The organism is Marmoricola sp. RAF53 (genome assembly GCF_052114005.1).
Classification (GTDB): domain Bacteria; phylum Actinomycetota; class Actinomycetes; order Propionibacteriales; family Nocardioidaceae; genus Marmoricola.
The window spans coordinates 56,908-170,064 of the sequence record NZ_JBFRDX010000001.1 but is presented as its reverse complement, the minus strand read 5'-3'; the positions used below and the strand labels follow the sequence as shown (position 1 = coordinate 170,064).

Below are 113,157 nucleotides of genomic sequence, written 5' to 3'. Positions count from 1 at the left end.
CCCCGGACCCGCCGGCGCGGGCGTGGTGGGACTGGGTCCTGGTCGGCGGCCTGCTGGTCACGGCCGTGGGCGAGGCGATCTTCCGGCCCGACGTACCGGAGCGGCCGTTGGCAGGAGTGGTCGCGCTCCTGGTGATCCCGGTCCTGCTCTGGCGGCGTAGTCACCCACTCCTGGCGACCGCGGTCGGCTTCGGCGGCGCCCTGGTGCTGGAGATCCCGATGTTCCTCGGCGGACCCGCCGAGGTGGGGCTCAACACCATGGTCTGCCTCCTGCTGCTGCCGTACTCCTTGTACCGCTGGGCTTCCGGCTCCGAGGCGCTGATCGGTACGGCGATCATCGCCGTCCCGGCCGTGCTGAGTCTCGTGACCAACGAGAAGCTCGCGGACGTGATCGGTGGCACCACCGTGCTGGTCGCGTCCTTCGCCCTCGGGGCCGCGATGCGCTACCGCGCGGTCGCGCGTCAGCGCGAGGTGCAGCAGGTCCGGGCGCTCGAGCGCGGCGAGCTCGCCCGCGAGCTGCACGACACCGTCGCGCACCACGTGTCGGCCATCGCGATCCAGGCCCAGGCAGGGCGGGCGGTGGCAGCCACCGACCCGGCTCTGGCGGTCGAGGCGCTGGCGGTGATCGAGGCGGAGGCGTCGCGGACCCTGTACGAGATGCGCACGATGGTCCGGGTGCTGCGTGACGGCGACGCGGCCGACGCCACCGCCGACTACGCGCCGCAGCGGGGCACCGGCGACCTGGACGAGCTGACCCGGATGAGCCCCGTGGTGCAGGTGCACCGCGGCGGCGACCTCGCCGGGCTGCCGCAACCGGTGGAGGTGGCCGTCTACCGGATCTGCCAGGAGGCGGTCACCAACGCGATCCGGCACTCGCTGAACGCCACGGCGGTCACCGTCGAGGTCACCGGCGACGTCGGCGTCGTACGGTTGCGTGTGCACGACGACGGAGAAGCGGCCCGCGCCGCGGCAGGCGTGGGCTACGGCCTGCTCGGGATGGCGGAACGAGCCAAGCTGCTCGGCGGCGCCTGCCAGGCCGGGCCGGACCCGGCCGGCGGCTGGACCGTCGAGGCGACCCTGCCCCGAGAGCTGCCCCGACAGATGGCCCGCGAACTGCCGCGGGAGGTTCCGCGGTGACTACTGGCGGGACCATCCGGGTGGTGGTCGCCGACGACCAGCTCCTGGTCCGCACCGGCCTCACCATGATCCTCAACGCGCAGCCCGGGATCGAGGTCGTCGGCGAGGCGACGGACGGTCACGAGGCGGTGGCCGTGGCCCGCGAGCTGCGTCCCGACGTCTGCCTCTTCGACATCCGGATGCCCGGCATCGACGGCGTCGAGGCCACCCGCCGGCTCGCCGGCCCCGGCGTCGAGGATCCGCTTGCCGTCGTGATCATCACGACCTTCGACCTCGACGAGTACGTCCACGGCGCCCTCAAGGCCGGCGCCCGCGGCTTCCTCCTCAAGGACGCCGGGCCCGAGCTCCTGGTCCAGGCGATCCACGCCGCCGCGAACGGCGACGCCCTCATCTCCCCCGACATCACCCGCCGCCTGCTCACCACCCTGGCCGGCCTGGAGCGAGCCGGGTCGCCGGCCCAGCCGATCGAGCCGCTCACCGAGCGCGAGGAAGAAGTGCTCCTCACCGTCGCCCGCGGCCGCACGAACGCCGAGATCGCCGACGAGCTGCACATCACCCTGAGCACCGTGAAGACCCATGTCGCCGCACTGATGAACAAGCTCGGCGCCCGCAACCGCGTCGAGATCGCGATGTGGGCCTACGAGACCGGACGCGTCCAGGGATAGGACCGGCGGAGGTGCGATCGCGGGCCCCGGAACCTGCCCCAGTACCCCCGATCGCCGCGGTGCAAACGGCCGTTCCCGCGTGCGATCCTGCCGGGGTGCAAACCTGACTGCGCCGAGCTGTGCGCGTGCGAGGATGGGCCGAACGACCGGAGCTCACCGGTCTCCGCAACCGTCAGAAGATGGGCATTCCCGTGACCACCACCCGTCCGGTCTCCCTGCAGGACATGATCGACGAGATCCGGTCGGACATGTCCTCCGACACCGCCACGTTGCTGCTGTCCGACGACACCGGGACCGTCTTGGAGCCCGCGGCATCAGCCGGGCTGGGCCGTCGGTGGCGCGGGGCTACCCACGTCCGGGTCGGCTCGGGATTCGCCGGCAAAGTGTTCGCCCGCGCCGAGCCGCTGAGCCTGGACGAGGTCAACGAGACCTCGGTGCTCAACCCGATCCTGCGTGACTCCGGCGTCCAGCAGCTCCTCGGCGTGCCCGTGCCGGGCAGGACCAAGCCGGCCGGTGTTCTCCACGTCGGCTTCCTCACCGGCGGCCAGAGGTTCGGCCCCGAGGACATCGAACGGCTGGAGCGACATGCGGTGGAGATCGGCCACCGGCTCCAGGAACACACCGTCGACGACGCTCACCTGGCAGCACTGACCCTGCAGCGCAGCCTGCTCCCGGCAGCACCGCCCACGGTCGAAGGACTCGACATCGCGGTGCGCTACCTGCCGGCCGAGGGCGACCTGGGAGGTGACTGGTACGACATCTTCCACCTCCCCGACGGCAAGGTCGGGATCGCTCTCGGCGACGTCGAGGGACACGGCCTGCGTTCCGCGGTCGTGATGGGCCGGTTGCGCAGCGCGCTGCGTGCCTATGCCCTCGAGCACGACGACCCCGCCGAAGTGATGCACCGTCTCGACCGCAAGTTCTGCCACTTCGAAGCGGACATCTCCGCCACCGTCGTGTACGCCGTCACCGAGCCGCCGTACCACCACCTCACGCTGTGCAACGCCGGCCACCCCGCGCCGCTGATCGCGCGGGACGGCGGCGAGATCGCCGAAGTCGCGCCGGTGCGTCACGGACTGCTGCTCGGATTCGACCCGGACCACGTACGCCGCTCCGAACGTCTCCGGCTGCCCGAGGGCACCGCCGTGGCCTTCTACACCGACGGGCTGGTCGAGCGGAAGTTCGTGGCGCTGGGCGGCCAGGACCCGTACGGCGAACGCCTGGACCTGGTGCGGAGCTCCTTCCGCAGCGCCCAGGACGCGGAGACGATCTGCAGCCGGGTCATCGCGGCCGGGCTCGGCGACGACAACGCCGAGGACGATGTCGCCCTGGTGGTCGTACGTCGCCCAGGCTGACCAGACAGGACGCAGTCGCCACCGGTGTCTGAGCGCACAATGGTGTCGTCGGTGTCGTCGGTGTCGTCACCGCATGCCGAGGGGAGCACACATGGAAGACAGTCACGTCGTTCGTGCCGAGTTCGACGGCGCCGTGGTGGTGACGCCGATCGGTGCCTTCGACATCGCCTCGGTCGACCTGCTGCGCGACAGCCTGGTCGCCGCCCTCGCCGAGCACACGCACACCGTCCTCGACCTCGGCCAGACGACGTTCATGGACTCTCTCGCTCTCGGCGCGGTCGCAGGCGCAGCGAAGCGCGCCAAGACCGCCGGGGGCTGGCTCCGCCTCGTCAACCCGCAGCCGACGGTGCGCAAGGTGCTGAGCATCACCGCCCTCGACACGGTGCTCGGCCTCTACGACACCGTCGAGCAGGCACTCGAGCACCGTGACGGGTCCCAGGCCGAGGGGTAGACCGCGTCCCGGGGTGATCGGGTGCGTGGACGCTCTCGGCCAGGTCGACCGAAATGGTTCGTGACCCGAACACCACAGACGCGGCGCAATGAGGTGGAGTATCGGAGCCCCGGCCACGGGCATGCCCTTGGCCTCGTGGGGGCACAGTGGTGATCATGGCTCTACGTTCGACCAAGACCTGGATCGGCGTTGTCCTCGATGCACCCGACGCCCGAGAACTCGCACGCTTCTACCAGCGACTGCTGGGCTGGACGATCTTCAACGAGTCGGAAGGATGGTTCGACCTCGCCCCCGCCGCCGACAGCGGTTACAACCTTGCCTTCGCCACGGAGAAGAATTTTGCCCGGCCCGTGTGGCCGACGGTCGCCGACAAGCCCCAGATGGCGATGCACCTGGACATCGAGGTCGACGACCTCGTCCTGGCGGTGGCGCATGCCCTCGCGGTCGGCGCGGAGCAAGCGACGTACCAGCCGCAGGACAACGTCCGCGTGATGATCGACCCGGCAGGGCACCCGTTCTGCCTCTACACCGAGTAGCTGACGCGCTCTCCCGCAGGTGGCGGACGGGCCTCGCACCGTCCGAAACGCGGCGGAGTGGCGCTGACCTTCGCGGACGATCTCACGGCCAGGCATAGGCTGCCGAAGCAAGAACGCGACGAGCGAAGGGCAACCATGACCGAGGTACCAGCGACCATGCGCCAGCTCCGAAGCCTGGTCACGGCAGAGGGTGAGCTCCGCCTGTCGGTCGACACGGTGGACACCCCGAAGCCGGCCGCGGGGTTGGTGTTGGTGCGGGTGGAAGCTGCCCCGGTCAACCCCTCGGACCTGGGGCTGTTGCTGGCGATGGCCGACGTATCGAAGGCGGTCGCATCGGGGTCCGAGGACGCCCCCGTGGTGACCGCACCGATCTCTGCGTCCGTGATGAGTGCTCTGACCGCGAGGATCGGCAAATCCATGTCCGTGGGCAACGAAGGTACTGGTGTCGTTGTGGCCGCGGGACCGTCACCGGACGCGGAGTCGTTGCTCGGCCGCACGGTGGGATTCGTCGGCGGGGCGTCGTACGGCGAGTACTGCCTCGCCTCGCCACAGATGTGCCTGCCACTGCCCGATGGCGCGAGTGCATCCGACGGCGCCTCCTCATTCGTGAACCCGCTGACCGCATTGGGGATGGTCGAGACGATGCGGAACGAGGGACACACCGGCCTGGTGCACACGGCAGCCGCGTCGAACCTGGGGCAAATGCTCAACCGGATCTGCCAGGCCGACGACGTTCCCCTGGTCAACATCGTCCGGCGCCCGGAGCAGGCGCAGATCCTGCGCGACCTGGGCGCGAGGTACGTGTGCGACTCCAGCGAGCCGACTTTCGAGGCCGACCTGGTCGCGGCGCTGCGGGATGCAAAGGCGACGCTGGCCTTCGACGCTGTCGGCGGTGGGCAATTGGTGAGCCAGATCCTCAACGCCATGGAGGCAGCGATCGTGCCGGATGACGCGCCCTACAGCCGCTACGGCAGCGACGTGCACAAGCAGGTCTACGTGTACGGCGCCCTGGATCGTAGGCCGATCGAGCTCCACCGTCGCTTCGGTTTCGCCTGGGGAGTCGGTGGGTGGCTGCTGACTCCGTTCCTCGCGCGGACCGACGCGGCCGACCTGGCTCGACTGCGGCAGCGGGTCGCCGATGAGCTGACCACAACTTTCGCGAGCCACTACACCGACCAGATCTCGCTGCACCAGGCCCTGGACGTGCAGACGTTGCAGCGCTACGCACGCCAGGCCACCGGGGAGAAGTTCCTGCTCGAGCCGCAGCGCTAGTTCGCTGGAGCCAGGCAAGAGGTTCGAGAAGGTCGACCTCGGTATTTCGCCGCAGGGAGAGATGGATGTATCGCGGCGGAGTGACACACGCGGCGGATCTTCTGCGGGTGGTCAACGCGCCACCGCCGGGACCTTTTGTCACTAGGCTTTCGCGCGTGGACGAGCCCATTTGGTGCAGAGTTCGCCTGCAAGACGTGGCGCACGTCGTTGATGGCTACGAGCTCTGGAAAGACGGTCCCTGGTACCACGACGTCGATTGGAACCTCGCTTCCACGACGCTTGCTGGCGTGCTGCAGAAGCATGCGCGCGACGGAGTTCTGGATGACCTTGCCGCGCAAATCGACAGATTGTCGCGACGGATAAGCACAGTTGACATCGAAGGTATCGCGGCGCTGATCATGGAGCCGATAACTGCCACTGGGCTGCAACTCACAAACGGAGGCCATCGATTGGCGGCCATGCTCAGGCAGGGCGTGCCGTCGGTGCCCGGCATGTTCCTGCGCGGAGACATCGGGGTTAGCGTCGACCGTCGAGACGTCTACCCAGTGTTCGGCGTTTGATCACGGCGAACACCTTGCACCGGTCCTGCTCGGTCACTGCGGTACGACGCGAGGTGCGGACGTATCCGAGGTGGCATCCGATGGCCCGCTCAGAGGGCCGAGGGAGGCAGGCCGGTTGACTGACGAGCGATACGGGTGCGTAGTCACTAGCGGCCCATCTGGTTGCAATGCTTACCGAAGTGTCCAAAACTGGTTCGGCCCCCACCGCTTCAGCGACAGGGGCCGAACCCTAGCTAGTGGGGCTCAAAGGTGATGCAGACTGAGCCACGTGACCATGTGATCGAAAGTCGGTATCCCCACTTCACGGCACCACCTCCTTTCAGGGGCTTAGGGATCTGATTGAGGGGCCGGGGTGCGATCTCGGCTCCTCAATCGTCCCCCTAGGCGAGCCCCTGCGGCAACGTGGTTCGACCACCACCCGAGCACGTCGAATGACAAGTCTGAGCCGCAATTCCGACCAGGTTGTGCAAACTGCTTCGCCGTTCGCGGCCATCGCAGTTAACATTTCTAGCAGGTTGTAATACGGCTCTGAGCAGCAGTTTTGTTACTAGGCCTATACCGCTTGACTCCGTTACTCCGCTATCGCGGTCGAGCCCGCTCAAATGGTAGGTAGGTTCGGAGGAAGCGATGGGGAAGACGTCAGGATCCGTGACGGTGACCGCCAAGAAACTCCTCACGGAGGCAGTCAGGAAGTCGGGACGACGGAGCACCGTCCAGATCGCTGAGGAATACGCCCGGATCCAATCGCCGGAGCAAGCGGCAACCGAGCTGTCGCGGTTGTTCGCCCAGGGCGAGGTGGTCATGAAGCTCTATCTGACTCTGGTCCTGCTCACCCGCCAGCCCCCTCACGAGCTGTTCCGCCTGGTGCCCGACCACTATTGGGCAGAGTTGCTCGGCTACGAAGAGCTGAACGATGCTGACCCAATCCCCGGAGCCGGCACTCGCCGGATCAAGAGGGCCCTCACCGTGCTGGCCAGCGCCGGGCCGGGAGACAGCCCAATGGTTGTTCGCACGCCCGTGCGAGGACGGGGAGCCCGGTTCACGGTGCCGATTCACCCGCCCCTGCCATCGCGGGCGCCGTGGATCACAATTCCCCTCGAGTTGTGGTCACGTGGCTGGATCAACGTGATGTCTGCACGCGCATTATTCGTGTTCCTATGTCTAAGGCTGGTCCTGGCGGGCAAGCCGGACGAAGAAGGCGCGCATGTATCGTCCTGGGATCGCGAACGCTTCGCGATCAAGGAAGACACGTGGCAGCGAGGGGTTCGGGAGCTTGAGCTCCTAGGTCTCGTCACGACAGCCACAGCGCGAGTGGCGGTCGATCGGTGGACTACGGACCTCAAGTTGAGGAAGGTCTACTTCCTGAACAACCGGTTCCTTGTCGACACCGACAGTCCGGTCGAGCCGGTTGCCTGAGCCGCCCCGACGTAATCTGTGCACTCGGATCTGTCGGTGGTCAGGTTCAGAGTTGTACACGTCAAGCAAGCACGATCACACGCCGGTCAATGCCATGACTTGTTCGTCCAGCACCTAGACTGGTCGCGTGGAGGCTCGCGGCCCCAGCCTTCGCGCGCGAGGTCGCTCGAAGGGAGGCGCAAATGGCAAGGAGTGACCTGCTTAAGCGCCTTTTTGCCGCCTATTCACGCTCTGACGACGCCTCCTTTAGGGAGGCGGCTGCGCGGATAATCGCGGAGGAGCAGCGCCTCGGGCATCGGTTGCTCGCAGCCGACCTCGAACATGCGCTGACTCGTGACGCCGGCCCAGCCACCGACAGTGCGTTATCCATGCGCCCTCTACCAAAGAGCCGCGACGACAGGCCCCTACTGGCGCTGACCAAGCCGCACCACGACCTTGACGACCTAGTTCTCGACGCGGTCAATCGGGCCGTGGTTTTGGAACTAGTTGAGGAGAACCGCAGTCGATCCTTGTTGGCAGGGTTCCGCCTGCTGCCGCGACGGCGCTTGCTCTTCATTGGTGACCCCGGGACAGGAAAGTCAGCCACCGCCCACGCGATCGCGTCTGAACTAAGCCTGCCCGTCGCAACAGTGTCCCTGGCCGCCCTTACCTCGTCCTATCTCGGAGAGACGGCTAGAAACGTCGAATCAATCGTCCGGTTCGCCGAACTGACTCCATGCGTGCTCGTGTTTGACGAGTTCGATGCAATCGCTACTGAGCGGTCCTCCGGTTCCGACCACGCCGAGATTCGCCGAGTACTAGCGACGATTCTTCAACTCATTGAAGCTGTGCAGGGTGAGTCGGTCGTAGTCGCGACGTCGAATCATCCTCAAATGCTCGACAGCGCGATGTGGCGTCGCTTCGACGAGGTCGTGCGGTTTGAGGCTCTGGGTGCCAATGACCGTGAGCGCCTGATAGCTCTCAAGTTGCGCGGCGCCCACCATCGGTTGAACACCCGCGCCTGGGCCACCGAGCTCAAAGATGTTTCCCCGGCGGACATCGAACTCATTTGCCTTGACGCCCAGAGGCGCTGGGTGCTTTCGGGCAAAAAGATGCTCACAAGTTCTGACTTTCAAGGTGCGTTCGACAGGTACTCGGTGAGGGAGCAGGCACTTCGGGCCCGCTGATACCCGCGAACGACGCTGCCACGGTCTAGCCTCGTGGGATGTCCGAGCAGCCCAGCCTTTTCGAACCGCGACGACACGGCCACCTTCGGCTTGCTGCCGCAACGGAGCCCGGGCCCCGCCAACCGCGTGCGGCAGGTTACGGCGGTTCGACCACGTACACCGATCGCGGGGCTCACGGTCGCGCTCTCGCGACACAGGTCTCCCAGATCACCGCTTCCCACCAGCGACGATCTAGCAGCCTAGGTTTCGACCCCGAGTTGATTCTCGTTCTTGAAACGAACTCGCCACTTGACCCGGCAGACGTCGAGCGCGCTGGCCTGGTCCCGCTGGAAATCCGATCCGACCGAGCCCTCGTCGCATTCGCAGCCGATCCTGAGCTGACTGAGTTCGTCAGCCGAAACGAGATGTACCAAGAGGGCACTCGCGGGCTCACGGAACAGGGCAACGAGCGGCGAGCACACTACGAGTACCTCTTCGACAAGATCGACGCGGTCCGGTCGATCGACGAGTCAGATCTAATCGGGGCCCCGTTGGCGGAGTTGATCAGCCAGACGACCGACTTGGCAGTGTCCCACCGGCTTGAAATCCACTGCTGGTGTCCGGAGAACGCCACGGAGGCTCGCCGTCGAAATGAAGAGGTGGCCTCGGCAATCGAGGCGGCTGCCGGGCAGGTTCTTCATAAATCAGTACGTCCGGCCGCAGGCTGGTCGGCGATCTGCTGCGATCTGCCGCTCAACAAGATCGGCGCCGTCCTTGCCACTGACCGGATCAGCTGGATCAACCTGATGCCGAACCCGGTCATTGACGCGCCGCAACTTGTGAACGCAACACTAGAAACGCTCCCTCCGATCGTTGGACCTCCGGCCGATGCTCCCATCGTCGCCGTGATCGACAGCGGCATTCGCTCGGCGCACCCCATGCTCGCACCCGCCGTGGTCGGGGTTGAGTACATCGGCGCAAGCATTGGCGATGGGGGAGACGAGAGCGGCCACGGAACTCTGGTGGCCTCGCTAGCGCTGTTCGGCTCCATGGAAGCTCCCTTAGCTGCGCGGGAGCCCCTTGTCGCTGCTGGCCGTCTACTGAGCGTCCGTGTCCTTGACCGCGACGATCGATTCGCAGACGACGTGTCGTGGCCAGACACGGTCGTAGAGGCGATGGAACTAGCTGCCGAGGCTGGTGCGAGGGTTATCAATCTTTCGGTGGGTGATCCGCGTACGCCCTATCTACCTGCTCGCCCGACCGCTGTCGCGGCGCTAGTTGACACCTTCATCCGCGAACATCCGAACATTGTCGTCATCACCTGCGTCGGCAACTTGTCGGTGCAGGAGCACGCCGTCGAGAGGCTCACGACAAACGCCTACGTTGAAGATCTCCTGCGCCAGCAATCCTCGGGAATCCTGGATCCTGGTACTGCCGCCCTCGCACTTACCGTCGGCGGCCTTGGGGGCACCATGCACCAAGGGGTGAACGTCCGGCCATCAGCCGAAAAGGTCCTCGTCGGCGGGCCCGGATTGCCAAGCCCGTTCACCCGCGTCGGGCCAGGGCCGATGGGTGCGATCAAGCCTGAGGTCGCGGCATCAGCTGGCACCGTTCTCGTGGACTCGCTGCAGAACCATGCCGTCGCTGACCGATCCGTCCAGATCGTCGGCGCCGGTGGCTCGCAGCCCGACAAGTTGTTGGCTTCTAGCTACGGAACCAGTTTTGCAGCCCCATTAGTCAGTCACGCAGCACTGCGAGTCGCAGCCAGGTACCCCACCATCAACGGAAACAGCATCCGAGCGCTGGTCATGGTCGGAACGGAACGCGTAGAGGGTTTCTTGGAGCCCGACAGCGCCTCGAACCGGGCCGAACAGCGGCGCCTCGTCGGGTACGGGCACGTATCGGCTGAACGATCAGAGAGCTCAGACGATCACCGCGTGGTCCTCCTCAGCGAGGCCGCGTTGGCGGTCGACGAGGTCCACTTCTACCGAGTACCCGTGCCGAGCAGCTTTCGTGAGTCAGGCGGAACCAGGTCGTTAACAGTCGCGCTCGCCTTTGACCCTCCGGTACGCGTGACCCGCCTGGACTACCTTGCGAACAAGATGAGCTTTCAGGTTTTCCACGGGCCGACTGTCGCCGAAGTGCGAGCGGAGTACGTGAAGGCGGATGAGGACCAGGAACTTGAGGATGATGTGGATGCCACGCCGGAGCGCCTAAGAGGGGCCCGCCTTGATCTGCAGCCTGCAGATACGGCTCGGAGTCGCGGCACGAATCAACTAGGGCACTATCTTCGTTCAATAAGGGTTTCTGATGATAAGCCGGATGAGTACATCGTCGCCGTTCGCAACCTGAATCGTTGGGACACCCCGGGCGCCTCACAGGCTTACTCACTCGCGATCGCGTTGGAGCGCGACGAGCAGCATGGTGATCTCTACGCAGAACTTCGCGCGGAACTGGAACCGATCGTCATCGAGGTCGAGCCGGAGATCGAAATCTAGGCAGCGGCCCGCAACGACTCAGGCAATGGGGTGACCCCCATCGGGTTATGCGGACGCCATGAGATCGCTGCGGCTCGCGACGTCCTGACCGGGGCCGCTGTGTAAACGGCGACCTAGAACGTCGTCGATGCTTCGGTAGCGCGTGATTCGGTCGCTCATCGGACCCGGTTCTCCAAGAGCACGCCGCATGCTCGCGTCATTCTGAGCGAGCTGCCCTACGCCTCGCTCGCCAGCCCCAGCGGCAGCACGGCCTCCGCGCCCGCCTCCCGCAGCCAGTACGCCGCCAGCGTCATCGACCAGCCGCTGACGATCAGGTCGTCGACCAGCAGGACGCGCTTGCCGGTGACGTCGGGGGCGTCGAGGGCCGCTCGCCTGCTGACCGCGGCGATGCGCTGGGCGGAGTTGGTGGCGCCCTGGCCGGGGAAGACTCCCGGGTCGCGGATCTCGATGCGGCCGAGGACGGGGATCTGGAGGTAGCGGGAGAGGCCGGCGACGAGGCTGTCGACGAGGAGCGGCCGGGTGGCGGAGGCGAAGCCGACGATGCCGTCGGGCCGGGGTTGCCAGTCGCCGAGGGTGGCGATGACGCCCTGGACGATCGCGGCCGGGACTTCCTGGTCCGGCGTACCGGGGCGGAAGACGTCGCGCAGGGCTTGGCCGAGGCCGAGGTCGGTCAGCCGCGCGACGACGCGGCCCTCCTCGGCGCCGGCGCTGATCTTGCCCTTGAGGTTGATGCCCAGGTTGGCGAGCGCGGTGGGCCACATCTTCCGCGGGTCGACGACGACGCCCGGTCGGGCGAGCCGGTCGCCGGCCTGGGCGACGGCGGTGGCGGAGATGCCGGCGTCGAGCTTCAGCCCGCCGCAGTTGTCGCAGCGGCCGCAGTTCGCGGCCTCGGGGTCGTCGAGCGCTTCGCGCAGGAACCGCATCCGGCACTTGTCGGTGGCGATGTAGTCGAGCATCAGCGCCTGCTCGTCGCGGCGCGCGGCCGCCACCCGGTCGTAGCGGTCCTGCTCGTAGACCCAGTCCTGCCCGGTCGCGGTCCAGCCGCCCTGCACGCGGCGTACGGCACCGTCGACGTCGAGCACCTTGAGCATCATCTCCAGGCGGCTGCGGGACAGGTCGACGTACGTCTCCAGGGTGGCGGTCGACATCGGCCGGTCCGACTCCTGCAGCGCCTTGAGCGCGACCCGGACGTGCTGCTCGGCGGGGAAGGCGAGCGAGGCGAAGTACCGCCAGATGTCGCGGTCCTCGTACGCCGGCAGCAGGATCACGTCGGCGTGGTCGGTGCCGCGCCCGGCACGGCCGACCTGCTGGTAGTACGCGACCGGCGACGCGGGCGCGCCGACGTTCACGACGAAGCCGAGGGTGGCGTCGAAGCCCATCCCGAGCGCGCTGGTCGCGACCAGCGCCTTGAGCCGGCCGGCGAGCAGGTCCTGCTCCAGGGCGAGCCGCTCGGTCGGGTCGGTCTGCCCGGAGTACGCGCCCACGGCGTGGCCGCGCTCGCGCAGGTAGCCGGCGATCTCCTGGGACGCCGCGACGGTGAGCGTGTAGATGATCCCGGAGCCGTCGAGGTCCCCGAGGTGGTCGCCGAGCCAGGCCAGGCGTTCTTCGGGGCGGTTCAGGGAGAGCACGCCGAGGCTGAGGGATTCGCGGTCGAGAGTGCCGCGGAGGACGAGGACGTCGGTGGCGGGGTCCTGCGGCGTCTCGACAGGCTCGACGACCAGGGAGGGGTCGTGGATGGCGAGCTGTTCGGCGACGTCGGCGGTCACCCGAGCGTTCGCGGTCGCCGTGGTCGCGAGGACGGGGATGCCGGTAGGCAGGTCGGCGAGCATCTGCCGGATCCGCCGGTAGTCGGGGCGGAAGTCGTGGCCCCAGTCGGAGATGCAGTGCGCCTCGTCGATGACGAGCAGGCCGGCGGACTCGGTGAGCCGGGGCAGCACCTCGTCGCGGAAGCCCGGGTTGTTGAGCCGTTCCGGGCTGACCAGCAGCAGGTCGACCTGTCCGGCGGCGATCCGGGCGTTGACGTCCTGCCACTCCTCGACGTTGGTCGAGTTGATGGTGACGGCGTGGATCCCGGCACGGTCGGCCGCCTCGATCTGGTTGCGCATCAGCGCGAGCAGCGGCGAGACGATCACGGTCGCACCGGCGCCGCGGGAACGGAGCAGGGCGGTCGCGATGAAGTACACCGCCGACTTGCCCCAGCCGGTCCGCTGGACCACGAGCGCCCGGCGCCGGTCCGCCACCAGCGCCGCGATCGCGGTCCACTGGTCCTCGTGCAGCCGGGCGTCGTCACGGCCGACGAGGGCACGGAGGTGCCCCTCGGCCTCTTCACGGAGGGAGCTGAGCTCGGCGGGGTCCATGGGTTCCGTTCGGGTCGTCAGGAGTAGCGGTGACTCTTGGCGCTGTGCGCCTTCTCGCGGGTGCAGGTGCGGCCGCTCATGTTGCGGTGACCGCACAGCTCCTCGCCGGCCGGGTCGGCAGCAGACCCGGCGCGGGCCTGGGTCGCCGCCCGCGACTTCGGCGCCGCGGCGGTGGCCGGCTTCGGCCGGGTCGCGGCCGCGGGCTTGTCGGCCCGGGCCTGGCTCGCCGCGTAGTTGGCTTCGCGCATCGCCCGCATGGCATCGAGTTTGCTCATCGTCGCATCACCCGACGACCCTACGGCCCGGCGCCGACAGGGTTTCGACACGGTCGCTGCGCGACCTCCTCAACCAGCGGGGAAGGCCGTCACCCAGCGGTGGCGGGGATGCGGTCCGCGACGACGCCGCCGGTGTTGGTGACGACGCCGAGCAGTTTCGGCGTGACGGCCAGCTGGTAGGGCCAGTAGGTGGTGCTGATGCCGTCGGTCGGCAGCGGGTACGGCGCACTCTTCCCGGTGGTGACGTCGAGGACGCGCAGCGCGGTCGTGGTCGGCATCAGCACGTGGGTGGCGTCGAGCGACGGCATCTGGGAGAGCGTGAAGCCGTACGGGAAGTAGGTCCGGTCCGTCGGGACGTCGGTGTGCCAGCGGGGCTTCCCGGTGGCGGCGTCGTACGCGTCGAGGCCGGTCTTGGTCCGCATCAGGACGACGTCGCCGCGCAGCGTGGACTCGACCGCGTCACCGGCCGGGCGGATCCGCCAGACCTCGCCGCCCTCGTCGTCCAGCGCCAGCAGCGCGCTCCGCCCTGCGGTGGCGGTCACGACGAGGGTGTGTCCGTCGTGGACGCCAACCACGTGCGCCGCCGTCCCCGGGTCCGCGTCCCAGGTCCACTCCCGGGCGCCGTCCTTCTGCGCGAACGCGCGGATCACCGCACCGCCGCGGCCCTTCGGGTCGGGGGTGGCGAGCCGGTACTCCTCGACACCGCCGAGCACGAAGGTGTCCTGGTCGAGCGGCCCGAGGTAGTCGCCGCGACCGACTCCCGTCAACGTCTTCGACCAGACGACCTGGCCGTCCTTGCCCCGCAGCCGCGTCACCAGCAGGCCGGCGTCCTTCGGCAACGCGACCAGCACGTCGCCCTTCCCGGACCCGCCGTCCAGGTACGTCGTCGCCACCGGCTCGCCGTCCGCGTGCGCGGCCGGCACCTCCAGGCACCAGCTCTCCTTGCCCGACGCCAGGTCGAACGAGCCGACTCGGGTCGGGGAGTCCTTCGTCAGGTCGAGCAGCAGGAAGTCGTCGTCCGAGGCGTCCCACGCGGTCCGCTTCGTCGCCGGCACCAGCGACCAGCGGGCCTCCAGGCTGGCGTCGTCGACCAGCGACATCCGGGCGTTGTCCTTGGTCAGCGCCAGCAGCCCGTCGGAGAGCCCGTACAGGTGCAGCCACTGGTCGTAGTCGTAGCCGACTCCCGCGCGCACCGGCCCGAACGGGTCGGCCCAGCCGTTCACCGCCGCCGCCAGCGTGTCCAGGCGCTGGTCCGGCTGCGCGGCCATGCCGTCGACCGACAGCAGCGGGCTCTTCGCGTCGACCCGCTTCGCGCAGGTCAGCGGGTCGGAGCGGATCGCGACCACGCCGATCACCGCGGCGACCAGCGCCCCGGCGACCGCGATCGGCAGCCACGTACGCCGGCCGTGCTGGTCCTCGGACCCGCTCGCGGCGGTCCCGTCCGTCACCAGATCCGGACGCGGTCCTCCGGGTCGAGCCAGAGCCCGTCGCCCGGCTGCGTCCCGAAGGCGAGGTGGAACTCGTCGAGGTTGCGCACGATGTTCGCGCGGAACTCCGGCGGGCTGTGCGGGTCGGTGGTCAGGTACTGCTGCTCCAGCTCGTTGCGGCGCTTGGTGCGCCACACGTAGGACCAGTTCAGGAAGAGCCGCTGGAAGCCGCTGAGGCCGTCGTGCTCGGGCGCCTCGGCCCCGTCGAGCGAGATCTCGTAGGCCTTGTGCGCGATCGTCAGACCGCCCAGGTCGCCGATGTTCTCGCCCACGGTCAGCGAACCGTTGACGTGCTCACCCGGCAGGTTGCGCGGCTCGAAGCCGTCGTACTGCTCGATGAGCGCCTTGGACTTCAGCTCGAAAGCGGCCTTGTCGTCGGCGGTCCACCAGTCGTTGAGGTTGCCGTGGCCGTCGTACTGGGCGCCCTGGTCGTCGAAGCCGTGACCGATCTCGTGGCCGATCACCGCGCCGATGCCGCCGTAGTTCTCGGCCGCGTCGGCGTCCGGGGAGAAGAACGGCTTCTGCAGGATGCCGGCCGGGAAGCAGATCTCGTTGGTGCCCGGGTTGTAGTAGGCGTTCACGGTCTGCGGCAGCATGAACCACTCGTCGCGGTCGACCGGCGCGCCGATCTTGGCGAGCTGGCGGTCGGTCTCGAACGCCGCGATGTTGATGATGTTGCCGAGCAGGTCGCCGGCGTCGATCGGCAGGCCCGAGTAGTCCCGCCACTTCACCGGGTAGCCGATCTTCGGGCGGAAGGTGTCGAGCTTGTCGTAGGCCCGCTGCTTGGTGTCCTCGCCCATCCAGTCGAGCGTGGCGATGCTCCGCCGGTAGGCCTCGAGCAGGTTGGCGACCAGCTCGTCCATCAGCTCCTTGGAGCGCGGCGGGAAGTGCCGGGCGACGTACTCGCGGCCGACGGCCTCGCCGAGACCGCCCTCGACCAGGCTGACGCCGCGCTTCCACCGGGCCCGCAGCTCGGGGGTGCCGGAGAGCGTGCGGCCGTAGAAGTCGAAGTTCGCCTCGACGAACGCGTCCGGCAGGTAGCCGGCCGCCGAGCGGATCGCGCGGACCGCGAGGAACGCCTTCCACTGCTCGATCGAGGTCTCGCCGAGGACCTTCTCCAGGTGCTCCAGGTACGACGGCTGCCGGACGACCGTCTCGGCGAAGGTCCCGCCCGTGTCCGACACCGGGTCGCCGCCGAGGTTGCGGACGTAGACGTCGAGGTCGAACGACGGGATCAGCGCCCGCAGCTCGTCGTACGAGGTCAGGTTGTAGGTCTTGATGACGTCCCGGGTCTCGGCGCGCTCCCAGTGCCCCTCGGCGATCCGCTTCTCCAGCGCGAACACGGTCTCCGCGGTGGCGCGCGCGTCCGGCCGGTCGGCCAGCTTCAGGATCGTCTCGAGGTAGTCGACGTACTTGCCGCGGATCTCCTCGAACTTCTCCTCGCGGTAGTAGCTCTCGTCCGGCAGGCCGATGCCGCCCTGGACGACGTTGACGAGGTAGCGGTCGGAGTCGCGGTCGTCGGTGTCGACGTACGAGCCGAAGAGCCCCCCGCCGCCGGTGCGCTCGAACTCGCCGAGGAACGCGGCCAGGCCACGGAGGTCCTTGAGGTCGTCGATCGCGGCCAGCACGCCCAGGATCGGGGTGGTGCCGAGCTCGTCGATCCGGTCGGTGTCCATGAAGCTCGCGAAGAGGTCGCCGATCTTCTTGGCGTCGTCGCCGTCGACCTTCCCCGCGGTGCAGTCCTCGATGATCTCGCGGACGTGCGCCTCGGCGGCGTCGGCGAGCATCACGAACGGGCCCCAGGAGGCTCGGTCGGAGGGGATCTCGGCGTCGCGCAGCCAGCGGCCGTTCACGTGCCCGAACAGGTCGTCCTGCGGGCGGATCTCCAGGTCCATGCCCTCACGGGCGTCATCGAGAATCGTCACGCCAGAGACTTTAACCGTGCGACCCCAGGTCAACGCACCCGAAGCACGGTCTTTCCCAGCGTCTTGCGGTCCTCCATCTCCTGCAGCGCCCGGCCCATGTCCGCCAGGTCGTAGACCGCGCCCAGCGGCGGGGCGATGGTGCCGTCGGCCATCATCGGCTCCAGCTCGCGCCACTGCGCCGCCATGTAGCCGGGCCGGACCATCGCGTAGGCGCCCCAGCCGACGCCGCGCACGTCGACGTTGTTGAGCAGCAGGCGGTTCACCTTGACCTCGGGGATCGCGCCGCCGGCGAAGCCGACGACGAGCAGCCGGCCCTGCGGAGCGAGCGCGCGCAGCGAGTCGGTGAAGAGGTCGCCGCCGACCACGTCCAGCACGACGTCGACGCCCCGGCCGCCGGTGAGCTCCTTGGTGGCGGCCAGGAAGCCGTCGACCAGGACCGTCTCGTCGGCCCCGGCCGCCTTCGCGATCGCGGCCTTCTCGTCGGTGGAGACGACGGCGATCACCGTCGCGCCGTACCCCTTGGCGACCTGGATGGTCGCGGTGCCGACACCGCCGGCGGCACCGTGCACGAGCACGGTCTCGCCGGCCTGGAGCTGGCCGCGCTCCTTCAGCGCGAACTGCGCGGTCAGGTAGTTCATCGGGATCGCGGCGCCCTGCTCGAACGACAGGTTGTCCGGCAACGGGAAGACGCTGTCCGGGCCCAGGCCGACGGTCTCGGCCGCGCCGCCGTACGCCAGGCAGCAGGCGACCCGATCGCCGGGCGCGAAACCGGTCCCGTCGGGGGCACTGCGGACGACGCCGGCGAAGTCGACTCCGAGGGTGAACGGCGGCTCCGGCTTCATCTGGTACTCGCCCTTGGAGAGCAGCAGGTCCGGGAACGACGTCCCGACCGCGTGCACGTCGACGAGGACCTGCGGCCCGAACGGCCCCTCCGGCCCGGGCTCCGGTACGTCGTTGATCTCGATGGCGGACGGTCCGTCGAGGCGGGTCACCTGGGCTGCGCGCATGCCGTGCACGCTACCGGGCCTCCGTCCGCCCTAGCCTGGGGCGGTGAGCATCGAACCGGGCTGGCCGGTCGCCGCGGCGCTGGCCGTCCTGCTGCTCCTGACGCTGGTCGCGCACCGGTACGCCGGCTACGGCCTCGGACGCCCTGCCCTGGTCGCGTCGGTGCGCGCGCTGGTCCAGCTCACCGTCGTGGCGCTGCTGATCCGCGCCGTCGTCGACGACCTCGCGCTCTCCTTCGCCTTCGTCGCCCTGATGTTCGTGATCGCGGTCGCGACCACGTCCCGGCGGATCGGCGCCGTCCCGGCGTGGTCCTGGTCCGCGCTGGCGATGGCGTCCGGGATCGTGCCGGTGCTCGTCGTCGTGCTGGCCAGCGGCGCGATCCCGTGGGAGGGCATCGCGATCATCCCGATCGCCGGCATCGTGATCGGCAACGCGATGACCGCGAACACCCTCGTCGGCCGGCGCGCGTTCCCGGTGCTGCGCGAGGAGCACGCCCAGTACGAGGCCGCGCTGGCCCTCGGCATGAAGCCCGCGTGGGGGATCCACGAGATCGTGCACCGCCGGGTCCCCGACGCCCTGCTGCCCGGCATGGACCAGGTCAGCACCACCGGGCTCGTGACGCTGCCGGGGGCCTTCATCGGCGTCATGCTCGGCGGCGGTACGCCGGTCCAGGCCGCCACCGCCCAGGCCCTGGTCCTCTTCGGCATCATGACCGCGCAGACGATCACGGTGTCGGTCGGCGAACGGCTCATCACTCGGCGCCGATTGCTGCCGTCGGACCTGCGAGCCGCACTGATCAACTGAGCGGGGTCAGGTGCTGTGCATGGCAAGGCAGAGGAGGGAAGGCGGCCTTCGAGCGGAGCGGGCCGTCGACCGACGACAACGCCGCCAGGTGCGGTACCTGAGCTCGCTCAGCCGACCTTGACGATCCGGGCCAGCTCAAAGTGCATCGGGTCGGTGTAGCGCCAGGTGCCGCCCCAGTTGAAGCCCCAGCGCCGGAAGATGTCGACAACGCGGCGGTCGATCAGGCCGGCGGTGCCGCGCTGGTTGCCGGGGACGTTGAGGTCGATCGCGGTGCCCCAGGTGTGGAAGGAGAGGCCCTTCGACGGGTCGCGGGCGATGTAGCGCGGCACGTAGCAGCCGCCGTACTCGCCGGGGTGGATCGAGCTGGTGAGCTTGAGCCGCACGATGTCGGTCAGCGCTGCCCGGAGCTGCGGCAGCATCGCCTTGTTGCAGCGCACGGTCCCGAGGATCGGGACCTGCTCGGTGCGGATGAAGTCGCGCACCCAGCGCGGGTCCGGGTTCACGGTGCCGTCGCGGTTGGCCGTGTAGGTGAACGAGCCGACAGCGCGGGCGACCGAACCGCCGGTGAGGACCGCCGTCTGGGCGGCGTGGATGTCGAAGTTCAGCGCGAGCAGGGTGGCGGTGCCGCGGTCGCCGATCAAGGCGGCGAGGGCCTTCTGCGCGGGCAGCGCGGACGAGTTGCCGGTCGAGACGAGGAGCGCGTTCCCGCGGACCATGTGCAGCGGCGCGGCCCACTTCTCGTTGACCACCGCGGCGATCTTCGAGTGGTCGACCAGCGGAGCGATCGCGCCGAGGTGGGCCTTCGGGGCATCGTCCTCGTTGCCCATCGCGACCTCGCCGTCCGGCGTGGCGAGAGTGTCCTTGAGCTCGGGCTGGACGGCGATCTCACCGTCGGCGACCCGGTCCCAGACGTCGGCCGTCGTCGCGGTGCCGCCGTAGGTGAACGCGCGGAAGGTGGCCGGGTCGACGGCGGCGTACGTGACCGCGCTCTCCTCGGCGTAGAAGGTGGCGAGCGAGAACTGCTCGGTGGCGACGACGCCCTTGATCTTCTTCGCCTTCTCCACGACCGACTTCGGCAGCGGGTCCTGGCTCTGCACCAGGATGTCCGGCGACTGCACCGGCGGCTCGAACTTGCCGGGGTGCTTCATGGCGACGTCGGTGGCGGAGACCGGCGACGGGCGGGCGCTCGACGAGGCGTCGTCGTCCGCCTTCACCGCGCTGCCGCCGCAGGCGGTGGCGGTCAGGGTCAGGGCAGCGCCGAGCGCGAGCGCGCACCAGCGAGCGGCCTTCGTCCCCATGCTCCCTCGATCCCCCACACCTGTGACGGGCCCATCGTAGCCAGGAACGGACAATTCAGGCCGGTGTTCCACGGAGTTCCACGGAGAGGCCCGGGCGCCTGCTTCAAGGCGTCGTCGGCAGGTTCTCCACAGATCTGGTTTCGGCGTAGATATCGAACAGGTGTTCGATCAGACTTGGGGCATGACCTCAGGCACCGACCTCCTCGACGCACCGGCCGCTTCGCCGGCGGCCGAGCTGCACGCCTGCCTGGACCGGGTCTGCGGGGTCGAGGTCGACGGACTCTCCGGCGAGGCTCAGGCGGCGTTGCTGCAGTCCCTGGTCCGGGCCGAGTCCCGGGTCGCCGCGCTACGGATGCGGGTCCTGGCCGCGGCCGACCGGTCGAAGACCGCGCTCAAGGCCGGTGCGGCCTCGACCGGGCAGTGGGCCGCGAAGCTTGCGAACACCGACCAGATCGAGGCCCAACGGCAGGTCGGGCTCGCCACCGGCCTGAACCAACGGGCCCGGACCCAAGAAGCGCTCCTGGCCGGGACGATCTCGGCCGAGCACGCCGCGGTGATCGTGCGCGCCGACCGCGACCTGCCCGTCTCGGTGACCCACGAGCAGCGCGAGATCGTGGAAGCCGCGCTCGTGGAGAAGGCTCGCTCCCTGTCCCCGGGCGGCCTGCGTCGCGCCGCCCGGCGCGCACTGGCCGCGGTCGAACCCGACCCTGTCGTCGTCAACGCCCACGAGAACGACCTCCTCGCCGCCGAGGAAGACCACGCCCGGACCCGGACCCGGCTGACCCTGCACGACAACAAGGACGGCACCCTGACCGGGCACTTCACGATCCCCACCGCCCAGGGCCACCTGCTGCGCAAGGTCCTGCAAGCCATCACCGCACCTCGTCGCGGCCGGCTCGGCGCGAGCGCCGCCCAGATCGGCGACCGCGAGGCTCGCACCGACTGGGACCGCGCCCGCGGCGAGGCGTTCTGCGAACTCCTCGAGCACCTGCCCACCGACCACCTGCACCCGCGCACCGCCGCAACCCTGATCGTCACCGTCGAGCACGACACCCTGCGCGAGGCCCTCCAGGTCGCCCACCTCGACACCGGCACCGACCTCTCCGCCGGAGAAGCCCGCCGACTCGCCTGCAACGCCGGGATCATCCCCGCCGTCCTCGGCGGCGCATCACTCCCCCTGGACCTCGGCAGATCCTCCCGACTCTTCACCGAGACCCAACGCACCGCCCTCGGCCTCCGCCACCACACCTGCGCCGCCGACGGCTGCGAACGCCCCTACGCCTGGTGCGAACTCCACCACCAAGACCCCTGGTCACACGGCGGCAAGACCGACCTCGACCAAGCGATCCCGCTCTGCCACTGGCACCACCGACGCATCCACGACCCGCACTACCAACACACCCGAGCACGCGACGGCTCCCTCACCTTCCACCGAAGGACGTGAGCTACGAGCGGAGGACCCGCTCGGCGATGTAGGCGATGTCGTCGGCGGTCTGATCGGGTGACCGGGTCGGCGCGGTGACGTGGCTGAGCACCAGGCGGATCACCATGTCCACGAGCGCGTCGACGCGGGACTCGTCCAGCGGGACGTCGTAGGACTCCAGGTGACCGCGGATCAGGCCGTGGGCCGCGTCGATGATCGGCTCGACCTGGGTGGTCAGCAGCGGGAGCAGCTGGCTCTCCGCGCCGTGGCTGGCCGAGAGCACCGCGTGCAGCAGCGGGTTGTTGCGCGCGTTGCTCAGCACGGCGTACGCCGCCTGCCGGATCGCCGTGACCAGGTTGTCGGGGTGGTCGGTGAAGGCGGCGTCCACGCTGCGCAGGAAGACCTCGAGCTCGCGCATGATCATCGCCTCGGCGAGCTGCTGCTTGGAGCCGATCTCGTTGTAGACCGTCTGCCGGCTGACCCCGACCCGGTCGGCGAGCTTGGCCATCGTGATCGCCTGCCAGCCGCCGGCCTTCGTCAGGTCGGCGGCCTCGACGATCAGTCGTTCGCGCCAGGTGCTGCCGGGCGAGCCGCCGGCGTACCCGGGCACGAGGGCGGTCAGCCCCGGCCTGGGTGTCACCTCGCTGGTCATGACGTCAGTCTTGCAGGCTCAGCGCGAGAACCGGGCACGCCTGGACGGCCGCGTGGACCTTGTCCCGCTCCGACTCCGGCGGGTTCTCCTCCAGGAGCACCATCACGTCGTCGTCGTCGAGCTCGAAGTACTCGTGCGCCATCGCCTCGCACATGCCGAGGCCTTCGCACTTGTCGCGATCGACCAGGATCCTCATCGCACGCTCCTCATCGGAATCAGCCTCAGACCTTCGCCGGGTCGACCGGGACGAAGTCGATCTTCTCGCGGACACCGCAGTCGGGGCAGCACCAGTCGGCGGGGATGTCCGCCCAGGCGGTGCCGGCGGCGAAGCCCTCCAGCTCGTTGCCGGCGGCGACCTCGTAGGTGTAGCCGCAGCCCGGGCACTTCGCGGCGAGCACCTCGACCCCGGTGACGTCGGCGATCGTGACGGTGACGTCGGAGGCCAGGGTTTCGTGCGCGTGCTCGACGACGCCCCACTTCTTGTAGAGCTTCTCGCGCTTGCCGGGCTGGATGTTCGCCAGCGTGAGGTCACCACCGAAGTGGGCGACCACCTTGGGGTCCATCACCCGGCGCCACAGCGGCGGGAAGAGGGCGAGCACGATCATCCCGGCGTACCCGGTCGGCAGCACCGGCGACTCCTCGAAGTCGCGCAGCGTCTGGTAGCGCCGGGTCGGGTTCGCGTGGTGGTCGCTGTGCCGCTGCAGGTGGTAGAGCAGCACGTTGGTGGCGATGTTGTTCGAGTTCCAGGAGTGGCTCGGGTCGACCCGCTCGTAGCGCTGGCGGTCACCGACGCCGACCTTCTGGCGCAGCATCCCGTAGTGCTCGAGGTAGTTGACGACCTCCAGCAGCGTGAAGCCCATGACGCCCTGGATCACCAGGTACGGCAGCATGTCCCAGCCCCAGATCGCGATCACGCTGCCCCAGAGCACGGCCGACATCAGCCAGGCGTTGAGGACGTCGTTGCCGAGGCGGTACGGGTGCTGGTTCTTACGGGCGTAGCGCTTCTTCTCCAGGTGCCAGGCGCTCTTCAGCGAGCCCCAGACGGTGCGCGGCCAGAACCGGTAGAAGGTCTCGCCCATCCGGCTGGACGCGGGGTCCTCGGGGGTCGCGACGCGGACGTGGTGGCCGCGGTTGTGCTCGATGTAGAAGTGGCCGTAGAAGCTCTGCGCCAGGGCGATCTTGGAGAGCCAGCGCTCGTTGGCCTCGCGCTTGTGGCCGAGCTCGTGGGCGGTGTTGATACCGATGCCGCCGATGGCACCGATCGAGACCGCGAGGCCGATCTTGTCGAACGTCGTCAGGCCGAGGTCTTGCGACAGCAGCCGGTCGGCGAACGGGAGGCCGGCCGCCCAGTCGTGCAGGCCGAGGGTGTTCACCAGCCAGCCGGCGGGGTTCTCACCGGCGATCACGGCCATCGCACCGAAGAAGCCGATGTACTGGATCGGCAGGAACAGGTAGGTGATCCAGCGGTAGTACTTGTCCTGCTCCAGCGCCTCGATCACGTCGTCGGGCGGGTTGGCGGAGTCGAGGCCGGCGATCAGGTCGATGGCCGGGACGACGCCGAGGATCACGATCGGGCCGATCCAGAGCCAGGCACCCCAGCCGGTCACGATGTACGCGCCGGCGGCCACGAAGGCGAGGCTGGGCACGACCAGACCGATCAGCCAGAGGTAGCGCTTCTTGTCCTTCCAGATCTCGGTCGACCCTTCCGGGACCGTCGAGTTCGGGATGTCGCTGATAGCCATCGAGCTCTCCTTCCGCCACGCCCGGCTTGGTGAGAGGACCTGGGGAGGTACCGGGCACTTGACACGAAGGTACGGAATGTAAAGCCGTTTGACAAGAGGGTGTGACTTGTAAAGTTTGGTGGCCCAGGTCACACGATCAAGGCCGCGCGTGGACGAGCTGGGCGCGCTTCCACGGCCAGACGAGCGCCCACACCTTGCCGACCACGAGGTCCACCGGCACGAACCCGCCGCCCGGCTGGTCCAGGTGCGCGCGCGAGTCGGCCGAGTTGCCGCGGTTGTCACCCATCACCCAGAGGTGCCCCGCGGGCACCCGGACGTCGAAGGTCTTCTCCGAGGGCTCGGTCCCCTCCGGCAGGTACGACGACTCGTCCAGCGCCTTGCCGTTCACCGTGATCCGCCCGTCGGCGTCGCAGCACCGCACCCGGTCGCCGCCGACGCCGATCACCCGCTTCACGAGGTGACCGCCGGCGGGGTAGAGCCCGACCACCTGGAGACCGCGGGCCAACGGGTTGGCCGTCGCCTGCCCCTCGCCCCCCAGCCAGTCGCCCGGGTCGGCGAACACGACGACGTCACCGCGGTGCGGCGTACCGCTGCCCCAGAAGGAGACCTTCTCGACCAGGATCCGGTCGTTCTTCACCAGCTGCGGTTCCATCGACGCCGACGGGATGTAGAACGCCTGCAGGAAGAAGCTCTTGACGACGACCGCGAGCACCACCGCGATCACCAGCAGGAGCAGGCTCTCCTGCCAGACGGGCAGTCCGGGCTTCTTCGTGGCGGCAGCGGTTTCGGTCACGCCGGGGACTGTAGGTCGGCCCGGCGCGCCGCGTCGGCTTGATGCGCTCGCCGGTGCCTGAATTCTTCCGAAGAGAGCTCACGCCTCCGGGAGCGGCGGCAGCCAGTCCGGGCGACGGCCCTGCTGGCGGCGGCGCCAGACCCAGAGGGCGGCGACGACGAGCAGGATCAGGTCGGCGGTGATCGCGGCGACGGTGAAGAGCGGGTTCGGCTTCTCGCCCTCGGGGCGGTTCATCCCGGGCTTGCCGGGGATCGCGGTGACGGCGATCCGGTCCTTGGTCTTCGCGAGGTAGTACGCCTCGTCGTCGAGCGCGACCGAGAAGAGCGTCTGCTTCGGGTCGAAGTCCTTCGGCAGCGTGTAGTCGACGAGGTTGCGGCCGTCGATGGTGCGCGCGTGCTTCACGATCCCCTCGACGAAGACGCCCTGCTCCTGGATCTGGTGGTCGGTCCACCGCTCGTGGACCGCCGGCAGGTTCACCAGCGCGACGACGAGGAGGACGAGCAGGACGCGCACGAGGTCGAGGGTAGGTCAGGAGTCACCGGACCAGCCGGACCACCAGGGCGGGACCACCGGCGAGAGATCACCAGCGCGGGGCGCCGAACTGGTCGGAGAAGACGAAGTCGGCGAGGTCCTTGCGGACCCGCGGGGCGGCCTCGCGCTCGATCAGCGCCGGGTCGGCCTCGGCGAGGAGGTCGTCCGCGGGACGCTCGCCCACGGCGATGGCGGTGGTCACCTTCCACGCGGCCGGGACCCGGAAGAGCTCGGCGACGCGGCCGTGGTCGAAGCCGGCGAACTGGTGGGTGTGCAGGCCCATCGCCTGCGCCTGGACGGTGAGGTGGGCGACCGCCTGCCCGAGGTCGTAGGCGGCGTAGTCGCTGTAGGTGAGGGCGGGGTCCTCGTCGTCGCCGACCCGGTGCAGGCTGATCAGCACGGCACTGGCGGCCGGGACCCAGCTCTTGTTGCCGCGGCTGAGCGCGTCCATCAGCGCGGCGTGCGCGGGCTCGCCTCGGCGGGCGACCAGGAAGGCCCACGGCTGGGAGTTGCCGGCGCTCGGCGACCAGCGAGCCGCCTCGAGCAGCAGCGCCAGGTCGGCGTCGTCGAGCTCGTGGGTGGGGTCGTAGACCTGCGGGCTCCAGCGGTCGCGGAGCAGCGGGTCGATCTCGCGCAGTGTGGTCGTGGTCATGAAACTTTCAACCATCATGGCACCCCATTTCTTCCAGCCCGCCCTTCCCGGACAGGTTTTGTCTACTGTACTAGTAGACAAAGAGTCCGCTGAGAAGGGGCCCCTCGTGCGCACCACGCTTGGAATCATCAGGTGTAATACCTCGGTGCTCCGTTCGTCCCTCCCGCGCCGCTCCGTGCTGCGCGCCTCCGCCGTCGCCGCGTCCGCCGGCCTGCTCGCCGTCGGCATCGTCGCCGCGGTGACGACCGCCCCGACCGCGCCCCGGAGCAGCGCCGCGTCCGCTCCGGCCGCCGCGCCCGCGATCGCGGCAGCAGCCGGCGAGGCCAAGCCGAACGTCCTGGTCGTGATGCTCGACGACATGCGCTCCGACGAGATGCGCTTCGCGCCGAACGCCCGCAAGTACGTCCGCTCCCGCGGGCTGGACTTCCGCAACTCCTTCTCGCCGTACCCGCTGTGCTGCCCGGCGCGGGCGAGCTTCCTGCTCGGCAAGTACGCCCACAACCACCGGGTGCTCTACCACGAGGCGCCGTACGGGTTCGGGGCCCTGGACGACCACCTCACCGTCGCCGGCCGGATGCAGGCCGCCGGCTACCAGACCGCGCTGGTCGGCAAGTACCTCAACAAGTACGGCGACCAGAAGTCCCGCGTCACCGGACGCGCCTCGCAGCACTACGTCCCCGCCGGCTGGACCGACTGGATGGTCGGCCTGGAGACACGCTGGCCGAAGGGCTCCGGCCTGCACGGCAACACCTACAACTACTTCGACTTCACCCAGAACATCAACGGCAAGACCGTGATGCACCCGGGCAAGTACTCCTCGAACGTCATCGGCACCGAGGTCCGCGGCCTCATCACCAAGTACCACCGCAGCAGCAAGCCGTTCTTCCTCTGGGTCACCCCGGTCGCCCCGCACCACGGCGGCCCGCGGGAGAGCGACGACCCGGCGCCGTACCGGGAGGCCAGCGGCCGGGTGCAGAAGTTCGTCACCCCGGCCCGGCCCGGCTGGGTGAAGGGCCGCTTCGACAAGCAGGTCACGCACGCGTTCGGCCAGCCGGTCCACGGGCCCGCCGAGGCCGACGTCCGCGACAAGCCGCGGAACATCTCCCGGCTCGCCGAGACCACGCCGACCGAGAAGCGCCGGCTGCGCGACACCGAGCGGCAGCGCGCGGAGTCCATCTACGCCTGGGACGTCGAGTTCGGCAAGATCGTGCAGCGCCTCAAGGACACCGGCGAGTACGCGAACACGGTCATCATGTTCACCTCCGACAACGGGTACTACCTCGGCGAGCACCGCCAGCGCCTCGGCAAGATCAAGGCCCACGAGCCGGTCCTGCACGTGCCGCTCGCCGTCGCCGGCCCGGGCATCGGCGCCGGAGCGCGCTACACCCCGGTGACGACCTTCGACCTGACCGCGACGATCCTCGACCTCGGCGGCGCCCAGCCGCTGCCGGCGATGGACGGCGCCTCGCAGGCCGGCGTGCTCCGCGGACCGGACCGCGACTGGGACACGGCCGTCGTCACCGAGGGCCTGCTGCCCGACCTGAGGCGCAAGTCCGGCACCGGCGTCCCGGCCGGCTTCACCACCTCGGGCCTGCGCACCGGCCGCTACAAGCTGATCCGGTACTCCACCGGCGAGGCCGAGCTCTACGACCTCTTCCGCGACCCCAACGAGCTCACCAGCGTCTGGAAGGACCCGGCGTACGCGGGCGTCCGCGCACAGCTGACCGCACTCTGGGCGAAGTACCGCTCCTGCGCGGGCGCGGCCTGCCGGGCCGAGCTCCCGAAGGACCTGCGGACGACGCCGTCCGAGCTCGCCCAGCAGTGGAGCACCGCGGAACGGGCGAAGGCGCGCTACTACGGTCGGTAGGTTGTCCGCATGAGCGACGTGCTGGTCACCGAGAACCCCGAGAAGTCCCGCTACGAGGCCCACCTCGGAGGTGAGCTGGCCGGGATCGCGATGTACGAGCTGCGCGGGCACTCGATCGTCTTCGTCCACACCGAGGTGCTGCCCGCGTTCGAGGGCCACGGCATCGCCGGCGCGCTGGTGCGGACCTCGCTCGACGAGATCCGCGCCGAGGGCGAGCGCGACGTCGTCGCGCAGTGCCCGTTCTACAAGAGCTGGATCGAGAAGCACCCCGACTACCAGGACCTGCTGCACGGTCGCTCGGCGCTCGACGAGCCGGCGGACGACGCCTGATGGGGTGGACCGCCCGCGACCTGCCCGACCTGACCGGCACCGTCGCGGTCGTCACCGGCGCGAACTCCGGGATCGGGTTCCACACCGCGCGGGAGCTGGCCCGGCACGGCGCCGAGGTCGTGCTCGCCTGCCGGGACACCACCGCCGCCGCGAAGGCCGCCGCGAAGATGACCGCGACGACGTCGGGCCCGGTCCGGGTCGAGGCGCTCGACCTGGCCTCGCTCGCCTCGGTCCGCGACTTCGCGCAGCGCTGGGACGGCCCGCTCGACCTGCTGGTCAACAACGCCGGCGTGATGCGGCCGCCGCACCACCGGGAGACCGAGGACGGCTTCGAGCTCATGCTCGGGACCAACCACCTCGGCCACTTCGCCCTCACCGGCCTGCTGCTGCCGGCCCTGCTGAGCACCGCCGCGCCCCGGGTGGTCACCGTCGCCTCGGTCGCGCACCTCGGCAGCGACGGCCGCGTCCTCGAGGGAAATCCGGTCGAGGGCTACTCGCCGGAGATGGGCTACTGCCGCTCCAAGCTCGCCAACGTGCTCTTCGCCCGGGAGCTGCAGAAGCGGGCCGCCGCGGCCGGCAGCCCGCTGACCTCGACGGCGGCGCACCCCGGCGTCGCGGCCACCGGCCTGGTCCCGGACCCGAACGGGATGGGCGCCAACCCGCTGGTCCGCGCGGTCACGCCGGCCCTGATGCGAGTCATCTTCCAGTCTGCGGCGGCCGGCGCGAACCCCACCCTGTACGCCGCCACCTTCGCCGAGCCGGGCTCCTACACCGGGCCGCAGCGGCTCGGTGAGAGCCGCGGCCCGATCGGCCCCGCCAAGCTCAACAAGCACGCCCTCGACGAGGATCTGGCCGCGAAGCTGTGGACCCAGAGCGAGGAGAAGACGGGAGTGGCGTTCGCGCCCCTGGTCTGACCCGGTGCCACGAACGCCACCCGCCTCGGAGGTGGAGGCAGGCGCCGCCGTGCCTGCCTCCAACCCCGCCCCCCTACTTCCGGACCCTCACTTCCGGACCGTTCCGGCCTTCCGGATCAGGACCACCTTCGGGACGTAGCCGCTCCGGACGTACGTCACCTTCACGCTCATCCGCTTGCGGGCGTCCGCCTTGCGCAGCTTGTACGTCGCCTTCGTCGCCCCCCGGATCGCCTTCCCGCTGCGCAACCACTGGTAGCGGACCGACGCCGCCGGCCGTGCCGTCGGCGGCACCGCGGTCAGCGTCTTGCCGACCTTGGTCCGGCCGCTGATCCGCGGCGTCCCGCTCAGGACGAGCGTCCCGGCGCTGACGGTGGCGGAGGCGGTGCTGGTGGCCGACGTCGAGGTGAAGCCGGGCATCGAGCCGGTCACCCGGAGCGAGATCGACTTGCCGACGTCCGCGCCTGCGACGGTGTAGCTGGCGCCGGTCGCACCCGGGATCGCCGCGCCGTTGCGCAGCCACTGCCGGCTCAGGGTCGCGTTCACCGGGTTCCACGAGCCCGAGCTGGTCGCGGTCATCGTCGCGCCGAGCCGGGCGGACCCGGCGACGGTCGGCGCCGCCAGGTTCTGCACCGCGGTGGCGCCCGAGGTGGACGAGAGCTCGAAGGCACCCATGTCGGCGCCGTCGCCGCCGGCGGCGTTGGCGACACCGGCCAGGTCGACCGGACGGAACCGGCCGCGCTGGTCCTGGGCCAGGCCGAAGGACCTGCCGTGGTCCAGCACCGGGCTGCCGTTCAGCGGCCGCCGGGTCTGGGTCGGGCCGCCGTTGTCGCCGAGGGCCGCCAGCTGCGGGTCCTGACCGAGCAGGTCCGACCCCGGCGTAGGCGCGGTGAACGCGCCCGCCGGGGGCGCCGTCTGCACCAGCGAGTAGTCGAGGTGGACCGGGCCGTCGCCGGGCAGGGTCCGCAGCGTCAGGTCGCGCTCGGAGGCATCTCCGGTCGAGGTGTTGCCCGCGAGGATCGAGCTGCGCACCGTGGCTCCCGGGCCGGTGGAGAGGACGCCGCCGCCGTGGTTGGCGGTGTTGCCGGTGACCGTCGCGCCCGTCATCGTCGTCGTACCGCCGTTGAAGCGGATGCCGCCGCCCTCGTTGCCGGCACTGTTGTCGACCACCGTCACGTTGCTGACGGAGACGGCGCCGGTGCCGATGTCGATGCCGCCGGCGTTCACCGCGGCGGTGTTGCCGGAGATCAACGAGTTCCGGATCGAGCTGCTCCCGGCCGCCAGGTCGTCGAGCATGATGCCGCCGCCGTTGCCGGTGATCCCGGTGGCGCCGGACGCGGTGTTCCCGGAGATTCTCGAGGAGTCGACCGAGGCGGTCGCGCCGGTCGCGGCCCGGACGCCGCCGGCCTGGGCCGCGGTGTTCCCGGAGACGGCCGTGCGCAGCAGGCTCAGGCTGCCGGCACTGACCCGGATCCCGCCGCCGGTCAGAGCCGCGGTGTTGCCGCTGATCGTGGAGTCGGTGATCGACACGTTGCTGGTGAAGCCGCGGATCGCGCCGCCGTCGAACCCGGCGGTGTTGCCGCTGAACGTCGAGTTCGTGATCGTCACCGCGAGCCGGCGGACGAGCACGCCGCCGCCGGCGCCACCGGTGCTGCCGGAGACGACCACGTCGGACAGGGTCAGGGCGCCGGCGCCCGCGCTGGTGGCGAGGATCGCACCGCCCTCGTCGAGGTCACCCGGGTTGACCGGAGCGGGGTCGGGCGGTGCCATCCCGTTGGCCAGGGTGAGGCCCGAGAGGGTCACCGCCGAGGCCCCCGGGGTGTCGGCGTGGATGTCGAAGACGCGGCTCAGGCCGCCGGCGTTCACGGTGAGCTGCCCGGACCCCGGGCCGGCGATGGTGACGCCCTCGCTCACGACCAGCTCCCCGGTGGTGAGCGTGATCGTCCCGGTCAGACCGGCCTGGAAAGTGATCACGTCCGGACCCGAGGACGCGTTCGCCGCGTCGATCATGGCCCGGAGGCTGCCGACGCCGGCGTCGTCCAGGTTCTGCACGACGAAGGAGGCTGCCTGCGCCGGCGCCACCGACAACCCGAGCGACGCGCCCAGCGCGGCGACCAGGACGGCGTACGGCGCGGCGCGCCACCGGTGGCCGTTGCGCTCCGGTTGCGCTGCTGCTGTCCTACTGCTCCGCATGATGGTCCCCCGACCTGGGCACGCGAGGGTGTCGCGACCCGATGCTCGCGACTTGGTGGACCCCCCGATCCCTCCGCTTCACCATGCGACCCCCACGGTCCAGCGGCAATACACCAGCAGGACGAGGTGCCTACGCCAATTGGACGAACCCCGGGTGAGGCCCGGGTGAGGCCGGCGTATCTCGGTCGCGCCGGCGACCCGCGCCGGTGAGACTGGGGCGATGAGCGACCCGCTGACCGAGTCGGTGGCCGACACCGTCGGCGACCAGGCGCAGGGGCGTTCCCTGCCGCGGGCGCTCACCCCGTTCCGCTCGGCGTCGTACCGCAAGCTCGCCCTCGCCCTGGTGCTCAGCACGTTCGCCGGCGGGGTCTGGCTGGTGGCGCTGGTCTGGGAGGTGATCCGGACCGGCGGCGGCCCGGCCCAGCTGTCCCTGGTGTCGACCTGCGCGGCGATCGGGGTGCTGCTGCCGGCGCTGCTCGGCGGGGTGGTCGCCGACCGGGTGCCGCAGAAGTCGATCCTGCTCTGCGTCGCCGCCGTCGAGCTCGCCGGGATGTCGCTGGTCGCGCTGCTCTCGCTGGCCGACCTGACCCAGGTCTGGCAGCTCGCCACCGTCTCGTTCGTCACCGGGATGGGGATGGCGTTCTACTACCCGGCGTACTCGGCCTGGCTGCCCGCGCTCGTCCCGGCCGAGGACCTGATGGCGGTCAACGGGTTCGAGGGGATGGTGCGTCCGACGATCGGGCAGGCGATCGGTCCCGCCGTCGCCGGTGCCGTGGTCGGCACCGCCTCACCCGGCGCCGCGTTCACCGTCGCCGCCGCGTCCTCGGCGGCCGGGCTGATCGCCCTCGCGGCGGTGCCCCGCACGCCCGTACGCCGCGACCTCGACGCCGTCTCCGCCGGTCACCCGGTCGCCTCGGCGCTGACGGACATGGCCGAGGGGTTCCGGTACATGGTCCGCACGCCGTGGCTGCTCGCGACGCTGCTGTTCGCCTCGCTGATGATCCTGGCGATGATGGGCCCGTTCGAGGTGCTGATCCCGTTCCTGGTCAAGGACGAGCTCGGCGGCGGGCCGCGGGACCACGCGATGGTGCTGGCCGCGTTCGGCATCGGCGGCGCGGTCGGCTCGCTGGTGATGGCGTCGCGCCCGATGCCCCGGCGCTACCTGACCCTGATGAACCTGATGTGGGGCGTCGGCTGCCTGCCGTTCGTGGCGATGGGGCTGACCTCGCACCTCTGGGTCGTCGTGGTGAGCGCCTTCCTGCTGGGCGGGCTCTTCTCGGCGCCGATGGTCATCTGGGGCACGCTGCTGCAGCGCCGGGTCCCGCCCGCCCTGCTCGGCCGGGTGGCGTCCCTGGACTTCTTCGTCTCGGTCAGCCTGATGCCGGTCTCGATGGCGCTCGCCGGGCCGGTCGCCGACCTGATCGGGCTGACCGCCACGTTCCTGATCGCGGGCATCGCACCGGGGATCTTCGCCGTCGTGGCGATCCTGGTCTGGAAGCTGCCCCAGGACGAGCTCGAGAACCCGCTCACCTGACGGCGGCGGGTCCGGGACCGGCGGCTACACCCGGCCGGGGCCGGTCAGCCGGATGATCCCCAGGACGATGAGCAGGACACCGATCGCGAGTCCAACGGCCATGTGCTTCCCCCTTGACCGACCACGGCGCCGTCGCCGTGGCTGTCACCCCACTCTGCTCCTCGCCACCCACCCGCGCCAACACCACATCGGCGGGTCGTGGACGGTGCACGACGGGTCTAGGCAGGACCTTGGTCCCGGGCTAGGGTGCGCTCCCGCAGCGTCGCGACCCCCGGCCCGGCGAGGTCCTCGGTGGCGGCGACCCGTCCGGTCATCGCCATCAGCAGCGACATCATCGGGCCGGCGACCTCCGGCCCGTCGCCGTGCGACCAGGAGGCGTCGGTGGCCTGGAGCCGCAGGCCGGCGATCCGGTCCTTGCTGCCGATCAGCAGGTTCGAGCCCCGGTAGAAGTCGGCCGCCGCCCGGACCGCCGCCGGGTCGTAGGCGTGCGCGATGCCGAGCGGGCGGCGTACGTCCTCGGCGTGCACCAGCGCCTCGCCGAGCCAGGAGAGCTTCGGTCCGGGCGGCGCGGAGGTGGAGTGCTGCACGGCACGGAAGTTCGCCAGGGTGGCCCGGTTGCCGGGGCCGAGGTGCTTGTCGATCTGGTTGTTGGCGAACGTGTTGAAGCTGAAGCCCGCCCGGGCCAGGTTGCCGACGAAGGTCAGCGGGGTCAGCGAGGCGGTCGCGGTCATGTGGCCGACGACGCGGCGTACCGACCACGCCGAGCAGAGCGAGGTCGTCTGCCACTGCTCGTCGGTGAGCGAGGCGAGGTCCTCGGCGAGAGCACCACGCTCGGCGGCGACGACGGCCCAGACGTCGACCGGATCAGTCATGGGCCGAGCGTAGACCCGTTCAGACGAGCTGGTCGCGCTCCACCGCGGGCTCGACGCGAGCCGACCGGGCGAGGCTGAGCGCCCCGGCGACGATGAGCAGAACCCCGAACGCGATACCGAAGCCCATGACGTGTCCCTTCACCCGGCGGCGCGTACCCAGCGCCGTTCCGCAGAGGGGACGGCGGACCCCGCGGTTCATGACGCGGGTTCCGGGCGCCGGGACTGTTCCCGGACCAGACCAGGTCTAAACCGGGGCCCTCACGCCGGGGGCAGGTTGTCGCGCGCCCAGAGGGCGGCGCTGGTGCGGTCGGCGACGCCGATGCGGCGGAAGACGTTGCCGACGTGCACCTTCACGGTGCGCTCGGCGATGTCCAGGCGGCGGGCGATCTGCTTGTTGGCCAGGCCCTCCGCGATCAGGGCCAGGACCTCGCGCTCCCGTGCGCTCAGGTCCGCCCCGGGGGCGTCCCGCCGGCTCGGCAGCAGGGCGCCGGCGACCCGCGGGTCCAGCGGGGTGTGACCGGCGGCGGCGGACCGGATCGCCGCGAGGACGTCGTCCGGCTCGGAGTCCTTGAGGAGGTAGCCGACCGCTCCGGCGGCGAGCGCGTCGGTGACCCGGGTCCGGTCGGAGAAGGAGGTCAGCATCACCACCGCGCCGCCGAACCCCTCGTCGAGGATCAGCCGGGTCGCCTCGATCCCGTCGGTCCCCGGCATCGAGATGTCCATCAGCACCACGTCCGGTCGCAGCGCCCGGGCCTGGGTCACGGCGACGGCGCCGTCGTCGGCCTCCCCGACCACGCGGACGTCCTCGGTCGCCGAGAGCAGCCCGGCCAGCCCGGCGCGGACCAGCGGGTGGTCGTCGACCAGCAGGACGTCGATGGTCATCGCGGCCCCGGCTTCCGGACCGTGAGCCTCCAGCGGCAGCCGGCACCCGGCGCCGAGGAGACCGCGAGCTCGGCGCCAGCGTCGGAGGCGACGTCGCCGAGGACGCGGAGCCCGAAGTGGCCGTCGGCCGGCGCGGTCAGCGCGGCGGCGGGGTCGAAGCCGACGCCGTCGTCGGCGACCTCGAGAACCACGGCGTCGCCGGTCGACCCGAGCCGGAGCCACACGTTCGCCGCCGAGGAGTGCTTGCGGACGTTCTGCAGGCACTCGTGCGCGATCCGGAAGACCAGCCGGTCCCCCTCGGGGCCGAGCCCCGGGTCGTGATCGGGCAGGTCGAGGTGGACGGCGATGTCGCGCGAGCGCAGCGTCCCGGACAGGTCGCGGAGGGTCTCCAGCAGCCCGGCCGACGCCAGCGACTGCGGGTAGATGTCCACCAGCAGGGTGCGCAGCCCGCCGATGCTCCCCCGCAGCGTGCGGGCCGAGGACTGCAGCTCCCCGGTCAGGGCCTCGTCACCGAGCCGCTCCGACCGGGCGGCGGCGCCGCTGACGGCGAAGGACGTGGCGGCCAGCTCCTGCACCACCCCGTCGTGCAGCGTGCCGGCGATCCGGCGGCGCTCGTCGGAGGAGGCGTCGACGGCGCGCTGCAGCAGCGCCTCCCGCTGGCGCTGGCCCTCGCGGAGCTTGCTCAGCAGGCCCCAGAGGAGAGGCACGAGCAGCGCCGCGAAGACCAGCAGGCTGGTGATCGTGACACCGGCGAAGCCGCGCCAGAGCTGGCCGGTCCGGTCGCTGACCTCGTCGTACGGCGCGTAGGTCTCGAACAGCAGCGGGGTGCCGTCGGGGGTCCACACCGGGCGGTACGCCTCGAGCAGCTTGCCGTGGCCGCGCTCGTAGACGTTCTCCTCCTCGTCGAGGTCGGAGACGCCGGCCCGGGTGAGCGGCTTGCCGAAGACGGCGAGCTCCTCGGCGCTGAGGTCGAACTGCTGCCCGACCAGGCGCGGCTCGTCGGAGTAGACGATCTTCCCGTCCCGGTTCCAGAGCTTCACCCGGACCAGGCTGGAGGTCTGCAGGTAGTCGGCGAGCGCGTCGCTGACGGCCTTGACCGCGGCCGGGTCACCGTCGGCGACCGCGTCGGTGAGGGCCGGTTGGACCACCGCCTCGGCGAGCAGGTCGGCGGTGTTGGCGGCGTCGTTGACCGACTGCCGCTCCGCCAGGGTGTGCGCGGCGTAGATGCCGAGCAGCCCGACGCCGAGGAGGACGACGAGCGCTCCGACGCCCACCAGGCGCAGCAGCCGGGCGGTGCCGTGCTCCACCGGCGACCCGTCGGTGGTCCGGGACACGACGAGCCACGGCGCCATCCGGGGGATCTCCCGGGTGGCGCCGTCCTCGGCTCGCAGTGCCTGCGTGACGTCGGGCGGGTCGTCGGTCATCGAGTCCATTGTGGTGGAGAGCGACGGGTCCGGTCAGTCGTCCGAGCCGCCGCGGCCCGAACCGGAACCGCTGTCGTCCGAACCACTGTCCTTGCCGGAGCCGCCGCTCCCCGTTCCCCCGCTCCCAGAACCACCGTCGTCGGAGCCGTGCCCGCCACGGTCGTCACCGGTCTCGGTGCGGTCGTCGCGGGGCCGGGTGCCGCCGTTGTCATCACCCGGCTCGGTGCCGTGGCCGCCGTCGCCGCCGTTGTCGTCGCCGGCCTCGGCGCCGTCATCGGATCCGTGACCGCGGTGGTGTCCCGAGGTGGCGCCGGCGCTGGGGGTGGCGCCGGCTCCACTCGTTCCCGGCGCGTCGCCGGGCCCCTGATCGGCCGTGCCGTCATCGTCCGCACTGCCCGTCGCCCCCGAGTCGGGGGTCGCACTGGGGGTCGCGACCTGCGCCTGCTCGGGCACCCGGACCGGAACGTCACGGGTGAAGGAGTCGTTTCCGACCAGGCCGTAGGCGGCGGGTACACCGGCAACCACGAGGGCGCCGGCGGCGAGGATGATCTTCAGCATGGATGGGGTCCTTTCAGGGTTGCACCCAGCCTGCGCGCGCAGCGGTCGGGTCCGCCATCGGACCTAGGTACTAGTACCTCCCGGGCGGCACTCCCGTCAGGCGCCGACGTACGCCGCGAGGTGCTGCCCGGTGAGCGTCGTACGGGCCTTCACCAGCTCCGCCGGCGTGCCCTCGAAGACGACGGTGCCGCCGTCGTGACCGGCGCCGGGGCCGAGGTCGACGATCCAGTCGGCGTGCGCCATCACCGCCTGGTGGTGCTCGATGACGACGACCGAGCGGCCGCTGTCGACGAGCCGGTCGAGCATCGCCAGCAGGTTCTGCACGTCGGCCAGGTGCAGGCCGGTGGTCGGCTCGTCGAGGATGTAGACGTCGCCCTTCTCCGCCATCTGCGCCGCCAGCTTGAGCCGCTGGCGCTCGCCGCCGGACAACGTGGTGAGCGGCTGCCCCAGGGAGACGTAGCCGAGGCCGACGTCCTCCAGCCGGGCCAGGATCTTGTGCGCGGCCGGGGTGGCGGCGCCGTCGGAGGAGAAGAAGCCCTCCGCCTCGGTGACCGACATCGCCAGCACCTCGGCGATGTTGCGCCCGCCGAAGGTGTACTCCAGCACGGCCGCCTGGAACCGGCGACCCTCGCACTCCTCGCAGACGGACTCGACGGTCGCCATCACGCCCAGCTCGGTGAAGATCACGCCGGCGCCGTTGCAGGTCGGGCAGGCGCCCTCGGAGTTGGCGCTGAACAGCGCGGGCTTCACCCCGTTGGCCTTGGCGAAGGCCTTGCGGATCGGGTCCAGCAGGCCCGAGTACGTCGCCGGGTTGCTGCGCCGGGACCCCTTGATGGCGCCCTGGTCGATCACCACGACGCCGTCGCGCCCGGCGATCGACCCGTGGATCAGCGAGCTCTTGCCCGAGCCGGCCACGCCGGTGACCACGCAGAGCACGCCGAGCGGGATGTCGACGTCGACGTCACGCAGGTTGTTCGCGCCTGCGCCCCGGACCTCCAGGACGCCCGCGGCCGAGCGGAGCTCGTCCTTGAGCCGGGCCCGGTCGTCCAGGTGCCGGCCGGTGATCGTGCCGCTGCTGCGCAGCCCCTCGAGATCGCCCTCGAAGCAGACCGTGCCGCCGCCTGTCCCGGCACCCGGACCGAGGTCGACGATGTGGTCGGCGATCGCGATCGTCTCCGGCTTGTGCTCGACGACGAGGACGGTGTTGCCCTTGTCCCGCAGCTGGAGCAGGAGCTGGTTCATCCGCTCGATGTCGTGCGGGTGCAGGCCGATGGTCGGCTCGTCGAAGACGTAGGTGACGTCGGTGAGCGAGGACCCGAGGTGGCGGATCATCTTGGTCCGCTGCGCCTCACCGCCGGACAGCGTGCCGGCCGGTCGGTCCAGGGACAGGTAGCCGAGCCCGATCTCGGTGAAGGAGTCGAGCAGGTGCTGGAGTCCGGTGAGCAGCGGCGCCACGGACGGCTCGTCAAGGTCACGGATCCAGCCGGCCAGGTCGCTGATCTGCATCGTGCAGAGGTCCGCGATGCTCTTGCCGGCGATCTTCGAGGAGCGCGCCTCGGGCGCGAGCCGGGTGCCGTCGCACTCGGGGCACCGCTGGAAGGTGACCGCGCGCTCGACGAACGCCCGGATGTGCGGCTGCAGCGCCTCGACGTCCTTGGAGAGCATCGACTTCTGCATCTGCGGCACGAGCCCGAGGTAGGTGAGGTTGATGCCCTCGACCTTGATCTTGGTGGCCTCCTTGTAGAGGAGGTCGTCGAGCTGCTTCTTGGTGAACTTCTTGATCGGCTTGTCCGGGTCGAAGAACCCGCAGCCGCGGAAGATCCGTCCGTACCAGCCGTCCATGCTGTAGCCCGGGATGGTGATCGCGCCCTCGTTGAGCGACTTCTCCTCGTCGTACAGGACGGTGAGGTCGATGTCGCTGACGTTCCCCATGCCCTCGCAGCGCGGGCACATCCCGCCGAGGTAGACGGCCTCCTTGACGGCCTTCCGCTCGACCCGGCCGCCGGACTTCTCGGTGCTCATCACGCCGCTGGCCTTGCGGGTCGGCACGTTGAACGAGAAGGCCGTCGGCGGTCCGACGTGCGGCTGACCGAGGCGGCTGTAGAGGATCCGCAGCATCGCGTTCGCGTCGGTCGCGGTGCCGACCGTCGAGCGCGGGTTCGCGCCCATCCGCTCCTGGTCGACGATGATCGCGGTGGTCAGGCCCTCCAGCAGATCGACCTCGGGTCGCGCCAGCGTCGGCATGAAGCCCTGCACGAAGGCGCTGTAGGTCTCGTTGATCATCCGCTGGGACTCGGCGGCGATGGTGCCGAAGACCAGCGAGCTCTTGCCGGACCCGGAGACGCCGGTGAAGACGGTGAGCCGGCGCTTCGGCAGCTCGACGCTGACGTCCTTGAGGTTGTTCTCCCGGGCGCCCTGGACCCGGATCCTGTCGTGGCTGTCGGCGAGGTGCCCGCGCTGGGGGGAGGTCATGCCCAGACGAACCCGTCCGGGTCGATGAAAGTTCCCCGGTCGCCGCGCAGCGTGATCCGGTGCGAGCCGGATCCGGCCGGGTCGATGCCGGCGTCCTTGGCGGCCGCCTTGCGCGGGTAGAGCGCCAGGTTCACCGGCTCGCTGACCAGCTCGGCGTACTTGCCGCCGTAGCTCTTCCGCACCGCGAACCCGCGGTCGACGTAGAACTGCTTGGTCGCCTTCACGTCCTCGACGCCGAGGAGCAGCACGAGGTGCTCGAACTCGCCGACCGCCGGGCCGCTGTTCTTCTTCGACGACGCCGCCAGCTTCCAGACGATCCCGTCCGGCCCCTGCAGCACCGCGCCGTACCCCCAGAAGCTCTTCGCCGCGGGCTTGAGCACGCTCGCGCCGGCGGCCAGCGCCGCCTCGACGAGCGCGTCGACGTCGGCGGGCTGCTTGCAGACCAGGGACAGCGTGAAGCCGCGGAAGCCCTCGCTGGGCGAGGAGGCCGGCTCGGTCGTCACCAGGTGGTCGACGCCGAGGGCCTTGTGCAGCAGGTCGGAGGCGGCCGGGTCGGGCACCTCCAGGACGAGGCTGTCGACGCTCATCACTTCACCTCGTTGATGCGGATCAGGTTGCCGAACGGGTCGCGGACCGCGCAGTCGCGGATCCCGTAGGGCTGGTCGATCGGCTCCTGGACGATGTCCACGTCGGCGGCCTGGAGCTTGTCGAAGGTCGCGTCCAGGTCCGGGGTCGCCAGGGTGAGGATCGCGTAGGTGCCCTTGGCCATCATCTCGGTGATGGTGCGGCGCTCGTCCTCGGTGACCCCGGGGTCGGCGGCCGGGGGCGTGAGCACCAGGTTCATGTCCGGCTGCCCGGTCGGACCGACGGTCAGCCAGTGCATGCCGTTGTAGCCGACGTCGTTGCGCAGGTCCATGCCGAGCTTGTCGCAGTAGAACTCGACGGCGGTGTCCCGGTCGGTGTGCGGGAGGAACGCGGAGTGAAGGTTGATGTCCATGTCGTTCACGCTAGGGGCCGCTCCGGGACCGGCGCTTCTTCGTTCCTGATCGATCTGTTCCGGATCGGCCGGGTCACCTGCTTGGACACGCAGGCCGGGATGCCCGAGGACTCGCTGCGCGATCCGGTCGCGTGCTGCTCGCGGTACACGCTCGGCGGCACGCCGACGAGCTGGGTGAAGCGGGTGCTGAAGGTGCCGAGCGAGGAGCAGCCCACCTCGAAGCAGACCTCGGTGACGCTCAGGTCCCCGCGGCGCAGCAGCGCCATCGCGCGCTCGATCCGCCGGGTCATCAGGTAGGCGTACGGCGACTCGCCGTACGCGAGCCTGAACTGGCGGCTCAGGTGGCCGGCCGACATGGTCACGCCCCGGGCGAGCGCCTCGACGTCGAGCGGCTGGGCGTACTCGCGGTCCATCCGGTCGCGGACCCGCCGCAGCAGCGCCAGGTCGCGGAGGCGCTGCTCCTCCTGCACGGTGCTCACCTGCTCGATCGTGTCATGCGGGCTCTCGCCCGGCCACCCGGTTCTGGCTAGCCTCAGGGCATGGGACAGAAGAAGAGCTGGAGCGACCTCACCCCGACCCAGCAGCGCGCGATCGTGGTCGGAGGCGCCCTCGAGGTCGTCGTCACCGTGTGGGCGCTGCGCGACCTGAAACGCCGTCCGGGTGACGCGGTCCGCGGCCCGAAGCCGCTGTGGGCGCTGGGGATGGCGGTGCAGCCTTTCGGCCCGCTCGCGTACGCCGCCTTCGGCCGCCGCTAGAAATTGTGGTCGCGATCACGAACTCGGGGCGTGACCTCCCCGGGCCGGGCTCGTTGACCTGATCAGACACACCGGTACCGCCTCTCCTCCCTCCCTGGCGGTCACCGGGAGCCCGTCCGGCAACCTCCCTCCCGCCGCGACGGGCAGTGTCATTTCCGGGGCCTTTTTCGCCAGGACCGCGGTCAGAGCCGTTCGAGCGTGATCGGCGCTCCGTCCTTCGGGAACGGCAGCGAGTGGTAGTCCATCGGCGGCTCGTAGCCGGGGTCGACGCTCCAGCGGTACCCGCGCAGCAGCCGGTGCAGGATCGCCTTGATCTCCAGGCCGGCGAAGTGCAGGCCGATGCACTTGTGCACGCCGCCGCCGAACGGCTCCCACGCGAACCGGTGCGACTTGTCCTCGCGGCGTTCGGGGGAGAACCGCTCGGGGTCGAAGGCGGTCGGATCCGTCCAGTACTCCGCCATCAGGTGGGTGAACTGGACCCCGACCGTGACGTCGGTCCCGGCGGGGATGCGCACACCCTGGACCACGGTGTCCTTGACGGTGCGGCGGACCAGCACCGGAACGGGTGCGCGCAGCCGGAGCGCCTCGCGCAGGACGAGGTCGAGGGAGACCAGCGTGTCGAGCTCCGCCGCGCCGGGCGCCGGCCCGAGTGCGAGCGCCTCGGCCCGGCAGCGCTGCTGCCAGTCCGGGTGCTGGCCGAGGTACTGCAGGATCGTCGTGGTGGTGATGGTCGAGGTGTCGTGGGCCGCCATCATCAGGAAGATCATGTGGTTGACGACGTCCTCGTCGCTGAACCGGTCACCGTCCTCGGTCTCGAGGTGGCAGAGCACGGAGAAGATGTCGTCGGTGCGGGTGGCGCGCTTGGCCGGCAGGTAGTGGCGCAGGAACTCCTCGAGCACCGTGCGGCCGCGGTAGGCGCGGCCCCAGCGGGTGAAGGGCACGTCGGCGCGGACGAAGCCGGCGGCCGCCTGCACGCAGTCGACGAACGCCTTGTTGACGCGGTCCATCTCGGCGCGGCTGGTGTCCGCGGCCCCGCCCATGAAGAGGTCGGCGGCGATGTCGAGGGTGAGCTGCTTGAGCCGCCAGTACGACGGGAACTCCTCGCCGGCGGCCCAGTCGGCCGTGCCCTGCGCGATGGCCGGGTGCAGCCGCCGGGTGTAGCCCTCCAGCCGCGGGCGGGTGAACGCCTCCTGCATGATCCGCCGGTGCGCGTGGTGCTCCTCGAAGTCCAGGAGCATCAGGCCACGGGTGAAGAACGGGCCGACGAGCTGGGACCAGGCGGGCGCGTTGGCGAACGCCTTGTCCTTGTTCTGCAGCACCTCGCCGCAGGCGTCCGGGCCGAGGAACATCACGTAGTTCCGGCCGAGCGCGTTGAAGGGCGCGACCGCGCCGTAGTGCTCCCACTGGTGCCGGTAGAGCGCGACCGGGTCCTTGGCGTAGTCGAGCAGCCGGCCGACCCAGGGCAGTCCGCGGTCCTCGCGACGCAGCGGCGGAACCGGGCGCGGGGGAGCCTCCGTGGTCATAGGCCCAGCGTTATTCAGGAAGGATGTCCTGTCAACCTTCTGGCGCCCGGGGTTGTGGGAGGCTGACCGGCATGGCCGTGCAGTCAGGGGTGTACCGGGGCGTGAGCGCCGCGGACCGGGTCGCCGAACGCCGGACCCGCCTCCTCGAAGCCGCGCTCGCCGTCTGGGCCGACCCGGACAGCAGGACGACGATGACCGCGATCTGCACCCGCGCCGGGCTCAGCGAGCGCTACTTCTACGAGAGCTTCGCGGGTCTGGACGCCCTGCTCGCCGCCCTGATGGACCAGATCGCCGTCGAGATCGAGCAGAACAGCCTCGCCGCCGCCGAGAGCGCGGGCGAGGACCCCGTCGCCCGGGTGCACGCCTCGGTCCGGGCGTTCGTGCAGCTGCTGCTCGACGACCCCCGCAAGGGCCGGGTCGCGATCATCGAGTCCGTCTCGGTGCCCGAGCTGCGCAAGCGCCGTACCGAGCTGCTCCGGCACCTGGCGCACCGCTCCGCGATCGAGGCGAGCGCGGCCCTCGGGCTGCCCAAGCGCAGCGAGCACGAGGACGAGACGGCCGGCCTGCTCTTCATCGGCGGCATGGCCGAGCTCGTCACCGCCTGGCTGGACGGCAGCCTCGAGGCCACCCCCGACGAGATCGTCGAGGCCGCCTCCCGCGCCTTCCTCGGGCTCTACGGCTGACGCACCACGTTCGCCAGTGGCTCGCCGCGCGCGTACCGCTCCAGCTGCTCACGCACCAACCGCTCGGCACGCGGCCGGAAGGCGCTGCTGGGACCGCCCACGTGCGGGGTGATCAGCGTGTTCGGCGCGCTCCAGAGCGGGTGCCCGGCCGGCAGCGGCTCGGGATCGACGACGTCGAGGGCGGCGTGCAGCCGGCCGGTCGTCAGCTCGGCGAGCAGCGCGTCGGTGTCGACGATCGCACCGCGGGCGACGTTGACCAGCAGCGCCCCGTCCCGCATCCGCACCAGGAACCCCGCGTCGACCAGGCCGCGGGTCTCCTCGGTGAGCGGCGCCGTCACCACGACCACGTCGACCGCCGGCAGCAGGGCGGGCAGGTCGGTGAACGCGTGCACCCGCCCGTTCTCGGCGGCCCGCGCCGTCCGGGCGACCCGGACGACGTCGACCTCGAAGGGGAGGAGCCGCTGCTCCAGCGCCTCGCCGATGCTGCCGTACCCGAGCACCAGCACCCGCTTGTCCGCCAGCGAGGGCCGGAACCCCTGCGTCCACCGGCCCTCGTCCTGCGCCCGTACGAACCCGGGGACGTCGCGCAGCGAGGCCAGCACTAGCGTCATCGCCAGCTCGGCCGTGGACGCGCTGTGGATCCCGCGCCCGTTGCAGAGCGTCACCCCGGCGGGGACCGCGTGCGCGAGGTGCTCGTAGCCGGCGGTCAGCAGCTGCACGACCCGCAGCCGCGGCATCCGCGCCAGCACCCCGAGGTCGTCACGCATGATCTGGTACGGCATCACGTAGAAGCTGATCCGCTCCAGGTCGGCCGGGGACGGCCCGGCACGGTCGCCGACCAGGTACTCGACCCCGTCGGGCAGACCGCGGACGTCGAACGGCAACCAGGCGACCTCGGACACGGGGCCAGTCTCGCAGAGTTAAGGATCATAGTATGATCCTTAACTCTGGCGGAGGGAGGTAGCCGTGGCTCACTGGGAACGCGTCGTCGTGCCTCCCGACTTCGCCGGGATCACCCGTGCCGAGCGCCAGGGCGGGTCGTACCTCCGTTACCACCCGGATCGACTCGCCGACGTCGCCAACGACCTGGAAGCCGAGGTGCTCGAGCACGCGGCCGAGGTCTCGACGGCGCTGGCCCGGCTGGGTGGACGGCTGCGCGCCGACCCGCTCCCGATCCTGTACTCGACGCTGATCCGCTCCGAGTCGATCTCGTCGTCCTGGATCGAGGGGATCCGCGAGACACCGCGCGCCGTCGCGATCGCCCAGATCGACCACGACACCGCGAGTCACGCGGCCGGGCAGATCGTGCGGAACGTCACCGCGATGCGCGAGGCGATCGACCTGCTCGGCTCGGGCGCCTGGGCGCACGAGCACGTCACCCGGATCCACCAGGACCTGCTGCCCTGGCACCGGCCCGGATACCGCTCCGGCCAGGTGTGGGTCGGCGGCAGCCACCAGCTCAACGCCGAGTACGCCGCCCCGCCCGCCGACACCGTGCCGGCGTACCTGGACGACCTGATCGCGTACGCGAACCGTAGCGGCGATCTCCCCGTCGTCCAGGCCGCGGTGATCCACGCCCAGTTCGAGACCATCCACCCGTTCGACGACGGCAACGGCCGCGTCGGCCGGGCGCTGGTGCACGGCGTGCTGGCCCGGTCCGGGCTGGTCGACGGCGGGGTGGTGCCGCTCTCGACCGCGCTGCGCAACGACGAGCGCGGGTACGTCGACGCGCTCACGGCCTACCGGTACGACGGCGCCGACCGGAAGCCAGCGCTGAGCCGGTACGTCGCGCACTTCCTCGCCGCGCTGGAGATCGCGACCAGCACCGCGGAGCGGTTCGTCGACGCGGCGACCGCGGTCCACACGAAGTGGCGTGCCGCGGTCGCCGGCGTCCGCACCGACTCCTCGCTGCACCGGGCCGTCGACCTGGTGGTCGAGAACCCGGTGATCTCGGCGCGGTTCCTGGCCGACGAGCTGGCGGTGTCGGCGGTGTCCGCGCAGACGCTGGTCAAACAGCTGGTGGCTGCTGGGATCGTGAAGCCCGCCACCGGTCAGTACCGCCGCTCGGCCGTCTACCAGGCCGACGACATCCTCGCGCTGCTCGCGTTCGGCTCCGAGGCCGGCGCCCGGTCGCCCGCCCCGTTGCTCGGACGCGCACCGGCGGTGAGGTCGACGCTCGTGCACCGCTGCGGCGCGCCGACCACGCAGGGCAAGTGTCGCAACCGGGTGCCCGAGCCGGGCCTGCGCTGCTGGCGGCACCCGGGGTAGCCGGGCACCACGGAGGCCGGACGGTCGTCCCGTCCGGCCCTCGTCTCGACGTCGCGGTCAGTTCCCGTTGTTCGGGATCAGCACCCAGGCGTCCTGCGACCACGGGGCGTCGCAGGCGTTCTGGCCGACCTTTCCACGCATGATCCGCGAACCGGTGCCTTCGACCGTCTCCAGCCCACCCAGCACCAGCCGGTCGCCCGGGCTGCACGCGGATCCCCCCGTGGTGGTCAGGACGAGATCGCCTCCGGTCAGCGACCACGAGCCACGGTCGACCGGATCGCCGGTGCTGTCCGCGACGCTGTAGGACCCGTTGTCGGTGAGCTCGAGGACGAAGCCTCCGCCCTCAGGCTGGCCCTCGGCGACCCAGTCGCCGGGCAGAGCGCCGGCCTTCGCGGGCTGCCAGTCCCCGCCCGGCTCGTCGGAGTACCGCACGTCGATGAACTGGCCGCTGTTCGCCGGCAGGATCTGCTCGAGGGCGCCCCAGTCCACGGAGACCGGCGCCGGCATGTCGGCCAGGTCGGCCATCCCCTGGTTCGGCGCGCAGCGGCCCGTCCCCGGTTCGGTCAGGACGGTCCGCAGCACGCCCGGCTCGGCGAGCGACGCGCGCAGCGCGATCGTCTGACCGGCGCACCCGCCCCGTCCGGCACTCACGTCGATCGTGATCAGGTCACCGTCGACCTGGTACCTGCCGACACCGGCCGGGTCGGCGTACAACGTGCCGCCGTCGTCGAACCGGACGCCGCCGTTGGGGTCGAACAGCATCACCGTGCCGCCGTTGTCCACCCGCCAGAAGCCGTTCAGCACCTCCGCGGTGGGCGCGGTGCCGGTGAGGAACTGGTCGTCCAGGCTCTTCTCCGGCGTCTTCGCCGGCGGTGGTGCGGAGGTCTGGTCGTCGAGCGACCTCGCGACGGCGTACCCGACGACGGGGATCACGACGGCGGCGGCGACCGCCACTGCCAGGATGCGGCGACGGTCGCGTCGCTGCTTGTTCTCGATGCGCTCGTCGAGCTCCTCGCGAGCGTCCCTCAGGTCGTGCTCGGTCACGACGACTCCTCTGGTCACTGCCTCGATGTCCCGCGCGAGTCGCTCCTCGATAGTGCTCATCGGGTCACCTCGATCCGCTTCTGCAGGGTGGTGAGTCCGCGATGCGCGTGCGCCTTGACGGACCCTTCGCTGATCTCGAGAAGCTGGGCGGTCTCGGCCACGGAGAGCTCGAGGACGTACCGGCAGGCCAGCACCTCGCGCTGGCGCCGCGCCAACCCGCGGAGCGCCACCACGAGCGACCCGGCCGGGTCGTGCCCGACGGCAGCCTCCTCAGGGGTCTCCTGGTGCTCCCCGACGAGCATCAGCGGCCGCGGTGCCCGCTGGGTGACCTGGCGGCGTACCCAGGAGCGGCAGCGGTTGAGGACCGCGGACCGGAGGTAGGCCTCGGCCGCCTCCGGCTCGCGCAACGACTTCGCGTGGCGGTGCAGCGCGACGAAGGCGTCCTGAACGGCGTCCTCGGCGGCCTCGCGGTTGCCCAGCATGACGAACCCCAGGCGGAGGAGTGCGGCGTAGTGCCGTCGGAAGAGCACGTCGACGAGGTCGGCGCGCTCGGGCTCCATCTCCGCATCGTGCCAGTTCCCGGCACGTTGCTCACCCCGCGGGTGAAGCTCCTCCGGATAGGAATACGTCATGCCCTGGAGTCGTTCGGGCACCCGATCCGGTTGACACCGTGGCGCAGAAATGACGAAGGCCGGACGGTGATCACCGTCCGGCCTTTGCCTCAACGTGCGCGAGGGGGGATTTGAACCCCCACGCCCTTTCGGACACTGGCACCTGAAGCCAGCGCGTCTGCCGTTCCGCCACTCGCGCGTGAAGCGGGACAAAGGTTATCCCAGACCTGCTCGGCCGCCAAAACCGGGTGCACGATCCTTGGCACCCGGCCCGATACGATCACACCGACGTGTGGCACGTGTGACGGACGCGAACGGGAAGGAGGCACGTCGTGGGTGGCCTGCAGCGGTTCGAGCAGCGGCTCGAGCAGATGATCTCGGGCGCCTTCGCGCGTACCTTCCGCAGCGCGGTGCAGCCGGTGGAGATCTCGGCGGCGCTGGCGCGCGAGGTGGACAACTCCGCGCAGATCCTCAGCCGCGACCGGCGCCTGGTGCCGAACGACTTCCACGTCGAGCTCTCCGCGCCCGACCACGAGCGGCTCAGCGCCCTCGGCGGCACGCTGCGCAGCGAGCTGCTCGGCCAGCTGAAGGACCACGCCGCGGCCCAGTCGTACGTGTTCACCGGCCCGGTCGACCTCACCTTCGACGTCGCCGACGACCTGACCGTGGGCCGCTTCCGGGTCCGCAGCCAGACGCTGTCACGGGTCAGCCAGCCCGGCCCCGAAATCACCGACACCCAGGTACGACGCGCGCCGGCGTACCTGGAGGTGAACGGCGAACGGCTCCCGCTCGCCGCGCCCGGCGTGGTCGTCGGCCGCGGCAACGACGCCGACCTGCGGGTCAACGACCCCGGCGTCTCCCGCCGGCACGTCGAGGTCCGGGTCGTCTCCGACTCCGCCGGCGACCGGATCAGCGTCCACGACCTCGGCTCCACCAACGGTGTCCTGGTCAACGGCAAGCGGGTCGAGAACGCCGCCGTGGCCGACGGCGCCGAGATCCGGATCGGCAACACCACCCTGACGCTGCACCAGAGGCAGGACTGACCACGCCATGTCCGAACCCACCCTGGTGCTGATCCGGTTCGCCTACCTGGCGATCCTGTGGATCTTCGTGCTCGCCGCGATCTCGGTGATCCGCTCCGACATGTTCGGTGCCCGGGTCTCCCGCGAGGCCGGCCGCGGCCAGGAGCGCCGGGCCGCGAAGGCGGCCGCGAAGCAGCGCGCCAAGCCGGCCAAGCCGCGCCGCGGCGCGCCCACCGGGGTGGCGATCGTCGAGGGCGGCAACCGGGGCGAGGTGGTCCCGCTCTCCGCGGCCCCGCTGCTGATCGGCCGCGGCAACGACGCCGCCATCCGCCTCGACGACGACTACGTCTCCACCCGGCACGCGCGGATCGCCGCCTCCGGCGACCAGTGGTACGTCGAGGACCTCGGCTCCACCAACGGCACCTACGTCGGCTCGACCCGGATCACCCAGGCGACCGCGATCTCGCTCGGCACCCAGATCCGGATCGGGAAGACCATCCTGGAGCTGCGGAAGTGAGAGAGCACAGCAGCCGCTCATCCGCGCGAGCGAAGCGAGCATGCGGATGAGCCTCCAGCTCCGCTACGCGGCCCTGTCCGACGTGGGCCGGGTCCGCCGCGACAACCAGGACTCCGGGTACGCGGGACCCCACCTCCTGGTCATCGCCGACGGCGTGGGCGGGGCGGCCCGCGGCGACATCGCCAGCAGCGCGACCGTCGAGGCGATCTCCAAGCTCGACGTGCCGCCGGGCAACGACGCGCTCAGCGAGCTGTCCGCCACCCTGCACCTCGCCCACGACCGGCTCGCCGAGATCGTCGAGCAGCACCCCGACCTCGACGGCACCAGCACCACCGTGACCGCGGCGATCTTCGACGGCACCCACCTGCGCGTCGGGCACGTCGGCGACAGCCGCGGCTACCTGCTCCGCGACGGCGGGCTGAGCCCGATCACCACGGACCACACGCTGGTGCAGAGCCTGATCGACGAGGGCCGGATCACCGAGGCCGAGGCCCGGGTGCACCCGCACCGCAACCTCATCCTGCGCGCCGTCGACGGTGTCCACGAGCCCGAGCCGGACCTGTTCTCCGAGCAGGTGCGGGCCGGTGACCGGATCCTGTTCTGCTCCGACGGCTGCTCGGGCGTGCTGGAGAACGAGACGATGGCGAGCCTGCTCGCCGGTGACGACCTCACCGAGGTCACCCGCCGACTGGTCCGCAGCGCCTTGGACGCCGGCAGCTCGGACAACGTCACGGTGGTGGTCGCGGAGGTCGTCGAGACCGACGAGCAGCTCGACCCGGCCCCGGTCGTGGTCGGCGCGGCCGCTACGGCGCCGCACCTGCGGATCGACGACGCCACCGGGAACCTCACCGAGACCGACGTGGCCGCGCTCGGCGACGAGGAGGTCGACGACGACCTCGACCCGGAGGAGATCCGGTACGCCCCGCGCGCGCCGCGCCGGTACACCTGGCTGCGCCGGGCGGTCGTCGTCGTGATCCTCCTCGGTCTGGCGCTGCTGGGCGGCCGGGCGCTCTACAACGTCTCGCAGGACCAGTACTACGTCTCCGACGACGCGGGCGAGGTGGTCATCTTCCGCGGCGTCGACGTCGAGGTCCCCGGGATCGACACCCACCACGTGGTCGAGCGGACCGGCGTGATGCTCGACGAGCTCGAGTCGTACGACGCCAACCAGGTGCGCGACGGCATCGGGGCGGACAGCATGGCCGATGCCCGCCGGATCGTCGAGGACCTCCGCGTCGCCTGTCCGGAGCCGGCGGTCGCGCCGACCCCGACCCCGACCCCGACCCAGACACCGACGCTGACACCGACCCCCACGCCTGCGCCGACGAAGACCCCCGCGACCACCCCGGGCACCCCGGGCGCGACGCCGCCGGCCACCACTCCGGCCACCACTCCGGCCACGCCCGGCGCGACGACCACCCCCGACCCGTGCGCGGAGACGCCGTGAGCCGCCAGAGCACCCGGCAGCGGGCGCGCCGCGACGAGCAGGCCGGCGCGTTCCTCGGGTTCGTGCACCGCCGCCGCCGCGGCGCCGAGCTCTTCCTGCTGCTGCTCAGCCTCTGCGTCAGCGTCGGCGCCTACGCGGCGGTCGGTCTCGGCGTCGACGGCGAGGTCCCGGCCGACCTCTTCACCCACGGCGCCTGGCTGACCGCGCTCGTGCTCGCGGCGCACGTGACCGTCCGGTTCAAGGCGGCGTACGCGGACCCGATCCTGCTGCCCGCCGTGGCCGCGCTGAACGGCCTCGGGCTCGCCATGATCCACCGGATCGACCTGGCCCGGATCGCCGCGAACCCGGAGCGCTCGGCGTTCGCGCCGACCCAGCTGATGTGGATGACCATCGGCGTCGGCGGCTTCATCGCGGTGCTGGTGCTGCTGCGTGACCACCGCCGCCTCCAGGCCTTCACCTACACCGCGGGGCTGGCGGCCGTGCTGCTGCTGATGCTGCCGCTGCTGCCCGGGATCGGGAGGACGATCAACGGCTCCCGGATCTGGATCCACCTCGGTCCGCTCAGCTTCCAGCCCGGCGAGGTCGCCAAGGTGCTGCTGGTGATCGCGTTCGCCGGCTACCTGGTGCTGCACCGGGACGCGCTCGCCCTGGCCGGGCGCCGGGTGCTCTTCGTCGACCTGCCCCGCGGCCGCGACCTCGGCCCGATCCTCGGGATGTGGCTGGTCAGCCTCGGCATCCTGGTCTTCCAGAACGACCTCGGCTCGTCGCTGCTGTTCTTCGGGCTCTTCCTGGTGATGCTCTACGTCGCCACCGAACGGCCCGGTTGGCTGGTGGTCGGCGGCCTCCTCTTCGTCGGCGGCGCCCTGCTCGGCTACGCCGTCATCGGCCACGTCCAGTCCCGGGTGCACGCCTGGCTGGACCCGTTCAACCCGGACAACAACGCCTACCAGCTGGTCCAGGGCCTCTACGGGATGGCCTGGGGCGGCCTCACCGGCCGCGGGCTCGGCCAGGGCTCGCCGCAGACCACGCCGCTGTCCTGGTCCGACTTCATCCTGCCCTCGCTCGGCGAGGAGCTCGGGCTCACCGGCGTCGTCGCGATCATCCTGCTGTACGGCGTGATCGTGGAGCGCGGCCTGCGCACCGCGCTGATCTGCCGCGACAACTTCGGCAAGCTGATGGCCACCGGTCTCGCCGTGGTCTTCGCGCTCCAGGTCTTCGTCGTCGTCGGCGGCGTCACCCGGCTGATCCCGCTGACCGGCCTCACCACCCCGTTCCTCTCCCAGGGCGGGTCCAGCCTGGTCGCGAACTGGGTGATCGTCGCGCTGCTGCTACGCATCTCCGACCAGGCCCGCAAGCCTCCGCCGGAGTTCTTCGACGAAGGCGCCGACGCGGACGCGACCCAGGTGGTGAACCTGCGATGAACCGTCCGATCCGCAACGTCGCGATCGCCTGCCTGGTGCTCTTCCTGGCCCTGCTGATCAACGCCACGTACCTGCAGTACTGGCAGGCCGACGACCTGACCTCGCTCGCCAAGCACCCCGACAACCGGCGGGTGCTCAACGCCCAGTTCTCCCAGCACCGCGGCGCGATCGTGGTCAAGGGCAGGCCGATCGCGGAGAGCAAGAAGTCCGACGACCAGTACAAGTACCAGCGGATCTACCCGACGGGACGCCAGTACGCGCAGCTCTCCGGCTTCTTCTCCCGCGACTGGGGCGTGGCCGCCACCGAGGCCAGCCAGAACGAGGTCCTCTCCGGCGACGACCCGAAGCTCTTCGTGAACCGGGTCATCGACCTGCTGCGCAACCAGGCGCCCAAGGGCGGCAGCGTCAGCCTGACCATCAACCGGGCCGCGCAGCAGGCGGCGTACGACGGGATCCGGGCGCTCGGCGAGAACACCCAGGGTGCGGTCGTCGCCCTGGAGCCGGCCACCGGCAAGGTCCTGGCGATGCTGTCCAGCCCGACCTACGACCCGAACCGGCTGGCCACCCACGACTTCACCGCGGCGGCACACGCCTACCAGCGTCTGCTGGCCAACCCGCTGCGCCCGCTCGACAACCGCGCCATCGAGGAGACCCTGCCGCCGGGCTCGACCTTCAAGCTGGTCACCGCGGCCGCGGCCCTGGAGAGCGGCAAGTACACGCCGAAGTCCCTGGTCCCCGGCGGACGGGTGCTCGACCTGCCGCAGACCTCGAAGGACCTGATCAACGAGAATGGCCGTTCCTGCGGCGGCGACAAGATCACCCTGACGCGTGCGCTCGAGGTCTCCTGCAACGTCGCGTTCGGCTCGGTCGGTCTCGACCTCGGCGCCGACGCGCTCACCGAGCAGGCCGACAAGTTCGGCTGGGGCCAGCGCTACTTCAACGACCTCGACGACTCGCTGACCCGGCAGGCCGTCAGCCGGATGACGGCGCCGGGGCAGACCGAGATCGATCGCCCGCAGACCGCGCTCTCGGCGATCGGGCAGTCCAACGTCGCCGCGACCCCGCTGCAGATGGCGATGGTCGCCGCGGGGATCGCCAACGGCGGCAAGCTGATGGTGCCGTACCTGTTCGACGAGATCCGCTCCGCCGACCTCGAGGTCGTCGACAAGACCGACCCGAAGGTCCTGAACGCCGACGCGGTCTCGCCCGCGACGGCCAAGGAGCTCACCGACATGATGGTCTCGGTGGTCGACCGCGGCACCGCGACCACCGCACAGATCCCGGGCGTCAAGGTGGCCGGCAAGACCGGCACCGCGCAGAGCGCGCCGTCGCGGCCGCCGTACGCGTGGTTCGTCTCGTTCGCCCCGGCCGACAACCCGACCGTCGCGGTCGCGGTTCTCGTCCAGGACGCCGGCGTCGACCGGGACGCCATCTCCGGCAGCGGCCTGGCCGCGCCGATCGCGAAGGCCGTCATGGAAGCGGTGCTCGACAAATGATCTTCTGCATTAGCTGTGAACCAGTGGAGGGACCCCGTCATGCCTGAATCGATTCCCGGAGCCCACCGTGTCGGCGGCCGGTACGAGCTCGGCGAGCTCCTCGGCCGCGGAGGCATGGCCGAGGTGCGCAAGGGCACCGACGTGCGGCTCGGCCGCACCGTCGCGGTGAAGCGGCTCCGTACCGACCTCGCCAGCGACGCCACCTTCCAGGCGCGGTTCCGCCGGGAGGCGCAGGCGGCCGCCTCGCTGAACCACTCCGCGATCGTGTCGGTCTACGACACCGGCGAGGAGCTCGCGGCGGACGGCACCAACGTCTCCCAGCCCTACATCGTGATGGAGTACGTCGCCGGCCGGACGCTGCGCGACATTCTCCGCGAGGGTCGCAAGATCCTGCCGGAGCGGGCACTGGAGATCACCTCGGGCATCCTCGCGGCGCTCGACTACAGCCACCGCGCCGGGATCATCCACCGCGACATCAAGCCCGGGAACGTGATGCTCACGCCGGCCGGCGACGTGAAGGTGATGGACTTCGGCATCGCCCGCGCCGTCTCCGACGCGCAGAGCACGATGACCCAGACCGCGGCCGTCGTCGGGACCGCGCAGTACCTGTCCCCGGAGCAGGCCCGCGGTGAGACCGTGGACTCGCGCTCGGACGTCTACTCCACCGGCTGCCTGCTCTTCGAGCTGCTCACCGGCCGGCCGCCGTTCGTCGGCGACAGCCCTGTCTCGGTCGCCTACCAGCACGTCCGCGAACAGGCCCCGTCGCCGTCCTCGCTCGACGCCGACCTGCCGCCGGAGATCGACGCCATCGTGGCCAAGGCGCTGGCGAAGCGGGTCGAGGACCGCTACCAGAGCGCGGCGGCGATGAAGGAGGACGTCGACCGGTTCCTGGCGGGCCGTCCGGTCCAGGCGCCGCCGGTCGCCGCCGACCCGGCCACCACGTTCATCCCGCCGACCACCGCGGTCGCCTACGACACCGCCGCCAACGGCGTCGTGGCCGAGGAGGAGAAGAAGCGCAGCACCGCCACCCTGATCACGCTCGCGATCCTGCTGGCGCTGCTCGTGGTCGGCGCGTTCATCTTCATCCCGAAGCTGATCGGCAACTCGCCGGACCAGGTCTCGGTGCCGTCGGTCACCGGCAAGACCCAGGCCGAAGCCACCACCGCGCTCGAGACCGCCGGCCTCACCGTCGGCGAGGTCACCACCGAGGCCAGCGACGAGGTCGACAAGGGCCTGGTCATCCGGCAGGACCCGACCGCCGGCCCCGGCAGCCTGGTCGACCCGGGCACCGCCGTCGACCTGGTCGTCTCCGGCGGCGTCGCCCAGGTGACCATCCCCGACGTGATCGGCGACAACAAGGACTCCGCGTCCGCCCAGCTCACCGGTCTCGGCCTCAACGTCGTCCTGGAGTACAAGTTCGACGACGAGACCAAGGACAACGTGATCTCCTCGAACCCGGACGTCGGCCAGCAGGTCGCGAAGGGCAGCCAGGTCAAGCTGATGGTCTCGAAGGGCCCCAAGTCGGTGCCGAACGTGGTCGGCAAGACCGAGGCCCAGGCGACCAAGCTCCTCGAGGACGCCGGGTTCCAGGTGAGCAGCCTGCCCGACACCGCGTCCACCCAGCCGAAGGGCACGGTCACCCAGCAGAGCCCGAGCGCGGGGTCGCCGCAGCCCTCCGGTACGACGATCACGATCGTGGTCTCGCAGTACGTGCCGCCGACCACCCCGACACCGACCCCGACGCCGACCGACATCCCGACGGACGTCCCGACGCCGTAGCGGGGTTTGTCGGGCCGGAACGAGAAAAAGGGCACGCTCGACCGACCCGAACCGGCATCGGTGTGCCGAACCTGCCTACGCTCCGTCGGTGACGCTGCCTGAGATCGTCCTCGTCGGATCCTGGTTTCAGGAGACCGTGCTCGACGGATCCGTCGTCCTGGCCGTCCCGGTCGCGGCCCTCGCGGGCCTGGTCTCCTTCTTCAGCCCCTGTGTGGTTCCGCTGCTGCCGGGGTACCTGTCCTACACGACCGGGCTCTCCGGCCTGGACCTCGGCGCTGCCCACCGCGGTCGCATGGTCGCGGGGGCCGGCCTGTTCGTGCTCGGGTTCTCGGCCGTGTTCGTCACCTACGGCGCGCTCTTCGGGGCTCTCGGTGACTGGCTCTGGCAGTACCGGAGCACCATCACCGTCGTTCTCGGTCTGGTGACGATCGGCCTCGGCGTGGTCTTCCTGGGCGGATTGCGGTGGTTCCAGACCGACTGGCGCATCCACGCCGTACCCGCCGTCGGCCTGGGGGCCGCACCACTGCTCGGAGTGCTCTTCGGGCTCGGGTGGACCCCGTGCATCGGTCCGACCCTGAGCGCCGTCAGCACGCTCGCCATGCACGACGGGAGCGCCGCGCGCGGAGCCGTCCTGAGCTTCGCCTACTGCCTCGGACTCGGCTTCCCGCTCATCATCGCCGCGGTCGCGTACCAACGGTCACTGCGCGCCGTCGGCTGGATCCGACGGCGTCAACGCTGGGTCACCGCCGCCGGCGGACTCATGCTCATCGTCGTCGGACTGCTCCTGGTCACGGGGCGCTGGGACGCCCTGATCGGCGCGGTCCAGGGCGTGCTGCCCACGGACTTCGCAGCCGGTGTCTAGGCGACGCCGCGGCGCCAGCTGCCGTCGCAGGTGGAGCTGAGCACATCACTTGATCCCACGGATCCGTGCCACTCGCCCTCACAGCTCTTGATGTAGACGACCCGGCCCTCGGCGAGACTCAGGTCGGCATCTGTTGTCGACCCGACGCCTCTGTGGTTCCAGTATTCGATCGAGTTGCTGGAGGTCGAGTCGAGCCGGAGCAGGGTGACCGACGAGTGACCGTCCTCCGCAGGAGGCTCGTGCTTACGCGGTTTCGCGCGGTCCCGTCACCGTGACGGCGGCGATCGCCGTGGTCACCGGGACCGCGAGGACCAGGCCGATGCCGCTGGCCAGGGTGCGGACGATCTCCGCGGCGATGGCCTCGGTGGACAGCAGGTCCAGCACCGGGCGCTCGTAGAGCGAGAGCAGCAGCAGGATCGCCAGCGCGCTGCCGGCGTACGCGAAGACGATCGTGTAGATCGTGGAGGCGATGTGGTCCCGGCCGATCCGCATCGCGCTGGTGAACAGCGTCCGGCGGCTGAGGTCGGGTCCGGCCTCGCGGAGCTCCCAGACCGCCGAGGCCTGGGTGATGGTGACGTCGTTGAGGACGCCGAGGCCCGCGATCACCAGTGCGCAGGTCAGCAGGCCCTGGAACGAGATCTGGTCGGTGAACGCCGACAGCAGCGCCGAGCCCTCGTCGGCGAAGCCGGAGAGCGTGGCGCCGTGGATCGCGAGCTGGCCGACCAGGGCGGTGATCCCGACGCCGAGGAGGGTGCCGGCGAGTGCCGCACTGGTCCGTACCGACGGACCGTGGGCGAGGTAGAGCACCACGAACATGATCGCCGAGGACCCGATCAGCGCGACCGCGATCCCGGAGGAGCCGGACAGCAGCGCCGGCAGCATGAACCGGAAGAGCACCAACCCGCCGACGGCCAGCCCGACCAGGGCCATCAGGCCGCGGACCCGCGCCACCAGCGCGACGGCGACGACGAAGATCGCGACCAGGATCCAGATCGGCTTCAGCCGGATCACGTCGTCGAACGAGTACGTCGCCGGCTGGCCGCCGGTGCCGGGCACGCGCATCAGCCGGACCGTGGTGCCGCTGTCGATCCCGGAGTCCGCGACTGCCGGTGGCACCCCGACCCGCTGCGCCGCCCCACGGTCGGGACCGCCGGTCAGGGTGACCCGGAGCATCCCGCAGTCCGGCCCCGGCGACTCGGTCGGGCAGGCCGGCTCCACCTCGACGACGGTCGCCTTCACGAACGTCACGCCCGGGGCGGCGTACTGGGCCTTCGCGCGGAGCGCGTCGACCTTGCCGGCGTCCGGCCAGAGCGCGACCAGGCCGACGACGGTGACCACCGCGCAGACGGCGAGGAAGCCGAGCAGGACGGCCAGCGGTCCGCGCGCGACGTCGACGTCGGGACTGCCGTGGCGGTGGCTGTGCGCGTGTGCTCCGCCCATCCGGTCAGCGGGCCGCGGGGGTCGCGGCGGCGTTGTCCGGGCGGGCGTACTTCAGCGCAGTGCTGCCCGTGTACGCCGGGAACTCCAGGGAGACGCTCGGGATCACCTCGTAGCCGAGCTCGTAGCTGTCGACGAAGGTCAGGTAGGCGTCGATGTAGTCGCTGTCGTCGAGCGCGGCCTGCAGCTCCGACGGGTCGCCGATGGCGGAGATCCGGTACGGCGGCGAGTACGGGACGCCGTGCAGGATGACGGTGTTGCCGACGCACTTGATCCCGGTCGTCGAGATCACCCGCTGCCCCTGGATGGTCATCGCCTCGGCGCCGCCGGCCCAGAGCGCGTTCACCACGGCCTGGATGTCCTGCTGGTGGACGACCAGCTCCTCCTGGCTGACCCCGCCGGGCTCGGCGGCGGCGTCGATCTCGCTCTTCGGCGCGTCCTGGAGCACGACGGTCAGGCCGGGCCCCTCGACCGGGGCGAAGCCGGCCGGGTCCTTCAGCCTGTCGACCTGGCGGTTGAGCCTGGTGACCTCGGTTCCGCCGACGCGGCGGCTGAGGGTGCCGACCTCCTCGTTGAGCGCGGCGACGCGCCCCTGGAGGTCGTCGGAGCGGGCCCGTTCCTGGCGGACGACGTGGTTGAGGTCGGTGATGCTCGCGGCCCGCAGGTCCAGGCCCTTGGAGCTCAGCGCGCTGGTCGCGAACATCGCCCCGGCGAGCACGAACGCCGCCACCGCCCACGGGCGCCAGCGGCCGCGCAGGCGGATGCGGAACAGGTCCCGCAGACTGTTGCGCCCGTCGCTCACCGTGCCGTGCCTTCCTCGCTCCTGATCATGTCCGCAACCGGCAATTCCCGGCCGATGCCCAGATCCACGGCGGCGGTGACTACGCTAACCGACGACCCGAAACCCCAAGGAGCCTCACCGTGTCCAAGCCCGCCGCCCGTAAGCCCACCCTCTCGGTGAGCGGATACGAGACGTCCTGGGTGCGTTGCGCCGTCGCCGTGCTGCTCGTCCTGGCCGGGATCGCCTGGATCGTCGTCTACACGCAGGTGGCGATGGACGCCGCGAACTTCGTGAAGACCCCCGGCGTCAAGGCTCCCAGCGACCCGCTCCCGTGGATGTCGGACCTGGGCAAGTGGAACTACCTGATCGGCTTCGGCTCGATCTTCCTCGGCCTGATCGTGGCCGCGCACCCGACCACCCCGCTCGGCCGTGGCCGCGGCGTCGTGGTGGGCATGCTCGGCTGCTTCCTGATCGGCCTCGCCTGGATCATCACGTACTACTTCGTCGCCCAGAGCGCGACCGCGCACCTGCCGGTGATGGACCAGCTCGACCAGTCCAACCTGCTCGTCGGCGTCGGCTTCATGGCCGTGGGCTTCGTCTTCGCCACGAAGTGGGAGTGAGACCCGCCCGCACGTAGAGGCTCGAACGGCCGGTCACCGCGCGGTGACTGGCCGTTCTGCTTTTTCCCCAGCTGTGCACCGGGCTGTGGATCCGAGTTACACGCGTGTAGTTCTCCACAGGGTTGTCCCCAAGGTGGGGATAACTTTGGAAGTGGCGTAAGCGGGCGCCTCGCCGGCCGGTCTTACCGGCATGAGCACAAGACGAAGGCCACCAGCGTCCCGATGGTCTCGCATCGGGATCATGGCGACTGCCGCGACCGGCTGCCTTCTTCCCTGGGGGGCAGTGCAAGCGGAGAACGGCCGTCCGTGCGGCGTACCCGCCCAGGGTGTGCTGGCGGTGGGGCAGATGCCTGAGGGCGCCTCCGCCCTCGAGTGCGGCACGCGGGTCTCTGGTGGCGCCCGGCGGTGGATCGAGTCCTGCGGCTTGCACGCGCAGCACCTACAAGCTGTTGAGCAAGTACCCAGAAGTCTCCGTGGGCCTTCTACATCGGTGACGGGGTGCAACCCAGCCGGTGGAACCCAGCAGCAGACGGGGCAGGCCGCCGTGCGTGCGGCAGCCCCGACAGCCTGTCCACGATTGATGCAGGGAACGTGAACCCTTCCTCCGTCATCGCGGTCACCTGCAGTTGGCGCGTCGACAACACCGCGGCGATCGACCCGATTCGACAGTCAGACGTGCGGTTCAACACGACCGACCTCGACTTCACCTACAGTCCTGGAGCCGGTTCTTGCAGCAACGACTTCGACGTCGAAGGCATCCTCACCCACGAGCTCGGGCACGTCTACGGACTCGCCGACCTCTACGCCTCTGCCGACGCGGAGCTGACGATGGCCGGTTACGGGGCCGCCTGTACGGCGAAGGCGCGGACGCTGGGATGGGGTGATGTTCGTGGTCTCGAGAGCATCTACTGACCGGGCTCGTCGTCTGCGCTCAACTCTGGCCGCTGCGGCGTCCGCCGGGATTCTGCTGGCGGTCGCAGGGTGCGGATCTCACGCGAATTCGAGCCACGCCGACGACGCGGGCGACTCCGCGCCGTCATGCGGCGAGCAGGTCGAGTACGAGGGGTTTGCCTACCTCGCAGATCATCGCGAGCCTCGACCGACATCGGTCGAAGAGCTGGGACTCGCCACGATTCCCCACTGCGGGGACAGCCCGCGAAGCGGCGAAACCGTCCGTGTCTACCGCATCACCGGGATTGATACGGGCACGCGGATCTACAGCCCGGACGCGTACGGCGGCACGGTGCTGAACCGCACCGGACCGCCGGACCCCGCCCGCTAGGACAGGAACCCGAGGTCGAGGGTGATGACGTCGGGCACGTCCTCACCCTCGACCCGGTCGAAGGTCACTGTTCGCACGTCCTTCGGAACGAACACCACGGCGTGATTGAACGCCCCCAGTTGAACCGCTCGACCGTCGATGGCCGCGGAACGAACATCGGGATGAAACCAAACATGGACCGTGCCGTGTCCGGCTGGGCTGTCGAACTTTGCCGAGACCACCTCGCAGGGCTGGTCGGTGAAGTTCATGTCCGTCGCCAGGTCGCGGCTGCCCGACCCGCCTCCGTATCCGATGAGCTGCCACCCGTGAGTCCCCCGGGAGAACTCGAGCTCCTTGTTCCCGAACTCGCCGTCCGGCAACGCCTCACGTACGGACAGGAAGCCGTAGTCGCCCATGACCCCGTAGGCGAGCGGGATCGGCGCGCTACCGAGAAGGTCGCGCGGCGTCTGCGGCTGGCTCCGGGTAGCGAGGAGGTCCGTGAACATCTGAGCCCAGTCGGTCACCGGCTGAAAGTAGCATTCCGGACACGCATGAGCGCCACTCCAAGCCACGGAGTGGAGTAACGCGATTTCGAAAGTCTCCAGGTCGAGAAGGACCTACGGGAGCCTAGGAGAGCGCGACCGCGCGCACCAGGATCGCGACGGTGCAGGCCACGCCGAACAGGGCGATCCCGGTCCACTGGAACGCGGCCCGGTTCTGCTTCGGTGCGTAGACGACGATCCCGGCCAGCGCCGCACCGCCGAGCAGGCCGCCGAGGTGGCCCTGCCAGCTGATCGAGCTGGCCCCGACGACGGTGAAGCCGACGTTGAGCACGATCCAGAAGAAGACCTGCTGGACGTTGCTGCCGATCTTCAGCGCCACCACGAGCAGGGCGCCCATCAGGCCGAAGATGGCGCCGGACGCGCCGAGCGTCTGGGTGTGCGGGTCCGACAGCCACATCACGACCACGCTGCCGGCCAGCCCGGACAGCAGGTAGAGCGCCAGGAACCGGGCCCGGCCGAGGATCAGCTCGAGCTGCGGGCCCAGGAAGTACAGCGCCATCATGTTGAAGCCGATGTGCCAGACCTCGATGTGCGTGAACGTCGAGGTCAGCACCTGCCAGATCGCGCCGTCCGAGACACCGCGCACCAGGGTGACGGTGCCGTCCGGCGAGCCGAAGAGCGTGGTCTTCGGCAGCAGCGCCAGGGTGTCGACCAGGCTGGACGACGCGCCGCCGGTCGCCACGATCAGCAGCCAGACGGCCACGTTGATGCCGATCAGCACGTACGACGTGAGCGCCGGGTTGGCGACCCGCTCACCGCCGTACGGGAGCCGCCCCGAGCGGGTGTCCTTGTGTCCGTCCTTCACGCAGTTCGGGCACTGGAACCCGACGGCCGCGGGCTGCATGCAGTCCGGGCAGATCGGGCGTTCGCACCGCTGGCAGCGGATCCAGGTCTCGCGACCCGGGTGCCGGTAGCAGATCGGGGCGGCTTCCGTGGGCTGGTTCAACGCGTCGTCCCGGGTGGTCGATCTGCCCGCGTCAGGCGCGGGTGATCTCCACCGACTCGATCACGACCGGGTCGATCGGGCGGTCGCCCGGGCCGACCGGGGTGGTGCCGATGGCGTCGACCACGTCGCGGCTGGCCTGGTCGGCGACCTCACCGAAGATGGTGTGACGGTTGTTCAGCCAGGTGGTCGGCGCGGTGGTGATGAAGAACTGCGAGCCGTTGGTGCCCGGGCCGGCGTTCGCCATCGCGAGCAGGTACGGCTTGGTGAAGGCGAGCTCGGGGTGGAACTCGTCCTTGAAGGTGTAGCCCGGGCCACCGGTGCCGGTGCCGAGCGGGCAGCCGCCCTGGATCATGAAGTTGTCGATGACACGGTGGAAGCCGAGGCCGTCGTAGAACTTGCCGGTCTTGCCGCCGTCAGCCTGGTACTCCTTGGTGCCCTCGGCGAGCCCGACGAAGTTCTCGACGGTCGCGGGTGCGTGGTTGGGGAACAGGTTGAGCACGATGTCGCCACGGTTGGTGTGCAGCGTGGCCTTCAGGTCCGACATGTCTTGCCTTCCAACGAGAGTGTTTTCACGATCCTCCCATGACCGGCAAGGTTCCCTCAGCGCCGGGCGCACGGCATGATCGCGGAAGAGGACCGGAGCAGGCCGGCACGACGGAGAGGGAAGCCATGGGCAGCAAGTCGGGCTCGCAGGACCAGCCCCAGCAGGCGCTGGCGGACGTCAAGGCGGACATCGTGACGCAGGTCGACGCGGCCAGGCACGCCGGCCGCAAGGCGCGCCGTCGGGCGAAGGCCGCCGCCAAGGCCGCGGTGGTCGCCGCGGTCGCCGCCGCCGCCGAGGAGCGCGCCGCTGAGAAGTCCGCCGGCGAGGCCCCGCGGAAGAAGCGCCGCGGTCGCAAGCTCCTCGTGCTGCTCGTCCTCGCCGGGATCGGCGGAGCGGTCTTCGCGAAGCTCCGCGCCCAGCAGGCCGGCCCGCCGCCGGTCCCTGCCGCCCCGCCGCCGCCCCCGCGTCCGGCGCCCGCTGCCGAGGCCACCCCGGACCCCGAGCCCGTCGTCGAACCCGAGCCCGTCGTCGAACCCGAGGCCGTCGTCGAACCCGAGGCGCCGTCCGCCACGCACCTGGCCGACACCGTCTCCGACCCCGAGATCGACCCGCTCTCCGAGGGCAGCCCAGTCCCGCCGGACACCGACTCCACCGGCACGTTCTTCGACCAGGTGATGGCCGAGTCGAACGCGGAGGTCGCGGCCGGGAGCCGCAAGGAGAAGAAGCCCTAGCGGCGCGGGAGGTCGACGGGTTTGTGCTCGTCGATCCAGGCGTCGATGGTCGCCCACCAGTCGAAGAGCCAGACGATCCGCTCCTCGCGGCCCTCGGGGATGTCCTCCCGGGGGATGCGCCACCAGCCCATCAGCAGCTTCTTGTCCATCGGCAGCTCGCGCCAGAGGTCGCCGAGACCGGTGAAGTGGTCGAGGCCGGTGTGCGCGACCAGCAGCACGTCGGCGTCCGGGTTCGCGTCCAGCGCGGCCAGCGAACCGCCCGGCTGCGGCGGCAGCACGTTGGTCAGGCTCTCCGCGCGCACCGCCATGTCCTCGCGGCCACGCGAACGCAGCTTCTCGATCGCGCGGGTGCGGCGCCGGGTGGTGAAGTTGCCGCCCTCGGGGAAGATCACGAAAGCGTCGTTCTCGTCGAGGTTGCTGGCCAGCTCGCCGATCTGGGCCTCGAGCTCGGGGCCCTTCTCCTTGTGCACGAACCGGTTCGGCAGCCGGGTCAGCATCACGCCGATGGCCGGGTCCCAGGCGAGCATCGCCTTGAGCACGATCCGCGGCTCGCGGTCGTACCAGTCCATCAGCGCGTACATCAGGATGAACGAGTCGCCGATGCCGGCGTGCCGGCAGAAGACCAGCAACGGGTGCCCGGGCATCGCGTCCGGCGTCGGCCCGACGGTCTCGATCTTCAGCCGAAGCACCCGGCGCGCCTCGCGGAAGAACACCACCAGGTAGAACTGCATGATGTCGTAGTGGATCCGCTCGAAGAACGGGCGCTTGAGGAACAGCCCGAAGCCCGACGCGATCCAGAGGCCGAACATCTCGATCAGCAGGATCGTCTCGAGCGTCATGTGCAGGACGCCGATCCACAGCAGCCGGATCGGGCGCAGCCAGCCGGGGACGAACGCGGACGCGATCCCGCCGACGAGGAGCGTCACCGGCAGCGTCACCCAGAGCAGCACGGTGGCCACGATCATCAGGGGCGCGACGACGCACCTCTGCAGGAACCACGTCAGCGCGGGGTGCACAGGCTCAAGTCTGCTGCAGATAGGCGGCGGAGGCGTGGTACGCCGCCTCGACACGCGCGGCGACCGCGGAAGCGTCCTTGTACGCCAGCGGCGCGTCGTCCGCCGCCGTGCCCGCCGACGGCAGCACGTGCGCGACCACCCCGTCCGGCAGCTCGTTGATCTCCTTGTTGAACCGGTGCCGGCGGGCGATCTCGAACGAGACCCGGGCGACGTCCCACGGACGCTTCGGCGCGACCAGCGGACGCTCGACCCGGCCGACCTGGAGCACGTAGATCACCTCGGCGCCGAGCTCGACGGCCCGGCCCACCGGGATCGAGTTCACGATCCCGCCGTCGAGGTAGTGCTCGCCGTCGACGACGGCCGGCGGCAGCAGTCCGGGCACGGCCGCGGAGGCGAGCACGGCCGGGACCACGGGGCCCCGGGAGAACCAGGTCTCCGCGGCCCGCTCGATGCTGGCGGCGCAGCACTGGAACGGCACCGCGAGGTCCTCGAAGCGGGTGTCGCCGAACTCGCTCACCAGCCGTTCCTTGAGTGCGCCGACCGAGTAGACGTGCGTCCCGGTCCGGACCGCGCGGCGTACCTGCTTCCAGGGGCCGTCGGAGTACACCGCGTTGGACTCGGCGATGTCCTTCCACAGCCCGAGCAGCCGGTCGACGCTCGCCGGGCCGGGGTCGGTGGCGACGGTGAGCCCGTTGAGGGCGCCGATCGACGTGCCGAGGATCAGGTCCGGCTTCACCCCGTGCTCGAAGAGCGCCCGGAGCATGCCGACCTCGACGGCCCCGAGCAGCCCGCCGCCACCGAGGACGAACGCGGTGCGGGGGGCCATCGCGCGGCCTTCGTCAGACCTGCGCCGGGGCCGGCTTGGCGGCCAGCTCGGGGAACTGCGCGCGGAGCCGCGCGGTGACCTGGTGCTCGACCCAGAAGATCAGGATCGGGACCAGGCCGGCGGCCAGCACCAGGAGCGTGAACGGCATCGACCAGCGGGCCCGGCGGGAGACCAGGAAGGCGACCACCAGGTAGGCCATGTAGATGTAGCCGTGGCCGATCGCCACGATCATCGTCAGGGTGTCGCCGAACTGCTGGAGCGAGGAGCCCTCGGTCGCGAAGTACTTCAGCGGCATCGCGACGAAGACGAGGACGGTCAGCAGGACACCGACCACCAGGGCCAGGATCCGGTAAGCGGGGAAGAGCTTGTTCACGCCGCTCACGGTACCTGGGCGCCGGAAGCGCCCCGACGGAGCAGGTAGGTGTCCATCACCCAGCCGTCGGCGCTCGCGGCGGCCGCGCGCTCGGCCTCGATCCGCGGCAGCACCTCGCCGAGCGGGCCGTGGACCAGCCGCTGACCCGGCGTACCGAGGTTGGCCCCCCACCAGATCTCCCACGCGTCGGCGTCGAGGTCGCGGCAGGTGAGCGCCCCGTCGAGCATCACGAGGACGTTGTCGTGCCCGGCGGCCACCTCGCCGGCCAGCCGGCGGCCGGTGGTGAAGAGCACCGGCTGGCCGACCCGGTGGAGCACGATCCGGTGCGCCGCGGCGAGCAGCTGCGGGCTGGAGATCCCCGGCACGACGTCGTACGTCGCGCCGGTGGTCGCGGCCAGCCGCTCGACGATCCGCAGGGTGGAGTCGTAGAAGGCGGGGTCGCCCCAGACCAGGAAGCCGACGTCGCCGGGCCGCTCGGCGAGCACGTCGGCGTACGCCGCGACCCGGGCGGCGTGCCAGTCGCGGACGGCCCCGGCGTAGTCGGCAGGGTCGTCGCGGTCGCGCTCCGGGTCCGGTACGGCGACCAGCGGGACGTCGAGCTTGGCGCAGAGCCGGCGCCGGACCTGCAGCAGCGGGTCGTCGGCGCTCTTGCGGGCCGCGACCACGTAGTCGACCGAGGACAACGCGGTCCAGGCCTCACCGGTGAGCTGCTCGGGGTGGCCGGAGCCGATCCCGATGACGCGGATCCGGCGGGGGTCAGCCACCGTGGCGGTCCTCGAGGTCGCCCTCGGTCTCCAGGTAGACCGCGCGCAGCCGGTCGAGCGTCCCCGGGTCCGGCTCGGCCCAGAGCCCGCGGTCGACGGCCTCGTGCAGTCGCTCGACGATCCCGCGCAGCGCCCACGGGTTGGCGTCCCGGAGGAACTCCTGGTTGGTCGCGTCCAGGACGTACTCCTGGGCCAGCGACTCGTACATCCAGTCGTGCACCACGCCGGCGGTGGCGTCGAAGCCGTAGAGGTAGTCCACCGTCGCGGCGAGCTCGAAGGCGCCCTTGTAGCCGTGCCGGCGCATCGCCGCCATCCAGCGCGGGTTCACCACCCGGGCCCGGAAGACCCGGGCGGTCTCCTCGGCCAGCGACCGGGTGCGGACCGCGTCCGGCGCCGTCGAGTCGCCGACGTACGCCTTGGGCTCGGCCCCGGTGAGCGCGCGGATCGTCGCGACCATGCCGCCGTGGTACTGGAAGTAGTCGTCGGAGTCGGCGATGTCGTGCTCGCGGCTGTCGATGTTCTTCGCGGCGACCGCGATCCGCCGGTAGTTGGCGCGCATGTCGTCCGCGGCGGTGACGCCGTCGAGGTCGCGCCCGTAGGCGTAGCCGCCCCACTGGGTGTAGACCTCGGCGAGGTCGGCGTCGTCGCGCCAGTTGCCGGCCTCGATCACCTGGAGGATCCCGGCACCGTACGTGCCGGGCCGGGACCCGAAGATCCGGGTGGTGGACCGGCGCTCGTCGCCGTGCACGGCGAGGTCGGCCCGGGCGTGCGCGCGGAGGTAGTTCTGCTCGTCGGTCTCCTCCAGCGCGGCGACCCGGCGGATCGCGTCGTCGAGGAGGGCGACCACGTGCGGGAAGGCGTCCCGGAAGAAGCCGGAGATCCGCAGCGTCACGTCGATCCGCGGCCGGCCGAGCTCGGAGAGGTCGATCACCTCCAGGCCGTCGACGCGGCGGGACTGCTCGTCCCAGGTCGGCCTGACCCCGATCAGGGCGAGCACCTCGGCGATGTCGTCCCCGCTGGTCCGCATCGCGCTGGTGCCCCACGCCGACAGCCCCACCGAACGCGGGTACTCCCCGGTCTCGGCGAGGTGCCGGGCGAGTAGCGAGTCGGCCATCGCGACGCCGGTCTCCCAGGCCAGCCGGGACGGGACCGCCTTCGGGTCGACGGTGTAGAAGTTCCGTCCGGTCGGCAGCACGTTGACCAGCCCGCGCAGCGGCGAGCCGCTGGGCCCGGCCGGGACGAAGCCGCCGTCGAGCGCGTGCAGCACGGCGTCGAGCTCGTCGGTGGTGCGCGCCAGCCGGGGCACCACCTCGGTCGCGGCGAAGACGAGCACCCGGCGGACCTCGGGGTCGGGGTGCAGGTCGTCGACCGCGGCCGGGTCCCAGCCGGAGTCCTCCATCGCCTGCACCAGGGTGCGGGCCTGCTCCTCGATCGCGTCGACGGACCTGGTCTCGAGACGGGCGTGCCCGCCCTCCTCGACCAGCGAGATGTCCGACTTCAGCCCGAGCGCCGCCCGGAGTCCCGGCACCGCACCCCGGTCCCCGCCCCAGACCTGGGTCGCGCGCAGGATCGCCAGCACCAGGTTCACCCGGGCCTCCCCGACCGGGGGCTGACCGAGGACGTGCAGGCCGTCGCGGATCTGGGCGTCCTTGACCTCGCAGAGCCAGCCGTCGACGTGCAGCAGGAAGTCGTCGAACTCGTCGTCGCCCGGGCGCTCGTCGAGACCGAGGTCGCGGTGCATCTGCGCGGCCTGCATCAGCGTCCAGATCTGCGCGCGCAGGGCCGGCAGCTTGGGCGGGTCCATCGCGGCCACGTTCCCGTACTCGTCGAGCAGCTGCTCCAGGCGGGCGATGTCGCCGTAGCTCTCGGCGCGGGCCATCGGCGGGACCAGGTGGTCGACGATGGTGGCGTGCGCGCGCCGCTTGGCCTGCGCACCCTCGCCCGGGTCGTTGACCAGGAACGGGTAGATCAGCGGCAGGTCGCCGAGCGCGGCGTCGGTGGCGCAGGAGGCCGACAGCGCGGCGGTCTTGCCCGGCAGCCACTCCAGCGAACCGTGCTTGCCGAGGTGCACGACGGCGTGGGCGCCGAAGCCGCCGTCCCCGGTGCGCGCGGCCAGCCAGCGGTACGCCGCCAGGTAGTGGTGGCTCGGTGCCAGCTCCGGGTCGTGGTAGATCGCGACCGGGTTCTCCCCGAAGCCGCGCGGCGGCTGGATCAGCACGACCACGTTGCCGGCCCGCAGCGTGGCGAGCACGATCTCGCCCTCGTCGTTGACGAACAGCCTGCCGGGCGCGGGACCCCACGCCTCCTCGACCTGCGCGCGCAGCTCGGCGGGCAGGTCGGCCGTCCAGCGGCGGTAGTCGTCCGCGCTGATCCGGGCGTGCGCGTCGGTGAGCGCGGCGGTGGTCAGCCACTCCTCGTCCTGACCGCCCGCCTCGATGAGCGCGTGGATCAGCCGGTTGCCGGCCGCGGTCTCGTCGGGCTCGTCCACGAGCACGGCAACCTCGGAGCCGGCCCCCGGGCCGGCCCCCGGGTCGCCGATGTCGTAGCCGGCGTCGCGCAGCCGGCGCAGCAGCCGGATCGCGGAGACGGGGGTGTCCAGGCCGACCGCGTTGCCGACCCGGCTGTGCTTCGTCGGGTACGCCGACAGCACCAGCGCCAGCCGGCGCTCGGCCGGCGGGACCCGTCGCAGCCGGGCGTGCGCGACCGCGATCCCGGCGACCCGGGCGGCGCGCTCGGGGTCGGCGACGTACCGGGGGAGGCCGGCGGGGTCGTCCGGGTCGACCTCCTTGAAGGAGAACGGCGCGGTGATGATCCGGCCGTCGAACTCGGGGATCGCGATCTGCGTCGCCGAGTCGAGCGGCGTCACGCCGTCGTCGCTGGCCGCCCACTCCTCGCGGCTCCAGGTGAGGCAGAGGCCCTGCAGCACGGGGATGTCGAGGGCGGCGATCCGCTCGACGTCCCAGCCGCCGTCGTCCCCGCCCGCACTCGCGGTCCCCGGCGTGCTGCCCCCCGCGGCGAGCACGGTGACGACGAGCGCGTCGAGCGTGCCGAGGGCGTCGTACAGGTCGTCGGGGGCGGTGCGCAGGCTGGAGGAGAAGACCGGCAGCCCGACGGCCTCCCCGGTCGCGTCGATCGCGTCGGCGAGCGCGTGCGCGAAGCCGGCGTTCCCGCTGGTCTCGTGGGCGCGGTAGTAGAGGACGCCGATGCGCAGCGGGCCACCCGCTGGTTGAGGAAGGCGCTCTGCGCCTGTCTCGAAGCCACCGGGCCGACCGGGGTTTCGAGACGGTTGCTGCGCAACCTCCTCAACCAGCGGGAGCGGCCGCTGCGCCCAGCCCCAGGCCGGCACCTCCACCGGCGGCTCGAAGGCGTCGCCGGTGAGCAGCACCGTGTCGGAGAGGAACCCGTGCAGACCGGTCAGGTTGGCGGGCCCGCCGTGGGCCAGGTAGGCGTGCGCCTGCGCGGCCGTCCCGACCGGGACCGTGGAGAGCCCCATCAGCGCGGCGTCCGGGGTCTGCTCGCCGCCGAGCACCACGACCGGGCGGCCGCTGCCGAGCACGGCGTCGAACCCGTGCTGCCAGGAGCGCGGTGTCCCGAGCAGGCGCACCACGACGAGGTCGCAGCCGGCGACCAGGTCGGCGACCGCGGCGACGTCGGTCCGGGCCGGGTTCGCCAGCCGGTAGTCGGCTCCCGACGCGCGGGCGCTGAGCAGGTCGGTGTCGGACGTGGACAGCAACGCGATACGAGCCACCGGAGGCCTCCTGAGGGTTCTCGCCCTCGTCGTAGGTCATCCCGTGGCCAGTGTCTGGCTGGGCCGCTCGTCCCCGGGGGAGCAGCGGCCTCACAGTGGCGGAACCGCCCCGGACTCGCACCGGGTTCCTGGATCCACGAGACGTGAAGGGCCCCAGACTAGGGCACGGCTAGGACCGGGCCGCGGACCACTCCTCGGCGAGCAGCGCGTAGGTCATCCCGTCGCGCCAGGTGCCGTCCCGGTGCAGCGAGTCCTGCCGGTGGTAACCCTCGCGGCGCATCCCGATCCGCTCCATCAGCCGCCAGGAGGGCTCGTTCTCGGCGAAGCAGAGCGCGACGACGCGGTGCAGGCCGAGGTCGGCGAAGGCGATCCGGAGCAGCTCGCGGGCCGCCTCGGTGCCGTAGCCGCGGCCCTCGTACGCCGGGTCCAGGCACCAGCCGATCTCCGCCTGGACGCCGACCACCCGGTCGGCCACCTCGCCCTGACCCCAGGCGTCCTCGATCTTGAGCATCAGGTCACCGACGAGGACGCCGTCGTCCTCGACGACCAGCGTGTCCGGCAGCCGGTTCACCTCCCGCGACTTCGCGACGAACGCGTCGAGGTCCTTCGACGCGTCGGTCATCCAGCGCCCGACCGGGTCCAGCCGGCGGTAGCGCCAGATCGGCTCGAGGTCGGCGTCGACGGCCGGGCGCAGCAGCAGCCGCTCGGTGGGCCGCGGCCAGGTCAGGTCGGCGAGTGCGGGCATGGCCCGATCATCCCTTCGAGACGGTCGGCGCGCGACCTCCTCAGGACGAGCGCCGTCGTAGCCGGTGCGCCGCGACCGGATTGCCGTCGAGCAGGTGCTCGGCCACGATCCGCTCGCCGACCTGAGGGGTGACGGCGCCGTACCAGACGTCGTCGGGCTGGATGCTCACCACGGGCGCCTGGTTGCACGGGAACTGGCAGCCGGTGTGGGTGACCAGGACGTCGTCGTCGCCCTGGCCGGCGCGGACGAGCGCCAGCACCATGGCCTCGGCGGTGGCGTCGGACCCGAGCGCCGTGCACCGCGGACCGCGGCAGACGAGCAGCTGGTGCCGGTGGCCGGGGACGTGCTCCCAGGCGGCCGAGGTGAGCCCGGGCTCGTCGCCGGTGAGCGGGCGTCGTACGTCGCGCACCAGGTCCAGCTCGACCGGGTCCGCCGACTTCAGCAGCGCGGTCGCGACCTCGACCACCGGCGCGTCCGCCCCGCGCTCGCGCCACCAGTGCGCGGCGATCCGGCGCAGCCACGAGGCCGCCGGCGCGAGGCTGCCGAGGCTGACCCCGACCAGCTCGACCCGCTCGGCGCCGTCGTCGGCGAGCCGGGTGAGCTCGCGGTGCAGGCCCGGGTCACCCTGCTGGAGGAACGCCACCGAGGCGCCGCGGCGGTCGGCGAGGGCGCGGAGCTCCGCCCGGGCGTCGACCTCGCGGACGGACATCCCGACGAGGACGAGGGCCGCGGGTTCCATGGCCAGGAACCGTAGCGAGTCCGACACCACAGTCTCGAATTCGTGGATATGGACCCGCCGCGCTCGCGGACCGGCGAAGATGCCGAGGGATTTGCGCCGCGCGCCGGGGCCGGCGCGCGACAAGTGGGGACATGATGCGCAGACTTCTCGCCGGGTTCATGCTCGGGACGATCGCCGCCGCCGGCGTCGTCCTCGGCCTTCCGGGAGCGGCCTCGGCGGCCAACGAGCCCAGCATCTCGGTGTCCAGCACGTCGTACTCCGGCCAGCCGAGGCCGTTCACCGTCCAGGTGAAGAACAACCTCTCCGGCGGCCGGATCATCGCCTCGGTCACCAACGGGAACTTCAGCAACGTCTCGATGGGCTGCTCGGGCAGCGGCACCGGCACCTGGACCTGCTCGCTGTCCAGCAGCCGCGTGCTCAGCCCCGGCTCGGTGCGGGTGCACGCCCAGGCCGTCGACTCCGGCGACCCGAGCCGCAACACCGACGTGGTCACCCGGACCGCGTCGGTCAGCAGCCGGTTCTCCGCGAGCGGATCCTCGACCACCGAGGGCCAGCCGTTCACCGTGTCCGGGCGCTACGACCACCTCAGCGGCGTCAACGACTACCGCGTCGCCGCCCGGGTCACCGACGGCGGCCGGGTGGTCCTCGGCCAGGGCAACGTCGGCTGCGCGCTCAGCCCGGCGTCCGGCACCTACCGGTGCTCGCTGAAGTCCGCGACCGGCGCGAGGACCCCGTCGTCGCGGTACAGCGTCACCCTCACCGAGGTCTCCGCGAGCACCGGCGACCGGCGTACGACGGGCACGTCGGTGACCGTCAAGGCCACCCCGGCGCCGGCCGCGCCGGCGATCCTGAGCCCCAGCACGGTCGAGGAGAAGGACCAGCCGGTGACCGTCACCGGATCCGCCGGCGCCGCCGGCCTGCGCGTAGAGGTCACCGTCGACTCGACGAACTTCGCCAGCCCGGCCGCGGTCTGCGTCACCGGCAGCACCGGCGCGTGGTCGTGCCCGCTGCCGTCGCAGTACGACGGCGGCACGCACACGATCCGGGCCCGGGTGGTCGACACGGCGGCGCAGAACAAGGCCTCGACCGTCGCGCTGCGGTCCTTCGTCGTGAACGCCGACGAGACGCCGAGCCCCACGCCCACGCCGACCCCGACGCCCACCCCGACGCCGACCGCCACCGCGGTCCCCACCCCGACCCCGACCGCGTCCCCGACCGCGTCCCCCACCGAGGAGGCCGCGCCGAAGCCGGTCGCCGGGAAGCCGGGCGCGTCCGCCGGCAAGGGCGGCAAGCTGCCAGGAGGCCGCGACGCCCTGGTCGGCCTGCTCATCCTCGGCCTGGCGCTGGTCACCGTGGTCCGGCCCCGCACCCTCGCCCTGGTCGACGGCGGCAGCTCGGCCGCGTTCACCGACGGCGACGCCGTCACCGACGACGGGCCGGGCATCGGTCCCGGCGACCAGGTCCCCACCTGGGCGTTCCCGGGTCACGAGCTCCTCGACGAGCTGAGCCGGACGGTGCCGCTCGCGGTCGCCTCGCGGAGCCCGTTCCTGGCCCGCCTGCTGACCGACGGCTCCGACGTGCGCGCGGTCTTCGGGTCGCTCTGGTGGCTGCTCGTCGCCGGTGCGGCCGGCGTCGGCGGCTGGATCGGCTCGGAGGCGGGTGTGCTGCCCGACCAGACGAAGCTGGTCGCGGTCGTGCTCGTCCTCGGCGCCCTCGACGCCGCGGCAGGCTTCCTCGCGTCGGTCGCGTTCGGCGTGCTGGTCCTGCTCGGCGGCCCGGCCAGCACCGAGAACGCCCTGCTCGCGATCCTCGGCTTCGGCATCCTCTGGACGGCCCCGGTGATCGTCGGCAGTGCGCTGCGGCCGTTCCGCCGGCGCGGGGCGTTCTCGGCCGAGTACCTGTGGGACCGCGTGGCCGACGCCGTCATCGCCGGGGTGGTCGCCGGCTGGCTCGTCACCCTCGTCGCCGGCTCGATGGACGCGCTGGCCGGGACCGCGACCGGGCTGCCGGAGCACGACACCGCACTCGGACTGATCGCCTTCGGGGCGGTCGTCGTCCGGGTCGCGCTGGCGCACGTCACCGACCTCTGGTTCCCCGAGCGCCGCCGGCTCACCGACCTGGCCGACGACCTGCCCGAGCCGACCACGCTGGCGACCGTCGGCGGGATCGTCGTCCGGACCGGGCTGCTCGCCTTCGCCGCGCACGCCTTCACCGGCACCTGCTGGCAGTGGGCCGTCGGCGTGCTGCTGTTCCTGCTGCCCGACGTCGTCTTCGCGCTGCCGGACGCGGTCTTCGACCGGCTCGTGCACCGGCTCCCGCTGCTGCGCGGCATCACGGCGGTGTTCCTGCTCGTGGTCGTCTCGACGCTGCTGGTCGCGGTCGTGGTCAGCGGCACGCACTCCGAGCCGAGCGCGCTCCGGATGGCGTTCGTCGCGGCCGCGCTGGTGCCGTTCGGGACCTCGCTGGTGCAGGTCCTCGGCGAGGAGCGGCCGACGCGCGCCACTACCTGGGCGTTGCAGGCGGCCGGCGCCGCGGTGGTCGTGGCGAGCGCCGTGCTGGCCCTGACCGGCTGGGACTTCTGAGTCCGGCCGGGTCTTCTTCTTCGACCACACCGGGTCAGCCACACTGGGCCGGTGAACGATCCGGCACCGACCCGCACCCGGGGCGACCTCTGCCCGGGAGTCGTCCGGCCCTGGGGTGCCGCGGACGGCGCCCTGGTCCGGCTGCGGCTGCCCGGCGGGGACCTCCCCGCCGAGGGGCTGGTCCGGCTCGCCGCGCTCGCCCGCCGGTACGGCGACGGCACCGTCCACCTGACCAGCCGGGCCAACATCCAGGTCCGCGGACTGCCGCTCGCCGGCGGCCGGCTGCCCGCCGAGGTCGAGGCCGCGCTGCTCGCGACCGGGCTGGTGCCGAGCCCGACGCACGAGCTGGTCCGCAACGTGCTGGTCTCGCCGCTGACCGGGGTCGCCGGAGGCCGGGCCGACCTGCGCCCGGTCGCCCGTGACCTCGACCGCCTCGTCTGCGCCGAACCGGCCCTGGCAGGGCTCTCGGCGCGGTTCCTGTTCGTCCTCGACGACGGCCGCGGCGACGTCGCCGGGCAGCGGCTCGACCTCGGGGCGGTCGCCCTCGACCACGGCACCGCGCAGCTGCGCGCCGGGTCCGGCTGGGGCGGATGCGTCCCGCTGGGCGGCGTACCGGAGGCGCTGGTGGCGCTCGCGCACGACTTCCTCGCGGCGCGCGGTGACGGACCGACGGCGCCCTGGCACGTGGACGAGCTCCCCGGGGCGCTCGTGGCGGGGACCCCCGACGCGCGGGCGCTGGTCCGCGGCGACCCGGTGCCGTACGGGCCGGTGCCGACCGGAGTCCACCTACCCGCGCCCGACGGCGTGCTCGCCGACGCGCTGCTCGACGAGGTGATCGCCGCCGCGGCCGCCGGGAAGCGGCTCGTGGTGACGCCGTGGCGCGGCGTGCTGGTGCTGGAGCCGGCGCGTCCCGGACATGACGCGACATGACCTAGGCTGAGCGTCCTACGATCCGCGGATCCAGGAACCCGGTGCGTCGTCGCCTCGTGCGGCGCCCAGTCCGGGGCGGTTCCGCCACTGTGTGCCGGCTCCTTCGGGAGGCGGTGAGCCAGACACTGGCCGCGGGTCGTCCACCGACCAGGGGCGAGAACCCCGAGGAGTGACGATGGTTGCTGCTGACCTGCTTCCGGCCCGCCCACCGCGGCGCTACGCGTACGTCGACGACGGCGCCGCGATCTACCTGGACTCGTTCGCGACGATCCGCCGCGAGGCCCGCTTCGACCACCTCCCCGCCGACGCCGAGAAGGTCGCCGTCCGGATGGTGCACGGCAGCGGTCAGACCGACCTCGCCGCGGACCTGGCGATCCACCCGGGCCTGGTGGCCGCGGCCCGGACCGCCCTGGAGGCCGGGGCGCCGGTCCTCACCGACGCGCACATGGTCGCGTCCGGGGTGACCCGGGCGCGGCTGCCCCGGGACAACGAGGTGCTCTGCCTGCTCCGCGACCCGCGGGTGCCCGGGCTCGCCGCAGCCATGGGGACGACGCGGTCGGCGGCGGCGGTCTCGCTCTGGGCCGACCGGCTGGAGGGCGCGGTGGTCGCCATCGGCAACGCCCCCACGGCGCTCTTCCACCTGCTGGAGCTGCTCGCCGACGGGGCACCGCGCCCGGCGGCGGTGCTCGGTGTCCCGGTCGGCTTCATCGGCGCCGCGGAGTCGAAGGAAGCCCTGATCGGCTTCGCCGCCGAGACCGGCATCGACGTGCCGTACCTGACCGTCCGCGGCCGTCGCGGCGGGTCGGCGATCACCGCCTCGGCCCTCAACGCCCTGGCCCAGGAGGCGGAGTGAGCGCGCTGGCCGCCCGGGCCCGTTTCTACGGCGTCGGCGTCGGCCCGGGCGACCCGGAGCTGACCACGCTCAAGGCCGCCCGGCTGATCGCGGAGGCGGACGTCGTCGCGTACCACTCCGGCGCCGGCAAGGAGTCGCACGCCCGCCGGATCGCGGCGGACCTGATCCGGCCGGGGGTCCGCGAGGAGAACCTGGTCTACCCGGTCACCACCGGGACCACGCCGCACCCCGGCGGGTACGCGGGTGCGATCGCGGCGTTCTACGAGGAGAGCGCCGACCGGCTCGCCGCGCACCTGGCGCTGGGCCGCACGGTGGTGCTGCTCGCCGAGGGCGACCCGCTGTTCTACGGCTCGTACATGTACATGCACGACCGGCTCAGCGAGCGGTTCACCACCGAGGTGGTGCCCGGGGTGCCGTCCTTCGCGGCGGCGACGGCGAGCGTCGCCTCGCCGCTGGTGCGCCAGACCGACGTGCTCACGATCCTGCCCGGGACGCTGCCCGGTCCCGAGCTCGCCCGCCGGCTCGCGGACACCGACGGCGCGGTGATCATGAAGCTCGGCCGGACGTTCCCGAAGGTCGTCGACGCGCTCGCCGAGTCCGGTCGCCTGGAGCACGCGATGTACGTCGAGCGTGCGTCCATGCCCGAGCAGCGCTGGCTCCCGGTGACCGAGGTCGACCCCGCGACGGTGCCGTACTTCTCGCTCATCGTGGTGCCCGGGGACTCGCGGGCGGCCGATCCCGGGGGCCGCCGCGACGCCACCCCGGTGTCGTCGGTCGGGGAGGGCCGTCAGCGCAGGTCCCGAAACCCGGTGCACTCCGCGCCCGGCGAGGTCGTCGTCGTCGGGCTCGGTCCCGGTCCCGACGAGTGGCTGACCCCGGAGGCGTCGCTCGTGCTCGCCGAGGCCGACCACGTCGTCGGCTACGCGCCGTACGTCGCCCGGGTGCCGCAGCGCCCCGGGCTCAGCCGGCACGCGTCCGGCAACACCGTCGAGGTGGACCGCGCCCGGGTGGCGCTCGACCTGGCGCTGGCCGGGGACCGGGTCGCGGTCGTGTCCGGCGGCGACGCCGGCATCTTCGGGATGGCGGCCGCGGTCTTCGAGGCCGCCGAGGACCCGGCGTACGACGCCGTCCCGGTGCGGGTCGTCCCCGGGGTGAGCGCGGTCCAGGTCGTGGCGGCGCGGGCGGGCGCGGCGATCGGTGGCGACTTCGCGGTGATGAGCCTGTCCGACCGGCTGAAGCCGTGGTCGGTGATCGAGCGGCGGCTGCGCGCCGCCAGCGAGGCCGACCTGGTGCTGGCGCTCTACAACCCGGCCTCGCGGACCCGGACGACGCAGGTCGCCGAGGCGCAGAAGGTGCTGCTCGAGTCGCGGCCGGCCGACACCGTCGTGGTGGTCGGCCGGGACGTCGGTCGCGCCGAGGAGTCGCTGGTGGTCACCACGCTCGCCGAGCTGGACGCCGCGTCGGTCGACATGAAGTGCCTCGTCCTCGTCGGCGCGCGGGGCACCCGGGTCAGCCGCACCGGCCGCGTCTGGACCGCCCGGTCGGTGCCGTAGCCTACGTCTCCCAGCGTCGCCGAACCGGGAGGAAACAGACATGCTGGCCGTGGCCGTCGCCGTGCTCTGCGTCCTCGCCGGGCTCAGCTGGCTGGTGCTCCTGGAACCGCACCTGACCGTGCGCCAGCGCTTGCACCACCTCGGCTACGGCGGCGACAGCTTCACGCTGCTGGCCGCGGGCGCATTCCTCGGCGCCGGGATCGGACTGCTGGTCGGGTCCTGGCGCGACGCCCCGGTGACCGGAGCGCTGCTCGGGGCCGGCGCGATGGCGCTGGTCTGGGCGTTCCTGGTCGCGGCGACGAGCTCGCTGCGGCGACCGGCGCCGGACGGCCACCACCGGCGCGGCCGCTGAGCTGGCTACCGGCGCTTCGCGCCCCGGTCGCGCGCCGCGTCGTACAGGAACGACTCGGCGGCGACTTCCCGGGCCAGCGCCCGCCCCACCAGGATGATCGCGGCCTGCCGCAGTCCCGCGGCCTCGACCTGGTCGGCGATCGTGGCCAAGGTGCCGCGGAGGACCTGCTGCTCGGGCTGGCTGGCCCGGTACACGACAGCGACCGGGCAGTCGGGCCCGTAGTCGGCGACCAGCTCGGCGGCGAGCTCGCGGATCCGGGTGATGGCCAGGTGCAGGGCCAGGGTCGCGCCGGTGGCGGCGAACGCGGCCAGTGACTCGCCGGCCGGCATCGCCGTCGACCGTGCCTGCGTCCGGGTGAGGACCACCGACTGCGCGACCTCCGGCACGGTCAGCTCGCACCTGAGCACCGCGGCGGCCGCGGCGTACGCGGGCACCCCGGGGGTGACGTCCCAGGCGACACCGGCCAGGTCGAGCCGCGCGGTCTGCTCGGCCAGCGCCGAGTACAGCGACGGGTCGCCGGAGCAGAGCCGGACCACCTGCTGCCCGGCAGCCGCAGCCTCGACCAGCACCGCGGTGATCTGGTCGAGGTCGAGGTCCTGGGTGTCGACCCGGCGCACGTCCGCGCGGCAGTGCCCGAGCACGTCCGCGTCGAGGTAGGTGCCGGCGTAGACGACGACGTCGGCGCGCGCCAGCAGGGTCGCCGCACGGACGGTGATCAGGTCGGCGGCACCGGGCCCGCCGCCCACGAAGTGGATGGTCACGAGTGCTCCTCCGAAGCCGGTTTCGTCCACGCCCACTGGGTGATCGCGCGTGCGGGGGTCCAGCCGGTGAAGCCGCCGACGGGCGCGGCGGTCTCGGTCTGGATCCGGGTGAGCTCGCCGCCGAGGGCGGCGTACCGGGTGGCGAGCAGGGTGCTGGTCTCCAGCGTGACGCCGTGCACGACGACCCGACCGCCGGTGCGCAGCGCGGCCAGGCAGGCGTCGAGGACACCGGGCCGGGTGGCGCCGCCGCCGACGAAGACCGCGTCCGGCGCGGGCAGGCCGGCCAGCGCGTCCGGCGCGCGGCCCTCGACCACGCGCAGCCGCGGAACCCCCAGCGCGCGGGCGTTCCGGGCGATCCGGTCCGCCCGGTCGCCGTCCGCCTCCACCGCGACGGCGGCGGTCGTCGGATGCGTCCGGAGCCACTCGATGCCGATCGAGCCCGCGCCGGCACCCACGTCCCAGAGCAGCTGTCCCGGGCCCGGGGCGAGCCGGGCGAGCGCGGAGGCACGGGCGTCCCGCTTGGTCAGCTGGCCGTCGTGCTCGTACGCCGCGTCGGGCAGCCCGGGCGCCCAGCCCCAGCCGGTGCCGACGCACTCCACGGCGAGCACGGTCAGCGCCGGGGTGTCGCCCGACCAGGCCGCGGCCGTCTCCGTACGCCGGGACTCCGCCGCGGTACCGAGGTCGCCGAGCGCGGTCAGCCGGCTCGCCCCGAAGCCGTGCTCGGCGAGCAGCGCGGCGATCGACGCCGTCGTGCCGCCGTCGGAGCAGAGCACCAGCAGCCGGTGCCCGGGAGCCAACGCGCGCAGGACGGCGTACTCGTCGCGGCCGACCAGGGTGAGGACCTCGACGGTCTCGGCGGGCCAGGCCATCCGCGCCCGGGCCAGCGCCACCGACGAGATCGCCGGCTCGATCCGGACGCGGTCGGCGCCGAGGCGCTCGGCCAGGATGCTGCCGACCCCGGAGACCAGCGGGTCGCCGGAGGCGAGCACGACGACGTCCTGGCCGGCGTGCTCGGCGAGCAGGTCGAGCAGGTGGTCCCGCAGCGGCCGCTGCCAACCGACCCGCAGCTGACCGTCGACCGGGGGCACCATCGCGAGGTGCCGCGCGCCGCCGACGAGGACGTCGGCGGCGAGAATTCCCTGCTGGGCAAGGGGATTCAGCGCATCCCAGCCGTCGGCGGCGATGCCGTGGACGGTGACGAAGGGCTCCATGGGGACGACACGCTATCGTGGGCGCCCCCAGGCACGAGGTGCCCCGGAGGTCGTCGGCAGCAGCACGCCGGTGGACGAAGGGGAGAATCAGGGAAGCCGGTGAGAATCCGGCACAGGGCCCGCTGCGGTGACCGGAGCGTTCTGCTGGCAGAGCGACTCCGGAAGTCCGAAGACCGGCCTCGCGCCGCAGACGAACATCCATGGCTGAAGCGCGGGAGCCCCTATGCCACTGCAGTTTCCTTTCAGTGCCGTCGTCGGTTCGACCGACATGACCCTGGCGTTGACGCTGAGCACGATCTCGCCCGAGATCGGCGGCGTCCTGGTCCGCGGCGAGAAGGGCACGGCCAAGTCCACCGTCGTACGCGCGCTCGCCGCGGTGCTGCCGCCGATCGACGTCGTCGCCGGCGACCGGTTCTCCACCGACCCGCGCGACAAGGACGACGCGCTCTCCCCGGACGGCCCGTTCGGTCCGGACGCCGCGACCGAGACCCGGCCGGTACGGCTGGTCGAGCTCCCGGTCGGGGCGACCGAGGACCGGGTGCTGGGCTCGCTGCACCTGGAGCGCGCTCTCCGCGACGGGCGTGCCGAGTACGAGCCCGGGCTGCTCGCCCGCGCCCACCGCGGGATCCTGTACGTCGACGAGGTGAACCTGCTCCACGACCACCTGGTCGACCTGCTCCTGGACGCGGCCGCCACCGGCCGCGCGACCGTCGAGCGCGACGGCGTCTCGGTGACGCACGCGGCCCGGTTCGTGCTGGTCGGGACGATGAACCCCGAGGAGGGCGAGCTCCGCCCCCAGCTGCTCGACCGGTTCGGGCTCACCGTCGAGGTGGCCGCCCCGCGCGACCCGGCCGTCCGGGTCGAGGTGGTCCGCCGGCGGATGGCGTTCGACGCCGACCCCGCCGCGTTCACCGCCGCGTGGGCCGACCAGGAGCGCGCCTTCACCGACCGGGTCCGGGCCGCCCAGGAGGCGCTGGGTTCGGTGGTCCTGGGCGACGCCGCGCTGCTGACCATCGCCGAGGTCTGCGCGGCCTTCGACGTCGACGGGATGCGCGCCGACCTGGTCACCGCGCGCACCGCGATCGCGCACGCCGCCTGGCACGGCCGGACGACCGTCGAGCTCGAGGACATCCGCGCGGCCGCCCGGCTCGCGCTCCCGCACCGGCGGCGCCGCAACCCTTTCGACGCGCCGGGCCTGGACGAGGACCTGCTCGACGAGGTGCTGGGGGAGCCGGACCCCGAGCCTGACCCCGACGGCCCGGGAGACGGCGGTTTCGAGACGGGCCCTGACGGCCCTCCTCAACCACCGGATTCCCCGCTGGTCGAGGATTCCCCGTTGGTCGGGGATTCCCCGCGGGTCGGGGATTCCCCGCGGGTCGAGGATCCTCCGCTGGTCGAGGATTCCCCGCTGGTCGAGAATTCCCCGCGGGTCGAGGATCGCCCGCTGGTTGAGGAAGGCGCGCAAGCGCCTGTCTCGAAACCAGCGGAGGCAGTCGCCCCCGCCACCCCGTTCCGACCGCGCGCCCTCACCGTCTCCGGGCTCGGCACCGGCGAGGCCGGGCGACGGAGCCGGGCGGTCACCAGCACGGGCCGCCGGATCGGCGCCCGGGTCCCGCACGAGAAGGGCGGGGCGATCCACCTGGTCGAGACGATCCGGGCCGCGGCGCCGTACCAGGGGGCGCGGGAGCGCGACGGTGACCGGCTGGCGCTGCGGGGTTCGGACCTGCGCGTGGCGGTCCGCGAGGGTCGCGAGTCGAACCTGGTGCTGTTCTGCGTCGACGCCTCCGGATCGATGGCCGCGCGCACCCGGATGGAGCCGGTGAAGACCGCGATCCTGTCGCTGCTGCTGGACGCCTACCGCCGGCGCGACAAAGTCGGGCTGGTGACGTTCCGGGGAACCGACGGCAGTCTCGTGCTGCCGCCGACCTCGTCGGTCGACGTGGCCGCCCACCGCCTCGACGCGCTCGCCGCCGGCGGCCGGACGCCGCTCGCCGAGGGACTCACCGTCGCCGCCGAGACGCTCCGGATCGAGCAGCTCCGCGACCCGCGGCGCCGGCCGCTGCTCGTCGTGGTGACCGACGGCCGGGCCACTGCCGGCACCGACGCCGTCGCCCGCGCCCACCACGCGGCGCGCGGCCTGGCCGGCACCGGGGTGGCGACCGTGGTCGTCGACTGCGAGTCCGGCCGGATGCGCCTCGGCCTCGGCCGGGAGCTGGCGACCGCGCTCGGCGCCGAGCACCTGCCGCTGGAGCACGTCGAGGCCGCCGCGCTCGCGGGCATGGTCCGGGACCGGAGGGCCGCCTGATGCCGCAGGGACAGCCGACCGCCGTACCCGAGGACGGGCTCACCACCCGGCAGCGCCGCAACCGGCCGCTCCTGGTCGTCCACACCGGCGACGGGAAGGGCAAGTCCACGGCGGCGTTCGGGCTCGCGCTGCGCGGCTGGAACCAGGGCTGGGACCTCGGGGTGTTCCAGTTCGTGAAGTCGGCGAAGTGGCGCCTGGGCGAGCAGTCCGTCTTCGAGCAGCTCGGCTCGCTGCACGCGAGCACCGGCGCCGGCGGACCGGTCGACTGGCAGAAGATGGGCTCGGGCTGGTCGTGGTCCCGCAAAGCCGGCACCGAGGACGACCACGCGGTCGCGGCGGCCGAGGGCTGGGCGGAGATCAAGCGGCGGCTCGCGGCCGAACGCCACGACCTGTACCTGCTCGACGAGTTCACCTACCCGATCGCGTGGGGGTGGATCGACGTCGACGACGTCCTGGAGACGCTGGCGGCCCGGCCCGGACACCAGCACGTGGTGATCACCGGCCGGCGCGCGGACCCGCGGCTGCTGGAGGCGGCCGACCTGGTCACCGAGATGACCAAGGTGAAGCACCCGATGGACGCGGGCCAGAAGGGCCAGCGCGGGATCGAGTGGTAGGCCAGGCATGAGTACCGCGCTCCCGCGCCTGGTGATCGGCGCGCCGGCCTCCGGGCACGGCAAGACCACGGTGGCGACCGGGCTGATGGCCGCGCTGCGCCGTACCGGGCACGTGGTCAGCGGCCACAAGGTCGGCCCGGACTACATCGACCCCGGCTACCACGCTCTCGCCACCGGCCGGCCGGGCCGCAACCTGGACCCGCACCTGGTCGGTGAGGACCTGCTGGTCCCGTTGCTGCTGCACGGCGCGGCGGGTGCGGACCTGGCCGTGGTCGAGGGCGTGATGGGCCTGTACGACGGCAAGCTCGGCGGGGACGGGTTCGCCTCCACCGCGCACGTCGCCGCCGTGACCCGGAGCCCCGTGGTCCTGGTCGTCGACATCTCGCACGCCTCCCGCTCGATCGCCGCGACGGTGCACGGGATGGCGACCTTCCCTTCGAGGCTCGCAGGCTCGCACCTCAGGACGAGCGACGACGTCGACGTCGTCGGCGTCGTGCTCAACAAGGCAGGCTCGGTCCGGCACGCCGACGAGGTCCGCCGGACGCTGGAGCAGACCCTCGGCGACCGCGTCGCCGTCCTCGGCGTGCTGCACCGCGACGACGGGATCGCCGCCCCCTCGCGCCACCTCGGCCTGGTGCCGGCGGCCGAACGCGCCGACGCCGCCGCCGCGCTGGACCGGCTCGCCGCCCAGGTGGCCGAACGCGTCGACCTGGACGCGGTGCTCCGGCTGGCGCAGCGGGCTCCGGAGCTTGCTGGGGCGGCCTGGGACCCGGTCGCGGCGCTGCGGAATCCCCTCTTCCCTTGGGAAACTGTCGCTTCCGACCCGATGCATCAGGCTGGAAGCGACAGTTTCGTACTGCAGGCCCGCCCCCGGATCGCGGTCGCCGACGGTCGCGCCTTCACCTTCCGGTACGCCGAGACGACCGAGCTGCTCGCCGCGGCCGGCTGCGAGGTCGTCCCGTTCGACCCGACCACCGACGCCGCCCTGCCGGACGGCACCCAGGGGCTCTACCTCGGCGGCGGCTTCCCCGAGGTGCACGCCACCGAGCTGGCCGGCAACGGCACCCTGCGCGCGCAGATCCGGGACGCGGTGGCGGGCGGCCTGCCGACCGTGGCCGAGTGCGCGGGCCTGCTCTACCTGTGCGCAGGCGTCGACGGCGCGCCGATGGTCGGCGCCCTGGACGCGCACGCCGCGATGGCCCCGCGGCTGACGCTGGCCTACCGGTCCGCCACCGCCGTCGCGGACTCGCTGCTCACCCGCGCCGGGGAGATCGTCCACGGCCACGAGTTCCACCGCACCCGGCTGCTCGACCCTCCCACGAGCCCGGCCTGGGACCTCGGCCCGGGAGGCCACGAAGGCACCGGTACGCCGACCCTGCACGCGTCGTACCTGCACACCCACTGGGCCGGCTACCCGCACCTCGCCGCCCGGTTCGCCGCCGCCGCCGCGCGCGCCGAGCCGCACCCCGGCATGCACCCCGGCATGCACCCCGGCATGCAAAGGTCGCGCGTGGTGCCGGTGGGGCTCGCACCCGTCCCGCCCGCGACATTCGCATGCCTGCCGGCGGAGCCGCTGCGCCACCACGGCGACCGGGAGACCGGGCCGGGCCTGGTCGACCTCGCCGTCAACGTGTACGACGAACCGCGGCCGGCCTGGCTCGACGACGCGCTCGCCGGCGCGGACCTCGGCCGCTACCCGGACCCGGCGCCGGCCCGGGAGGCGCTGGCCGGGCAGCACGGCCGTCGCGCCGACCAGGTGCTCCCGACGGCCGGTGCGGCCGAGGCCTTCGGTCTGGTCGCCCGGCTGCGGCCGTGGCGGCGGCCGGTGGTGGTGCACCCGCAGTTCACCGAGCCGGACGTCGCACTGCGCGAGGCCGGCCACCGGCCGCACCACGTGATCCTCACTGCCGAGGAGGACTTCGTCCTGGACGCGCGGCGGGTCCCCGCGGACGCGGACCTCGTCGTGGTCGGGAACCCGACCAACCCCACGGGCGTGCTGCACCCGGCGGCCACGCTGCGGGCGCTGCTCGCTCCCGGCCGACTGCTGGTCGTCGACGAGGCCTTCGACGACGACGGCGCCGAGACGCTGGCCCACGACCACGAGAACGGCCTGCTGGTGGTCCGGAGCCTCACCAAGATCTGGTCGGTGCCGGGGGTGCGGGCCGGGTACCTGCTCGGCGACGCGGAGACGGTCGCGGCCCTGGCCCGGCAGCAGACGCCGTGGTCGGTCTCGGCGCAGGCGGTCGCCGCGCTGGTCGCCTGCAGCACCCCGCAGGCGCTCGCCGAACGGGACCGCCGGGCCGCCAGGATCGCCACCCACCGGGCCCACCTGGTCGCCGGGCTCGACCGTCGAGGTGTCCGCCAGGTGGCGGGGTCGCGGGCGCCGTTCGTGCTGGCGGAGATCGGCGAAGGAACCCGGATCGCCTTACGGGCAAGGGGATTCGCGCTCCGCCGGGCCGACACGTTCCCGGGCCTCGACGACCGTTGGGCGCGGATCGCGGTCCGCTCGCCGGCGGTCACCGACGCACTGCTCGCCGCCCTCGACGACGTCCGGGGCGCCCGGACCGGTGAGACCGCGGCCACGGCACGGACCGATTGACGCGACACCCTCCGGACCCCCTACGATGCACTCACCAGGTACGAGGAAGCCGGTGGGATTCCGGCACAGTCGCGCTACTGTGACGTCGCCCAGCCAACAACGCTGCGGCGGCGGAGTCAGACCCGAGGGCCTGGATGAACCCCATCAACCGGGACGCATCATCCCGAAGGAGGACTCCATGGCTGCCGCCATTCCTGCCGCTGTTCCCGCTCCCGTCGAGCTGCCCACGATCCCGCTCCGCGAGCTTCTTCCCTGGCTGGCGATGTTCGGTCTGCTGGCGCTGCTGACGATCTTCTTCGTCAGCGCCGACCAGGGCGCGATCTCGATCCCGGCCGGGACCGCGATCCACGAGTGGGTCCACGACGGACGCCACCTGCTCGGCTACCCCTGCCACTGAGCCGTCCGAGCCGTCCGAGCCATCCGACCGTGCGGGCCGTCGGGCCCGCGCGCGTCCCGTCGTACCCGAGGACTCCTGTGAACGCCCGTACTTTCCTGATCCACGGCCTCCTGGCCGGACTCCTGGCGGGGTTCGCCGCCTTCCTCGTCGCGCACCAGATCGGCGAGCCGCCGGTCGACGCGGCGATCGCGCTGGAGGAGGCCGGCGGCGCGGCCGGTCACACCCACGACGCCGGCGGACCCGCTGACCACCACCACGACGCGGACGAGACCGTCGTCTCCCGGCAGAACCAGTCCACCTGGGGCCTGCTCACCGGCACGCTCGCGATCGGCACCGCCCTCGGTGGGCTGGTCGGGCTGGCCGCGGCTGCCGCCGCGGGCCGCTTCGGCCGCGCGCGCATCGGGCAGACCACCGCGCTGGTCGCGCTGGTCGGCTTCGTCGCGGTCGCGCTGGTGCCGTTCCTGAAGTACCCGGCGACCCCGCCGGCGGTCGGCAACGCCGAGACGATCGGGCACCGCACCGGCGTCTACTTCACCTTCCTGGCGATCTCGGTGCTGGCCGCGGTCGTCGCCACCGTGGTCGCGTCCCGGCTGCTCCCCGCGCTGGGCACCTACCGGACGGTGCTGGTCACCGCCGGCGGCTACCTGCTCGTCGTCGCGGTCACCGCCGCACTGATGCCGGCGGTGAACGAGATCGGCGACTTCCCGGCGGCGACGCTCTGGGAGTTCCGGCGCGCCTCGATCACCACGCTCGCCACCCTGTGGGGCGTGCTCGGGCTCGTGCTGGTCGGCCTGGTGGGCCGCACCGAGACTCAGGTCGCGGTCGCGAACGCCCGGCGTGAGCTGGCGGCGAGCCTGTGAGCGGCCGGGCGGTTGACCGGCGGAGCGCGCTGACGCCGCCGAGCGCCGAGGCCCGCACCGCGGCGGCCGAGCGGCTCGCCGGCCTGGCCACCCCGGCCGGCGCGCTGGGCCGGCTCGGCGAGCTCGGCGTCTGGCTGGCCGCCGTACAGGGCCAGTGCCCGCCGGCGGTCCCGCAGCGGGTGCACGCGGTGATCTTCGCCGGCGACCACGGCGTCGCCGACTACGGGGTCTCGGCGTACCCGGCGGCGGTCACGCCGGCGATGGTCCGCACCTTCCTCGCCGGTCGCGCCGGGGTCTCCGCGCTGGCCGCGGCCCACGGCGTCCGGGTCCGGGTGCTCGACCTCGCCGTCGACGACGACCTGGACGGGGTCGGCCCAGAGGTCGGCCGGTTCAAGGTACGCCGCTCCAGCGAGCCGCTGCACCTGCGCGACGCGCTGACCCGCGCCGAGGCCGAGCAGGCGATCGAGGCCGGGGCGACCGTCGCGGCCGAGGAGATCGCGGCCGGCGCCGAGCTGTTGATCAGCGGCGACATGGGGATCGGGAACACCACCCCGGCGACCGCGCTGATCGCCGCGGTGCTGGGCCTGCCGGCCGCCGAGCTCACCGGCCGTGGCACCGGGATCGACGACGTCGCGCTGGTCGCGAAGCAGGAGCTGATCCAGCAGGCGCTCGACCGGGTCAGCGACCGGGTCCGCGACGGGGACCCTGCCGGCGACCCCGCCGGTGACCCCGTTGGCCTGCTCGCCGCGCTCGGTGGCGCCGACCTGGCAGCGTCGGCCGGGTACCTCGCCGCCGCCGCACGGGCCGGGGTGCCGGTGCTGCTCGACGGCGTGATCGCGGTGGCCTGCGCGCTGGTGGCCGACCTGCTGGAGCCCGGGGCGGCGGCGTGGTTCGCGGCCGGCCACCGGTCCACCGAACCGGCGCAGTCGTTGGCGCTCGACAAGCTCGGCCTGGTCCCGCTCCTCGACCTGGGGATGCGGCTCGGCGAGGGCAGCGGCGCGGTCGCAGCCGTCCCGGTCGTGCGGTCCGCGGCCGCGCTGCTCCGCGACGTCGCGCTGCTCTCCGAGCTCCAGCTCTGAGACGTGCGGGTCCTGGTCACCGGCGGCGTCCGGTCCGGCAAGTCCCGGCACGCCGAGGAGCTGCTGGCCGACCGGGACCACGTCACCTACCTCGCTCCCGGCCCGGCGCCCACGACCGAGGACCCGGAGTGGACGGCCCGGGTGGCGGCACACCGGCAGCGCCGTCCGGCGCACTGGACGACGGTCGAGAGCACCGACCTGGCCGCGGCGATCGCGGCGGTCCCGGGGGCCGCGATCGCCGACTGCCTCGGCACCTGGGTGACGGCGCGGGTGGATTGGACCTCTCCGCACCCGCGGCTGCCGGACCGCGACCTCGATGCCCTCACCGCCGCCGTGGCCGCGGCCGACGACCTCGTCGTCGTCACGAACGAGGTCGGGCTCGGCGTGGTCCCGGCGCACGCCTCCGGCCGGCTCTTCCGCGACCTGCTCGGCACCGTCAACCAGCGCGTCGCCGCGGTCTGCGACGAGGTCCACCTGGTCGTCGCCGGCCGGGTCCTGGTCCTGTGAGACCGGTCCTGTGAGACCGGTCCTGTGAAACCGGTCCTGTGAAGGCACGCGCGGCCGGTCTCCTCCTCGGGTACGCCGCCGACCGCCTGCTCGGCGACCCGCGGCGGTTCCACCCGGTGGCCGGCTTCGGCACGCTCGCGGCCCGCGCCGAGCAGACCTGGTACGCCGACCGCCGGACCCGCGGCATCGCGCACACTCTCGTCCTGGTCGGCGGCGCGACCGTCACCGGCCTGGCCGCGGAGGCCGCCATCCGGCACCGCCCGGTCGCCCGCACCCTGGTCACCGCGACCGCCACCTGGGCCGTCCTCGGCGGCCGGTCGCTGGAGCGGGAGGCCGACGCGGTCGCGGACCTGCTGGCGCACGACCTGCCCGCCGCGCGCCGCCGGCTCATCCACCTGGTCGGCCGCGACACCACCCGTCTCGACCCGGACGAGGTCGCCCGTGCGGTGGTGGAGTCGGTCGCCGAGAACACCTCCGACGCCGTCGTCGCGCCGCTGCTGCTCGGTGCCCTCGCCGGCGCCCCGGGGCTGCTCGGCTACCGGGCGGCCAACACCCTCGACGCGATGGTGGGGCACCGGTCGGCGCGCTACCTGCGGTTCGGCTGGGCGAGCGCCCGGCTCGACGACGTGCTCAACCTGCCGGGCGCTCGGCTCGCGGCCGCGCTCGCGGTACTCCTCGGCGACCGGCCCGGTGACGCCGCCCGGGCCTGGCGCCGCGACGCCGCCCAGCACCCCAGCCCGAACGCGGGTCCGGTGGAGGCCGCGTTCGCCGGGGCCCTCGGGGTCCGGCTGGGCGGCGCCAACGTCTACGGCAGCACCGTCGAGGACCGCGGCTTCCTCGGCGACGGCCGTCCGGTCACCCCAGCGGACATCCCGCGCGCCACCCGGCTCGCACGCCGGGTGGGGACCGGCGCGGCAGTGGTGGCGACGGCGGTCAGCCTTGCCGGCGCACCCAGGCGGCGGCGTCGGCGGGAGTGCTGACCAGCTCGACGCCGTGCGGTCCGGCCGGGCGGCGCACCACGACGACCGGGATCCCGAGCCGGTCCGCGGCGTCGAGCTTGGGCCGGGTCCAGGTACCGCCGGAGTCCTTGGTCACCAGCACGTCGGCCCGGTGCGCGGTGATCCGCCGCTCCTCGCCGGCGAGGTCGTAGGGCCCGCGGTCCTCGAGCACGGTCCACGTCGCCGGGACCTCGATCTCCGGCGGGTCGACGACCCGGACCAGGGCGGCTCGCTCGGCCAGCGGGGCGGCGTACGCGGCGAGGCCCTGGCGGCCGACGGTGAGGAACGGACGTTTCCCGAGCTCGGCGGTGAGCGCGGCGGCGGCCGCGTTGTCGTCGACCCAGTGCCAGCGGGCGGCACCGGGTTCGCCGGACCAGCCGGGTCGTTCCAGCCGGAGGAGCGGGGTCGCGGTCGCGGTGCAGGCGGCGTACGCGTTGCCGGAGATGACGGCGGCGAACGGGTGCGTCGCGTCCACCACCGCGGTGACGCCGGCGCCGCGCAGGTGCTCGGCCAGCCCCTCGACGCCGCCGAAACCGCCGACGCGGACCTCGCCGACGGGCAGCCGCGGCCGGGCGACGCGTCCGGCGAGCGAGGAGACGACCGGGACACCGTCCTCCACCAGCAGGGCAGCGAGCGCGCGGGCCTCGGCGGTGCCGCCGAGGACGAGGACGGTCACCGGGCCGACCCGGGCGGCAGCAGCGGCAGACCCGCGGGCGCGCCGGAAGCCGCGAGGTCGAGGAGCGCGTCCACGTCGAGGTGCTCCTCGACGAGGTCGCCGAGCAGGTCCAGCCGGGCCTCGCGGCGGGCGGCGAACACGACCCCCGACGAGGTCCGCTCCTTGCCGACCGCGTGGGCGACCTCGCCCAGGAACGCCTGCCGGAAGCCGTCGCTCTCCAGGCTGCCGTGCCACATCGTCGCGAAGACGGCCGTGCCGGCGCGGACACCGCCGGGGAAGGCGGTCCCGCCGTCCGGGGTGAACCGGCCGTGGTGGATCTCGTAGCCGGAGACGTCGGCGCCGAGGCCGTGCCCGGTGGGCAGGCGCAGCACCTTGTCGCCCCCGAACCGGGTCTGCGCCGGGACCAGCGCCAGGCCGGCGGCGAGGCGGCCGGCCGGGCCTTCGACACCGTCCGGGTCCTCGATCAGCTCGCCCAGCATCTGCGCACCGCCGCAGATCCCGAGCACGGCCTTCCCCGCGCGGGCGTGCGCGACGACCGCCCGGTCGAGGCCGCGGGCGCGGAGCCAGGCGAGGTCGTCGAGGGTCGCCCGGGTGCCGGGCAGCACCACCAGGTCGGCTCCGTCGAGGTCGCCGGGAGAGGCGGCGAAGGTGACGTCGACGTCCGGCTCCAGGCCGAGCGCGTCCACGTCGGTGAAGTTGCTGATCCGCGGCAGCCGCACCACCGCGACGCGGAGCACCTCTCCGGGGACGTCACCCGCGGCGGCAACCGCCCGCCGGCCGGCCAGGTCGAGGGCGTCCTCGGAGTCGAGCCAGAGGTCGGGGTGCCACGGCAGCACCCCGTACGTCGGCCGCCCGGTCAACCGGGTGAGCTCGTCGATCCCCGGCCGGAGCAGACCGAGGTCGCCGCGGAACTTGTTCGCCACGAAGCCCGCGACCAGCACCTGGTCGGCGGCCTCCAGCAGCGCGACGGTCCCGTGCAGCGCGGCGAAGAGTCCGCCGCGGTCGATGTCGCCGACCACCACGACCGGCAGCCCGGCGTGCCGGGCCAGCCCCATGTTCACGTAGTCGCCGGCGCGCAGGTTGATCTCGGTCGGGCTGCCGGCCCCCTCGGCGATCACCAGGTCGTAGCGGCCGGCGAGGTCGTCGTACGCGTCGTGGGCGGCCTTCGCCAGGTGCGCGCGGCCGGACTCCCAGTCCTGCGAGGAGACGGTCCCGCCGGGCCGGCCCATCACGACGACGTGGCTGCGGGTGTCACCGCCCGGCTTGAGCAGGACCGGGTTCATCGCGGCCTCGGGCTCGGCCTTCGCGGCCCGGGCCTGGACCCACTGCGCTCGGCCGATCTCCGCCCACGAGTCCGGGCCGGCGGCGCAGACCATCGAGTTGTTCGACATGTTCTGCGCCTTGTACGGCGCCACCCTGATCCCGCGGCGGACGGCGGCTCGGCACAGCCCGGTGGTGACCACGGACTTGCCGGCGTCCGAGGTGGTGCCGGCGACGAGCAGCCCGCTCACGTCTGCGGCTCCGGCTCGGGCTCCTCCGGCGGGTTGAGGGTGTCGCGGCACCAGCGCACCCAGACGAACAGCGCGAAGGCGGCGAAGACCCACCACTCGATGGCGTAAAGCAGGTTCCGCAGCGCGGTGAACCCCGAGACGGGAGGAACGGCGTCGGGGGTGACGGGCTTGAGCGCCAGGTCCGGCGGCGCGGCGTCGCCCTCCACGACCGTCTCTCCCGAGTAGGCCTTGGCCACGACGTAGCCGCTGTACAGGTCGGAATCGACCTTCTCGACGAGGCTGGCGATCCGCATCGTCGGGATCACCTCGTCGGTCGGGTCTTCATCGAACGGCCCGCTGCCCTCAGTCGCCTGCAACCAGCCGGTGACCTTCGCCTGCCCGGTCGGGGCCGGCACGTCTGGCTTCGGCGACCAACCTCGTACCACCAGCATCGCTGAGTCGCCACCGTCAACCAGGACCGGCGTGACGACCCAGTAGCCGCGCTTGCCTTCGACGTACCGGTCGGCGACGTAGGCGTTGCCGCCGATCCAGGTGCCCTTGAACGTGACAGGCCGCCCGAGGTCCCGGCCGGGGAACGGGCTGTCGCCGGTCATCACCGTCGCCAGCGCGACGGCCGGGTTCTTCGAGACGTCGCGGGCGGCGTCGTCGCGCCGGGTCTGCCAGGCGTCGAACTGCCAGAGACCGAGCCCGGTGGCGAGCGCGACGCACACCAGCATCGCGAGGTGCCCCGGCCAGTACCGCGGCCGGAGCAGCGTCATCACTCGACCAGCGTACGGGTGGGCTGTCACGATGCTTCCGTGACCTCCCAGATCCGGCACCTCAACTGCGTGACCATGTCCCCGCGCGCCCCCGGCGGCCTGACCCCGGCCCGGATGGTCGCGCACTGCCTGCTGGTCGAGGGGCCGAACGGCCTCACCCTGGTGGACACCGGCTTCGGCACCGAGGACCTCGCGCAGAAGCGGATGGGCAAGCCGTTCATCGCGCTCATGGGCGCGGCGCTCGACCCGGCCGAGACCGCGGTGGCCCAGGTGCGCGCGGCGGGGTACGCCGTCGAGGACGTCACCGACATCGTCGTCACGCACCTCGACCTGGACCACGCCGGCGGCCTCGGCGACTTCCCGACCGCCCGGGTGCACGTCTTCGCCGACGAGCTCGCCGCCGCGAAGGCCCGGAAGTCGGTCAAGGAGAAGAACCGCTACATCGAGGCGCAGTGGGCGCACGGCCCGAACTGGGTCGAGCACACCGTCGCCGGGGAGACCTGGAAGGGCTTCGACGCCGTCACCGCGGTCAGCGACGACGTCCTGCTGGTGCCGCTGCGCGGGCACACCCGCGGCCACTGCGGCGTCGCGGTGAAGCGGCCGTCGGGCGGCTGGTTCCTGCACGCCGGGGACGCGTACTTCTCCCACGGCGAGAAGGAGACCCCGCCGACCTGCCCCGGCGGGCTGGCGATGTTCCAGACGTTCGTGCAGATGGACAAGAAGGCCCGGTACGCCAACCAGGACCGGCTGCGTTCCTTCCACGCCGAGCACGGCCCGGAGGCCGGGACGACCGACCCGGTGACGGTCTTCTGCGCGCACGACGCCGTCGAGTTCGACGCGCTCGCGGACGTCACCGACTAGGCGGAGCGGCCTGCGCCGGGCTCGGACCCGGGGGCGGCAGGTGTAGGCATTCTGCGGATGTGCCGGCGACGTCTTAGCCGGAGTGTTCCGGGTGTCAGCACCACCAGCCGCATCCCGGAGGACACCATGAACATGCTCGCCCCGTCGCTCGCCGTCGACGTCAGCACCCGGATCCGCCTCGACCGCCAGGCCGCCACCGAGCAGCGCGCGCTGGCCCGCCGCCTGCGCCGGGAGGTACGCGCCGCCCGCCGCTCCACCCGCACCCCGGAGCCGTCCCCCGAGCCGGCCCCCGAGCCGGCCCCCGCCACGCTCACCGGCCCGCGGCTCGCCCTCGGCCACTGACGACGGTGACGCGCCCGTCATCGGCTGCGCAGGTCCGGCCGACCTGCGACGATCGGTCCATGCCGCGCAGCCGCAGCAGCGTCATGGTCGGCCGGGACCGTGAGCTCAGCACCCTGCTCGCACGAGCCCGCACCGCTGCCGACGGCGAGGTCCTGCTGGCGCTCGTCACCGGCGAGGCCGGCATCGGCAAGAGCCGGCTGGTCGCCGAGCTCCTCGGCCGGGTCCGGGAGGAGCATCCCGACGCGCTGGTCCTCACCGGCCACGGCGTCGACATGTCCACCGGCGAGATCCCCTACGGCGTCGTGGCCGACACGCTGCGCGACCTCCGCCGCCAGCCGGGCGCACCCGGGCTGACCGAGGAGGAAGGAGCCGCGCTCGCCCCGCTGCTCCCGGGCCGGCTCGGCGACGTCGAGGCGAGCGGCCCGGTGCTCATGGGCACCTCCCTCGGACTTCTGGAGCGGCTCGCCAGCGACCGCCTGGTCTGCTGGGTCGTCGAGGACCTGCACTGGGCCGACGCGGCCACCCGCGACCTGGTGAACCTGCTCGCCCGCACCGGGCACGGCTCGATCCTCGTCGTCGCCAGCGTCCGCACCGACGATCCCGACGCGGATCCGGCACGGCAGGCGGCGACCACCGGCTACCTCACCGAGCTCGGCCGGCTCCCCGCGACCGAGGTCGTCGGGCTGGACCGTCTCGGCGTCGCCGACGTGCACCGCCAGCTGACCGGACTGCTCGACGACACCCTGGGCACCGAGGTGGTGCAGCGGATCGCCGACCTGAGCGACGGGCTGCCCTTCGCGGTCGAGGAGCTCGCCGCCGGTCACGGCCGCCCGGAGCTGACCTCGGTCGCCGCCGTGGGCACCGCCCGGATCGCCTCGCTGTCGGCCGGCGCGCGGCGCGTGGTCGAAGCCGTCGCGATCGGGGACGGCCACCTGCGGGTCCGGCTGCTCGAGGACGTGCTCGAGCAGACGGCCGACAAGGTCGACACCGGGATCCGCGAGGCGGCCGACGCCGGGATCCTCGTCGACGTCGCCGGCGACGAGCTCGGCTTCCGGCACGCGCTGCTGCGGGCGGCCGTGGACCGGACCATCCCGCCGGGCGCGCGGCGTACCTGGCACCGGCGGTGGGCCGAGGCGCTCGAGGCGCACCCCGACGCGCTGCCCGCCGACCCGGCGACGCTCGCGGTCGCGCACCACTGGCACCACGCCGGCGACCCCGGCCGCGCCATCGTCGCGGCGTGCGCGGCCACCGCCGCGGCCCGTCGTACCGGGGCCGGCGGCGACGAGTTCGCGCTCTGGCGCCGGATCCTGGACCTCTGGGACGAGGCGGGCGCCGACGCCGAGGCCGTCGGGGTCACCAAGCGGAAGGCACTCGTCGAGGCAGCCCGGCTGAGCTCGCTCATCGACGACGGGTTCGCCTTCATGGACCGCCAGCTCCAGCTCGTCGACGACCCGTCGGCCGCCGCCGCCATCGACGCCCGGCGGCTCGCCTTCAGCCGGGCCAAGGGTGGGCTCTCCGCGATCGACCGGTCCCGCGACGACCTCGCCGAGCTCGAGGCCGCGCTGCGCGGCGGGCCGCACGACGAGCTCTTCGCCGACGGCCTGCTCGGGCTCGCCTCGCTGCTGCCGTTCGACGACGAGCACGGGGACGCGGTGCTCGAGGAAGCGCGGGCGGCAGCGGTTGCCGAGGGTTGGCTCCGCACCGAGCTGCTCACCTGGACGGTCGGGTCCTGGCGGGCGCAGATCCGCGGCGAGGTGGAGCTCGGCGCCGACCAGCTGACCGAGGTGCTCGGCCGGCCCGGTCTGGTGGTGAGCTTCGACGCCTGGGGCCTCGAGGGCAACCTGATGTGGTGCCTGATCTGCAGCGGCCGGCACGACGAGGTCGAGGCGGTCGCCCAGCGCGCGATGCGGCGGGTCCCGGACCCGCGACCGATCGGCGCGTTCTGGGAGCACATCGTGGAGAACGTGACCTTCAGCTGGTTGCAGACCGGCCAGTGGGACCGCGCCCTGGACCTGATCCGCACCAGCCGGCCCTTCTGGGGGGACAGCCTGAAGACGGCCGACCTGCGCGAGACGTCGATCCTGCAGCGGCGCAACGGCCGGAGCGAGGCGGCGGCGTGGCGGGAGAGCCTCGACCACCCGGACGTCCCCAACGGGGCTCACCGGCTGGGCCGGGTCGAGGTGGTGGCGCACGACCTCGGCACCGCCGGTGACCTGCCGGCGATGCGCGCGGTGCTGGCCGAGGCCTGGGACCAGCCCGACCTCGGCATGGTCACCGACGTGCTCTGGCCGATGCTGCGGGACGCGGCCCGGTTCGAGGCCGACGGCACCGCCGGCCGGGCCGGCAGGGACGACCCGGCGGCCCGGGACCACGTCGCGGTGCTGGAGGACGTGGCCGCGAAGGTGCACCGCTTCGGCGGCCTCGGTGACGCGTGGGACGCAGAGCTCCAGGCCCAGGTCGCCAGGTTCCGGGGCGAGGAGTGGGTGCCGCTGATGGAGCGCGCGGTCCTCGCCTGGGAGCGGATCGGCCACCGGTACGACGCCGCGCTCTGCCACGTGCTCCTCGCCGAAGGGCTGGCCCGCAGCGACCGCGACGCCGCCCGGGCGCACCTCGACACCGGCCTGGCCGTCGCCACCGACCTGGGCGCGGGCCCGCTGGTGGCCCGGGCCACCCGGCTGCGCGGCCGCTTCGGCGGCGGCCGGACGGGCGCGACGGCGACCACCGGACTGACTGCCCGCGAGGACGAGGTGCTGCGGCTGCTCGCCGAGGGCCGCACCAACGCGCAGATCGCCACCGAGCTCTTCATGTCGCCGAAGACCGCGAGCGTCCACGTCTCCCGGATCATCACGAAGCTCGGTGCCGCCAACCGCACCGAGGCGGCGGCGGTCGCCCGCCGCGAGGGCGTGATCTAGCCGGAGCCGCGCCGCGCCGTCGTCCACAGCTGTGCACAACCCTGTGGACTAAGTCCGACTAAGTCGTATCCTGGTCCGATGACGGCGATGGTCAACGTGCACGAGGCGAAGACGCACCTCTCCAAGCTGCTCGAGCGGGTCGAGCAGGGCGAGACGATCGTGATCGCGCGCGCCGGGAAGCCGGTGGCGGAGCTGACCGCGGTGAAGCCGAAGGCGGACTTCGTCTTCGGCGCGCTGAAGGGCCTGATCTGGTCCGACGATCCCGATATCTTCACGGAGACGGACACCGAGATCGCCGAGATGTTCGACGACGAGGACCTCCTGCTGTGATCCTCCTCGACACCAACGCCGTCTACTGGGGCTTGATGGGCAGCGATCGCCTGGGACGCTCCGCGCGCAGACGGCTCGAGTCGGCGACGGCTCGGTTCGTCTCGTCGATCACCCACGTCGAGTTCATCGTCAAGCAGATGAAGGGCAGGCTCCACCTCCCCGACGACCTGCCGGCGCACCTGGTGGCGGCCGGGCTCGACCCGCTGCCGTACACCGAGCTCCACGCCGCCGGCCTCAGCCAATTCCCGACGCTGGTCGGGCACGACCCGTTCGATCGCATGCTGCTCGCGCAGGCCCGGGTCGAGGGGCTGGACTTCCTGACGGCTGACCGACGCCTTCTCGCCCTCGACCAGCCTTGGCTCATCGACGCCACTGCCTAGGAGCGACCGTGACCGACCTCCCCGACCAGCCCCCTTCCTGGGCCGCCGACCTCGACCTCCGCCCGCACCCCGAGGGCGGCTGGTACGCCGAGACCTACCGGCACGGCGCGACCACCGGGGCCGGGGCCGGCACCCGTTCGCTCGGGACGGCGATCTACTTCCTGCTGCAGCCGGGGGAGTCCTCGGCGTGGCACCGGGTGACCTCCGACGAGCTCTGGTTCCACCACCGCGGCGGCCCGCTGCGGCTCTTCCTCGGCGGCGACGGCGACGAGCCGGGTCCCGCATCAGGCACCGTCACCGAGCACCTCCTCGGCCCCGACGTCGCGGCCGGACAGCGCCCGCAGCTGCTGGTCCCGGCCGGGGAATGGCAAGCCGCCCGTCCGGTCGACGAGGCGGTGCTGGTCTCCTGCGTGGTCGTGCCCGGCTTCGACTTCGCCGACTTCACCCTCGGCGGAGCAGCTCCCGATTGATCACCGGCCTGATCAGCCGCGGATCCCCTTGTAGATCGAGCGCCGGACCACCCACGGCTGCAGCCGCGACCACGGGCGCAGCGTGAACGAGCGCCCGTTCGGGGCGAAGACCTCGAGCCGGTCCGACTGCGCACCGACGACCGACCCCCAGCGGCGCTTCGCCGGCTTGAACTCCTTGAGCCGTCCGCCCTGCGCCGCGGCGAGCACGTTGTGGGCGAGCAGGTGGTCGGCCCTGCTGCGAGCGGAGTTCCGCAGCGGGTCGCTGGCGGCGACGTCGCCGATCGCGAAGATCTCCGGGTGGCCGGGAACCTGCAGGTGCTGGTCGACCCGGACGAACCCGTCCTCGTCGAGCAGCTCGGCCGGAAGCCACTGCGTGTTCGGCCGCACCCGGCCGATGGTCCAGAGCACCGCGTCGGCCTTCACCTCGTCCTGGCCGGTGCTGAACGCGACGACGCCGTCGGTGATCTCGTCGCCGTCGAACCCGTCCGGGACCACCGCACGGTGCCCCGGGTGCAGGCCGACTCCGCGGTCGCGCAGCCGGCCCTCGAGCACCTCCCAGACCCGGCGGTGGTGGTGCGGCAGGGCACGGTCGCCCGGGAAGTACAGGTCGACCTGCTTCTCCGGCCAGGCCGACGCGACGTTGAGCGCGGTGCTCACCGCGGCCGCGCCGCCGCCGAGCACGATCACCGACCCGGCCGTGGCGAGCCGGTCGTGGGCCCGCGCCAGCGCGTCGTCGATCTCGCCGGCGCTCTCCACCTCGGGCCGGCGCCAGAACCCGTTGCGCACGCCGGTCGAGATCACCAGGACGTCGTACGGCTCGAGCAGCTCGACGCCGTCGGCGGCCCGCACCCGGACCGTCCTGGTCCCCAGCTCGAGACCGGTGAGGGTGCCGTGCACGGTCCGGACCCGGTCGAGCTTGCGGAACCGGTCGAAGGTGATCCAGTAGTCGCGGACCCACTCGGCCGGACGGGTCAGCCGTAGCCCGAGCTCCTGCCCGCTGAGCAGCCCCGGCTTCGCCGAGATCCCCACGACTTCGGCGCGCCCGGCGAGGTGGATCGCGGTGAGCAGCCCGGTGTCGCCGAGACCGGCGACGACGACGCGCTTCACGCGCCGGCCCGGACGCGGCGTGGCGGGCGCGGGAACAGCATCGGGACCCGGGCGACGACGTCGGCGTACTCGGGGCGGCGCTCCAGGCTGCGCTGCTCCATCATCGGGATGCTGGCGCCCAGGAACATCGCGAGCATGGCGGCGGTGCCGACGAAGATCCACCACCAGTCGTCGGGGGAGGCGCTGAGGCCGAAGAGGGCCAGCGAGACCCAGAAGGTGAGCTCGCCGAGGTAGTTCGGGTGCCGCGACCAGCCCCACAGACCGCGGTCCATCGCCTGGCCGGGCTGCTTGGTGGCCGCGAACCGGTACATCTGGACGTCGGCCGCCCACTCCAGCACGACCGCGCCGACGCCGACCGCGAACGCGACCAGGTCGAGCCAGCCGAGGTCACGGGTCAGCCCGGTGACGGCGACGTAGAGCGGGAGCATGCCGAGGAAGACCTGCAGGGTCGGCACCACGTGGATGCCCATCAGGTCGACCAGCGCCTCGGCCTTGCCGGCGCGCTCGCGCAGCAGCGGGTAGCGCCAGTCCTCGTGGTGCAGGCCCGGGAAGGCGTAGACCCAGTTGGCGGTGAGCCGGACCGCCCAGAACCAGACCACCACCAGCACGAGCCAGATCCGGGCCTGGTCGGCGTCGGGTCCCGCCTCGGTCCACCAGTACACGGCGAACAGCGGCGGGACCACGCTCCAGTAGGCGTCGTAGAAGCTGGAGTTCCGGTAGGCCCGGCTGAAACCGAAGATCACCAGCGTCGCGAGCAGGTCGGCGATCAGCGAGTCCAGCCAGAGGTGCGCCGTGTCGGGGCCGGCGTACAGCCAGGCGGCGGCGACGCCGATCGCGGCGACGTACGCGATCGCGACGCGCAGCAGCGACGCGCCCTTGCTCAGCCGCTGGGTGGTCTCGCCGGTGCTCATGGGTCGACGGTACCTAGAACTTGTTCTACCTAGCCAGGGATCGGCGGACAATGAAGGCGTCTCTGGAAACGGCCCGACGTGTGCCCGGACGTGCCGGAGCGACGAGGGAGGGCCCGTGGGGAGCCCTCCCTCGCCGCTGGTCACTGCCGGCTCACGCGCAGATCAGCGCCGCTTCTTCTTCACCAGCGTCACCGTTCCCTTCGTGATGAGGGTGCCGCCGACGTCCGGCTGGAACGTCACCGCGTAGGAGGAGACGAGCTTGCCCCGGCGGGCCAGCACCTTCCCGTACGGCGCCTTCGCCCGGAGCAGCACCGTCACCGTGGCCGCCCCGCCGGTGCTCCGGACGACCCGGGCCACCTTGCCGCCGGTGAGGGTCACCCGCCCGGGCGTGTTCACCGCGAGGGTCAGCGTCGCCGTCCCCGCCTGGGTGTTCCGGACCAGCGAGAGCACCTTCAGCGTCGGCGTCACCGGCACCTTCGCGACCGCGACCGCCAGGCTCCCGGCCGTGGTCGTGTTCCCGGCCGAGTCGGTGACCACCGCGGAGAACGTGACGTCCTTCCCGGCGTACGCCGCACCCGGCGTCCAGCTGAACCGGTACGGCGCCCCGTCCGCCGTGGCCACCTTCTCCCCGTCGACGTACAGCGCGGCCGACCGCACCGCGAAGTCGTCGTGGCCGAGCACCAGCGGGAACACCGTCTGGCCGACCTTGACGGTGGTGCCCTGACCTGGATCGACCAGCGCCGCCGTCGGGTCGTCGTCGCCGACCGACCCCTGCTTGGTCGGCACCGCGCTCGGCGGCGTGGAGAGCCGTCCGTTCGTGGTGACCGTCGCCGCCGGCGTCGTGTCCGGACCGGAGATCGCCTCCAGGCCGTTGCTCGGGTCGGCCGGGCCGCCGGCGACCGGGTTGCCCTGGCCGAGGAAGCTGCCGGTCAGCGCGAACGGCGCCCCCTGACGCACGGCCGTCCCGTCCGCGTTCGCGTTGTACGCCGCGAACCCGTTGCCGGTGACGATGTCGCCGGAGGCCGTGAGCGCCCCCGCCGTCTCGGTGCCGGCGTCGGTCAGCAGGATGCCGAAGGACTTCGACGGGTCGGGCTTGAAGAAGTTGCCGGTGATCCGGCTGTTCCTCACGAACCCGTCCGCGCCGCTGGTGAACTTCACGCCGGTCTGCGGGACCACGCTGTTCGGCTTGCCGCGGACGACGGTCCCGGTGACGTAGCCGTGGTTCTTGATCCCGGTACGGACCGTGTTGTCGGCCGCGCCGTCGGCACCGCGGGCGCCGTCGAACAGGATGCCGCCGGACTGGTAGCCGGTGACCAGGCTCTTCGCCACGGTGACCTCGTTGTCGACCGTGCCCTTGCCGGCGCCGAGGACCACCCCGGTCTTCACGATGCCCCAGCCGTGCGGGTTGTCCGCGAGCTCCGCGGGCGTCGTGGCCGACCGCATCGGCCCGACGACGCTCTCGGAGACCCGGCCGGAGGCGCCGAAGAAGGCGATCCCGGCCTCGGCCCAGACGTCGCCCGAGGTGACCGTCACTCCGGAGATGTCGACGAACATCTCGTTGGTGTCGGTCGACCCGAGCGACTGCCGCGAGACGGTGACGACGTTGCCGCCGCCGTCACGCAGGTAGGGCTTCAGCCCGGCCAGCGACCCGAGGGACTGCTTCGGCTCGATGGTGACCTTGTCCGCGCCCGCGCCCTTGATCTTCAGGGGCTTGGTGATCGTCAGGCCGTTCATCGCGTCGGTCGCGACCGGGTTGCCCGGGCCGAAGACCGGCGTCGAGGACTCCTGGTAGACGCCGTCGCAGACGACGACCGTGTCCCACGGAGCCGCTTGGTCGACCGCGTCCTGGATGGAGGTGAACGAGGCCGTCGGGCACTGCGCCTTGTCGTCGTCGACCACCCAGGTGGTGGCCGCCTTCGGGTTCGCGACCTGGTCGATCAGCTTCATGTTGCCGGCGGTGACGTCGTACCCGTTCAGGTAGTCGGCCGGGTCGGGCCCGGTCGCCGGCGGGCCGTGACCGGCACCGTCCGCCTCGTCGCCGTCGGAGAGGACCAGCGCGCCGGCGGCGGCCTTCTCCTGGAACCGGACGTCGGCCACCTGGATCGAGCCGGACTGCGGCGTCCCGGCCTCACCGAACTTGAACGACAGCCTGTCCAGCGAGCTGATGTCCACGCCCTGGCCGGCGAACTCGCTGAGCGGGACCCGGATCTGGTCCAGCACGATGTGCGTGTTCGGGGTGTTGGTGCCGGTGGAGGCGTGCAGCGCGTTGCCCCACCGCTCGTCACCGGCGTGGACGGTGCCGGTGTGGCCGGCCGTGTCGGTGAGCTCGATCAGAAAGTCCTGGGTCGAGGACTCCGGGTCGTAGGACTGCGGCAGCTCGTTCGGCCACACCGGGTCCGCGGTGGTGCCGGTCTTGGTGCTGTCGCCACGGTTGTCGGCACCGGGGTTCCGGAGGTCGAAGAAGTTGACGTCCGCACCGAGGGCGAGCGCCTTCAGCCCGCTCATGTCCCGCGAGGCCGCCGGGATGTCCGCCGTCAGCTCGGCCTTCTGGCCCGACTCCCAGGCGAGCGCCAGCTGGCGACCGTAGGAGTGGTTCACGGGCGCGTTCTCCCGGGTTCCGTTCTGCCCGCCCAGGGCGGCCTTGCCCGGCAGCGGGCAGGCCTTGGCCGCGGTCGGCTGGGTGCCCTTGCCGAGCTGGGCCGGGGCGAAGTCGTCCGGCTCCGGGTTGCACCAGTCGTAGCCGCCAGGCGTCTTCGCCGGCAGCGCGACCGCACCGTTGTCCAGGTACGGGTAGGCGAAACCGCTGCCGCTGAGCTCACCACCGAGGGCGTCGAGGCCGAGCGGGTTCTCGGTCTCGGGTCGGATGATGTCGACGCGCTCGCCGGGGGCGGCGAAGTAGCTCGTGGAGACCCGCTCCTTGCAGGCGATCCGGGCGCCGGACGTGCTCGTCGGGCAGGCCGACTGCGGGATCTGCAGGTGCGAGGCGGTGTCGGAGAGCTCACCGGTCATGTACGGCTCGAACGCTCCCTCGCCGCCGACGTACCGGCGGAAGAAGGCGGCCATCGTGGCCAGGCCGATCCTCTCCTGGTCGCCCATCCGCGCCGCGTCGCCGGAGATCTTCGTGTTCACGGCCGGGTCGTAGGTCGCGGAGTTGTCGATCTTGTAGTTCTGCGCGTCGTCGGTGTAGCTGCCGGCGCCGGAGAGCCGCAGGTTGTGCGGGTGCACGTTGTTCGTCGCGAACGGCGCCGAGTTGCCGCAGGCGGCGTCGTTGTTGGCCTGGCCGTCCGCGCCGCCGTCGGCGTACCAGACGGTGTTGTACCAGTTGTGGATCGCACCGAGCTGGGACGACTGGATCCGCGGGAACGGGTCGTCGCCGTTGACGTACTGGCTGCGCTCGAAGAACCGCGCGCCCTGCAGGTTGGAGACGTCGCCGTCGCAGAACGGCAGGATCGTCATGTACGGCATCCCGTACGGCGCCTTCCGCTCGTAGTCGACCGGCGCGAGCGAGATGACACCGCGGAGCGGGTAGCGCGGTCCGTCGGTGCGCTCGCGGTTGTAGTCGATGAAGCTGGTGACCGCGTCACCGCCACGGGAGTGGCCCATCAGGCCGATCCTGGTCAGGTCGAGCCTGCCGACCAGCGTGGTGCCGATCGTGGTGTGCTCGTCGACCGGCAGCCCGCCCGGCTTGTTCGCCGCGATGAGCGCGTCCAGGGCCGCGGCGATCAGCTTGCGGCGCTGGTGCATGCCCTTCCCCTTGTTGTTGTCCTGCCGCATCATCAGCTGGTCCTGGGACAGCGAGAAGGTCGTGTAGCCCCAGGTGGCGAGGTTCTCGGCGAGGTAGGCGTAGCCGGCCTCGTTGCGCTTGTACTGGGTGCAGGTCGCCGTGGTGCTGTCCTGGCCGGCGTCGCAGGAGCCGTGGTTGCCGTGCACGAGCACCAGCAGCGGCGACGGCTCTGCGCGGTCGGCCGGGTAGTACAGCTGGCCGCGGATCTCCAGGTTCTCGGCCGCCTGGGCGGTGCCCGCGGTCGGCGCGGAGCCGGACGAGTTCGGCTCCTGGAGCGCGGCCGTGCCGAGCTTGGCCTCCTGGACCACGGCGGGGGTGTAGCTGCCGCGCGCGGTCGGGTCCGGCAGGGCCGGAGCCGGGTCGGCGGCCGGGGAGACGGCCTCGGCGGGTGCGGCGAGCGGCACCAGCAGCGCCGCCAGCAGCGAGAGCAGCGCCAGCAGGCTGGCGCGCAGGACATGGGTCGTTTTCACGGACGTTCCTCACTCTGCGCCGGTCGGGGGCGGCGCAGGCGGCCAGATTAGGAACGGTTGATTACTGAATCATTGCGCGTCCGTTGCGTCCGGGGACGTCGCCCACCACGGCGTCTCGCGTTCCCCGTGCGGCGCTGTTGCTAGGACATTTCGGACTGAAGACGCCGTGATCGTCCGTTAGCGGCCCGGCCTCGATCCGGCAGCCCGGTGGGGGCATTCCCCCCGGAACGGGGGAGTCTCGGGTTCGCGGCCCGACCTAGCGTCGAGGACGATCACGCCGGCGGGAGGAGTGCGATGACCGAGTTCGATGCCCCGGTTCCGTTCACCAGCGAGGACTACGCCGCCCGGATGCGCGGGGTCGTCGACCAGGCCGTCGCGGCCGGGCTGACCGGCGCCGTCGTCACCCCCGGCCCGGACCTGGTCTGGCTCACCGGCTACCAGCCGACGGCGATCACCGAACGGCTCACCGCGCTCGTGCTCGCGGCCGACCACCCGCCGACGCTGCTGGTCCCCCGGCTCGAGCGCCCCGACGCCGAGGCGGCCGAAGGGGCCACCGCGGTCACCTTCGCCGACTGGACCGACGGCACCGACCCGTACGACGCGGTGGCCCCGCTGCTCCGCGGCGACGGCAGCTACGCCATCTCCGACTCCGCCTGGGCGATGCATCTGCTCGGCTTCCAGGGCGTCCTGCCCGGGTCGTCGTACCGGTCGATGACGCACAGCCTCCCGATGCTGCGTGCGGTCAAGGACGCCAACGAGATCGGCCGGCTGGCCGCCGCCGGCGCGGCCGCCGACGCGGCGTACGGCGAGATCAAGAAGGTCCGCTTCGCCGGCCGGAAGGAGACCGAGGTGGCCGCCGACCTGGCCGGGCTGCTCCGCGAGTTCGGGCACTCCCAGGTCGACTTCACCGTCGTGGGCTCGGGCCCGAACGGCGCCAACCCGCACCACGAGGCCGGCGGCCGGACGATCCAGCCGGGAGACGCGGTGGTCCTCGACTTCGGCGGCCTCAAGCACGGGTACGGGTCCGACACCACCCGCACCGTCTGCGTCGGCGAGCCGACCTCGGAGATCCAGGAGATCCACGACATCGTCCGCGCCGCGCAGCAGGCCGGGGTCGACGCGGTCCGGGTCGGCGTCGCCTGCCAGGAGATCGACCGCGCCGCTCGCGCCGTGATCACCGAGGCCGGCTACGGCGCCGAGTTCCTGCACCGGACCGGGCACGGCATCGGCGTCACCACGCACGAGCCGCCGTACATGGTCGAGGGCGAGGAGCAGCCGCTGGTGCCCGGGATGTGCTTCTCCGTCGAGCCCGGGATCTACCTGGCCGGGAGGTTCGGCGTCCGGATCGAGGACATCGTCACCGTCACCGAGGACGGCCCGCGGAGCTTCAACAACACCGACCATCGGCTCGCCGTTGTGGAATGAGCAGTGGTGGAGCCTAGGGGACTCGAACCCCTAACCCCCTGCTTGCAAAGCAGGTGCGCTACCAATTGCGCCAAGGCCCCGGGAGTCAGGCCTTCTCGACCGGGTCGGTGGCCTGCTGCCACAGGGCCTGCTCCTCGCGGCCCTGGTCCACCTTCTTCTTGATGAGGATTCCGGCCACGACCGCTCCGGCGAGCAGCAGGATCTTCTTCATTCCGACCTCCCAAGGTGGATCGAGTGGGCCTAAGAGGACTTGAACCTCTGACCTCTTCCTTATCAGGGAAGCGCTCTAACCGTCTGAGCTATAGGCCCGCTCGGATCGGCATCAGCCGAACCGAGAGGGAAATCTACCCCATGGTTCCGCGAGTCGACAAAACGGGCCCGGGCCGCCTTCGCGGTGCCGCTCAGCGGTCCTCGGCGAAGGTGACCTCCACGCCCCCGAGCAGGGTCGCGGCGAGGTTGTAGAGGAACGCTCCGAGGGTCGCGATCGCGGTGATCAGGATGATGTCGAAGACCGCCACGATCATCGTGAAGCCGAGCACGCGCGAGGTGCCGAGGTACTTCTGGATCTCGAACGGCGTGCCGGTGTTGTCCCCGATCGAGTCGCGGATGATCGAGTTCACCGAGTCCCACAGACCGGCGGCGCCGAGGACGCCCCAGATGATCGCGACCGCGACCACGGTGACGATGCCGAGCGCGACCGACAGCAGGAACGCCGCCTTCATCACCGACCACGGCTCGATCGTGACCAGGCGAAGGGTGGCCTTGCGGGTGTGCGGCCGCGGCGCGTGCGCCGGCTGACCGGCAGCCGCGCCGCCCTTCGGCTCCTGCACCTTCGTCTCCACGGTCACGTCCTTCTCCTCCGGTGCCTTCCCGGCATCCTTCTCGCGCTTGCGCCAGCCCCGCCCGCTGCCCTTCGGCTCCTCGTCCGGTAGCGGGGGGAGAACCACTCCGTTGCGGCCCCCGTCGTCCTGCTTCGTCGTCCCCGCCAGGCTGCGAGGCGGCGCGATCGACTCCTCGGGCCGCTCGGGCATCAGTCCTCCTCGGTCACAGGTGCGGACTCGGTCTCGTCAGCGATTGTTGCATCCGCCTCCTGAGGGGCCCCTGTCCCGGCGGTCTCCTCGGCGGTCTCCTCGGCCTCGTCCTCGTCGTCGGCGCGCTCCACGCTGCGCGCGACCACGGCGACCGTGTTGTTGCCCTTCGGGGTCACGAACTTCACCCCCATCGTGGACCGGCCGGTCGTCCGGAAGTCCGCGTTGATGGGGCTGCGCACGACCTGGCCGTCGGAGGTGATCGAGAGGACCTCGTCGCCCTCGACGACGATGAACGCGCCGACGAGGACGCCGCGGTCCTCGTTCTGCAGCGCCATCGCCTTGATGCCGAGACCGCCGCGGCCCTGGGTGCGGTACTCCGAGATCCGGGTGCGCTTGGCGAAGCCACCGTCGGTGATGGTGAAGACGTACTGCACCTGGGCTTCGGCCGAGTCCTCGTCGTCGGCCTCGTGGGCGATCTCGTCGGCGCGGATGACCGACATCGACAGCAGCGAGTCGCCGTCGCGGAACTTCATCCCGGTCACGCCGGAGGTGGCCCGGCCCATCGGCCGGAGCTGGCTGTCGTCGGCGGTGAACCGGAGCGCCTGGCCCTTGCGGGAGACGAGCAGGATGTCGTCGTTCTCGCTGACCAGCTCGGCGCCGATCAGCTCGTCGTCGTCCTCGCGGAAATTGATCGCGATGACGCCGGCCTGGCGCGGGCTGTTGTAGTCCGCGAGCCGGGTCTTCTTGACCAGGCCGCTGCGGGTCGCGAGCACCAGGTACGGCGCCTGCTCGTAGTCGCGGATCGCGAGCACCTGCGCGATGCTCTCGTCGGGCTGGAAGCTGAGCAGCCCGGCGACGTGACCGCCCTTGGCGTCGCGCTGCGCCTCCGGCAGGTTGTACGCCTTGGTCCGGTAGACCCGGCCGGCCGTGGTGAAGAACAGCAGCCAGTGGTGGTTCGTCGTCGAGATGAAGTGCTCGACCACGTCGTCGCCCCGGAGCGTCGCGCCGCGCACGCCCTTGCCGCCGCGCTTCTGGGTCCGGTACTGGTCGGCGCGGGTGCGCTTGGCGTAGCCACCGCGGGTGATCGAGACGACCAGGTCCTCGTCCGGGATCAGGTCCTCCATGGAGAGGTCCCCGTCGGCCGCGATGATCTGGGTACGACGGTCGTCGCCGTACTTGCCCACGATCTCGGCGAGCTCCTCGGAGATGATCGTCCGCTGGCGCGACTCGTTGGCGAGGATGTCGTTGAGGTCGGCGATCCGCAGCTCGATCTCGGCCAGGTCGTCGATGATCTTCTGACGCTGCAGGGCTGCCAGCGAGCGCAGCTGCATGTCGAGGATCGCGGTCGCCTGGATCTCGTCGATGTCGAGGAGGCTCATCAGGCCGGTACGCGCGTCGTTCGCGTCCGGCGAGCTGCGGATGAGGGCGATGACCTCGTCCAGCATGTCGAGCGCCTTGACGAGTCCGCGCAGGATGTGGGCCCGCTTCTCGGCCTCCGCGAGGCGGTAGCGGGTCCGGCGCTGGATGACCTCGATCTGGTGGGTGACCCAGTTGGAGATGAACTGGTCGATCGTGAGCGTCCGCGGGACGCCGTCGACGAGCGCCAGCATGTTGGCGGAGAAGTTCGTCTGCAGCTCGGTGTGCTTGAGCAGGTTGTTCAGGACGACCCGGGCGACGGCGTCGCGCTTGAGGACGACGACGAGACGCTGGCCGGTACGGCCGGAGGAGTCGTCACGGACGTCGGCGATGCCCTGGACCTTGCCGGAGTCGGCGAGCTCGGCGATCTTCAGCGCGAGGTTGTCCGGGTTGACCATGTAGGGCAGCTCGGTGATCGAGAGGCAGGTCCGGCCCTTGTTGTCCTCGTCGATCTCGATGACCGCGCGCTGGGTGACCGAGCCGCGGCCGGTGCGGTAGGCCTGCTCGATGCCCTGGCGGCCGACGATCAGCGCGCCGTTCGGGAAGTCGGGTCCCTTGATCCGCTCGATGAGCGCGTCCTGCAGCTCCTCGCGGCTGGCGTCTGGGTGGTCCAGCGCCCACTGCGCACCCTCGGCGACCTCCTTGAGGTTGTGCGGCGGGATGTTCGTGGCCATGCCGACCGCGATGCCGGCCGAGCCGTTGACCAGCAGGTTCGGGTAGCGCGCCGGCAGGACCGTCGGCTCCTCGGAGCGGCCGTCGTAGTTCGGCTGGAAGTCGACGGTCTCCTCGGTGATGTCGCGGACCATCTCCAGCGCCAGCGGCGCCATCCGGCACTCGGTGTACCGCATCGCCGCCGCGGAGTCGTTGCCCGGCGAGCCGAAGTTGCCCTGCCCGTGGATCAGCGGCGCGCGCATGACCCACGGCTGGGCGAGCCGGACCAAGGTGTCGTAGATCGCCGAGTCGCCGTGCGGGTGGTACTGACCCATCACGTCACCGACGACGCGCGAGCACTTGGAGAAGCCGCGGTCCGGGCGGTAGCCGCCGTCGTACATGGCGTAGAGCACCCGGCGGTGCACCGGCTTCAGGCCGTCGCGCACGTCGGGGAGCGCGCGGCCGACGATGACGGCCATCGCGTAGTCGATGTAGGCGCGCTGCATCGACGTCTGCAGCTCGATCGGCTCGATCCGGCCGCCGGGGCCCTCGCCGCCGGTCCCGCCAGTGTTGTCGGTGGGGGTCTCAGTCATGAGTGGTTACCTTCAGGCTCAGATGTCGAGGAAGCGAACGTCTTTGGCATTGCGCTGGATGAAGCTGCGGCGCTGCTCGACGTCCTCACCCATCAGCGTCGAGAAGATCTCGTCGGCCTGGGCGGCGTCGTCCAGGGTGACCTGGAGCATCAGCCGGGCGTCCGGGTTCATCGTGGTCTCCCACAGCTCCTCGGCGTTCATCTCGCCGAGACCCTTGTACCGCTGGACCGGGTTCTCCTTGGGGAGCTTCTTGCCCTGGTCGAGACCGTCGGCCATGACCAGGTCGCGCTCCGCGTCGGAGTAGACGAACTCGTGCTCGGCCGGCTTGTTCCAGCGGACCCGGTAGAGCGGCGGCTGGGCCATGTAGACGAAGCCCTGCTCGATCAACGGCTTCATGAACCGGAACAGCAACGTCAGCAGCAGGGTGTTGATGTGGTGGCCGTCGACGTCGGCGTCCGCCATCAGCACCACCTTGTGGTACCGCAGCTTCTCGAGGTTGAACTCCTCGTGGATGCCCGTGCCGAGCGCGGAGATGATCGCCTGGACCTCGGCGTTGCCGAGCACCTTGTCGATGCGCGCCTTCTCGACGTTGAGGATCTTGCCGCGGATCGGCAGGATCGCCTGGATCCGCGGGTCCCGGCCCTGACGTGCGGAGCCGCCGGCGGAGTCGCCCTCGACGATGAAGACCTCGCACTCCTCCGGGTTCGTCGACTGGCAGTCCGACAGCTTGCCGGGGAGGCCGCCGCCGCCGAGCAGGCCCTTGCGGTTCCGGGCCAGGTCGCGCGCCTTGCGCGCGGCGATCCGGGCGGTCGCCGCGGCCTGGGCCTTGCGGATGATCTCCTTGCCCTCGGCCGGGTTCTGCTCGAGCCAGGCGCCGAGCTGGTCGTTGACCACCGACTGCACGAAGCCCTTGGCCTCGGTGTTCCCCAGCTTCGCCTTGGTCTGACCCTCGAACTGCGGGTTGGAGATCTTCAGGCTGATGATCGCGGTGAGACCCTCGCGGATGTCGTCACCGGTCAGCCGGTCCTCCTTCTTCTTGATCAGGCCCCAGTCCTCGCCGGCCTTGTTCATCAAGGTGGTGAGCGCGGCGCGGAAGCCCTCCTCGTGGGTGCCGCCCTCGGGGGTGTTGATCGTGTTGGCGAAGGTGTGGACCGACTCGTTGTACGACGAGGACTGCCACTGCATCGCGATCTCGAGGCTCATCGGGTTCGGGACGTCGCTCGCGGTCTCCGCCTCGGCGGAGATGATCGTGCTGATCGGCGTCTTGCGCCGGTTGAGGAAGTCGACGTAGTCGGCCAGGCCCCGCTCGTACTGGAAGACCTGTTCCAGGGCGAGGTGACCGTCCACGGCGGTGGCGTGGATCTCGGACGCCGCCTCGGCGACGCCCTCGGCCTCCTCGACGGTGCCGTCCTCCACGGCCTCGGCGATCTCCTCGGCCTTGGGCCGGGCGTCGCGCAGCTCGATGCGCAGTCCCTTGTTGAGGAAGGCCATCTCGCGGAAGCGGGTGGAGATCGTCTCCAGGGTGTAGTCGGTGGTCTCGAAGATGTCCTCCGAGGCCCACCAGGTGACCGTCGTGCCGGTGCGCTCGCCGTCCTCGAGGGGACGGACCTGCCGCAGGTCGTAGTCGGGCGTCCCCAGCGAGAACTCCTGCTCCCAGAGGAAGCCACGGTTCTTCACCTCGAGGTGCAGCTTCGTCGACAGCGCGTTGACGACCGAGGAGCCGACGCCGTGCAGGCCGCCGGAGACCTTGTAGCCGCCACCGCCGAACTTGCCGCCGGCGTGCAGCACGGTGAGGGCCAGCGTCGCCGCGGGGATCTCCTGGCCCGGGGCCGTGTCGGTCGGGATGCCGCGGCCGTTGTCGGTGACCGTGACCGAGCCGTCGGCGTTGAGGCTCACGTTGACGGTGTCGCAGTAGCCGGCCAGCGCCTCGTCGACCGCGTTGTCGACGATCTCCCAGATCAGGTGGTGCAGGCCGCGCTCGCCGGTCGAGCCGATGTACATGCCCGGACGCTTGCGAACCGCTTCGAGTCCCTCGAGGACCTGGATGGCGCTGGCGTCGTAATTGCCGTCGACGGCGCCGGTGGTGCCCATCTCGTTCGGGACTGTTTCGGCCACGGTTTCCTCTTCACTGGGTCGAGCGGGCTGCGCGGCACACGAGGGTGCTCACGGCACAGAAGTGGTCGTCGCTGGCGGTGTCACCACAGCTAGGACGACCAGCCCTCAGTCTACGCGTCAGGGCCCGTAAATCACGTGCGCGGCTGCCCGGTTGGGGGATCTTCGCCGAAATTCGAGCCTGTGAGGCCCGAGAACGGCTCTCAGGGCCCGGTTCAGGGGCCTGGATGGGTACCCCTACCGGTGCAAGGCCGCCAGATCCGCGTCCGCCGGTTTCCGGCCACCGGGGCCGGCCCCGGATCAGCCGTAGGTGTCCCGCGGTCCGCGGCCCTTGACCCGGAGCCGTCCCGACGTCCACCGGGGGACGTGCGGACCGAGCACGTCGATCACCTCGATGGTGCCGTCGCCGAGCTCCTCGTTGAGGCGGCGTACGACGGTCGCGGCGAGGAGCTTCATCTGGGTCGCCCAGGCCGTGGAGTCGGTGCGCACGACCAGCCGGCCGTCGACGTAGGACTCCGGGGTGACGTGCTCGGCGACCTCGCGGCCGACGATCGCCGGCCACCGGGTGAAGACGCCGTGCACCCGGAGCTCGGTCTGCCAGCCCTGCTCGGCGACGAACCGTCCGAGGCTCGCGTCGAGGGTCTGCGGGTCCCGGTCGTCGGGGTGCGCCGAGCTCGACCGCGGCTCGAACCGCTTCGGCCGGGTCGTCCTGCGCCGGAGCGGGCCGGTCTTCCCGGCCAGCCCGCGGGCGATCGAGCGGGCGAGGTCGAGCCCGGTCTCCTCGTGCTGCTCCTGCTCCGTCTGACCTTCCGCCGCCTGCTCCGGTTCCTCAGTCATCGAGGGTCACCTGCCCCCCGGCCACGGTGAATCGCCGGCCGCGGAGCTGCTCGGGGATGTCCTCGCCGACCGCCGCGGTGATGAGCACCTGCTCCGCGTCCGCGACCAGGTCGGCCAGCTGCGCGCGCCGTCCGGCGTCGAGCTCGGCGAAGACGTCGTCGAGGATCAGCACCGGGTCGTCGCCGCCGGCGCGGAGCAAGTCGTACGACGCCAGTCGGAGCGCGAGGGCGAAGGACCAGGACTCGCCGTGGCTGGCGTACCCCTTCACCGGGAGGTCGCCGAGGGAGAGCAGCAGGTCGTCGCGGTGCGGCCCGACCAGGGTGAGCCCGCGGTCGAGCTCGTCCGGTCGCCGGCGTTCGAGCTCGGCGAGGATCTGGTCCGCGAGCGGCTCCGGTGGTTGAGGAGGTTGCGCAGCAACCGTCTCGAAACCCGTGAGCGCCAGGCTGGGTCGATAGACCATTCCGGCGTCGTCGCGGGACGCGCCGCGCGCGACCGCTTCGTAGGCCTTGCCCACCAGGGGCGTGAGGTCCGCGACGAGCTGGATCCGCCGGCGCAGGATCTCGGCGCCGAGCTCGGCGAGTCGTGCGTCCCAGACCGTGAGGGTCGACAGGGCCGACTCGGACGTGGATCCACCCCGCCTCGCGAGACGCGCCGTCTTGAGCAGGGAGTTTCGCTGCTTGAGCACCCGGTCGTAGTCCGCCCGGGTGCCGGCGTAGCGCGGCGACACCTGGACCAGCAGGTCGTCGAGGAAGCGGCGGCGCTCGGAAGGATCACCCTTGACCAGGGCGAGGTCCTCGGGGGAGAAGACCACGGTCCGCACCAGGCCGAGCAGCTCCTTCGCCTTCGGCAGCGGCGATCGGTTGATCCGGGCACGGTTCGACCGGCCCGGGTTGATCTCGATCTCGAGCACCGCGCGACGTTCGTCGCGGATCACCGCGGCCCGGACGATCGCCTGCGACGCGCCCTGCCGCACCAGCGGCGCATCGGCGGAGACCCGGTGCGAGGAGAGGCTGGAGAGGTAGTCGATCGCCTCGACCAGGTTGGTCTTCCCCTGCCCGTTGCGCCCGACGAACGCGGTAACGCCGGGTCCGATCTCGACCTCGGCGGTCGGGTACGACCGGAAGTCGTGCAGCGACAGGTGCGCGACGTGCATCAGGGGTGGGCGTCCCCGCCCGGGGGCGGTTCGGTGTGCAGCGCGTGCCCGCCGAACTGGTTGCGCATCGCGGCGACCGCCTTCATCGCGGGGCTGTCGTCCTGCCGGGAGACGAAACGCGCGTACAGCGCAGCGGTGATCGCCGGCGTGGCGACGGCGTTGTCGATGCCGGCCTCGACGGTCCACCGGCCCTCGCCGGAGTCGTCGGCGTAGCCGCGGATCCCTTCCAGGCCGGGCTTCTCGTCGAGCGCGGCGACCAGCAGGTCGAGCAGCCAGGACCGGATCACGGTGCCCTCGCGCCAGGACCGGAAGACGTCGGTGACGTTGTCGACCAGGTCGACGGTCTCGAGCAGCTCCCAGCCCTCGGCGTACGACTGCATGATCGCGTACTCGATGCCGTTGTGAACCATCTTGGAGAAGTGCCCGGCGCCGACCTTGCCCGCGTGCACCCAGCCGAAGTCGCCCTCGGGCTTCAGGGTGTCGAACGCCGGCTGCACCTTGGCGACGTCCTCGGCGCTGCCGCCGGCCATCAGGGCGTAGCCGTTCTCCAGACCCCAGACCCCGCCGGAGACGCCGCAGTCGACGAAGCCGATGCCCTTCGGCGCGAGCAGCTCGGCGTGCCGGATGTCCTCGGTCCAGCGCGAATTGCCCCCGTCGACGATCAGGTCGCCCTCGCCGAGGAGGCCGGCGAGCTCGACGACGGTCTCGTCGGTCGGGACGCCGGCGGGCACCATGACCCAGACGACCTTCGGGCTGGGCAGCGCCTCGACCATCGCCGCGAGCGAGTCCGCGTCGGACACCTCCGGGTTGCGGTCGTAGCCGACGACGGTGTGCCCGCCGTTGCGCAGCCGGGTGCGCATGTTGCCGCCCATCTTGCCGAGGCCGACGAGTCCGAGGTGCATGGCGTGCGGTTCCCTCCGGTCGGAGCGGGCGTCAGGAGAGCAGGCGGCGCGGCATCAGCAGGTACTTGAAGCTCGCGTCGACGTCGCCCGAACCCGCGTCGAGTGCGTCCACCCCTGAGATTACGACGGGCTTGGCCGACGTGGTGAACGCGAGCTCGACGTACTGGCTCTCGAGTGCGCCGAGTCCGTCGAGCAGGAACTGGGGGTTGAAGCCGGTGGTGAGGTCGTCGCCGGTGATGCTGGCCTCGATCGACTCGCTCGCCATCGCCTCCTCGCCGGAGCCGGCGTCGAGCGTGAGCACACCGTCACCGAAAGCGAGCTGGACGGCCGTGTTGCGCTCGGCGACGAGCGCGACGCGCTTCACGGCGTCGATCAGCACGGTGC

At 71.8% G+C, this 113,157-nt stretch carries 103 protein-coding genes, 3 tRNA genes and 2 riboswitches (2 of these 108 cut by a window edge); of the genes, 50 read left to right on the top strand and 56 right to left on the bottom strand.

The genetic code is table 11. The features are described from left to right. The 10 genes from AB4Y76_RS00795 to AB4Y76_RS00750 all read left to right on the top strand — a co-directional run. Window positions 1–1,136, top strand: partial view of a sensor histidine kinase gene (locus tag AB4Y76_RS00795; protein WP_441921475.1) — the 3' portion only. Its footprint begins 43 nt before the window's first position; only the last 1,136 of its 1,179 coding nucleotides appear in the window; its start codon lies off the left edge, out of view; the stop codon is at window positions 1,134–1,136. After that, entirely contained in the window at window positions 1,133–1,801 is a 669-nt protein-coding gene (locus AB4Y76_RS00790; RefSeq protein ID WP_441921473.1) for a response regulator, read from the top strand. Before AB4Y76_RS00795 ends, AB4Y76_RS00790 begins: the two co-directional genes overlap by 4 nt. 179 nt (window positions 1,802–1,980) lie before the next feature. Beyond that, window positions 1,981–3,156: a PP2C family protein-serine/threonine phosphatase gene (locus tag AB4Y76_RS00785; RefSeq protein WP_441921471.1), complete on the top strand. Its 1,176-nt coding sequence runs from the start codon at window positions 1,981–1,983 to the stop codon at window positions 3,154–3,156. Window positions 3,157–3,247: 91 nt separating this feature from the next. Then, a complete protein-coding gene (locus AB4Y76_RS00780; RefSeq protein ID WP_441921469.1) occupies window positions 3,248–3,607 on the top strand; it encodes an STAS domain-containing protein in 360 nt (119 codons plus the stop codon). 155 nt (window positions 3,608–3,762) lie between these two features. Beyond that, entirely contained in the window at window positions 3,763–4,143 is a 381-nt protein-coding gene (locus AB4Y76_RS00775; RefSeq protein ID WP_441921467.1) for a VOC family protein, read from the top strand. Window positions 4,144–4,200: 57 nt separating this feature from the next. Further along, the gene (locus tag AB4Y76_RS00770) at window positions 4,201–5,415 is read left to right on the top strand and encodes a zinc-binding dehydrogenase (protein ID WP_441921465.1); all 1,215 of its coding nucleotides are present in this window, start codon (window positions 4,201–4,203) and stop codon (window positions 5,413–5,415) included. A gap of 155 nt (window positions 5,416–5,570) precedes the next feature. After that, window positions 5,571–5,975 carry a hypothetical protein gene (locus tag AB4Y76_RS00765; RefSeq protein WP_441921463.1) on the top strand — a complete coding sequence of 135 codons (405 nt, stop codon included), beginning with the start codon at window positions 5,571–5,573 and terminating at the stop codon, window positions 5,973–5,975. 654 nt (window positions 5,976–6,629) lie between these two features. Continuing rightward, window positions 6,630–7,391: a hypothetical protein gene (locus AB4Y76_RS00760; RefSeq protein WP_441921461.1), complete on the top strand. Its 762-nt coding sequence runs from the start codon at window positions 6,630–6,632 to the stop codon at window positions 7,389–7,391. A gap of 182 nt (window positions 7,392–7,573) precedes the next feature. Next, complete coding sequence (locus AB4Y76_RS00755) at window positions 7,574–8,557, top strand: AAA family ATPase (RefSeq protein WP_441921459.1); 984 nt, start codon at window positions 7,574–7,576, stop codon at window positions 8,555–8,557. A 38-nt stretch (window positions 8,558–8,595) separates the two neighbouring features. Further along, complete coding sequence (locus AB4Y76_RS00750; protein WP_441921457.1) at window positions 8,596–11,034, top strand: S8 family peptidase; 2,439 nt, start codon at window positions 8,596–8,598, stop codon at window positions 11,032–11,034. A 215-nt stretch (window positions 11,035–11,249) separates the two neighbouring features. Here the strand turns inward: AB4Y76_RS00750 and AB4Y76_RS00745 are convergent, their stop codons facing one another. From AB4Y76_RS00745 to AB4Y76_RS00725, 5 genes are all read right to left on the bottom strand, one after another. After that, window positions 11,250–13,391 carry a RecQ family ATP-dependent DNA helicase gene (locus tag AB4Y76_RS00745; RefSeq protein WP_441921455.1) on the bottom strand — a complete coding sequence of 714 codons (2,142 nt, stop codon included), beginning with the start codon at window positions 13,389–13,391 and terminating at the stop codon, window positions 11,250–11,252. Between the two features lie 17 nt (window positions 13,392–13,408). Further along, window positions 13,409–13,666 (bottom strand): hypothetical protein, encoded by a 258-nt coding sequence (locus AB4Y76_RS00740; RefSeq protein ID WP_441921453.1) that lies wholly within the window; start codon window positions 13,664–13,666, stop codon window positions 13,409–13,411. An 89-nt stretch (window positions 13,667–13,755) separates the two neighbouring features. Then, window positions 13,756–15,114 (bottom strand): outer membrane protein assembly factor BamB family protein, encoded by a 1,359-nt coding sequence (locus tag AB4Y76_RS00735; protein ID WP_441921451.1) that lies wholly within the window; start codon window positions 15,112–15,114, stop codon window positions 13,756–13,758. Continuing rightward, complete coding sequence (locus AB4Y76_RS00730) at window positions 15,111–17,078, bottom strand: M13 family metallopeptidase (RefSeq protein WP_441921449.1); 1,968 nt, start codon at window positions 17,076–17,078, stop codon at window positions 15,111–15,113. Before AB4Y76_RS00730 ends, AB4Y76_RS00735 begins: the two co-directional genes overlap by 4 nt. A 29-nt stretch (window positions 17,079–17,107) precedes the next feature. Further along, a complete protein-coding gene (locus tag AB4Y76_RS00725) occupies window positions 17,108–18,085 on the bottom strand; it encodes an NADPH:quinone oxidoreductase family protein (RefSeq protein WP_441921447.1) in 978 nt (325 codons plus the stop codon). Window positions 18,086–18,128: 43 nt separating this feature from the next. Here AB4Y76_RS00725 and AB4Y76_RS00720 point away from each other — a divergent pair, with 43 nt between their 5' ends. Further along, complete coding sequence (locus AB4Y76_RS00720; RefSeq protein WP_441921446.1) at window positions 18,129–18,887, top strand: ABC transporter permease; 759 nt, start codon at window positions 18,129–18,131, stop codon at window positions 18,885–18,887. Between the two features lie 107 nt (window positions 18,888–18,994). Here AB4Y76_RS00720 and AB4Y76_RS00715 read toward each other — a convergent pair whose 3' ends face one another. Continuing rightward, the gene (locus AB4Y76_RS00715; protein WP_441921444.1) at window positions 18,995–20,185 is read right to left on the bottom strand and encodes a M15 family metallopeptidase; all 1,191 of its coding nucleotides are present in this window, start codon (window positions 20,183–20,185) and stop codon (window positions 18,995–18,997) included. A gap of 181 nt (window positions 20,186–20,366) precedes the next feature. Between AB4Y76_RS00715 and AB4Y76_RS00710 the strand changes: the two genes are divergently transcribed. Further along, window positions 20,367–21,629, top strand: coding sequence for a DUF222 domain-containing protein (locus AB4Y76_RS00710; RefSeq protein ID WP_441921442.1), 1,263 nt, complete (start codon window positions 20,367–20,369; stop codon window positions 21,627–21,629). A gap of 1 nt (window position 21,630) precedes the next feature. Here AB4Y76_RS00710 and AB4Y76_RS00705 read toward each other — a convergent pair whose 3' ends face one another. From AB4Y76_RS00705 to AB4Y76_RS00680, 6 genes are all read right to left on the bottom strand, one after another. Next, window positions 21,631–22,260 (bottom strand): TetR family transcriptional regulator, encoded by a 630-nt coding sequence (locus AB4Y76_RS00705; protein WP_441921440.1) that lies wholly within the window; start codon window positions 22,258–22,260, stop codon window positions 21,631–21,633. A 4-nt stretch (window positions 22,261–22,264) separates the two neighbouring features. Continuing rightward, window positions 22,265–22,456, bottom strand: coding sequence for a ferredoxin (locus AB4Y76_RS00700; RefSeq protein ID WP_441921438.1), 192 nt, complete (start codon window positions 22,454–22,456; stop codon window positions 22,265–22,267). 25 nt (window positions 22,457–22,481) lie between these two features. After that, window positions 22,482–24,002: a fatty acid desaturase gene (locus AB4Y76_RS00695; RefSeq protein WP_441921436.1), complete on the bottom strand. Its 1,521-nt coding sequence runs from the start codon at window positions 24,000–24,002 to the stop codon at window positions 22,482–22,484. A 136-nt stretch (window positions 24,003–24,138) separates the two neighbouring features. Further along, window positions 24,139–24,795, bottom strand: coding sequence for a signal peptidase I (gene lepB, locus AB4Y76_RS00690; protein WP_441921434.1), 657 nt, complete (start codon window positions 24,793–24,795; stop codon window positions 24,139–24,141). Between the two features lie 78 nt (window positions 24,796–24,873). After that, window positions 24,874–25,308 carry a hypothetical protein gene (locus tag AB4Y76_RS00685; protein ID WP_441921432.1) on the bottom strand — a complete coding sequence of 145 codons (435 nt, stop codon included), beginning with the start codon at window positions 25,306–25,308 and terminating at the stop codon, window positions 24,874–24,876. Between the two features lie 67 nt (window positions 25,309–25,375). Next, window positions 25,376–25,978, bottom strand: a complete 603-nt coding sequence (locus AB4Y76_RS00680; protein ID WP_441921430.1) for a nitroreductase family protein — start codon at window positions 25,976–25,978, stop codon at window positions 25,376–25,378. Window positions 25,979–26,123: 145 nt separating this feature from the next. Here AB4Y76_RS00680 and AB4Y76_RS00675 point away from each other — a divergent pair, with 145 nt between their 5' ends. Genes AB4Y76_RS00675 through AB4Y76_RS00665 form a run of 3 tightly spaced genes read left to right on the top strand, consistent with a single transcriptional unit; the run spans window position 26,124 to window position 29,089 of the window. After that, on the top strand, window positions 26,124–27,845 hold the full coding sequence (locus AB4Y76_RS00675) for a sulfatase-like hydrolase/transferase (protein ID WP_441921428.1): 1,722 nt from the start codon (window positions 26,124–26,126) through the stop codon (window positions 27,843–27,845). A 9-nt stretch (window positions 27,846–27,854) separates the two neighbouring features. Next, window positions 27,855–28,175 (top strand): GNAT family N-acetyltransferase, encoded by a 321-nt coding sequence (locus tag AB4Y76_RS00670; RefSeq protein ID WP_441921426.1) that lies wholly within the window; start codon window positions 27,855–27,857, stop codon window positions 28,173–28,175. Next, window positions 28,175–29,089, top strand: a complete 915-nt coding sequence (locus tag AB4Y76_RS00665) for an oxidoreductase (RefSeq protein ID WP_441921424.1) — start codon at window positions 28,175–28,177, stop codon at window positions 29,087–29,089. The genes AB4Y76_RS00670 and AB4Y76_RS00665 overlap by 1 nt, the downstream gene beginning before the upstream one ends. Window positions 29,090–29,176: 87 nt before the next feature. Here AB4Y76_RS00665 and AB4Y76_RS00660 read toward each other — a convergent pair whose 3' ends face one another. Continuing rightward, window positions 29,177–31,279 (bottom strand): choice-of-anchor Q domain-containing protein, encoded by a 2,103-nt coding sequence (locus tag AB4Y76_RS00660; protein WP_441921422.1) that lies wholly within the window; start codon window positions 31,277–31,279, stop codon window positions 29,177–29,179. Window positions 31,280–31,499: 220 nt separating this feature from the next. Between AB4Y76_RS00660 and AB4Y76_RS00655 the strand changes: the two genes are divergently transcribed. Continuing rightward, window positions 31,500–32,813, top strand: coding sequence for an MFS transporter (locus AB4Y76_RS00655; RefSeq protein ID WP_441921420.1), 1,314 nt, complete (start codon window positions 31,500–31,502; stop codon window positions 32,811–32,813). Window positions 32,814–33,031: 218 nt separating this feature from the next. On the opposite strand, the gene AB4Y76_RS00650 is transcribed toward AB4Y76_RS00655, so the two are convergent. From AB4Y76_RS00650 to AB4Y76_RS00615, 8 genes are all read right to left on the bottom strand, one after another. Continuing rightward, the gene (locus tag AB4Y76_RS00650; protein WP_441921418.1) at window positions 33,032–33,685 is read right to left on the bottom strand and encodes a maleylpyruvate isomerase family mycothiol-dependent enzyme; all 654 of its coding nucleotides are present in this window, start codon (window positions 33,683–33,685) and stop codon (window positions 33,032–33,034) included. A 258-nt stretch (window positions 33,686–33,943) separates the two neighbouring features. Then, window positions 33,944–34,567, bottom strand: coding sequence for a response regulator (locus tag AB4Y76_RS00645; protein WP_441921417.1), 624 nt, complete (start codon window positions 34,565–34,567; stop codon window positions 33,944–33,946). Continuing rightward, window positions 34,564–35,991, bottom strand: a complete 1,428-nt coding sequence (locus AB4Y76_RS00640; RefSeq protein ID WP_441921415.1) for a sensor histidine kinase — start codon at window positions 35,989–35,991, stop codon at window positions 34,564–34,566. Before AB4Y76_RS00640 ends, AB4Y76_RS00645 begins: the two co-directional genes overlap by 4 nt. A gap of 33 nt (window positions 35,992–36,024) precedes the next feature. Beyond that, a complete protein-coding gene (locus tag AB4Y76_RS00635) occupies window positions 36,025–36,549 on the bottom strand; it encodes a hypothetical protein (protein ID WP_441921413.1) in 525 nt (174 codons plus the stop codon). 96 nt (window positions 36,550–36,645) lie between these two features. Next, the gene (locus AB4Y76_RS00630; protein ID WP_441921412.1) at window positions 36,646–39,021 is read right to left on the bottom strand and encodes an ATP-binding cassette domain-containing protein; all 2,376 of its coding nucleotides are present in this window, start codon (window positions 39,019–39,021) and stop codon (window positions 36,646–36,648) included. After that, entirely contained in the window at window positions 39,018–39,608 is a 591-nt protein-coding gene (locus AB4Y76_RS00625) for a VOC family protein (RefSeq protein WP_441921410.1), read from the bottom strand. Before AB4Y76_RS00625 ends, AB4Y76_RS00630 begins: the two co-directional genes overlap by 4 nt. Next, window positions 39,608–40,018, bottom strand: coding sequence for a VOC family protein (locus AB4Y76_RS00620; protein ID WP_441921408.1), 411 nt, complete (start codon window positions 40,016–40,018; stop codon window positions 39,608–39,610). Before AB4Y76_RS00620 ends, AB4Y76_RS00625 begins: the two co-directional genes overlap by 1 nt. A 5-nt stretch (window positions 40,019–40,023) precedes the next feature. Beyond that, window positions 40,024–40,497 (bottom strand): helix-turn-helix transcriptional regulator, encoded by a 474-nt coding sequence (locus tag AB4Y76_RS00615; RefSeq protein WP_441921406.1) that lies wholly within the window; start codon window positions 40,495–40,497, stop codon window positions 40,024–40,026. A gap of 60 nt (window positions 40,498–40,557) precedes the next feature. Between AB4Y76_RS00615 and AB4Y76_RS00610 the strand changes: the two genes are divergently transcribed. Continuing rightward, a complete protein-coding gene (locus AB4Y76_RS00610) occupies window positions 40,558–40,773 on the top strand; it encodes a PLD nuclease N-terminal domain-containing protein (RefSeq protein WP_441921404.1) in 216 nt (71 codons plus the stop codon). A 182-nt stretch (window positions 40,774–40,955) separates the two neighbouring features. On the opposite strand, the gene AB4Y76_RS00605 is transcribed toward AB4Y76_RS00610, so the two are convergent. Beyond that, window positions 40,956–42,296, bottom strand: a complete 1,341-nt coding sequence (locus tag AB4Y76_RS00605) for a cytochrome P450 (RefSeq protein ID WP_441921402.1) — start codon at window positions 42,294–42,296, stop codon at window positions 40,956–40,958. A gap of 71 nt (window positions 42,297–42,367) precedes the next feature. On the opposite strand from AB4Y76_RS00605, the gene AB4Y76_RS00600 reads away from it, so the two are divergent. Then, window positions 42,368–42,979 (top strand): TetR/AcrR family transcriptional regulator, encoded by a 612-nt coding sequence (locus tag AB4Y76_RS00600; RefSeq protein WP_441921400.1) that lies wholly within the window; start codon window positions 42,368–42,370, stop codon window positions 42,977–42,979. On the opposite strand, the gene AB4Y76_RS00595 is transcribed toward AB4Y76_RS00600, so the two are convergent. Continuing rightward, entirely contained in the window at window positions 42,970–43,881 is a 912-nt protein-coding gene (locus AB4Y76_RS00595; RefSeq protein WP_441921398.1) for a 2-hydroxyacid dehydrogenase, read from the bottom strand. The genes AB4Y76_RS00600 and AB4Y76_RS00595 overlap by 10 nt on opposite strands. A 64-nt stretch (window positions 43,882–43,945) precedes the next feature. Here AB4Y76_RS00595 and AB4Y76_RS00590 point away from each other — a divergent pair, with 64 nt between their 5' ends. Further along, window positions 43,946–45,247, top strand: a complete 1,302-nt coding sequence (locus tag AB4Y76_RS00590; RefSeq protein WP_441921396.1) for a Fic family protein — start codon at window positions 43,946–43,948, stop codon at window positions 45,245–45,247. A gap of 57 nt (window positions 45,248–45,304) precedes the next feature. Here AB4Y76_RS00590 and AB4Y76_RS00585 read toward each other — a convergent pair whose 3' ends face one another. The 3 genes from AB4Y76_RS00585 to AB4Y76_RS00575 all read right to left on the bottom strand — a co-directional run bounded on the left by AB4Y76_RS00585 (window position 45,305) and on the right by AB4Y76_RS00575 (window position 47,101). Continuing rightward, complete coding sequence (locus tag AB4Y76_RS00585; protein ID WP_441921394.1) at window positions 45,305–46,351, bottom strand: hypothetical protein; 1,047 nt, start codon at window positions 46,349–46,351, stop codon at window positions 45,305–45,307. After that, on the bottom strand, window positions 46,348–46,851 hold the full coding sequence (locus tag AB4Y76_RS00580; protein WP_441921392.1) for an RNA polymerase sigma factor: 504 nt from the start codon (window positions 46,849–46,851) through the stop codon (window positions 46,348–46,350). Before AB4Y76_RS00580 ends, AB4Y76_RS00585 begins: the two co-directional genes overlap by 4 nt. Before the next feature lie 167 nt (window positions 46,852–47,018). Further along, a tRNA-Leu gene (locus AB4Y76_RS00575) sits at window positions 47,019–47,101 on the bottom strand. Between the two features lie 133 nt (window positions 47,102–47,234). On the opposite strand from AB4Y76_RS00575, the gene AB4Y76_RS00570 reads away from it, so the two are divergent. The 7 genes from AB4Y76_RS00570 to AB4Y76_RS00540 all read left to right on the top strand — a co-directional run bounded on the left by AB4Y76_RS00570 (window position 47,235) and on the right by AB4Y76_RS00540 (window position 55,446). Continuing rightward, on the top strand, window positions 47,235–47,945 hold the full coding sequence (locus tag AB4Y76_RS00570; protein WP_441921390.1) for an FhaA domain-containing protein: 711 nt from the start codon (window positions 47,235–47,237) through the stop codon (window positions 47,943–47,945). A 7-nt stretch (window positions 47,946–47,952) separates the two neighbouring features. Beyond that, window positions 47,953–48,441, top strand: a complete 489-nt coding sequence (locus tag AB4Y76_RS00565; RefSeq protein ID WP_441921388.1) for an FHA domain-containing protein FhaB/FipA — start codon at window positions 47,953–47,955, stop codon at window positions 48,439–48,441. A 46-nt stretch (window positions 48,442–48,487) separates the two neighbouring features. Further along, window positions 48,488–49,888, top strand: coding sequence for a PP2C family protein-serine/threonine phosphatase (locus tag AB4Y76_RS00560; RefSeq protein WP_441921386.1), 1,401 nt, complete (start codon window positions 48,488–48,490; stop codon window positions 49,886–49,888). Window positions 49,889–49,950: 62 nt separating this feature from the next. Then, entirely contained in the window at window positions 49,951–51,309 is a 1,359-nt protein-coding gene (locus tag AB4Y76_RS00555; RefSeq protein ID WP_441921770.1) for an FtsW/RodA/SpoVE family cell cycle protein, read from the top strand. Beyond that, window positions 51,306–52,805, top strand: a complete 1,500-nt coding sequence (locus tag AB4Y76_RS00550) for a peptidoglycan D,D-transpeptidase FtsI family protein (RefSeq protein WP_441921384.1) — start codon at window positions 51,306–51,308, stop codon at window positions 52,803–52,805. Before AB4Y76_RS00555 ends, AB4Y76_RS00550 begins: the two co-directional genes overlap by 4 nt. A 39-nt stretch (window positions 52,806–52,844) precedes the next feature. Continuing rightward, complete coding sequence (gene pknB / locus AB4Y76_RS00545) at window positions 52,845–54,584, top strand: Stk1 family PASTA domain-containing Ser/Thr kinase (protein WP_441921382.1); 1,740 nt, start codon at window positions 52,845–52,847, stop codon at window positions 54,582–54,584. An 88-nt stretch (window positions 54,585–54,672) separates the two neighbouring features. Further along, complete coding sequence (locus AB4Y76_RS00540) at window positions 54,673–55,446, top strand: cytochrome c biogenesis CcdA family protein (protein WP_441921380.1); 774 nt, start codon at window positions 54,673–54,675, stop codon at window positions 55,444–55,446. Between the two features lie 243 nt (window positions 55,447–55,689). Here the strand turns inward: AB4Y76_RS00540 and AB4Y76_RS00535 are convergent, their stop codons facing one another. Both AB4Y76_RS00535 and AB4Y76_RS00530 read right to left on the bottom strand, forming a co-directional pair. After that, window positions 55,690–56,886, bottom strand: a complete 1,197-nt coding sequence (locus AB4Y76_RS00535) for a YibE/F family protein (protein ID WP_441921378.1) — start codon at window positions 56,884–56,886, stop codon at window positions 55,690–55,692. Window positions 56,887–56,890: 4 nt separating this feature from the next. Beyond that, window positions 56,891–57,685, bottom strand: coding sequence for a DUF881 domain-containing protein (locus AB4Y76_RS00530; RefSeq protein WP_441921376.1), 795 nt, complete (start codon window positions 57,683–57,685; stop codon window positions 56,891–56,893). A 119-nt stretch (window positions 57,686–57,804) separates the two neighbouring features. Here AB4Y76_RS00530 and AB4Y76_RS00525 point away from each other — a divergent pair, with 119 nt between their 5' ends. The 3 genes from AB4Y76_RS00525 (at window position 57,805) to AB4Y76_RS00515 (ending at window position 59,566) form a co-directional block, all read left to right on the top strand. After that, complete coding sequence (locus AB4Y76_RS00525) at window positions 57,805–58,284, top strand: cell division protein CrgA (protein WP_441921374.1); 480 nt, start codon at window positions 57,805–57,807, stop codon at window positions 58,282–58,284. A 591-nt stretch (window positions 58,285–58,875) separates the two neighbouring features. Further along, the gene (locus AB4Y76_RS00520) at window positions 58,876–59,196 is read left to right on the top strand and encodes a hypothetical protein (protein ID WP_441921373.1); all 321 of its coding nucleotides are present in this window, start codon (window positions 58,876–58,878) and stop codon (window positions 59,194–59,196) included. Then, on the top strand, window positions 59,168–59,566 hold the full coding sequence (locus AB4Y76_RS00515; RefSeq protein WP_441921371.1) for a DUF6281 family protein: 399 nt from the start codon (window positions 59,168–59,170) through the stop codon (window positions 59,564–59,566). Before AB4Y76_RS00520 ends, AB4Y76_RS00515 begins: the two co-directional genes overlap by 29 nt. On the opposite strand, the gene AB4Y76_RS00510 is transcribed toward AB4Y76_RS00515, so the two are convergent. The 3 genes from AB4Y76_RS00510 to AB4Y76_RS00500 all read right to left on the bottom strand — a co-directional run bounded on the left by AB4Y76_RS00510 (window position 59,563) and on the right by AB4Y76_RS00500 (window position 61,598). Then, window positions 59,563–60,069 carry a hypothetical protein gene (locus AB4Y76_RS00510; RefSeq protein ID WP_441921369.1) on the bottom strand — a complete coding sequence of 169 codons (507 nt, stop codon included), beginning with the start codon at window positions 60,067–60,069 and terminating at the stop codon, window positions 59,563–59,565. The two genes, AB4Y76_RS00515 and AB4Y76_RS00510, sit on opposite strands and share 4 nt — an antisense overlap. Before the next feature lie 103 nt (window positions 60,070–60,172). Beyond that, window positions 60,173–61,054, bottom strand: coding sequence for a rhomboid family intramembrane serine protease (locus AB4Y76_RS00505; protein ID WP_441921367.1), 882 nt, complete (start codon window positions 61,052–61,054; stop codon window positions 60,173–60,175). Between the two features lie 31 nt (window positions 61,055–61,085). Then, window positions 61,086–61,598: a peptidylprolyl isomerase gene (locus AB4Y76_RS00500; RefSeq protein ID WP_441921365.1), complete on the bottom strand. Its 513-nt coding sequence runs from the start codon at window positions 61,596–61,598 to the stop codon at window positions 61,086–61,088. A gap of 125 nt (window positions 61,599–61,723) precedes the next feature. On the opposite strand from AB4Y76_RS00500, the gene AB4Y76_RS00495 reads away from it, so the two are divergent. Then, the gene (locus AB4Y76_RS00495; protein WP_441921363.1) at window positions 61,724–62,329 is read left to right on the top strand and encodes a hypothetical protein; all 606 of its coding nucleotides are present in this window, start codon (window positions 61,724–61,726) and stop codon (window positions 62,327–62,329) included. Here the strand turns inward: AB4Y76_RS00495 and AB4Y76_RS00490 are convergent. From AB4Y76_RS00490 to AB4Y76_RS00460, 7 genes are all read right to left on the bottom strand, one after another. After that, the gene (locus AB4Y76_RS00490; RefSeq protein WP_441921361.1) at window positions 62,326–63,345 is read right to left on the bottom strand and encodes a 1-acyl-sn-glycerol-3-phosphate acyltransferase; all 1,020 of its coding nucleotides are present in this window, start codon (window positions 63,343–63,345) and stop codon (window positions 62,326–62,328) included. The two genes, AB4Y76_RS00495 and AB4Y76_RS00490, sit on opposite strands and share 4 nt — an antisense overlap. Before the next feature lie 4 nt (window positions 63,346–63,349). Continuing rightward, window positions 63,350–64,171, bottom strand: coding sequence for a patatin-like phospholipase family protein (locus AB4Y76_RS00485; RefSeq protein ID WP_441921359.1), 822 nt, complete (start codon window positions 64,169–64,171; stop codon window positions 63,350–63,352). Between the two features lie 13 nt (window positions 64,172–64,184). After that, window positions 64,185–64,544, bottom strand: a complete 360-nt coding sequence (locus tag AB4Y76_RS00480; protein WP_441921357.1) for a DUF3817 domain-containing protein — start codon at window positions 64,542–64,544, stop codon at window positions 64,185–64,187. Window positions 64,545–64,549: 5 nt separating this feature from the next. Then, window positions 64,550–65,308: a precorrin-6A synthase (deacetylating) gene (gene cobF, locus AB4Y76_RS00475; RefSeq protein WP_441921355.1), complete on the bottom strand. Its 759-nt coding sequence runs from the start codon at window positions 65,306–65,308 to the stop codon at window positions 64,550–64,552. After that, on the bottom strand, window positions 65,301–69,056 hold the full coding sequence (gene cobN / locus AB4Y76_RS00470; protein WP_441921353.1) for a cobaltochelatase subunit CobN: 3,756 nt from the start codon (window positions 69,054–69,056) through the stop codon (window positions 65,301–65,303). Before cobN ends, cobF begins: the two co-directional genes overlap by 8 nt. Before the next feature lie 28 nt (window positions 69,057–69,084). Beyond that, window positions 69,085–69,227: riboswitch (cobalamin riboswitch) on the bottom strand. Next, window positions 69,226–69,801, bottom strand: a complete 576-nt coding sequence (locus AB4Y76_RS00465) for a GNAT family N-acetyltransferase (protein ID WP_441921351.1) — start codon at window positions 69,799–69,801, stop codon at window positions 69,226–69,228. It overlaps the preceding riboswitch by 2 nt. 40 nt (window positions 69,802–69,841) lie before the next feature. After that, entirely contained in the window at window positions 69,842–70,540 is a 699-nt protein-coding gene (locus AB4Y76_RS00460; RefSeq protein WP_441921349.1) for a (2Fe-2S) ferredoxin domain-containing protein, read from the bottom strand. A gap of 131 nt (window positions 70,541–70,671) precedes the next feature. On the opposite strand from AB4Y76_RS00460, the gene AB4Y76_RS00455 reads away from it, so the two are divergent. The 5 genes from AB4Y76_RS00455 to AB4Y76_RS00435 all read left to right on the top strand — a co-directional run bounded on the left by AB4Y76_RS00455 (window position 70,672) and on the right by AB4Y76_RS00435 (window position 76,810). Beyond that, a complete protein-coding gene (locus AB4Y76_RS00455) occupies window positions 70,672–73,122 on the top strand; it encodes a hypothetical protein (protein ID WP_441921347.1) in 2,451 nt (816 codons plus the stop codon). Window positions 73,123–73,173: 51 nt separating this feature from the next. Beyond that, the gene (locus AB4Y76_RS00450; RefSeq protein WP_441921345.1) at window positions 73,174–74,052 is read left to right on the top strand and encodes a nitrite reductase; all 879 of its coding nucleotides are present in this window, start codon (window positions 73,174–73,176) and stop codon (window positions 74,050–74,052) included. Between the two features lie 175 nt (window positions 74,053–74,227). Next, entirely contained in the window at window positions 74,228–74,905 is a 678-nt protein-coding gene (locus AB4Y76_RS00445; RefSeq protein WP_441921344.1) for a precorrin-8X methylmutase, read from the top strand. Beyond that, window positions 74,902–76,458 carry a precorrin-2 C(20)-methyltransferase gene (locus AB4Y76_RS00440; protein WP_441921342.1) on the top strand — a complete coding sequence of 519 codons (1,557 nt, stop codon included), beginning with the start codon at window positions 74,902–74,904 and terminating at the stop codon, window positions 76,456–76,458. Before AB4Y76_RS00445 ends, AB4Y76_RS00440 begins: the two co-directional genes overlap by 4 nt. Before the next feature lie 40 nt (window positions 76,459–76,498). Continuing rightward, the gene (locus tag AB4Y76_RS00435) at window positions 76,499–76,810 is read left to right on the top strand and encodes a hypothetical protein (protein ID WP_441921341.1); all 312 of its coding nucleotides are present in this window, start codon (window positions 76,499–76,501) and stop codon (window positions 76,808–76,810) included. Between the two features lie 5 nt (window positions 76,811–76,815). Here the strand turns inward: AB4Y76_RS00435 and cobM are convergent, their stop codons facing one another. Together cobM and cbiE are read right to left on the bottom strand one after the other, a co-directional pair. Continuing rightward, entirely contained in the window at window positions 76,816–77,571 is a 756-nt protein-coding gene (gene cobM / locus AB4Y76_RS00430; RefSeq protein WP_441921339.1) for a precorrin-4 C(11)-methyltransferase, read from the bottom strand. Beyond that, a complete protein-coding gene (gene cbiE / locus AB4Y76_RS00425; protein WP_441921337.1) occupies window positions 77,568–78,782 on the bottom strand; it encodes a precorrin-6y C5,15-methyltransferase (decarboxylating) subunit CbiE in 1,215 nt (404 codons plus the stop codon). Before cbiE ends, cobM begins: the two co-directional genes overlap by 4 nt. A 34-nt stretch (window positions 78,783–78,816) precedes the next feature. Then, window positions 78,817–78,964, top strand: a riboswitch (cobalamin riboswitch). Window positions 78,965–79,050: 86 nt separating this feature from the next. On the opposite strand from cbiE, the gene AB4Y76_RS00420 reads away from it, so the two are divergent. The 8 genes from AB4Y76_RS00420 (at window position 79,051) to AB4Y76_RS00385 (ending at window position 88,123) form a co-directional block, all read left to right on the top strand. Beyond that, window positions 79,051–81,087, top strand: a complete 2,037-nt coding sequence (locus tag AB4Y76_RS00420) for a VWA domain-containing protein (protein WP_441921335.1) — start codon at window positions 79,051–79,053, stop codon at window positions 81,085–81,087. Then, window positions 81,087–81,701 carry a cob(I)yrinic acid a,c-diamide adenosyltransferase gene (gene cobO / locus AB4Y76_RS00415; RefSeq protein ID WP_441921333.1) on the top strand — a complete coding sequence of 205 codons (615 nt, stop codon included), beginning with the start codon at window positions 81,087–81,089 and terminating at the stop codon, window positions 81,699–81,701. Before AB4Y76_RS00420 ends, cobO begins: the two co-directional genes overlap by 1 nt. Before the next feature lie 7 nt (window positions 81,702–81,708). Continuing rightward, window positions 81,709–84,300 (top strand): cobyrinate a,c-diamide synthase, encoded by a 2,592-nt coding sequence (locus tag AB4Y76_RS00410; RefSeq protein WP_441921331.1) that lies wholly within the window; start codon window positions 81,709–81,711, stop codon window positions 84,298–84,300. A gap of 178 nt (window positions 84,301–84,478) precedes the next feature. Further along, on the top strand, window positions 84,479–84,697 hold the full coding sequence (locus tag AB4Y76_RS00405; protein WP_441921329.1) for a CbtB domain-containing protein: 219 nt from the start codon (window positions 84,479–84,481) through the stop codon (window positions 84,695–84,697). 77 nt (window positions 84,698–84,774) lie between these two features. Next, on the top strand, window positions 84,775–85,557 hold the full coding sequence (locus AB4Y76_RS00400; RefSeq protein ID WP_441921328.1) for a CbtA family protein: 783 nt from the start codon (window positions 84,775–84,777) through the stop codon (window positions 85,555–85,557). Continuing rightward, entirely contained in the window at window positions 85,554–86,636 is a 1,083-nt protein-coding gene (gene cobT, locus AB4Y76_RS00395) for a nicotinate-nucleotide--dimethylbenzimidazole phosphoribosyltransferase (RefSeq protein ID WP_441921326.1), read from the top strand. The genes AB4Y76_RS00400 and cobT overlap by 4 nt, the downstream gene beginning before the upstream one ends. Before the next feature lie 3 nt (window positions 86,637–86,639). After that, complete coding sequence (locus AB4Y76_RS00390) at window positions 86,640–87,143, top strand: bifunctional adenosylcobinamide kinase/adenosylcobinamide-phosphate guanylyltransferase (protein ID WP_441921324.1); 504 nt, start codon at window positions 86,640–86,642, stop codon at window positions 87,141–87,143. Between the two features lie 38 nt (window positions 87,144–87,181). After that, the gene (locus AB4Y76_RS00385; RefSeq protein ID WP_441921322.1) at window positions 87,182–88,123 is read left to right on the top strand and encodes a cobalamin biosynthesis protein; all 942 of its coding nucleotides are present in this window, start codon (window positions 87,182–87,184) and stop codon (window positions 88,121–88,123) included. Here the strand turns inward: AB4Y76_RS00385 and AB4Y76_RS00380 are convergent. Genes AB4Y76_RS00380 through AB4Y76_RS00370 form a run of 3 tightly spaced genes read right to left on the bottom strand, consistent with a single transcriptional unit; the run spans window position 88,077 to window position 91,086 of the window. Beyond that, entirely contained in the window at window positions 88,077–88,817 is a 741-nt protein-coding gene (locus AB4Y76_RS00380; protein WP_441921320.1) for a cobalt-precorrin-6A reductase, read from the bottom strand. The two genes, AB4Y76_RS00385 and AB4Y76_RS00380, sit on opposite strands and share 47 nt — an antisense overlap. Continuing rightward, window positions 88,814–90,328, bottom strand: coding sequence for a cobyric acid synthase (locus tag AB4Y76_RS00375; RefSeq protein WP_441921318.1), 1,515 nt, complete (start codon window positions 90,326–90,328; stop codon window positions 88,814–88,816). The genes AB4Y76_RS00380 and AB4Y76_RS00375 overlap by 4 nt, the downstream gene beginning before the upstream one ends. Then, window positions 90,325–91,086, bottom strand: a complete 762-nt coding sequence (locus tag AB4Y76_RS00370) for an SURF1 family protein (protein WP_441921769.1) — start codon at window positions 91,084–91,086, stop codon at window positions 90,325–90,327. The genes AB4Y76_RS00375 and AB4Y76_RS00370 overlap by 4 nt, the downstream gene beginning before the upstream one ends. Window positions 91,087–91,125: 39 nt before the next feature. On the opposite strand from AB4Y76_RS00370, the gene AB4Y76_RS00365 reads away from it, so the two are divergent. From AB4Y76_RS00365 to AB4Y76_RS00340, 6 genes are all read left to right on the top strand, one after another. After that, window positions 91,126–91,947, top strand: coding sequence for an MBL fold metallo-hydrolase (locus AB4Y76_RS00365; protein ID WP_441921316.1), 822 nt, complete (start codon window positions 91,126–91,128; stop codon window positions 91,945–91,947). Between the two features lie 126 nt (window positions 91,948–92,073). Further along, a complete protein-coding gene (locus tag AB4Y76_RS00360) occupies window positions 92,074–92,289 on the top strand; it encodes a hypothetical protein (RefSeq protein ID WP_441921314.1) in 216 nt (71 codons plus the stop codon). Between the two features lie 59 nt (window positions 92,290–92,348). Next, the gene (locus tag AB4Y76_RS00355; RefSeq protein WP_441921312.1) at window positions 92,349–95,201 is read left to right on the top strand and encodes a helix-turn-helix transcriptional regulator; all 2,853 of its coding nucleotides are present in this window, start codon (window positions 92,349–92,351) and stop codon (window positions 95,199–95,201) included. Window positions 95,202–95,279: 78 nt separating this feature from the next. Next, on the top strand, window positions 95,280–95,531 hold the full coding sequence (locus AB4Y76_RS00350) for a type II toxin-antitoxin system Phd/YefM family antitoxin (protein ID WP_441921310.1): 252 nt from the start codon (window positions 95,280–95,282) through the stop codon (window positions 95,529–95,531). Continuing rightward, on the top strand, window positions 95,528–95,911 hold the full coding sequence (locus AB4Y76_RS00345) for a type II toxin-antitoxin system VapC family toxin (protein WP_441921308.1): 384 nt from the start codon (window positions 95,528–95,530) through the stop codon (window positions 95,909–95,911). The genes AB4Y76_RS00350 and AB4Y76_RS00345 overlap by 4 nt, the downstream gene beginning before the upstream one ends. A gap of 8 nt (window positions 95,912–95,919) precedes the next feature. After that, complete coding sequence (locus tag AB4Y76_RS00340; RefSeq protein WP_441921306.1) at window positions 95,920–96,381, top strand: cupin domain-containing protein; 462 nt, start codon at window positions 95,920–95,922, stop codon at window positions 96,379–96,381. A gap of 12 nt (window positions 96,382–96,393) precedes the next feature. Here AB4Y76_RS00340 and AB4Y76_RS00335 read toward each other — a convergent pair whose 3' ends face one another. The 3 genes from AB4Y76_RS00335 to AB4Y76_RS00325 form a co-directional block, all read right to left on the bottom strand. Next, a complete protein-coding gene (locus AB4Y76_RS00335) occupies window positions 96,394–97,488 on the bottom strand; it encodes an NAD(P)/FAD-dependent oxidoreductase (protein WP_441921305.1) in 1,095 nt (364 codons plus the stop codon). Continuing rightward, window positions 97,485–98,399 carry a DUF1295 domain-containing protein gene (locus tag AB4Y76_RS00330; protein ID WP_441921303.1) on the bottom strand — a complete coding sequence of 305 codons (915 nt, stop codon included), beginning with the start codon at window positions 98,397–98,399 and terminating at the stop codon, window positions 97,485–97,487. The genes AB4Y76_RS00335 and AB4Y76_RS00330 overlap by 4 nt, the downstream gene beginning before the upstream one ends. A 162-nt stretch (window positions 98,400–98,561) precedes the next feature. Then, a complete protein-coding gene (locus AB4Y76_RS00325; protein WP_441921302.1) occupies window positions 98,562–102,653 on the bottom strand; it encodes an Ig-like domain-containing protein in 4,092 nt (1,363 codons plus the stop codon). A gap of 294 nt (window positions 102,654–102,947) precedes the next feature. Here AB4Y76_RS00325 and AB4Y76_RS00320 point away from each other — a divergent pair, with 294 nt between their 5' ends. Continuing rightward, window positions 102,948–104,078 carry an aminopeptidase P family protein gene (locus AB4Y76_RS00320; RefSeq protein ID WP_441921300.1) on the top strand — a complete coding sequence of 377 codons (1,131 nt, stop codon included), beginning with the start codon at window positions 102,948–102,950 and terminating at the stop codon, window positions 104,076–104,078. A 4-nt stretch (window positions 104,079–104,082) separates the two neighbouring features. Here the strand turns inward: AB4Y76_RS00320 and AB4Y76_RS00315 are convergent. The 10 genes from AB4Y76_RS00315 to dnaN form a co-directional block, all read right to left on the bottom strand. After that, a tRNA-Ala gene (locus AB4Y76_RS00315) sits at window positions 104,083–104,158 on the bottom strand. Between the two features lie 5 nt (window positions 104,159–104,163). After that, window positions 104,164–104,289: a DLW-39 family protein gene (locus AB4Y76_RS00310; RefSeq protein WP_441921298.1), complete on the bottom strand. Its 126-nt coding sequence runs from the start codon at window positions 104,287–104,289 to the stop codon at window positions 104,164–104,166. Between the two features lie 24 nt (window positions 104,290–104,313). Next, window positions 104,314–104,387, bottom strand: a tRNA-Ile gene (locus AB4Y76_RS00305). Between the two features lie 92 nt (window positions 104,388–104,479). Then, window positions 104,480–105,109, bottom strand: coding sequence for a DUF3566 domain-containing protein (locus AB4Y76_RS00300; protein ID WP_441921296.1), 630 nt, complete (start codon window positions 105,107–105,109; stop codon window positions 104,480–104,482). After that, a complete protein-coding gene (gene gyrA, locus AB4Y76_RS00295; protein WP_441921294.1) occupies window positions 105,109–107,769 on the bottom strand; it encodes a DNA gyrase subunit A in 2,661 nt (886 codons plus the stop codon). Before gyrA ends, AB4Y76_RS00300 begins: the two co-directional genes overlap by 1 nt. Before the next feature lie 18 nt (window positions 107,770–107,787). Next, window positions 107,788–109,860 carry a DNA topoisomerase (ATP-hydrolyzing) subunit B gene (gene gyrB, locus AB4Y76_RS00290; protein WP_441921768.1) on the bottom strand — a complete coding sequence of 691 codons (2,073 nt, stop codon included), beginning with the start codon at window positions 109,858–109,860 and terminating at the stop codon, window positions 107,788–107,790. Window positions 109,861–110,181: 321 nt separating this feature from the next. Beyond that, on the bottom strand, window positions 110,182–110,718 hold the full coding sequence (locus AB4Y76_RS00285) for a DUF721 domain-containing protein (protein WP_441921293.1): 537 nt from the start codon (window positions 110,716–110,718) through the stop codon (window positions 110,182–110,184). Continuing rightward, entirely contained in the window at window positions 110,711–111,871 is a 1,161-nt protein-coding gene (recF, locus tag AB4Y76_RS00280) for a DNA replication/repair protein RecF (protein ID WP_441921292.1), read from the bottom strand. Before recF ends, AB4Y76_RS00285 begins: the two co-directional genes overlap by 8 nt. Beyond that, window positions 111,871–112,773 carry a phosphogluconate dehydrogenase (NAD(+)-dependent, decarboxylating) gene (gene gnd / locus AB4Y76_RS00275; RefSeq protein ID WP_441921291.1) on the bottom strand — a complete coding sequence of 301 codons (903 nt, stop codon included), beginning with the start codon at window positions 112,771–112,773 and terminating at the stop codon, window positions 111,871–111,873. Before gnd ends, recF begins: the two co-directional genes overlap by 1 nt. A gap of 31 nt (window positions 112,774–112,804) precedes the next feature. Next, window positions 112,805–113,157, bottom strand: the 3' end of a protein-coding gene (gene dnaN / locus AB4Y76_RS00270; RefSeq protein WP_441921290.1) for a DNA polymerase III subunit beta. The gene runs 811 nt beyond the window's last position; the window shows 353 of its 1,164 coding nt (coding positions 812–1,164); its start codon lies off the right edge, out of view; it ends in the stop codon at window positions 112,805–112,807.

Bases quoted from the DNA above. Each gene is read 5' to 3' on its own strand.
- AB4Y76_RS00780 (WP_441921469.1), top strand. From the start codon at position 3,248: ATGGAAGACAGTCACGTCGTTCGTGCCGAGTTCGACGGCGCCGTGGTG.
- AB4Y76_RS00455 (WP_441921347.1), top strand. From the start codon at position 70,672: ATGATGCGCAGACTTCTCGCCGGGTTCATGCTCGGGACGATCGCCGCC.
- AB4Y76_RS00485 (WP_441921359.1), bottom strand. From the start codon at position 64,171: ATGGCCCCCCGCACCGCGTTCGTCCTCGGTGGCGGCGGGCTGCTCGGG.
- AB4Y76_RS00665 (WP_441921424.1), top strand. From the start codon at position 28,175: ATGGGGTGGACCGCCCGCGACCTGCCCGACCTGACCGGCACCGTCGCG.
- AB4Y76_RS00560 (WP_441921386.1), top strand. From the start codon at position 48,488: ATGAGCCTCCAGCTCCGCTACGCGGCCCTGTCCGACGTGGGCCGGGTC.
- cobO (WP_441921333.1), top strand. From the start codon at position 81,087: ATGCCGCAGGGACAGCCGACCGCCGTACCCGAGGACGGGCTCACCACC.
- AB4Y76_RS00740 (WP_441921453.1), bottom strand. From the start codon at position 13,666: ATGAGCAAACTCGATGCCATGCGGGCGATGCGCGAAGCCAACTACGCG.
- AB4Y76_RS00610 (WP_441921404.1), top strand. From the start codon at position 40,558: ATGGGACAGAAGAAGAGCTGGAGCGACCTCACCCCGACCCAGCAGCGC.
- AB4Y76_RS00330 (WP_441921303.1), bottom strand. From the start codon at position 98,399: ATGAGCACCGGCGAGACCACCCAGCGGCTGAGCAAGGGCGCGTCGCTG.
- AB4Y76_RS00445 (WP_441921344.1), top strand. From the start codon at position 74,228: ATGGTTGCTGCTGACCTGCTTCCGGCCCGCCCACCGCGGCGCTACGCG.
- AB4Y76_RS00750 (WP_441921457.1), top strand. From the start codon at position 8,596: ATGTCCGAGCAGCCCAGCCTTTTCGAACCGCGACGACACGGCCACCTT.
- AB4Y76_RS00300 (WP_441921296.1), bottom strand. From the start codon at position 105,109: ATGCCCGAGCGGCCCGAGGAGTCGATCGCGCCGCCTCGCAGCCTGGCG.
- AB4Y76_RS00680 (WP_441921430.1), bottom strand. From the start codon at position 25,978: ATGACCACGACCACACTGCGCGAGATCGACCCGCTGCTCCGCGACCGC.
- AB4Y76_RS00725 (WP_441921447.1), bottom strand. From the start codon at position 18,085: ATGCGCGCAGCCCAGGTGACCCGCCTCGACGGACCGTCCGCCATCGAG.
- AB4Y76_RS00320 (WP_441921300.1), top strand. From the start codon at position 102,948: ATGACCGAGTTCGATGCCCCGGTTCCGTTCACCAGCGAGGACTACGCC.
- AB4Y76_RS00410 (WP_441921331.1), top strand. From the start codon at position 81,709: ATGAGTACCGCGCTCCCGCGCCTGGTGATCGGCGCGCCGGCCTCCGGG.
- gyrB (WP_441921768.1), bottom strand. From the start codon at position 109,860: ATGGGCACCACCGGCGCCGTCGACGGCAATTACGACGCCAGCGCCATC.
- AB4Y76_RS00630 (WP_441921412.1), bottom strand. From the start codon at position 39,021: ATGACCTCCCCCCAGCGCGGGCACCTCGCCGACAGCCACGACAGGATC.
- AB4Y76_RS00535 (WP_441921378.1), bottom strand. From the start codon at position 56,886: ATGGGCGGAGCACACGCGCACAGCCACCGCCACGGCAGTCCCGACGTC.
- AB4Y76_RS00755 (WP_441921459.1), top strand. From the start codon at position 7,574: ATGGCAAGGAGTGACCTGCTTAAGCGCCTTTTTGCCGCCTATTCACGC.
- AB4Y76_RS00650 (WP_441921418.1), bottom strand. From the start codon at position 33,685: ATGACTGATCCGGTCGACGTCTGGGCCGTCGTCGCCGCCGAGCGTGGT.
- AB4Y76_RS00435 (WP_441921341.1), top strand. From the start codon at position 76,499: ATGCTGGCCGTGGCCGTCGCCGTGCTCTGCGTCCTCGCCGGGCTCAGC.
- AB4Y76_RS00355 (WP_441921312.1), top strand. From the start codon at position 92,349: ATGCCGCGCAGCCGCAGCAGCGTCATGGTCGGCCGGGACCGTGAGCTC.
- AB4Y76_RS00465 (WP_441921351.1), bottom strand. From the start codon at position 69,801: ATGCCCGCACTCGCCGACCTGACCTGGCCGCGGCCCACCGAGCGGCTG.
- gnd (WP_441921291.1), bottom strand. From the start codon at position 112,773: ATGCACCTCGGACTCGTCGGCCTCGGCAAGATGGGCGGCAACATGCGC.
- AB4Y76_RS00775 (WP_441921467.1), top strand. From the start codon at position 3,763: ATGGCTCTACGTTCGACCAAGACCTGGATCGGCGTTGTCCTCGATGCA.
- AB4Y76_RS00285 (WP_441921293.1), bottom strand. From the start codon at position 110,718: ATGACTGAGGAACCGGAGCAGGCGGCGGAAGGTCAGACGGAGCAGGAG.
- AB4Y76_RS00350 (WP_441921310.1), top strand. From the start codon at position 95,280: ATGACGGCGATGGTCAACGTGCACGAGGCGAAGACGCACCTCTCCAAG.
- AB4Y76_RS00580 (WP_441921392.1), bottom strand. From the start codon at position 46,851: ATGGAGCCCGAGCGCGCCGACCTCGTCGACGTGCTCTTCCGACGGCAC.
- AB4Y76_RS00745 (WP_441921455.1), bottom strand. From the start codon at position 13,391: ATGGACCCCGCCGAGCTCAGCTCCCTCCGTGAAGAGGCCGAGGGGCAC.
- AB4Y76_RS00310 (WP_441921298.1), bottom strand. From the start codon at position 104,289: ATGAAGAAGATCCTGCTGCTCGCCGGAGCGGTCGTGGCCGGAATCCTC.
- AB4Y76_RS00710 (WP_441921442.1), top strand. From the start codon at position 20,367: ATGACCTCAGGCACCGACCTCCTCGACGCACCGGCCGCTTCGCCGGCG.
- AB4Y76_RS00360 (WP_441921314.1), top strand. From the start codon at position 92,074: ATGAACATGCTCGCCCCGTCGCTCGCCGTCGACGTCAGCACCCGGATC.
- AB4Y76_RS00700 (WP_441921438.1), bottom strand. From the start codon at position 22,456: ATGAGGATCCTGGTCGATCGCGACAAGTGCGAAGGCCTCGGCATGTGC.
- AB4Y76_RS00600 (WP_441921400.1), top strand. From the start codon at position 42,368: ATGGCCGTGCAGTCAGGGGTGTACCGGGGCGTGAGCGCCGCGGACCGG.
- AB4Y76_RS00670 (WP_441921426.1), top strand. From the start codon at position 27,855: ATGAGCGACGTGCTGGTCACCGAGAACCCCGAGAAGTCCCGCTACGAG.
- recF (WP_441921292.1), bottom strand. From the start codon at position 111,871: ATGCACGTCGCGCACCTGTCGCTGCACGACTTCCGGTCGTACCCGACC.
- AB4Y76_RS00640 (WP_441921415.1), bottom strand. From the start codon at position 35,991: ATGACCGACGACCCGCCCGACGTCACGCAGGCACTGCGAGCCGAGGAC.
- AB4Y76_RS00605 (WP_441921402.1), bottom strand. From the start codon at position 42,296: ATGACCACGGAGGCTCCCCCGCGCCCGGTTCCGCCGCTGCGTCGCGAG.
- AB4Y76_RS00420 (WP_441921335.1), top strand. From the start codon at position 79,051: ATGACCCTGGCGTTGACGCTGAGCACGATCTCGCCCGAGATCGGCGGC.
- AB4Y76_RS00695 (WP_441921436.1), bottom strand. From the start codon at position 24,002: ATGGCTATCAGCGACATCCCGAACTCGACGGTCCCGGAAGGGTCGACC.
- AB4Y76_RS00370 (WP_441921769.1), bottom strand. From the start codon at position 91,086: ATGACGCTGCTCCGGCCGCGGTACTGGCCGGGGCACCTCGCGATGCTG.
- AB4Y76_RS00635 (WP_441921413.1), bottom strand. From the start codon at position 36,549: ATGCTGAAGATCATCCTCGCCGCCGGCGCCCTCGTGGTTGCCGGTGTA.
- AB4Y76_RS00500 (WP_441921365.1), bottom strand. From the start codon at position 61,598: ATGTCGGACCTGAAGGCCACGCTGCACACCAACCGTGGCGACATCGTG.
- AB4Y76_RS00645 (WP_441921417.1), bottom strand. From the start codon at position 34,567: ATGACCATCGACGTCCTGCTGGTCGACGACCACCCGCTGGTCCGCGCC.
- AB4Y76_RS00660 (WP_441921422.1), bottom strand. From the start codon at position 31,279: ATGCGGAGCAGTAGGACAGCAGCAGCGCAACCGGAGCGCAACGGCCAC.
- AB4Y76_RS00495 (WP_441921363.1), top strand. From the start codon at position 61,724: ATGGGCAGCAAGTCGGGCTCGCAGGACCAGCCCCAGCAGGCGCTGGCG.
- pknB (WP_441921382.1), top strand. From the start codon at position 52,845: ATGCCTGAATCGATTCCCGGAGCCCACCGTGTCGGCGGCCGGTACGAG.
- AB4Y76_RS00655 (WP_441921420.1), top strand. From the start codon at position 31,500: ATGAGCGACCCGCTGACCGAGTCGGTGGCCGACACCGTCGGCGACCAG.
- AB4Y76_RS00405 (WP_441921329.1), top strand. From the start codon at position 84,479: ATGGCTGCCGCCATTCCTGCCGCTGTTCCCGCTCCCGTCGAGCTGCCC.
- AB4Y76_RS00550 (WP_441921384.1), top strand. From the start codon at position 51,306: ATGAACCGTCCGATCCGCAACGTCGCGATCGCCTGCCTGGTGCTCTTC.
- AB4Y76_RS00565 (WP_441921388.1), top strand. From the start codon at position 47,953: ATGTCCGAACCCACCCTGGTGCTGATCCGGTTCGCCTACCTGGCGATC.
- AB4Y76_RS00620 (WP_441921408.1), bottom strand. From the start codon at position 40,018: ATGGACATCAACCTTCACTCCGCGTTCCTCCCGCACACCGACCGGGAC.
- AB4Y76_RS00625 (WP_441921410.1), bottom strand. From the start codon at position 39,608: ATGAGCGTCGACAGCCTCGTCCTGGAGGTGCCCGACCCGGCCGCCTCC.
- AB4Y76_RS00460 (WP_441921349.1), bottom strand. From the start codon at position 70,540: ATGGAACCCGCGGCCCTCGTCCTCGTCGGGATGTCCGTCCGCGAGGTC.
- gyrA (WP_441921294.1), bottom strand. From the start codon at position 107,769: ATGACTGAGACCCCCACCGACAACACTGGCGGGACCGGCGGCGAGGGC.
- AB4Y76_RS00715 (WP_441921444.1), bottom strand. From the start codon at position 20,185: ATGGGGACGAAGGCCGCTCGCTGGTGCGCGCTCGCGCTCGGCGCTGCC.
- AB4Y76_RS00785 (WP_441921471.1), top strand. From the start codon at position 1,981: ATGGGCATTCCCGTGACCACCACCCGTCCGGTCTCCCTGCAGGACATG.
- AB4Y76_RS00705 (WP_441921440.1), bottom strand. From the start codon at position 22,260: ATGACCAGCGAGGTGACACCCAGGCCGGGGCTGACCGCCCTCGTGCCC.
- cbiE (WP_441921337.1), bottom strand. From the start codon at position 78,782: ATGGAGCCCTTCGTCACCGTCCACGGCATCGCCGCCGACGGCTGGGAT.
- AB4Y76_RS00515 (WP_441921371.1), top strand. From the start codon at position 59,168: ATGTTCGTGGTCTCGAGAGCATCTACTGACCGGGCTCGTCGTCTGCGC.
- AB4Y76_RS00585 (WP_441921394.1), bottom strand. From the start codon at position 46,351: ATGAGCACTATCGAGGAGCGACTCGCGCGGGACATCGAGGCAGTGACC.